Below are 115,343 nucleotides of genomic sequence, written 5' to 3' on the forward strand. Positions count from 1 at the left end.
ATTTATACCGGTCGTTTAATTCTTAATCAAGGGTTAGAATGCACTGATACTGCTAACTATGTGATCAATAGGCTTCCTGAGCTAACAGCTGATTTTGATGCTGATTTCGATCCATGTGAGCGCACAGGAATTCAATTTACAGATAAATCTACAACAGAGACTGGGCTAGATTATACCCATAGTTGGACAAGTAATGGAATGGAGTTTTCAACAAGTTCAAATCCACTACTTAATCAACTTACGGTTGGAGATAAAAAGTTTACCCTGATCGTACAGGATAGTAACAACTGCATAGATAGTGCGACCCACTTCGTGGATTACATTCAATCCCCTGATTATGACCTGGTGTTTGCTCCTTCCTTAACCGGCTGTGCAAATGCATTAATCACTATGAATCATCTGGATCCGCTAGATGCTGAATTGCAAAAAATAGATTGGGATTTTGGCGACGGAGCTAAAGGGGAAGGTCCAGTGCCACAGCATATTTATGCCTCACCGGGTGATTACGATATATCAGTAAAAATCACGCATTCACTTGGCTGTATCTACGAAAAGACATTTAGGAATGTCATCCATATAAAAGAGAGTCCAGTCGCTGCTTTTGATTTCAATCCGAAAGAATTGTCCAATCTCTCCGCTAAGATCAGCATAAATGATCTTAGTAAAGATGCTATAAAATGGTTGTATGATTTTGGGGAAGGTGAGTTTTCAATTTTAACTGAACCCATTTATGAATATAAGGATACAGGAATCTACACCATATATCAAAAAGTAACTAATCAGTTTGGCTGCATAGATACGGCGTTTGCAATAGTAGATGTCAAGCCAATATATACCATTTTCCTTCCGAATGCTTTTATCGCAGGAAGCAATAGCATAAATGGCAGTTATGGGGCAGTAGGTATTCCCTTTGGATTAAGGGAATTTGAGATGAGGATCTATGACAGATGGGGAAATGAGGTTTTTCATTCCAATGATTTCAACCAAAAATGGGATGGCAATAACTCCGATGGTCAACCCGCTGCAAACGGAGTATATGCTGTTTTGGTGCGCCTTACAGGAGCTAGAGGTGCTACAGAGACTATCCGGGGTCAGGCAGTGCTTTTAAAATGATTACTTCAATATTTGACATTAGAAGTTAAAATCAGAAATCAGAAACCAGAAATCAGAAATCAGAAGTCAGAAGTCAGAATGAGACTCCGAAGGTTGAGTCCGGCAAATGAAAACATTTAAGCAGATTGAAACGGCTCTAAAATTCAATTAACTATTGTTATCCAGAAATATGGATGATGATCTTTACAATATATTTAATTTGTATACAATTGATTAAGGATGTTATAAGCAACTCCGAAACGTGTGTATAACAAATTGCACAAAGCCGAATAAAAATCAACTACTATATTCGTATCCATCTTTTTATAAATTGTTTACTAAAATATATAACTTATTGCGGAATTAGTTATATGTACCTCCGAAACTTAAGTAATTACTTTAGATAGAATTGTAGTATTTTGCACCTCAATTAAATGAATTGATTCAAAAATGACTGTAATAGTTAAATTTAGCCCTCAGGACAATTTTTATAATGTCAATTAGTCAACATGCAGCGTTTTTTCCTCTTTATATTTTTGACCTCCTTCCTATTCATTCCAAAAGTTCAAAGTGCACACATTATCGGTGGAATGATGAGTTACGAATTCATTTCAACCAGTAATGGTATCAACAAATACAGAATTACAATCAGGGTGTTCAGAGATTGTCAATCTCAAGGTGCGGACTTCGATCAGCCTGCGGGGATTTCAATAGCCACATCTGAAGGGAGTTACATAAAAACAAATGAAAATTTTAGCAACCCAACCAAATCAAATCTAACTAATCTATTTTCCAATCCTTGTCTGGTACTTCCTCCGAATGTTTGCGTGCAGGAAGGTGTTTATACTAAGATTATTGATCTGCCGGTGATCAACCTAAGCTATTACATCATTTATCAGAGATGTTGCAGAAATAATTCGATCTTCAATATCATGAACCCGGGTGATGTAGGAGCTACTTACTACACGGAGATAACACCATTAGCTCAGCAGCTTCAGAACTCTTCTCCTACTTTCAAAACTATTCCACCGATAGCAGTTTGTGGCAATTTTTCTTTGCAATTTGATCATTCAGGCTTTGATAAAGACGGTGATAGCCTGGCTTACTATTTTGTAGCACCTATCATAGGTGGAGGACCTAATAGTTTCGGTAATAATTGTGATCTTACATCTCCAAGCCCTGATTGTCTGCCACCTTATGATAGTGTTACTTACAGACCACCATTCACGAGCAGATTCCCCATGGGTGGGGCACCAGCGATATCCATAGACAGCAAAACCGGATTGTTAACCGGATTGCCGAATGCCATCGGACAATTCGTGGTAGGTGTCAGAATAGATGAATATCGGAATGGTGTATTACTAAGTTCTTCGATCAGAGATTTTCAATTTAATGTAACTAACTGTGAGAAAGTTATCAAAGCTTCCATAGAGACGGATGATGTTTCGGGTCGTGATATTGAATTCAAGTTTTGTGGTGATGAATATGTTAAGATAGACAATAAAAGCACCTTGGCTTCAAGTATATTCAATTATTCCTGGAATGTTTCTCTGAATGGGAAGGATTCCCTTTATACTACCAAAGATCTTGATCTCAGCAAACTTGAATTTGGGAATTATACCGGAACTATGATTCTAAATAAAGGTCTTCAATGCACTGATACCGCTTTTTTTAAATTTAATAAATTTCCGGGAATAGATCCGGACTTTAGTTTTTTATACGATACATGTAAAGATAATGGTGTGAAATTTGAAAACCTTTCTATGAGTCAGGATGGTTTAGCCTTAATGAGTAATTGGCAGGATAAAGGGGTTTCTTTCAGTACTTCGCAGGATGCAGTTTATGGATTCAAAGGCCCTGGCGACTATGAAATAAAATTAACTCTAAGTGATTCCAATCAATGCATAGATAGCGTGACCAGGATCGTACCGTATTATCCGATACCTGACAAGGTATTGGAAATGGATAACATAAACGGTTGTGTTCCGGCTCTTATTAGTTTTGTCCAGCCTCATCCTGACCTGGATGATTCTTACAAAATTACATGGGACTTTGGTGATGGCAATACAGGCGAAGGATTAAATCCCGAGCATATATATTCGAAGGTCAATGCTTATGATATAAGTATCCATGTGGTTGATGCTGTAGGCTGTGTCTATGATGGTTTTTTTAGCAAGGCCGTTAGAGTTCATGATGTTCCAGAAGCAGGGTTTGGTTATTCTCCAAATGAAGTTTCTAATATCAAACCCGACATTCAAATAGAAGATGAAAGCAACAATGCAGTGCGGTGGCAATATGAATTGAGCAATGGGGATATATTACAAAGCAGAAACCCTGCATATATTTTCTCAGACACGGGTATTATATCGATTAAACAGTTGGTCACAAATCTGAATGGGTGTAAAGATTCTATCTCCTTATTTTTAGATGTGGTGCCTATAAATACTATATTTTTACCAAACGCATTTCTGCCTTCTACTCAGGGTGAGAGCAGTACTTTCCGACCTGCTGGCAACGGCTTTGGAATCAAAGACTATCAGATGTCAGTCTATGATAGATATGGAGAAGAGATTTTTACTACACATGATTGGAATATTGGGTGGAATGGCATGGACAAAAATGGCAAAGCACTTCCAAATGGTAATTATGTAGTGCGAGTTCACATCACCGGACCCCGGGAAGTATCGAAGGTTTTGCAAGGGACTGCAATGCTTTTGCGCTAAAGTTAAATTAAGTTGTATTTTTTTTCAGTGAAAAATAAATATTTCGATAACTATTACTTACCTTTGTGCCTCATTTCAAGAAAGAATAAACATAAGCGTCATGGATGCAATTAAATTTGTCAACGAACAAACATTAAGTTTAAAAAATAAAATGGATTTCGGTCCTGGCGATAACGTTGAGATCAGCTACCAGATCATTGAAGGAGCTAAAGAACGTGTTCAGATATTTAAGGGTGATGTGATCCAGATAAAAGGACACGGACTGACTAAGTCGTTCACTGTTAGAAAAATCTCTAATGGTGTAGGTGTAGAACGTATCTTCCCTTTCGCTTCTCCTAGCATCATTGGTGTTAGAGTTGTAAAAAGAGGTAAGGTTCGTCGTGCGAAATTATTTTACTTAAGAAGCTTAGTAGGTAAGGCTGCACGTATTAAAGAGAAAACTACATACTCAAAAAGCTAGTGTCATAGTTTTGAAATATATAAAGCTGCTTGGTCGTTCTGATTGAGCAGTTTTTTTTTGGGGGGGTCTGTTGGCATATTGGGGTGTTAGCGAGTTAGCGCATTTTGTGTGTTGGGCGTGTTGGGATATTAGCTTATTAGGTTTTAGCTTATAAGTGAAGTTGCGTTACATTGTTAATTCTTTGGTGTTTATTAAATAATTAGCATTAGCAAATAAGCCATCAAATCCTTTGCCGTAAAACTTAAATTAGATATCACTCCTTTATTTGATCTAGTACATAGTAAAAGCAACATTGAATAAATGTGAATGTTTTGTACATAATATTTACAAGAAAACATTAAGAAAACAGTTGAATAATTTTCTTTAAAATGTATTTTAATTTATATTTTAAATTCTTTAAGACATTCAATATTTTAACCTTCAAATTATTTGTAAGAATATAAATTGGGTTTCTCAATTTATATTCTTTTTTTATTGAAAAATCTTCTAAATTTATATTTCTAATCAGCGGTAGATTAAAATTTGCTCGATTAAATTTATTTCTTTTATGGACAATTTCAATCCATAAAGGCAAATTTGAGTTTACAATAACTGAAGTTGCATTTTTCCATTCATGATGCATTCGAGAAAAAACAGTTTGGAAATTAGATGTACTTTCAACTAGACTAATGAATGGATTAAATTTATTGTAATAATTTCTATACTCGTAGATATTACTTGAAATATCAAGTTGATATCCTCTTCTTAAGTCAATGATTGTTTCATGTTTCTTAATTGCTAAATTTTGAATAATATATACAAAATCGTGATGAATTGAATCATCATTATCTAATCTCGATGTAATAATAAAATCATCATCTTCCTCCAAGCTTTCCATGATTATTTGCTTAAAAGAATATTTTAAGGATTTTATTCCATCAATATAGATTGCTTTAAAATTTTGGAAATCATTTGTATATTTCTCAATTCGTTTTTTAAAAATATCTGGAGTGCTAACATCAAAAAAAATTAACCAGTAAAAGTTCTTTATACTTTGATTAGCAACCGATGGAAAACAATATTTTTCAAACAAATTAAATCTTTCCTCTAGCCATTTTTCGGTAAGAACAACAGACCCATCTTTTGCAGTGTTCCATTCTTCAATTTTTAAATTGAATCTTGTAGCAATAAAATGTTTAATAGACATATTCTTAAATTTTGATAGTCATAGTTTCAAAGATACTTGAACAATTGTTAAGTTTGCTTTTGAGTATATAATTTTTTTGCAATTACATAAAGTATAAATCTTTCAACATATTATTTATATTTGTGCGAGACACTTAATAATGTAAGCACATCATTTATAAAGTGTCAATATCTTGATGTCATATATAAATTAATCGCGTATGTACATTATTAATCGTAAACTATATATTAATAAATAATGTAATATGTGTGCTTCGGCATTAAAATTGCAGTCTTTCTAGCAATAGAAAAACATGTGATGTGGGTATGATACAAAAAATAAAAAATATTAACTTTAAGAAATGGCTTTACACGGCCATCTTTTCATTTGTGATCCTAAGCTTTGTCTCAGTGATCGCTTTGAGGTTTGTGCCAGCTATAGCCACCCCACTCATGTTTATCCGCTCTGGTGAGCAGCTAAGCGATAAGTCAAGGGACTTCAGATGGGAGAAGGACTGGGTGTCAATGGACAAGATATCTAAGAATGCAATAATCGCTGTCGTGTCAAGTGAGGACCAAAACTTTTGCGAACATAATGGCTTTGATTTTGACGCTATTGAGAAAGCCATGGCTCATAATAAAGTTAGTAAAAAGAAGATCGGGGCCAGTACAATTTCTCAACAAACAGCTAAGAACGTTTTTCTGTGGCAAAGTAGAACTTGGGTGCGCAAAGGTCTTGAAGCATATTTCACTTTATTAATAGAATTATTTTGGTCTAAAGACCGCATCCTGGAAATGTATCTCAACGTCGTCGAATTTGGTGACGGTATATACGGTATCGAGGCAGCTGCACAACATTATTACGGAAAGAGTGCTGCCGATTTAAATAAAAGTGAAGCAGCCATGCTTGCAGCTATCTTACCAAATCCTTTAAAGTATAACCCTACAAACCCTACAAAGTATCTTAAATCGCGTCAAAAGCGCATCATCAGAGAGATGTATGCGGTGACTTATCCTGCGATTGAAAGTGATGTTTCAGTTAATTAGTATTATAGTTAACCAGTAGAATAGTTCACCAGTATAATAGTAATAGAGTTGACCAGTCAGCATTTCAATATCTGGTAACCCAAAAATTAAATATAGGGACAATGGTTACCGTTGTACAAACAATCAAGGAAATTTAGGGACAATGCTTGCCGTTGTTCGAAATGGTTTGTATGGAATAAGTAGAATAGTAGAATAGCTAACCAGTGTGAAGTGCACCAGGATAGCATTGATAAGGAAAGTACCTAAAATGATAACTTATGTGTATTTTCAAAATGCCACAGTAGCGACAGGTCGCAACCTGTCCCTACTGTGGCATTTTGAAAATGATCTTTTTTATGCAACAAGCTAATCCGCCTAATACTAAAGTTCTAACACCCTAATTTAATTACCATAAAATTTCCTTCTTATCATTGGAAAAAATACCTTTATAGCAGAATTCAAAAAAACATTATCACATGAAGATCCATAACTTTAGTGCCGGCCCATCAATCCTACCGCAAGAAGTATTCGAAGAAGCAGCAAGAGCTGTTCTTGATTTCAATGGCAGCGGCCTTAGCCTACTCGAGATGTCGCACAGGACCAAACCTTTCGAAGACGTTATGGACGAGGCACATGCTCTTGTAAAGGAATTGTTTGGGCTTTCTGATGATTTTAGCATCGCATTTGTCACAGGTGGAGCTAGTACCCAGTTTTTCCAGATCCCTATGAATTTGTTGAATGATGGTGATAAGGCAGTTTACATAGACACTGGTGTCTGGGCGAATAAAGCCATAAAAGAGGCTAAAAACTTTGGACAAACCATCGTTGCAGCTTCTTCTAAAGAATCTAACTATAATTATATACCTAAGGATTACATAGTAGATAAAGACGCGAAATACCTGCACCTAACTAGCAATAATACGATCTACGGCACTCAGCAAAACTGGTGGCCGGATGTGGAAGTTCCAATCGTATGTGATATGTCATCAGATATATTCAGCCGTGAAATTCCGATCGATAAGTTTGGCTTGATATACGCAGGAGCACAGAAAAATATGGGTTCAGCCGGAGTAACTTTAGTAGCTGTCAGAAAGGATATGCTAGGTCACGTTAGCCGCACACTTCCTGCCATGCTTGACTACAGAACCCACATCGATAATGGCAGCATGTACAATACTCCACCGGTATTTCCAATTTATGTCTCTATGCTAGTCATGAGATGGATAAAGAAAATGGGTGGTGTTAAGGCTATGGAAACTATCAATGATGCCAAAGCTAAGATCCTTTACGATGAGATCGATAGAAATCCATTATTCAAAGGAACTACAGCAGTAGAAGATAGATCTAAGATGAATGTTTGTTTTGTGATGGAAGACAATTCTATGGATGATGCATTCATGGCTTTGACCAAACAACACGGTATTTCCGGGATCAAAGGACACCGATCAGTCGGTGGATTTAGAGCATCTATTTACAATGCCATGCCACAGTCGAGTGTGCAGGTGTTGGTAGATCTGATGAGGGAATTTGAAGTGAGTAAGGGATAAGAAACCTAAAAGGTAATTCAAATTTGGGCATTTTTCAATATATTTAAGCGGATGCATTTACTGGACACAACCATCGGAGTTTTATTCAAACTTCTAATTTCTAATTTGTGATTGAGTAATAGAAATACTTTTATGGTCCATTACTAACAAACGAAACTTGAGAAAGATATTTACGGAAGGTCATTTATGTGTAACTTGCATGGATGACCTTTTTTTAATTAAATGAGAACGAATAATTGAAATTCTCCATCATAACTCCGATTTACAATATGGCCTTGTCTCTTGACAAATCCATTCAGTCTGTATTGGCCCAAAGTTTTACTGATTGGGAATTACTGATAGTTGACAATTGCTCCACAGATCATCCGGATGAAATTGTAAAAAGGTATTCCGATGATAAAAGAATCCGTCTGCTATCTATTGATGAAAAGGATAGGAGCAAGGCAAGGAATCATGGAATAGCCAACAGTAACGGAGATTATATTACCTTTCTGGATGCGGATGATACGCTTCATGAAGATTATTTGAAGACTTATGCTGCAATCTTTGAGAATGCTCAAAATGTAATTACCTTTTCTGACCTGATTTTAATTAAAGACGATGAAAAAATAAGCTGGTCAAAATCAAAATATTCGGGATTGCACAAATTGGAATATTGCCTTAACTATGGCAATATGGCATTTGCAGCTCCTACCGAATTGTTCGATAAATTTAAATTCGAAGGGCAAACAGGAGAAGACAGGCATTTATTGGCAAGGGCTTCAGAGTTTTACGAGTTGCACTTCACTAGAAGACCTTATTACAATTACTTCGATCATGTTAAAATTGAAACCAGAGAGCAATTTTTAGAAGGAAAGGATATGAATCTACAATCGCTCAAAGACATTTATAATAATCTTGAAGAAAATTACTCATTTAATTACCCATATCAAAAAGCATTATTTGAAATGTTTATCAAATCTTTTTATGTGGCAATGTCGCTGAAATACAAAAAGGAAGCCGGTGAGATTCTAAAGGAATTGCCGCATCCTTTTTCGGTACGGAGTTTTGTTATGTATATCAAAGCCGGGCTTTATTTTATTTTAAAGTAATGTTTAAGCTTTCATATTGGCAGGGAGGTTAATTCAACCCACGTCGGGGTTGGGAGTTTATGTCTTTCACTCCCCGGTTTATACCCAGGGTTACTATAGTTGAAGCCCATCAGGCTTCTGAGAAACGGAGCACAAATTGAGGAATACCTCCATGCACAATCCCGAATGGGGTTAAACAACAATAACTTCGGGTGCAACCCGGGGAAAGATGAATAATAATCCCAACCCCGGATGGAGTTGACCTAAATTTCTCAACAAATCAAATTTCATCTATTTAAATAAAAATAATTTACCCACCCTGATAATTAAATTCAATGCAAAATCTGGGTATTTCAATAACCCCTTTTTAATTGTATACATAGAGTAAACCTGATGTGCATAAGTGGCTAATATATCTATCGAACTAGGTGAAATCTCATATTTGTTCTTAATAGCTTTTAATCTAGACATGTGAGAATGTCCATACCTGATCACATTGTAACAATAAGACCTGTTTATATTGGAAATAATTTCTTTTTTATAATTGCTGTTTAATTTATTTTTCTGAATTAATACCTCCATTAATTTATTGTAATAGTTAATTCTATTAATCATTATTTCAAGAGATCTGTCTGCATTATTTGTATTCGAAATTGATTCTTCTGATACATAAATCTTCGTTTTAGAAATAGGGTCCAGAAGTATTCCCATATCCATTTTAAAGAATTCAAGCATCATAAAATATTCCTGACTAGAAGTGATCTCTTGATCGAAAAGATTGAGCGATAAAAGCGCCTCTCTTTTCCAAAGATTGGAAGAAGTAATCCCTGCCTCAGAGTTTATTAGCCCTTGGATGATATCTGCATTGATTATTAATTCTTTGTGAATCTGGTCCTTTTGTTCATTTCTAATATATTTTGTTGCAGAGCTGCAAATGAGATCAGCATTATTTTGAATTCCTAAAAGTGCTACCTGGTGACTTAATTTATCGGGTCGCAATTCATCATCCGCATCCAGAAGTTGTATCCAGTCGCCTTTTGCTATTTTAATTCCTGCATTTCTTGCTGCATTGGCACAAGGTTTTGTCTCGTAAATGAATCTTATTAGGCTTGGATGATTTAATATGTATTGATCAATAAGGAGCTGCGAATCATCTGTGGAATTATTATTTACTATTATTATTTCGGATGGAAGATAACTTTGTTTTATACAACTATCAACACATCTTGTGATCGTATTGTCATTATTATAAACTGGAATGATTACTGAAACGGTAATATTATATGAATCCATCACTCATATTTTGAAGTGAGATCATTTCTTTAAATAATTGCGAATTTTGGATTAAATAATCATAATTACCTGATATTAATATTTTGCCAGCATCCATAAGTAATATATTTTCAACACTCTGTATAGTTGACAATCTATGAGCAATAATGATCATAGTTGAATTTCCTGTTAGTAAATTAATGTTCGTTTTGACTAGATGCTCTGTAGTCGAATCCAAAGAGGAAGTTGCCTCATCCATTATTATTATTTCAGTATTCTTGAATAGTTCTCTAGCAATAGAAATACGTTGTTTTTGACCTCCTGATAAAATAATTCCATTATCGCCTAGTATCGTATCTTCTTTTTCAGGATATTGTTCTAATAATTCGTCTAATTCTGATAATCGGATTGTTCTATGAAAATTTCTAATATTTAATTCAGATTTCTCTCCCCATAAAGTAATATTATTATAAATACTATCATTGAAGATTACAGCGTCTTGCGATACATAACCTATTGAATTTCTGTACTCAAGAATATTATAATTTTTAAGTTCATTTCCGTCTATCAACAAACTGCCTTTATTGGGAGGAATTAATCCACATATTAATGATGCTAAAGTAGATTTTCCTGCACCACTTTTACCAATTATGGCTGTTGTGCTGTTCTTGGGTAAAGTTAAATTTATCTGATTTAGGATTATGTTTCCGTTTATTTTTACTTCAACATTTACCAATTTTATATCCTTCTTTAAGCCCTCATAAACATTATTACCTATTGGTTCAGTTGCCTTTTTTAAAAGTGTTTTTGTCCGAGTAATGTTGTGCATACTTCCTGCGAATTGCTGAAAATTCTGCCAATTGGATTGGGCCATTAAGATATAATTAAGCGTTCTATAAAATAGAAAAAGGGAAAAAATTATTATAGTATTTATATCTCCACTTATTTGATAATAAATAACAATTACCAATCCTACTATTAGTATAGTAAGAGGTTCCCTTGCGCTAATAGTAAGGGCTGTTATCTTTGCAAATTTCAAACTTATTCTCTCTTGTGAGTTTATTTCTTCAATAATTTTTCTTTGATATTCTGCAATACCATTGGTAGTTTTTAAATACTTATAATTATTTAATAATTGAAGCATATAGCTATTGTATAAATTTCCTTTTTTTGAAACTTGAGCAGATAGTTTCTTGAAGTAAATAACAATAAAGTTATAGAAATATAATATTATAGCTGCATTTAGTAAAACTATAAAAGAAAAGAATAAATTTGAATAAACAGCTATTATGATATAGCAAAATGACATTATTGAGAATTGAATTGTATTGAGATAATTAGTCATTGCGGTATTAAGCCTACTAATTTCTGTGGTGCTAATATTTTGAATAGTGCCAAGATCAGTAGAAATAAAATTTTCAAATCGCAAATTACTTACATCTTGAACTATTTGTCTTCTAGTTTCGCTAAGAATCGTTGAATTTATACTAGCTTGAAGGTACAGCTGTGCATAGGAAATTAGTCCTTTTATTAGGAACATTAATAAAACAAGAATTAATAAGGTAGAATTATTTAAGTTACTAAAACCAAAATAGAAAAAAAGCATATTAATCTTTTGTAAAATTGAATTTCCAGTTGATTCTGCAGGAATAAAAATATTTTGAAGTAACGCTAATATAAATCCTATGCCTATACTGTCCAAGAATGTCATCAATACTGACGCAGAAAAGGCATAGTAAAGTTTATTCCCGACTACTTCATGAAAATACTTTATGTATCCACTTTTTTTGTAACTGAATATGTTCTTCAAGAAATTATTATATTCTCCTTTCTCAGAGTTTTTCTTCAAAATAATCTGCTATTTTTCTGATCAAATGCACTCTGTCTTTACCTAATACATTGTGTTTATGTCCAGGATAGACAAAATAATCAATTTGCTTTCCCTTACTAACGCAGCTTTGTATATAGTTTAAACTTTGTTGCCAAACTACCACGTCATCCGAAGTACCATGTATCAATAACATTGGGCCGGACAAATTGTCGATATAATTGAAAGTGCTTGCTTTTTTATAGCCTTCGGGATTTTGTTGTGGAGTATCCATGTATCTTTCTGTATACATTATCTCGTACATAGACCAATCAGTGACTGGACCTCCTGCGACTGCTGCCTTGAATTTGCCGGGATATCTGGTCATTAGACTGATGGTCATAAAGCCACCATAGCTCCAGCCGTGGACTCCAATTCTTTTACCATCTACGTATGATTTTGACATTAAAAAATCATATCCTTTCATTTGGTCATCCATCTCGAGGTCTCCAAGGTTCCGATGAGTTACATTTTCAAATTTAATGCCTCTATTAGACGAACCTCTGTTGTCGAGTGTATACACGATAAATCCTTCATTGGCTAAGGTATACATCCACAATTGTGCTTGTGCAAGTCTGGTATTGCGGATCATCTGCGCATGAGGTCCACCATAGACGTAAATAATAGCAGGGTATTTTTTGTTAGGATCAAAATCAACAGGAAAGATGGTCCTGGAAAATAATTTTGTTCCATCATTTGCGTAAAGTGTGTCCAGTTTTGTGGCACCTATATTGTAATTATCTAAAGGTTCTGATGCGGTAAATAATTTCGTAGTTTTTTTAGACTTGGTGTCCATTACGGAATAAGTCTGATTTAGGCCGAAAGAAGAGGTGGATTCAAATATATATTTACCATCGAATGATTGTTTGGTATTATGCAGTCCTGGTCCTTGAGACAGTTGAATTGTTTTTCCTGTTGCAAGCTCGGTTTGAAAGCTTTGTAGATCGATTGAATTTGGCAAAATGCCCTGGAAGTAAACAAACTTGTTCTTAGCATCAAAACCATTTAAATTCATTACTTCTATGTCTTTGGTAAGCTGACGTAAAAGTTCGCCTTCATGTATATACAGGTAAAGACTATTCCAGCCGTCTCTTTTGCTTTGTGCGATCAGTTGAGTGTTGCTCCCCGGGACGAAGGTATATGGAGTAAGTGGTTCAGAATATTGTCTGCTGGTTTCGTCATATAGCGTTCTGATTTTATTGCCTCGTTCAGGATTATAGGCATTGAAAGTTGTGTGGTCCTGATCTCGATTGATTTCAGCGATGTATATTTCTTTTTCATCTGGTGACCAACTAATATTCGTTAAGTAATGTTCCGGGTCTCCACCTGTTTCCAGGTATGTAATTTTAGAAGTGATTAAATCATATATACCAATAGTAACATGATGACTTTTAGTACCTGCCATTGGATAGTAGATGTTATCTATCGTCGCTGGAGTATTGGTCAGATTAAAAATAGGATACTTGGTTACCATAGATTGATCCATGCGATAGAAGGCTATCTTGTTACCTTTAGGACTCCAGAATATACCTTTTTCTATTCCAAATTCTTGACGGTGGACTGATTCTCCGTAGACAATGGAATCATTACCCTGGATGACTTTTGTTTGATTTCCTTCTTTGTTTTGGATCCACAGAGCTTTGTCTTGGGTATAGGCATATTGGCCAGATATTTCGTTTGCTTCGATGTTTTCGCCTTTTGCCGGAGTATTCATACCAATTTTTAATGTCCCAGACTTCATATCCATGAGGATATTTTTACTACCTGAGTTAAAAGATATTTTACCATCAGCCGTAAGATTGAACGCTGTGACAGTCTTTAGTTCTTCTGCTGAAAGTGCTTTCAGCTTAGGATTCACACTAGAGATGAAAGGAATGGAGTCTGTTCTATTCTTAGCTGGGTCATACTTATATATAAATGCCCCTTTCTTACTGTAGTACAAGATGTTTTCATTCTTAGCCCATTGAATATTGGACCAGGAGGATGGAGCTAGATCGCGTCCTCCGAGAATAGCTTTGTCGAGAGTGAGGATCTGCTTTTGAGAAAATAAACTAATTGATACATAGGTGAGAACAAATAAAAATATATATTTACGCATATAGATTCTGTTTCAAGCAAAAATACATTAAATAAGCACAAATTGCATAAAATTGATAGAAAGAAGCATTAAGGTGGCTGATAATAATAAAAAGAATCTTCAAGTAATTTGCATTTATGGACCATTCGACCGATTCAACTATGGCGATCTTTTATTTGTGAAAGCTATAAAGTATTCTTTTGAACAATTTTATCCAAGCAAATACAATTTTGAATTTTATGGCATGATATCCTTTGATTTGAGTCATAGAGGTGGACAGAAGGGGAGTGGATTCAAGGCTATGAGGAAAAATATAAATAATACGAATCAAGGGGTTGTTATCGTAGCAGGTGGAGAGAGTATTGGCGCTAGTTGGCATGGGTTATTTATTTTTTTAAATAAATATTTTGCTCAAATTTGCCGGATTAAATTGGTTAATAGAGTACTATTAAAATTTAAAATTATTAATGTATTATTTAGCAGGAATTCTAAATATGCTTTTTTAATCAATCGAAAAGATTTTAAGACTCCAATTAAAATACTTTATAATTCTGTAGGTGCTATTTCATTCAATTGTTTTGATAAATTTACATTAAATAATATGCCGGATTATTTTGCTGTCAGAGATAATTTATCTTTTAAAAATATATCAAATTTTGATTCAAATGTTAAATTAATTCCTGACAGTGCAATTGTAATATCTCATTTCGAAAATGATGATTATTTTAAACTTTCATCCAATATTGGAAGTGCAGTGTTGAATATAAGCTCAGGTAAATATATTTTATTTCAGATTTCAGATTGGCACTCACAAGGAAATCTTTTGATTATTTATCAGCAATTAATTGAATTGCAAAATAAGTTGGAATGTAAGATTGTTTTGTGTCCGTTCTCAAATTTGCCAATGCATAGCAATAATCGACCTTTAAATGAAATCTATCAATATTCTAAAGGAGATTTCATATATATTGATATTCCTTCTGTAGATGAAATTACCTTATTGATAAAAAACGCTATGTATTTTATCGGTTCTAGTCTGCATGGAGTGATAGTTTCAATGAGTTATAGCACTCCATATATTGGAATCGGAATTAATCATGGCAAATTACAATCATATTTAAATACTTGGTCAATTAGTGAGTTGTCGGGCGTTTGGGAGCCCTCAAGTTTTAAGGAACATGTTAGAAATCTACATCTAGAAAGTATTAAAGCAAAATTGAAACTTAATTTTGCGGAACAATTATCATTATACTTTAAATCAATAAAAACTATGCATGACGTTATTAAAAAATGATCAAACTAGTTATGATAAAACTAAAGTTGTCGTCATAATAGCTACTTATAACGGTAGCAAGTATATAGTGAACTGCATACAAAGTATCCTTGAAGGCTATATAATTCCTCAAATTATTATGATAGACAATAATTCCTCTGATGCAACAATAGAATTAGTTAGAAAAACATTTCAAGAGATAAAAATTATTAAACTTTCACAAAATCAAGGATTTGGATTTGCTAACAATATTGGCATTAAATATGCACTTGAAGAATTAAAAGCTGATTATTTTTTCTTATTAAATCAAGATACTGTTGTTGAAAGAAATACAATTCAAAATTTATTGAAAGTTGCCAAGAAGAATCCTGAATATGGGATTATTTCTCCCATGCATTTTAATAATCAAAATTCCTTAGATGCTAACTTTGAAAATTATATTAAACCTTATTTTAAAAGTGTATCAAATTCCTCGGATGAAAGAGTTCGGAAAATTACTTTGATTAATGCTGCAGCATGGTTGGTGACTCGGAGTTGTATAGAAGAGGTAGGAGGATTCGATACATCAATGTTCTTTCATTATGGTGAGGATACTAATTATTGCCAAAGGGTAAGCTATCATGGATACGGAATTGGATTTGTAACGAACTCAAATATTATTCATTTTCGAAGCAATAAGTTGGAAAATATTGATTCTATAAGAGCGTTAGATATGATTCTGTTGCGGAAGAGAACGGAAATAACAGATATTGCACAACCCGATACGGTTGCTAATAGTCTATTGAAAAAGTACTTAATATCTATTTTTAGTATATTTATTAAAAGTGTTTTTACTTTAGATTTCGGTAAAACAAAATATTTGTTTAATGAATATAAAAAAGGAAATATTTTTATAAAACAAAAGATGATTTATAGCAGAAACGTAAATAAGTGTAAAGGATTAAATTGGTTGAAATAATCTACCTGATAATCACCAATTTTCCCCACTGACCATCAAAGAATTCTTCTATATTTCTGCCGTCTTCTAACTTTTCATAATTTTTCTTTTCTTGATCCTTCATTATCATTCTGTATAAGTAAACACCATTCGCTAGTTTATCACCATATTCATCGGTGCCATTCCACACATAATCTGTCATATGTTTGCCGATCTTAAGCGGACCTAATTCATTCTGACTGATCTCCTTAACGATCTTGCCACTTACAGACATTATTTGCAATTTGTAATAAGTCGGTAGTTCAAATCCTGTCAATGTAAATACAAATCTGGTCGCATTCGAGAAGGGATTAGGATAGTTAAATACATTGGAAACTGATTTTTTATTGATAATTCTGAATCGTTTCTCAAAGTCGTATTTACCCGATTGGTTGCCTGCTACATCTTTCGCAGTGATCCTGATAGAATATTCTCCATCTCCATTGAAGCTTGAAGGATAGACAGCAAAGTCAGGTTTATACTCTATTATTGCTTCATTCTTCTTGCCAATCTTTGCAATATCTGCAGGGAAAAATTTAATTTCAGCACTTGTCAAGGGAATTAATGTATCTTGACCAAATGCATTGACTAAATTTAAATTGAATAATGCAGGATCGTCAAGTGGAAATAATTTGTTTTCATCTCTGATTGTGATTTTAATCAATGGTTTGGAAGAAATGATATCTCCATTGAATATGCGTGCCCCGTCGAAAGTAGCATCTACCAAAGGATTTTGATTATCTCCTTGCACGAATAATTTTCTCGAATAGATATTGTTGCCATGAAAAGCTTCAGGCTGATCTTCCGTTGGATTCATCTCGCAGATAAAATCATAATTTCCTGTTAGTTTTTTAGTTTCAAACTTAAAAGGATATTCCGACGAGCTACCTTTTGGTAGTTTTTCAAATCTGATGAATTCCTCATTAGTACCTTGACTATTTCCTCTAAGTGTAAATTTGACGAGCATACTGTCCATTGGCAGTTTGCCAATATTCTTAGAACGGATCTTGAATATTCCCTGGCTTCCTTGATTTATAGTATCCGTTTGAAAGGAAACTGAATTATTTAAAAGAGTAGCCTCTGGCAATTCTTTGGAAATGAATCTTACGTATTCAAATTGATCCATTTTTCCTCTATAAAGGAAAGGATCTCTTATACTTAGATCCATACTAATAGAAGGGAATCTATTAGCATCTACTTCTTTTAAATCAATTAAAATTGGATCTTGATTTAAAGTAACAATGGAAGATATTACATAGTTGGAATCGGCATTAAACTTATGAATAGCAGTCAATTTAAGGTTGATTGTATCTTTACGTCCAACAGAATCTTTAGGAATCATTTCAAAAGAATCCCACAATCCCGATGTCCCGAAGACTTTAAAAAGTTTACCACCATCAGCATGACATAGCGTGTTTACAATTATATCTATTGGGAGCGTGTCAAGCGCAAGTTCCTCTTGTATTTTCCCTTTTGATTTATCAAAAGCTATAGTATAAGGAGCGGGACCTGTGGTTAATAAATTTCGTATCTTAGTACCTCCATATTTTTCGATAACATTAAATATATTTTTTCCATTATTTGATATGGAATCTGCTGCCCATTTAGACAATGATAGGTCATCGTTTGGCTTATTTAAATAGGTAAAAAATACAATAATATCTTCGGGACCCGCTACGTTTTCAATAAAATTTACTATGGATTTTCTACCTTCCTCTGTTGATGATTCAAAAACTAAATAATTACGATTATTAATATTGCTAGCTGCAGGAAGTGCGCCGTATGGATTAGTATTTATTGGATAAGCTACAAACATAGAATCTTTTTTATACCAAAGTGTCCCCAAGAGTCCCTCTGTAGATTGCCCATATGATAGATATGGCCTTCCTGCACCTATATTTACTCCTTCTCTATTTGTACCTAATAAAAGTGGTTCAACCATTATCTTTGGATATCCATTTTTATAAGTAAAATTCATTGTCCTCTTCCCAAATTGTGGGTTATTTCCCCCACCCACAATGCTCAGATTCTGTGGTGAATCCTCCCTGTACTGCCCATTGTGCGATTGAGAAAAACCAGTTTTGCCCTTTAAATAAGTAAAGCTAGAGGTAGCAATATTGAATGGTTCTGAAGGTGATAATGAGTCTTTTGTTACCTTCCAATAATATACTTTTTCTTCCAGAAGTGTTGAGTTAGGAGACCATTCAAGATGTCCTGCAATAGATGAAATAACCTTAGTTTCTAAAATAGGAGAATTGAAAAGGTCTGTTGTATCAAGATAAAATGTATAATTTTTTGGCAATAAATTCAGCGACTGAGAATAAGCTGAAATAGTAACCTTATTAGTGTCTACTATTGAATATCTATAAGGATATACTGCCTCAATTGCTGACGTTTTGATGAAAAACTTAAATCCCTTTGTCCCTAATGAGTTTTTATATTCATTATTTAATTCTGCCTGAGGAGCCACAGATTCAGCTATTTTATTATCCGGATCTAACGTGATATATATCGTACTTTCTCCTGATGAATTTGTTTTATCTAATTCGAAATCAAATTTATAACGGCCTGTAGATCTTGGATTTAAAATGAATTGTTTTGTTGATTTTATTATTTTTTTTGCTGGGTTTTCATACGTCGCAGTATAAAATAAAGTGTCTGAATAGTTTGTTCCTAAATTTATAATATCGAATGAAACTTCGAATTTGTTTTCTATCGTTGTAATGACTTCAGGATTAGTTTTGACAGAATTAGGAGCTATCGTGAAATCAGGACCAAGGAACGGGGCTATAGATAAAGCAGGATCTCCGACATACAATTGTTGTATGCTTTCACCTGATTGATTTAACCCGGGTGTGTTGAATGTGTTTTGGAATACTTCGCCAAGGGTCTTTCCATATAAAGTACCGCCCAGCAAAGTATAAAATCTTCTAGCTAAAGCACTTAGTGTATTCAAATCGCTATCAGAAATACTACCAATGACTGCTCTGAATCCTGTATTCCGATAGCTGTCCTCATACAGAAATTTTGCAGGGATGGAGCTGCCATCACGCTGACAATTTCCGGTCTTACAGCCTTTAATTATGAGAATAGGCAATCTTGGACTATTGCTATATTTGGAAGGTATATCGATAGGATATTCTAAAGATGCAAGAGCGCCATGTCCAAAGTAATCTACGATGGAGACACCTTGGTTGACCAATTTGAAATAATCTTCGGATGCCTTTCCAATTGTTTCATTAGATCCTTTAACAAAAGTAGTGACAAACCCTGACAACTTACTTGTTTCTATGATATCCTGTGCTTCTTTCTGTCCATCAGCTATCCCTGCCTGATCAGGCCCGCCGACGTTGCCTCCATTCAATTGTACTATCTGCTTTGTCCACTGTTTGGATTCATTATCACCTGGTGCATTATATGCAGCATCACTTATTTTTATTTTATTCAAATATACAATGACTTCATCCTGTGTGACAGCCGGCAGCCTTCCAATCGCTTGGTTAAGGTCCAACTTGTCAAAGGATTTAGATACTAATAAATTATCTGAGCCATAATCACCAAAACTAGGAACTCCATAGCCTTTACTTATAGCTGTTTTTAGGTCTGAATCAGATCTGATGTCCTTATAATCTCGTCCGCGACCGAGGATGAACATAAACTTTGCATCTCCGGAAAGCCCTAAATAATTGGCAAAGTTTTTTACACTCATAGGATTGTAATCCAAGCCGTAACAAAAACTATTATAGACGTCACTTACATTTACTAATGCTACATTGTAACCTCCACCCTCCGGGGATCTGCGATAATTAGCATATTGGTCTGCAGCTGAACTTCCCGCAGGGCCATTCATCAACAATGTGTGTGAAAGAATAACATACTGGGGGTTGAAATTTTTGAAAGACTTTAATACAACTGAAGAGATACTATTGACAGCTTTGTAATTATTATTGGTAAAAAGGATCAATGGCAAGGAAGAATTTGAGGCCGGGAGTTTAAACTTAATTTTACTTCCTTCTACTACTCCGGTCAAATTGAAACTACCTATAGAATCAGTTAAGTAAGGTGCAGTAGGATTTATGCCTGAATACTCAAATTCAAGATATCTATCCTGATCGTTTGCCTCCAAATGAAACTTGAGTGGCTGATCATTTTCTACAATTAAAGCAGCTGGATATTGTATGGATAAATAACCAACTCTGATTTGATCTAAAGGGTGACCATTGGTTAAGGTATATCTGTTATCCAAAGGTTTTATTACACGGAATGTATCCAAGTAAGAAAAATTAACATACAGCACATTTTCGTATTGAGCATATGCATTGTACATTAATTTATCCTGCATATAAAACTTAAGGTCATGGCCTATATTTAAGGTTACATTGCCGGGTGAAGTAACACCGCGAAGGCTGAATACAGGTAATCTTGAAGTATTTATCAATCCCGGGCAGTCTAAACTGTAGGTTTGGTTATAAGCGCCTGCTACCATACCTTTTCCTGATGAAAAAGGAGTATTTACATAAGAATGGGTACCGGCATATTCCGTTTTAGTATTGCAAAGCTCTTTCAGATTTAATTCAGAGATTCGATCTATTGACGTTTCGGCTGCAGGTAAATTATTTAGAATATTTGGGAGATTCTTAGTTCTTGAATTAGAATTTGAATTATTGATCGTCAGAAAATAAACTGCAGTATCTGAATACATACTTGCTTTTGGATTGACTATATCATTTGTTCCATTTGGAAATGAATATTTGTCGATTTCACTTTTATTGTAATAACCATTGAAGATTAAAAAATCTGAAGCAGACCATGTTCCATTGCTACTTACAGTGACTGGAACTTCTGCTCCATTTTTAAATAATTGTAAATCTGATCCTATGATGTCGCCGGTGAAACCTGCATTTTTTAAAGTGGGTTGATCTATTTTATAAGCGCCATCTTCAGTGATTTTGATCTTATAATATAGCTGTCCATCTACGATCCATTCGTTGCCGTATCTGGTCTGACCATTGTCGGTCATTTGTGCAAAAGAAAAATGAACAGTAAAAAGTAAAAATATAACCTGGTATAGCTTTTTGATCATGCCATAGTTTTAATAAAAATGTAATATATTTGAAACTCATTATTACCCGCAAAGGTAATTATTTGCCCTTTAATTTGCGTTGTTAAACAATATTATTAATTGACAAGGACCTTATGATTGAATTCATCTTCTGGGTAACAATCTTAAGCTTTCTGTTTCAAATAATATATTGGATATTTCTGACCTATTATCTCACCTCAAATAAACGATATTCAGACGCCAATATTGCTATTAGTAACAAGGTTTCTATTATCATATGCGCAAGTAATGAGGCAGTCAACCTTACTGATAATCTCCCATTTTTCCTATCTCAAAAAAACATAGTCTTTGAACTGATCGTTGTCAATGATCACAGTGATGATGAAACACTTAATATTTTAAAGAAGTTTAGTGCCGATCATTCAGAATTAATAATTGTTGATCTAGCCAATGAAAAACAACCTGGGAAAAAGAATGCCTTAAGGAAAGGCATTGAGCATGCGCGGTTCGAAAATATTTTGCTAAGTGATGCAGACTGCAGACCATCAAGTCCTTTTTGGGCCGCTAAGATGCTTGCAGGAATAGATCCTGATCATCAACTAGTGGCAGGATATGCACCTTTTACTTCCGGAAAAACATTTGTGGCTCGTTTTTCTACTTTTGAGAATATAATAACAGCGCTGCAATACATTGGCTTTGGAATCGCTGGCATGCCATATATGGGAGTAGGGCGAAATATGGGTTACAGCGCTTCCTTAATTAAAAAACTTAATTATTTTGATGATCATAAGGATTTGATGGCAGGTGATGATGATCTTACTGTGCAGGCTGCATTAGCTGAAACTAAGATCAAATTCATACTCGATAAAGATACTTTTGTCATGTCGCAAAGTGCGAAAACCTGGGCTCAGTATTTCAAACAAAAGGCAAGACATTATAGTGTAAGTAAGCGCTATGCTACTGTATTTATATTTCTCTTAGGTTTATTCGGATTGACATGGGCAATGTTTTATTCGGGCTTGCTTGTAATTGCATTTTGCATGAATATATGGTGGGTAATTATTCTTTTATTTATTAGATACATTCTTATAATTATTTGCTTTAAATACATCCAAAAAGTATTACATCAGCACTTGAGAATCACTGATATTTTGTTATTTGATGCAGCTTTTCCTTTTGTTATGGGAATTCTCTCTATTTTTGGCCTTTTGAAAACAAAACAACATTGGAAATAATATTGAAATATTTTCCTTCCTTGACGGAGGAACAAAAAAAGAAATTTACTGCACTTTTTGAGCTTTATAAAGATTGGAATGAAAAAATTAATCTTGTGTCCCGTAAAGATATTGATGCTCTTTACTTACATCATGTGTTGCACAGCCTGGCAATAGCAAAGTTCTTGCGATTTCAGCCAGGAGCAAAAGTCCTTGATCTTGGCACTGGAGGTGGATTTCCGGGAATTCCATTGGCAATCTTTTTTCCGGAGACCGAGTTTATTCTTGTTGATAGTATCGGAAAAAAAATCAAAGTAGTGGAAGATATTGCCGAACAACTTGGATTGACCAATGTTAAAGCTATCGTGGGAAGGGTGGAATCTCTAAAAATCACGGTAGATTTTGTTGTCACCAGAGCTGTTGCGAGTTTAAGGGATCTCACATTCTGGTCTTTAAAGCATCTTTCTGCTAAGTCCATTCATGCTATTCCAAATGGATTAATAGCTCTTAAAGGACCGGCATTTAAAGAAGAAAGAAAAGAATTGGGCAAGAAAGATTATGTTGAAAGCTATGCTATAAGTAAATGGTTTTCAGATAGTTACTTTGAAGAAAAGTACCTGGTTTATGTTCAGGGTAGGTAAATCAATGAATAATGAGTAATGAATAATGAACAATGAATAATGAACAATGAATAATGAGAGTTGGCAGTTTCTCGGGGAATATTAGTTCATTCTAAATTGAACAATCGGATTCAAAATCAATTTTTCGATTACTGATTACTGATTACTGATTACTGATTACTGATTACTGATTACTGATTACTGATCACTGACCACATCTATCCGATTAATAATTGCATTCATCTAAAATAATAACTAACATGAGAAGGTTATGCCTAAAATCGTGTTATGGTTCAAAATTTACTAAATATGAGATTAATACTTTTTACACTTATTACGTTTTTTAGTTTAAATGTTTTTGGGCAAATGCCCTTCGGAGGGGCTATTAAGGGCAAAGGAAAGATATCCGGAGGTGTTGTTGATAGTATTTCGAAGCAGTCATTAGAATATGTGACTATTGCACTATTCAAAAAAGGTAAGGAAAGCCCTGTAGATGGCAGTCTTACTGACTCCAAAGGGATGTTTTCTCTTATCGAAGTGAAAAATGGAACCTATGATCTCAAGATCAGCTACCTTGGATATACCACCATAACTATTCCTAATATTGTTATTTCTGACTCTCTTCCTGAGAGAATGCTGGGTAAGATCATAGTAAGTCCTGAGCAAAAGATGCTAGATGAGGTAGTCATAGTGGGACAACAAAGCCTTATTGAAAACAAAATAGATAGATTAGTCTATAATGCCACCAAAGATGTTTCGAATAAAGGAGGGACAGCAGCAGACGTTCTTAGAAAGGTTCCAACATTAAGTGTTGATTTAGACGGCAATGTGTCAATGCGTGGTAGTCAGAATATCAAAGTGCTTATCAACGGTAAGCCGTCCGGAGTTATGTCCTCAAGTGTATCCGAAGCAATGAAAATGATACCTTCGGACGAAATAGAGAAAGTAGAAGTACTCACCAGTCCCGGTGCCAAATATGATGCGGAGGGTAGTGCAGGTATCATCAATATTATCACCAAAAGAAAAACAGTCAAAGGCTTTAGTGGTAATATAAATTTATCTGGTGGCACCAGAAGTACTTTTGCAGGCGCCAATGTAAACCTCAAGTACGATAAAGTTGGATTTAATGCAGGTTTTGGTGGATTTGGTTGGAGAGCAAAGGGGACAATGGATGCTACAAGATCTTTTTCTGATTTTGATATACTCAGGCAGACAGGGCCTAATAATACAAATGGTATAGGAGGCAGACTTAATTTTGGAGTAGATTATGACATCACACCTAAAGACAATATCAATGCAGGTGTGGCATTTCGTAAATTCGGTATGTCCTTGAATAATAATATCCGCACAGTCCAAAGTGTTTTGGATACTGTGTTATTTGATTACTCCAGGGATCAGGAAAGTTACAACGATAATAAAAATGTGGATGTAACGCTGGACTATAAACACAAGTTTAAAAAGGAGAATCAGGAATTAACCATCTCTGGTCAATTTAGCAATAATATAAAGCCTACAGATTATGAAATTCAACAGTTTAATACATTTAATATATTGAATTATGCAGAGTTCAGTAATAATGACGGGAAAAACAAAGAAACTACAGCTCAGATAGATTACAGTCATCCATTTACTAAAGATTTTAATCTGGATGTTGGAGCCAAAATAATTTTCAGACAGGTGGAGAGTGTTTATACATTCGATACACTCAATCTTGTATCCAATTTAAAAGAAAGAGATAATGCTCGTTCGAGTCAATTTGGGTATAATCAGAATGTAATGTCCGGATATGCTGAAGGTACGTGGACAATCAGCGATAAGTGGGGCGTAAAGGCGGGTGTACGGTATGAAGGAACGGACATAGAAGGAGATCTTTTCAAGACGGAACGTGATCTGAATCAGAATTATCACAATATTTTGCCGAGTGCTACATTGTCTTATAAAATTGGCTCCAAAGGCTTAAAATTATCTTATAACCAAAGGTTACAAAGACCTAGTTTATTTTATTTGAATCCTTACAGTAACCAGGCAGACCCTAAGAATATTACTCAGGGTAATCCTGCTTTGGAAGCCGAATTATCCCATAATATTGAGGTAGGCTTTAATACATATTTTGGGTTGAGTTCTATCAACGCTTCCATCTATAGAAGATTTACAAACAATGCAATAGAGGCAGTAAGGATCCAGCGTGGTGATACTTTGGTGACAACTTATTTTAACCAGGCAAATAATACCAATACCGGTATTAACCTAAGCGGCAACTTGATGAAAGGCTACAAATTTATGGTCGGAGGTAATATAGATGTCAGTTATGTCGAAGTAGAAAACAATACTTTGGGCATCAATAATAGTGGAATAAATTATGGTCTTAATGGCTTTCTTAACTGGACACTTTATGATGTATGGGGCGTGCAGGGCTATGCAGGTTTTAGAGGTCCGACATTCACAGCACAAGGAAAAAGCACTAGTTTCTATTTCTATGGTATAGGCGTGAAACGTGATCTTTTAAAGAAAAAAGCGACTCTTTCTATCGGTGTAGACAATCCATTCACGCCGTATCAAAAACTCAAAACCGATATTACAAGCAATGGATTCACTTATTCTTCTGTGAATAAATTCTACGCTTTTGGTGGTAGATTGAGTTTTAACTGGATGTTCGGTAAATTGAATTTTAGCAATAAACAATCTAAGAAAGGCATTAATAACTCTGATTTGAAGGCAGGTGACGATGGCTCAGGAGCTGGAGGTGGAATGAGGTGAGGAAGGTGAGGAGGTGAGAAGGTGAAGAGGTGAGAAGGTGAGAAGGTGAAGAGATGATAAGGTGAGAAAGGTATTATTACAATGCAATCTTCGCGTTCAAAAGCCCTTGATTTTAATCAGGGAAAAAAGGTGAATTAAAGATAATGTTTTGAACAATAATAAAATGTGAACTGTAGGGACAGGTCGCGACCTGTCCCTACAGTTCACATTTTATTATTCTAAAGTGATATACAAACGGGAATCTTTTTGTTTTAAAAGCCAAAGCCAAAAACTTAGAATCTAAAAACCTAAAAAGAATCGACCCAACATTACTTTTTCTTGGGATTCACTTTAACGAGCGATCCGGCATCTTCATCCAGGATCCATTCTAGATTGCCTGTGATGGGGCGTATGACTTGCGCAGGTGTGACATCCGGGTCGTATTTACTATATAGAACCTTCTGAACTGTAGCAGCTTTGTTCGCTCCTGTGACCAGAAATAAGACATATTCTGCGTTATTGACAACTTCAGGTAGTAAAGTGAGTCTTTCTCCCAGTGTTGGACTTGCAAGATATCCATAAGCCCATTGGTCCCTAACTTTGAGCGCATATGAATTTGGGAAAAGCGAAAGGGTATGACCGTCTTCTCCCAATCCTAATAAAACCAGATCAATAGAGTTGGTAGATAAAACTTCCAAATGATTTCTTAATTTTTCTTCCATATCTGCAGCGGCATGAGTTACAGAAAGATCAGTTCTAAAAGGAAAGATATTAAAGGAAGGTATAGGAAGATGATCGAGCAGATTTATCTGTGCCATATGGGCGTTATTATTATCACTTTCGGAATCTACCATTCGTTCATCGCCCCAGAAGAAGAAAACACGTCGCCAATTGATATCAAATTCGCTTTGAATAGCGACCATTTCCCTGAATATTCCCATGGGAGTTTTACCTCCGGAAAGCGCTACAGTGCAGAATTTTTTAGTATCAACAGTTTTTTCAATGATGGATAATATCCTGCGCGCTGCAAAAGTATTAAAGGTTTCTTTTGTCTTAATTTCTATTTTCATTAGATATATATTTTTTCAAATTTATTGTTAGCTAATTCTTTGGCAAGAATATTAATATGATAATAAAACGCATAATATCTGAATAAGATTTGAAGGATAGATAAAAATCAATTTGGCTTGCAACATAGCAAGCTATTTATTTTGTTAAGTAGAGAATACTAAAAAAATATTTTTCAAAGGATCATAAACTTACAATTAATCCACCTCCGGATTCATCCAAACATGTCCAAATTGCGCCAGTAACTCATCAGCTTTATTCGGACCATTACTCCCAGGTTTGTAATTAGGGAATTCTCTTGCCTGGTTATTTTGCCATGCCGAAAGAATTGGATTGATGATCTTCCATGCTCCTTCCACCTGATCCGACCTCATAAACAATGTAGCATCATCTTCCAGCACATCATAAATAAGATGCTCATATGCTTCTGGGGTATTGGCCATCAATTCTTTTTCGAAATTGAATTCCATGTTAACTTTGCTTAGCTGCATAAGTTGGCCCGGTACTTTTGCCTGGAAGCTAAGATTTATATCCATATTTGGATTGATGTGGATGATAAGGAAATTTGATTGCCAATTGGTAGTGGCTTCTTTTGGAAAGCTATAATTAGGTGCGGGTTTAAATTTTATAGCAATAGAAGTCGTCTTCTGGGATAAGTTTTTGCCTGTTCTTATATAAAAAGGAACTCCTTCCCATCGCCAGGTGTCCAGATGTAATTTAACAGCGGCAAAGGTTTCTGTATTCGAGTTGGGGTCTACATTGGTTTCATCTCTGTAGGCCGGCACTTTTTTTTCACCATTCATACCTGCATCATATTGCCCTCTTACGGTATTCTGAAACACTTCTTCTTCATTGTATTTTCTAACAGCTGAAAGAACATCTGATTTCTTGTTGCGTATTTCATTTGCATCGAATGAATTTGGTGGTTCCATGGCGATCATACACATGAGTTGAAGCATATGATTTTGAATCATATCTCTGAGTGCGCCTGAAGTATCATAATATCCGCCTCGTCCTTCAAGACCTACTTGTTCAAGCGAAGATATCTGGACCCATTCAATATAGTTCTTATTCCAAAGAGGTTCAAATAGTGAATTCGCAAATCTGAATGCAAGAATATTTTGAACAGTTTCTTTACCCAGATAATGGTCGATCCTATAGATTTGATTTTCACGGAGTACGGACATGATGCTCTTATTGAGCTCGATTGCACTCTCTAAGTCGTGGCCGAAAGGTTTTTCAAATACAAACCTTGTATTGTCTCGTTTCTTGATGAATGGATATCCGGCAAGGTTTTTGGTGATTGGACCAAAGAAATTCGGAGAGACAGCCAAATAACATATCACATTTGATTTTCCAAGGTTGTTTCCTTGAAAATTGATGACTGACCTGTTGATATCTTCGTATAATCCGGATTCAGAAAAATCCCCACTTAAATATTCAAAGTTTTCGCACAGATGATTCCATTTTTCCTCATTTAATTTTCTTCGAGAAAATTTCACTACACCTTTTTTGAGTTTACTGAGCAATTCTTCTTTTTCCATTGGAGATCTTGCTATTCCTATTATAGAGAAGACTTCAGGAAGCATGCCATCGAGCAAAAGGTTGTACAGTGCAGGCATTAGTTTACGGAATGTAAGATCACCTGTTGCTCCAAAAATTATAAAAACAGTCGGAAGCGAAGCACTTTCATTTTTCATTTAGCTCTAGATTTTAAAAATATGGCAGATGATTCTCTATTTCCAAATATGATGAAATGTCCCTTCCTGATCAGTTCGCTCGAATGTATGTGCACCAAAAAGATCTCTTAATCCTTGAATTAAATTCATTGGAGATAGCTTTGTAGACATCATATTAAAATAGGTAGCAGACGAGGCAAATGCGCTTGATCCAAAATCATTTTGAAGTGCAAATAACACTACTTTTTTTAACATAGGCATATGTTTTGCCACTAATTTATAAATTTCTTCATCAGAAAGGATCATTCCGTCAAATCCATCTGTCATATACACCTGTTCAAAATTCTCCAAGAGACCAGATCTGATGATGCATCCTTCGCGCCAATTGTTTACTACATCTTTCATCTCCGTATTATAATTGTATGCTCTAGAAGCAACTCTGATCAAGTGAAGACCTTGGATATATGTTAGCGCAAATGCAGAAAGAAGTGCTGATTCAACATCTTTTATTTCAAGATCGTGATCCTTAATTGATGCTTTTTTATTGTAACTTGAGATCTTATCTCTTGAATTAGAATATGCAGAAAGGTCTCGTGCTATTACAGCCATATCTATAGTTGGGACAGGCACTTGAAGGTCCATAGCATCCTGGCTCGTCCATTTGCCTGTACCTTTTGAGCGGGCGACATCTTTTATAAAGTCGATGAGGTGTCCACCGTTGGTCTGATCCATCTGAAGTAGAACGTATGCTGCGGATTCAATTAGAAAACCGGAAAGTTTTCCTTTGTTCCATTTTGTGAAAATATCAGAAATTTCATCATTGCCAAGGCCTAGGCCATTCTTAAGAAGATCATAGGTTTCAGCGATCAATTGCATCATGCCATACTCTATGCCATTGTGCACCATTTTTACGTAGTGTCCTGCCGAGGCATTGCCCATATATCTGGAGCATGGCAGGTCTTTGTATTTTGCTGCAACGTCATTTAGTATAGTCTTGACCTGATCATAGGCTTCAGGATCGCCAGAAGGCATGATAGATGGACCAGTGCGGGCTCCTTCTTCTCCACCTGATACACCCATACCCATAAAGTGAATTCCTATTTCCTTTAATTCATTGAACCTTCTATCGGTATCTTTATAAAATGAATTTCCTCCATCTATGATGATGTCACCTTTTTGGAGAAATGGTACCAGGTCTTTGATAACAAAATCCACGATTGGTCCTGAGGGCACAAGGAGTATGATCTTTGCAGGCTTTTGAATCTTGGACACAAATTCAGAAATATCAACTGTCGCGTCAATATTGGTATAATTGGGAATAGCCTTAAGTGTTTTAACTTTCAGTGGATCTTTATCATAACCAATTACACTATGGTTATGGTCAGCCATGTTGAGCATAAGGTTACTCCCCATCGTTCCAAGGCCGATCATACCTATTGAAAATTTTTCCATTTATTTGATGTATATTATTTTTCCTATGATTCCTGTTGGGTTGTCTATATTTAATGTAGTTGTTCCAAATACGGTGTAAACACCAGTGCCAACTTTGTTACCATTCAGGTCTCTTCCATACCAGATGGCCTGGCTGCCAAGAGATTGGGTTTCGAAGACTAACTTTCCTGTGACATCAGCTATTTTAACACTGGACTCATGAGCTAATCCCTGAATTACGATCGGGCCTTCATAAGAAGGTTTGACCGGATTTGGGTAAATGACGAGTTTGGCATCATGGAATGCATTTCCAATGGAGGCATCCGTCTTATAAATTTGAACTCCAGCGCTAGTTCCGATATACACATCTCCGGATTTTTTATCTATTTCAATGACATTAACGTTGGCATCAGCCAGAGGTGAATTATTGGGCGTCAAGTTGAGTATGACTTCATCTACTGAGGCATTCGTGACATAAATACCGGTATTTGTGCCAAACCATTTTCTGCCGGCTCCGTCTTCTGTGATCACATTGACTGTCTGCCCATTAAGAAATGCTCCAATCCCACTGCCGTCCTGAATATACGGATACCTTGTCTCGCAAGAATTATTGGATTCAAATATCTCACTTCCACAGTCGATGACGAATACTCCGGATACTGTACCTATCCAGATCCTTCCATCACTGTCACTGTATATACTTCTTGGCAAAATATTCTGATTTTCAAAATCAGACTTAACCGGAACAAGCGCCCATCGATCGTCCGATGCAGAAAGGATGTTTTCTCCTGAATCGTATACTACAATTCCTTTAGCGGGTTCGACAAACCACTTAAACTGATTGATAGGATCGATGGTCATTTGAATGAGTTTTATTTCACCAAAAGAATTAGCAAATCCCTTACTGGAACCATCCGGAGTTCTGACAAAAACTGAAGTAGGAGCCAGCACATTTGCTGCCCAAAGGTTTCCGTCGCGATCAAATTTTACATCACCAACTCTCGTGTTTTGTGGGTCACCCGGGACAGTTTGCAAAGCTGAATTACTTGCATTGTAAACGGATCTATCATTCGGTTTTATTGAGATGATACCATTGGAATAAGATGCTATTGCAAGTTCTTGTGTATTTTCATTGTATGCAAAGTTTGAAAAATCTGCAAGTGGCACTGGAGAAGCAAAAAAGGGGTCTGAGTATAAATTATAAATCTTCCAAAATCCATCTTTATATTCAAATAGCCCCTGCTTGTTGCCAAGCCCATTGTAAATTGTGCTCCTTCCTCCAGGCGCCACGTAGAGCGCATCAGGTGTCTTAATGATAGCCACCACGTCATTGGACCAGGGTGAACGATTACTAATGTCGATAAAAGTTGGGTTGAGATCCGGAAGGCTTATATATCTGTAGCCATGATAGCTATCGGCGAACCAAATTTTGTCATTATCTTGAACAGCATATAAGTTGTCATTCAAATTCTGACGATTAAAAGGAATGTTTTGCAAAGATGCATCATACAAAACTACCTCAGCTATGCAACCACTATTGGGTAGATTCGCCTGATTGCATCGTCCTCCTACTATAATAAAATCGCTTCCTGATGTAAGATATTTAACATTTTTGATAGTCAACAATGTATCAATCTTATCGAAAGTATTGTCGGAATTGAATCGAAAAAGGTTATTTCTGAAAGTTGTAAAAACCTGATTTTTGAAAATTGTAAGGCCTTCATAGGCCATGGTTGTGTCTTTTTCTGCCAATGGGTCAATACGTTTATTCCAATTTCCGATAAATGAAATGTTGGGCTTTACAGTCCTGTCAACATTATAAAAACGACCCTGATTGATAATGTAAAGTTTTGAACCAATGACTCCTACTCCTTTTACACCACCTTCTACAGTTAGCGTATTGGTAAAAACTCTGTCCACTGCATCGAATTCTGCAAGACCAAAAGGAAGACACAAATAGATATACCTGCCATAGCTCGCAATATCATTTAATTCTTTATTTGGGACGAGAACATTATTATTTTTTATATCCTGCAAATTTTGGATATTTCGATCAGAATCCATGAGGTCTATACTGCCATCTGCATAATAGATAAAGAGCATTTTTGCTTCTTCATTATACATTATTCTTTGTATCCTGGATTCACTAAGACCGTCTATAGTAGTGAAATTTTGAATATCTTCATTATTGGACTTATTGATGAAGAGCAGACCAGATATTGTATTATAGACAATGTAATTGGGTGTCTGTGTGACATCGAAGCCGGATCTGTAACATTGAAGTGAATACCAGTCGTATAACTTTAGTTTTTGACCCTCAATAGAATTACTTAGGAAGAAGAAAGAGAAGAAAAGTATCAATAAACGCATATGCAGTAGAATAAATTGAACGATAATAAGTTTAAACGAAATTCTTTTTCTTAAATTTTAGTGAATAAAAAATAATATCTTGTTTTCTCAAAATCAATTTCAAATAAACGAAATTTCATGGATATGTTTGCTGTTTGGGTTTTGAGGTTTGTTGTTTTAGAAATTAAGGAAGGCTAATTTATGAGATCTAGAAGAAAGTTTGTACAAAATGTAGGATTGTTGACCCTTGCAGCGCATCTTGACCCATTTTCACTGCTTGCCGGTACAAGAAGTGATTTTGTCAGTAATCGGCCTGCTTTAAAAGATCGAAAATTTACTAGTACAGCCGTAAATGAAGCCATCGGAGTATTTAAAAAAGGTGTAAGCAATAAAGAAATAGGTTGGCTTTTTGAAAATTGTTTTCCAAATACGCTGGATACTACGGTCGATTTTGAAATGATCGATGGTAAACCTGATACTTACGTCATCACAGGAGACATAGATGCCATGTGGCTCAGAGACAGTTGTGCGCAGGTTTGGCCTTATTTACCCATGATGAGAAATGATCCGCATTTGAAATCACTGATCGAAGGTGTGATCAGGCGACAGACTACATTTATACATCTTGATCCATATGCCAATGCCTTTTACAAAGATCCTTCAAAAGTCAGTGAGTGGAAAGAATCCGATCTGACGGAAATGAAGCCCGGAGTCCATGAAAGGAAATGGGAGATCGATTCTCTTTGTTATCCGATTCGATTAGCCTTCGGATATTGGAAGGAAACTGGCGATATAGGACCGTTTGATAATAAGTGGAAAGAAGGAATTGTCCTCACGCTTAAAACTTTCAAAGAACAACAAAGGAAAACTGATCAAGGGCCCTACAAATTTCAAAGGCGCACCGCGTGGGCGACTGATGGAGTGCCATTGGGGGGATATGGTTATCCAACGAAGCCTGTAGGATTGATCAATTCAATGTTCAGACCAAGTGATGATGCGACAATATTTCCATTTCTGATTCCTTCGAATTATTTTGCTTTAGTCTCATTGGAGCAGGCTGCTGAGATGGTGAGTAAAATATCTGGAGATAATGCGCTCGCCGCCGAGTGTATCGCTTTAAGTAAAGAAATAAAATTTGCCTTGGATCAATTTGCCAGGGTCATGCATCCTCAGATTGGTGAGGTCTTTGCATATGAAGTCAATGGTTTTGGCAGTTTTAATCTGATGGACGATGCCAATGTGCCAAGTTTGTTGTCACTTCCATATTTGGGTGTTCTCAAAAATGATGATGAAACTTATAAAAATACCCGAAAGTTATTGCTTTCTGGTTTCAATCCATTCTATTTCAAAGGTAAGGCAGGCGAAGGTATTGGTGGGCCACATGCAGGTATGGACATGATCTGGCCGCTCAGCATCACCATGCGTGGACTGACTAGTAGAGATGATTTTGAGATAAAAAAATGTATTGAATTGTTGGTAAATTGTCATGCAGGAACAGGATTTATGCATGAGTCGTTTCACAAGGATGATGCATCGAACTTTACAAGAAAGTGGTTTGCTTGGGCGAATACTATTTTTGGGGAATTTTTGTGGAAGGTATATCGGGAGAAGCCGGAGTTGTTTCAGTAGGAAGGGGTATTCAGGATATGATTAAGCTTTAAAATAATGAAAATTAGAAGTTAGAAATCAGAAGTTAGAATGAGGCAAGTGGAAAGATCATCACCCGATCACCCGATCACCCATCATTCAATACCACAGATGTTTCAATGAATTGATTTTTTTGGATTTTTTCCCATGACTAAAGTCAACGGCTATTGAGCGCGAAGTTGTGGGAATATTTCTAGATTTTTAAATTGTCCTTATAAATCAGAAATCAGAAATTAGGAATCAGAAATCAGAATGAGTTTTCTCTGAATTAGAACTATGCTTTTCTTTTACACTACCATTTATTATTCGGCATTTTTATTTCATAATGTCACCGCCTTCGGGGTTTTGTGTTTCACATTACCTTTAATCTCTATAATAATATCAACCCTTCGGGTTTTTAGTTTATCACCTGATCACCTGATCACCTGATCACTCATTTATCTGAACCACTAATTTCAATGATTGTATTGATTTCGCTGATTTTGTATAAAGCTATTTTTTTTGTTAGGAATAATTTGACCTTTTTGCCTTATTACCGATTACAAATTACCGATATTTCATCTCATAGGAAAACTCCCATCTATAGTTCCGTTGCACATCACCGATCACCCATCACCTGATCACACATTCTACCTGATCAGCGTCAGACTCCCCCTTTTCTCCTCTTCAGCACCATTAGAAGACTTTATTTTAACCAGATATGTATAAATGCCGGGCGGCATAGGTTGGCTTCCTTTATTACCATCCCAACCTTTTTCGGTATTTTTAGTGGTAAATATTTTTCCACCATATCTATCGAAAATAGACATTTCATATGATTGAAGGCTTTCTTTGAAGTAAAATACCGGAGCAAATTCAGGTGTATATCCACCAGGGACAAAGCCATTCGCCATAAAAATTCCTGCTTCCTTTTCCACACATGCTACATTAGAAATGCAGGTGGCTTCTAAGATTGTGCCGTTGCAATCCAAATCTAACGAAGCGACGACCCTGTAACAATATTTGGTTTCTGTATCTGTGCCTTCCTTGAGCAGATCTTTATATTTCAAGAGAGATGAATTACCTGAAGTAAGTATTTCCGTGGTTCCATCCGAATTAATTTTTTCTAGAGTATATGATTTAACTATTGCATTCTCCCAATCCAGCATGCTCCATATAAAGTCAACCTCATTATTTGGTTTTAAAATTGCCTTCAACTCTAAATTTGCGATATAATTGGAGTTAACAATGTTTCCGCATGCATCAGTAGAGCTGAAAGTAAAATAAGAGATGCCATTTATGGATTTTTCAAAAACACCAGAATTAGAAGCATTCGTTGGACTAATCTGACTTTTAGCCTGCAGGTTAATGTTGGAAGGATCATCAGCAATTTGAAGAAATAATTCAGGAATCAGAATGTCTTGATTTGTTTTAATACTATAGTAAATGTTATCTGTTGGTACTGGACTTGCTAAATTGGAACCACCTGATTGGTCAAAATTAACTACGCATAGATCTGTAATCGTCTTTGTCTGCTTAGTCTGAAGACACACTTCATTTGAATAACTCAAACCGTTTTGCCCGGGCTCATGAGCAACAATTCGGATGCAAAGGTTTGTCCCATCGGCTACTCCTTTTAAAACAAATGTATTTTGAACTGTTGATCCTGCAATCGTTTCAGCTCCGCCATTTTCAGAAACCATGATATCATAATTGATACCGCCGGGCCAGCCGACGTATGGTGAAAAATCTAATGTGACTTCTTTCGTGCAAGTATCAATAGATGCTTTGAGCAACATTGTCGTATGCGGTTTTGAGAAAACACTTGTTCCACCACACCTATCCAAGGCAGTAATATAATAGGTAAATGTCGAATCATCAGTCGCCTTGCCGACATCCGTATAATTCAAAGAAGTAACAGTATCAATAGCCTGCACTGCTCCTCCGGCTAGTCCTTTATAGATAACATAAGCATGTGTCTCAGGCGATGTTCCTTTAGTCCAATTAATTGTCACCTCATCATTTAATACGGTCACAAGTTGAATGTCCACTGGTAAAGGAGATGCACTGTCCAGCGTGTCAGAAGATATCGAATATTGGCCGCCACAAGCTGCCTGAGTGGTCATATAATAATAAATAACCCCTCCGGGAGAATTGGTGAAAACGAAACTGGTTTGTGACTGATTCGTGATGGAAGATAGTAGCGTATAAGGGCCATTTGCACTTAGCGCATAGTAAAGATCGTAAGACAGGAATGCGCCGCAACTTATAATCGGTAGATCCCATCTGACTGTGTCTCCTTTAATACAATACAGTTCTGGTGCAGGGATCTGAGCAAATGAGTGATTTGCATAAAAACAAAAAAAGCACAGGACTATGGACCTATAAAAAAAACGCATATTGGACTGTTGATTGATCGAACAAAGTTAGAACGAATTTTTGGGACAAACATTATTTAATCTATTAGGGCGTTAGGAAATTCATTAAAGGCAGTTAAGAATATTGATCAAAATGGTGGCTTAAGTCCCACAGATTTCATATATTCTAATCCATCAAAAATCGTATCCAATGTATATACCAGCCTAGTTTTAGCATCCAGATCCTTGACATACTTAACAAGGCCTATATTTTTCGCATAATATTCTTCTCCTCGAAGATCCAGCCCAAGAATACCGTCATTATCGACTTCAACACGCTCTTTAATGCTAAAATGCATAGCATCTTGTTGACGACCCAAGACCATCATACTTGTATCTCCTCTGAATATTCTATTGCGGATTAATTCATACCCGATCTTTTGGTCAGCAGGATCTGTCCACTTCATATCGAATAGAAATACACCACCCTTATCAGCATTAAAAGGAAAAATATCATCGTAAATGATCTTAGTGGAAGTGAGTTTGCTGCCTGCGGCAATTCCATTCATGGCAAGTGCGTATTCAAGCATAACCATACCTGTTTCTGTCTGGCCTTCTTGCCACTGATGCGTGATCTTATCCTGCAGTTGATAAATAGCTCCTTTTAAAATGTAGCTTCCATCTTTTTTGAAACTTTTCAAAATCCATAGTTGCTCCCCTTGGGATGTATCACTATCAGAAGTGTATCGATAAACCTTACCTTCCTCCATTTGTTCCAAAGGAAAGTAATAATTTTTCAAAGGTCCTGCGTCCTTATTGTGATCATTACAGGATGAAAAAAGGAATAAGAAAGCGCCAAAATAACAGCCATCTACAAGTAGTTTAAACAAAAGCGACATTTTGACATTTTTAAATTGTCTTAAACGTGTTTGGTTTGTAATTTGCAAGTAGGATTCTGTGTTAATCATTCTATAAATATGTAGGTGAATAATATGCTGTGTTCTATTAAAACGTACATTTGCACTTTTAATTTTGGAAAAATAAGTTCCTGACATGGCTGAAGCCAAAAGCGAATTTAGCCATATGAATTTAATAAAAATATAAAAATGTTTGATTTTATAAAAAAGATGTTCGGGACTAAGGCCGATAGAGATGTTCAGTCTTATATGCCATTAATCACCGAAATTAATCGAAACTTTGAGTCATATGCCTCTCTTAGTAATGACGAACTAAGGCAAAAGACCAATGAGTTCAGAGGGCGTATTAAGCAGCATCTTGAAGGAATAGACAATGATATTACTTCGCTTGAAAACCAGGCAAAAGCCACAAATAATATCCATGAGAAAGAAGACTTTTTCGATGAGATAGATAAACTAAAAAAGGAAAGAGATAAACATCTTGAGGACATCCTCCAGCAGATCCTGCCTGAAGCATTCGCAGTAGTAAAAGAAACTGCGCGAAGGTTGTCTATCAATGAAGAACTGGAAGTAACTGCTACCGACCACGATTTTGCTCTGGCAGGTAAGGCCGATTATATTAGAATAGAAGATGGTAAAGCATTTTGGAAGAATAGCTGGAAAGCGGGTGGGGTAGACATTAAATGGAATATGCTTCATTATGATGTTCAGTTGATCGGTGGTATGGTCCTTCATAGTGGCAAGATAGCTGAGATGGCAACAGGGGAGGGTAAAACTCTCGTCGCCTCATTACCAGCCTATTTGAATGGTCTATCAGGAGAAGGAGTACACATCGTAACGGTCAATGATTATCTTGCTAAAAGGGATAGCCAATGGAATGGTCCTTTGTTCCAATTCCTATTGCTTACTGTAGACTGTATCGATAACTACCGCTCCAATTCTCAGGAAAGAAGAAGTGCCTATCTGTGCGACATTGTCTATGGTACTAACAATGAATTTGGTTTTGACTACCTTAGAGATAACATGGTAACAAGCCCGGATGAGTTAGTTCAAAGAAAACATCATTATGCGATGGTGGATGAGGTGGATTCAGTATTGATCGATGATGCCAGAACGCCTTTGATCATCTCAGGTCCTATACCGCAAGGTGCTGATGATCAGGAATATAATGAACTGAAGCCAAGGGTAGAAAGGATGGTGGATGCTCAAAGAAAACTTGCTACAAATTATATTATTGAAGCTAAAAAATTAATCGGAGCCGGGAATAGTGGAGTCAATGAAGGAGAAGGTGGAATCGCCTTGTTTCGTTCATACCGAGCACTTCCTAAGAACAGAGCGCTCATTAAATATTTAAGTGAAGAAGGTGTAAAAGTAATTCTCCAAAAGACGGAAAATCATTTTATGCAGGAGCAATCCAAACATATGCACACTGCTGATGAACCTCTTTTATTCACCATTGAAGAGAAAACAAGGAGTGTAGAGCTTACTGAAAAGGGAGCTGAATATATGGCACAGGGTATGGAAGATGGAGATTTCTTCGCTCTACCGGATCTCGCATTAGGACTGCATAACATTGAGCAGGACAATGCCTTGAGTGTAGAGGAAAGAGCTGAAGCAAAAGAAAAACTTATCCAGGAATATACCATCAAATCTACCAGACTTCACTCTATCAACCAATTGCTGAAAGCATACGCATTATTTGAAAAAGACACCGATTACATCCTGGTCAATGGTGAAGTAAAAATCGTTGATGAGCAAACTGGTCGTGTCATGGAAGGTCGTCGATATTCTGATGGGTTGCACCAAGCACTTGAAGCTAAGGAAAATGTAAAAGTTGGCGATCAGACTCAGACTTACGCTACAGTTACACTTCAGAATTACTTCAGAATGTATCATAAACTGGCAGGTATGACCGGTACTGCTGAGACAGAGGCAAGTGAATTATGGCAAATCTATAAGTTGGATGTATCTGTGATACCTACCAATAGGCCGATCACCAGAAAGGATATGGAAGATTTCGTATTCAAGACTGCTCGTGAAAAATATAACGCAGTGATCGAAGAAATCACTAAACTTAGCCAGGAAGGTCGTCCGATTCTGGTCGGTACTACTTCTGTCGATATATCAGAAATGTTGAGCAAAATGTTGAAATTGAGAGGCATTCAACACAATGTATTGAACGCTAAGCAACATGCTAATGAAGCGCATGTAGTTGCAGAAGCAGGGCATCCGGGAAGAGTAACGATCGCTACCAACATGGCTGGTCGTGGAACGGACATCAAGATTAGTGAGGAAGTTAAAGCTGCAGGTGGTCTTGCTATCATCGGTACAGAAAGACATGAATCGAGAAGGGTAGATAGACAGTTGAGAGGTAGAGCCGGAAGACAAGGAGATCCAGGATCTTCACAGTTTTTCGTTTCACTTGAAGATAACCTTATGCGTTTGTTCCAATCTGAGCGTATAGCTAAGGCGATGGATAGAATGGGTCATAAAGATGGTGATGTCATTCAGCACAGTATGATCACGAAGTCTATTGAGAGAGCTCAAAAAAGAGTTGAGGAAAACAACTTTGGTATCAGAAAAAGATTACTTGAGTATGATGATGTCATGAACATCCAAAGGGAAGCTATCTATAAGAAAAGAAATAATGCACTTTTTGGATCGAGATTGTCAGTAGATTTGAGTGGCATGTTTAGTGCCATGACAGAAGACCTGGTTCGTGAAGGTCGTAATTTGAAAACATTTGAAGATTTCCGTGAATTATCGATCCGTGAATTAGGGTTCGATCCGAATATAGATGAGGAAACTTTCTTTTCAGGTCAAGAGCATGAAGTAATTGAAGTATTCCAACAGGCATTCATGCAGTATTACAATGGCAAAAATAATAAGATCGCAGAGGTTTTAATGCCTGTCATAAAGGACGTCCAGGCAAAACAGGGAAACAGATATAAACGTATTTCGCTTCCATTTACCGATGGCAGTGCACATCCGCTGCCAGTGTCTGCTGACATGGAAGAGGCTATAAATAGTGAAGGTAGATCCATAGCCAGAGATATAGAGAAAACCATTACGTTAGCTATTATAGATGACAAGTGGAAGGAACATTTGAGAAGCATGGATGATCTTAAAGACGCGGTTCAAGCTGCTTCATTTGAGCAAAAAGATCCTTTGGTCATCTATAAAATGGAAGCATTTAAATTATTTGAGGATTTGATAGGCAAGATCAATCATGATGTAACTGCTTATCTTTCTAAAGGTAATATGCAGATTGAAGTACAGCCAGAACAGATCCGGGAAGCCAAGGCACCTAAGACAGATTTCTCAAGAGCCAGAATCCATAAGGATGACAGCGATGGATATGATGATGACCGCACCAGAACAGGACCACCGACATCTACCATTGAAAAGCCACAAACTTTCATTCGATCCGAGAAAAAAGTGGGTAGAAATGATTTATGTCCTTGTGGTAGTGGCAAAAAATATAAATCTTGTCACGGTGTTAATCTTTAAGAATCGGATTAACGTTTTATATTAAAATGTTAGATGTTAGAAGGTAGATTTAAGATGGCAATCCATCAATAATATCAGATTTTTGTATTAAAACTATTTTTAAAGATAAATTATGAATCCCGCTGCCGAAACTTGAAGATTTAGAGTAAAAAATATTATACTTGCAACATCTCAGCATTCAACCGCTGGGATGTTTCTTTTTTATAGCGTTTTAATAACATTGTCTTGTTTTTAGTCATTTATCATATTTTTTTCAATATAATAAGAGCCGCACTAACAGCCACTCTTCTTATTATGATATCTGCCAATCTCAATGCTCAAAATGTAACAAGCGATAGACTCTACACTCAGGTAGACCATATGCCACAGATCACAAATTGTTATACAAGCAATGGCAATATGTATAAAATAGACCGATGCACCAGCACCGCATTAAAGTCCTGGTTCCTGTCTCAAATGGAATACCCTCCCGACGCTCTGAAAGCGAAAATCGAGGAAAAGTTTTTATTTCTGGCCATAGTCGATACCTTGGGTATATTAACAGAAATGCGTCCTACAAATGAGATGACTTCTGACTTAGCGATAGAGGCTCACAGACTTGCTCATTTACTTATTGACATCAAAGAACCATGGATGCCCGGAATGCAGGGAAAGAAGAAAGTTAAAGTACAATTCGAGGTGCTTGTAGAATTTAAAATTGCTGACTGGAACAATGAAGTTTTACGGAGAGCAAAAGAAGCAGCTCGTCAAGATTCCATTTTAAAATCAAACCTTAAGTTGGATAGCATTCCTAAGAAAGGAAAGTAGAAGGTCATAATTTAACAAATTAAACATGCCTCATGAGAATAATATCCTTTCTAAAAAACATTGGAATTGGGTTTCTAACTTCAAAACTTGCTGTCAGGATTGTAAGATCTTTTTACACTACATACATTCCATTCTTTGGACTAAAGATCAATATCAATAATCAATTTATTACGGATCGTGAAGTCATTAATTTGTTCTGGGGTATTTATGAAAAAGCCGAAGTCAGGATGTCACGTAAATATTATTCCAAAGGAATGACAGTCGTGGAGTTCGGAAGCAGTATTGGAGTTATTTCTGCACTGTTAGGTAAGATGAAGGGACCGGACGTTCCTCAATATTGCATCGAAGCAAATGAATCATTGATACCAACCTTGAAAGCTAATCTTGAAATTAATGCTATCGAAAATTCTACGATAATTCAAAAAGCTATTGGACCAAAGGGCGTTTCATCCGTGTTTCTTGACCTTTCATCAAGCAATTTAAACAGTAAGATTTCAAATGACTCAACAGGACAAGTTGTTGAAACTTTAGATCTGATCGAATTTATAGCTGAGGAATCTCTAAGAGATTTTTTCCTGATTTGTGATATTGAAGGGGCGGAGATCTTTTTTATTAATGAACAAATTGAGTTTCTGGTCCATTGCAAAACAGCTGTAATTGAATTACATAATATTTCATTTGAAGGCAAATATTATTCCAGAGAATTATTGAACGAATTAATTCAGAGCAGATCAAATCTAAGATTGTTAGAAAAATACAGACATGTATATGTTTATCAAAGAAAATAATTTCTTTATTTTTTTACAAAAGTCGCCTTTACATTCATCCTTATCGTATCCCCGGACCACATCTTCTGAGTTGAGGTCAGGTCATATCCTACTCCGGGATAATAAATAAGTGACTGATCATGATGATTGATGAGACTGGATCGCTGACTATGCACCTTGATGTTTGTGATCCTACCTTGATTTAGATAAACAGAAACTTTTTGGATTGGAAGTTCCTCATCTAAAGCAGTGTAATTCATGACATCGGGATCTCCATACACACCGAAGGAGGTGTCAGCCTTGTATTTGTCAGACCATTTAGCATTGTCCAGATTTAACTTATTGAGCAATACCATTTCTGTGGGACCAACGGTGTCAGCAACCGTAATACTGTCAAGGGTTTGGTTAATATTGATAAGCTTAAATAATTTGTGTGATTTCCTGACTTCCTTATAATCCTTCGTAATATAATCGGAGGCTTGGAAAAATTGAGGATTCTCATTTTTTTTCACATTATCGGCGTCTTGTTTACATGATACATTGAGGCAAATCAGACCAATTAATACAATGATATATTTCATCATATTCTTTAAGTATTCTTTGGTCATTGTTATCAACTTATCAATTTTATTCCGGTCATCGTCAATGGTTGAGCTATCCCCATTGAGTAAAGTATAGTCGGAGCAACGTCTCCAAGTCTTCCACTATGCAAATGTATATTATTGACATCATTACCGACTAAGATACATGGAACCAAGTTCATCGTATGTGCAGTATTCGGACTTCCATCTTCATTGATCATATAATCGCTGTTGCCATGATCCGCTATTATTATCAATCGATAATCCATTGACAACGCTTTTTCGACTATTTCAATCACACAGCCGTCTACCGTCTGCGCTGCGATCATCGCTGCTTTGAAATCCCCTGTATGTCCCACCATATCAGTATTAGCAAAGTTGACACAAATAAAATCAGGTTGATGGTCGTCCATTCCATATATCACCGCATTTTTCACACCCAGAGCACTCATTTCCGGCTGAAGGTCATATGTAGCAACTTTAGGTGACTGGACTAATGATCTTTTTTCTCCTTCAAAAGGCTCTTCTCTTCCACCTGAAAAAAAGAAGGTGACATGTGGATATTTTTCTGTTTCAGCTATTCTAAGTTGAGTCTTGCCGGCATTGGAAATGACTTCCCCCAGTGTATTATTGAGATTGTCTTTATGATATATTACATGAATATTTTTAAAGGTCTCATCATATTGAGACATAGTGGTGTAATAAAGATCCAAAGGTGTCATATTAAATTCAGGAATAGGTCTTTGGGTCAACACCTCGGTTAATTGTCGTGGACGGTCAGTTCTGAAATTGACAAATAATACGGCATCTCCATCCTGGAATGTCGGCATAGCGCCATGTCTGATACCTTCCGCCATCCATGGCTCCAGAAACTCGTCAGTGGTACCCTTGTCATAATTATTTTGGATGAATGCGAGCGGATCGTCCTGTGAACTACCATGTCCATGAACGAGCAGGTCGTATGCTTTTTTTATTCTCTCCCAGCGATGGTCTCTATCCATTGAATAATAGCGACCTATCAGGGATGCGAGTCTGAAGGATGTATCTGACGTAAAGTTGATCACTTCTTCAATAAAATGAATGCCACTGGTTGGACCCGTATCTCTTCCATCCGTGAAAGCATGCACATATCCTTCTTCAATACCAATCTCTGTAAGGACATGCGTGAAAGCGTTCAGATGATCGATGTGCGAATGAACTCCACCATCAGAAGCCAGTACCATGATGTGTAGGGGTTTATGATGCTCTTTGCAATAATTCACCAGGTTAATAACTTCCGGCTGATGGCGCACTTTATCCTCTCTGATTTCCTTATTTATTCTTGCCAGTTCCTGAAAAATAACTCTTCCTGCACCAATATTCATATGTCCGACTTCAGAATTTCCCATTTGACCGACAGGAAGTCCTACGTCCTCGCCAAAAGTAATAAGAGTCGTATGCGGATAATTATTCCAAAGTGCATCCATATTTGGAGTATCAGCCATAGCAATAGCATCGCTGGAATGAACGGTGCCGAGGCCCCAGCCATCCAATATCATCAAGATCGTCTTTTTTGCATCCATAAGGTAAAGGTAAGGAATTATCCAAAGCCCAAACTTTAACATTTAATTTTTACGTTTGGTGCAATATTGGCACACTATTTGTGTTTATGTAGTTAACAACAAAATCGAAACTTATGCTTAGGCTTATCTTAATATCCTTTACTTTATTAATTGCTTCATTCTCATATGGGCAGCAACAGGCAATCAACGCCATTAAAAAGGGAGATGCTAAAGCACTTCAGTTGACCTTTACAGAGGATGTAGATATTACTATCAACGATCAGGGCGATCTGATGTCAAAGGCTGATGCAGCAAAAAAAATGGAATCTTTTTTTGCTTCCAATAAAGTAATTTCTTATTCCGTCTCTCATACAGGTAAATCTCCAGACAACAAGAGCTTCTTTTCCATCGGAAACTTAAAAACTTCAGGAAAATCCATTCGTGCTTATATCAAATACAGTATGGTAAATGGAGTTGAAATGGTGCGGGAATTGAGGTTTAATGAGGAGTAGGTAGGATAGTATTAGACTATGATAGTATAGAGTTAACCAGTTAACCAGTATTAGAGTATTAGAGTATGCTAGTATTATATTTAACCAGTATAGGATTGGTACATTCTGGTATAATAGTGGATCGATATATTCTTTTTAACAAAGCAAGCTAATGCGCTAAAGTGCTAACTCGCTAACACGCTTTCATTCCAATACAAAATCTTCAGTCTTCGGCATAGTTAGAAAGATCTCTGCATATTCAGGAGGAAGGCAGTCTAACTTTCTTAACACTACATTCATCCATGCGCCATCCACATTAATTATAGCAGCAATTTCACCGTTTTCTTTGAAGATTTCATGTTTTATTGACCATCTGCTGCCATCTTTTCTGCACTTTGAAAGAAAGGAACTCACTTCGATATTTTCATTAGGCTGGATCTCTTTGCGATAGATAGTTTCTTCTCTAAATAGAATTGGGCCTAAATGTAGTTGTTTCATCAAACGTGCATTAAAACCCATTGATTCCATAAGAACGAGCCTGGCATGTGCTCCAAAGTCTGCGTAAGCGGAGTGTCTCAGGTGCATATTTGCATCCACCTGTGCCCACATGACTTGTCCTTTGTATCTTAAGTTGTCCATCTTTATTTTTCTTTTGAAATTGATTGTATTGGCAATAAGAAACGTTCTACAACGATTTCAGCTTCTTTAAAAGCTACCTCCAGAGAATCATTCACCAAAACAAAATCAAAAAGAGGCTCAAATTCTAGTTCGTGTGTAGCTTTTTCAATGCGCTTTTTAAGAGCCTCTGGCGATTCTGTCTTTCTATTGGTGAGTCTTTCAAAAAGCAACTCTTTCGAAGGCGGTTTAATGAATATGGTCAGGCATTGATCCTGAAATTTCTTTTTTAAGCTTATCGCTCCCTGGACATCAATGTCGAAAATAATATGCTTTTTCTCTGCCCAGATCCTCTCCATTTCTGACAATAGTGTTCCATAGTATTGGTTTTCATACACCATTTCATATTCTGCAAATGCATCCTCTTTGATCAATTCATTAAATGCAGTAGCATCCATGAAAAAGTAATCTTTACCCTCTATCTCATGCTCTCGTTTAATTCTGGTCGTGGCAGACACTGAAAAATCGAGGTAGTCATATTTGTTCAACAAGTGCCTCACGATTGTTGTCTTCCCGGCCCCGGAAGGCGCTGTGACGACAATTAGTTTGCCTTCAAAATCAATCATTTATACAATATTGGCAGTTTGTTCTTTTATTTTTTCCAGTTCATCTTTCATAATGACGATCAACCTCTGGATGTCGCTATGGTATGCTTTCGCGCCAAGCGTGTTGATCTCGCGTCCCATCTCCTGACTTATAAAGTTTAGAGTTCTGCCTTTGGAAATTTCGTCTACTTCGATAGTTTCAAGAAAGTATTTACAGTGTTGGGATAATCTGCTTTTTTCTTCACTGAAATCGATCTTTTCTATGTAATAAATAAGCTCTTGTTCGAACCTGTTTTTATCTACGCTCTCCACCGGCATAAACTCTTCAAGACCGTTAGAAATACGCTCACGGATCTTATCGATACGCTCGGCTTCAAAGTTGATGATCTTATCGAGACAATCTTCTATGGTTGCTATATTTTTGATAAAATCCTGCTCTATTGCGATTCCTTCATCTTTTTTAAATGCAAGAAATCTGTCAAGAGCTGCATCCAGCGTGCTTTCTATTATGTCCCATTCTTCATCTGTGATTGCTTTGGAACCATTGGAAAGAATTTCCGGTACACGTAGCAAACTAGGAATGATCTGAGATGTATCTAAGCCCAACTCTTCTGCTATAGGTTTTAGTGACATAGCATAGCTGCGCAATAAACTCTCATTGATCAGACCTACAGGAACACTGTTTGATGATGATAGCTCTATGCTGACATCTATCTTACCACGGATGGCAGTTTCCAGCACTTCCTTGCGTAATAAATTTTCTTTTTCCTTTAAGTCAAAAGGAGATCGTACCCTAACGTCTACAATTTTGGAATTGACAGACTTTATCTCGATAGATAAGGTTTTGTCTTGAAATGGTCTTTTAGCTGAACCAAAGCCTGTCATTGAAAATAGCATGTGTCATCATTTGAGGAGTGCAAATGTAATTAAACAAAAATTATTATTGAAAAATAGAATTAACCGTGTATAAAACAAAATGCAATAAAAGCTAAATATTTGAATAGATAATTTATAAAAAGATGGATACCAATAAATTAGTTGATTTTTATTTGACAGATTCCTCCCTTCTGTCGGAATGACAAAACCTTTGGTTAGAGGGGGTATAAAATGGGGCGTCTAGGCCGCCCCATTTTATACCCAAATTCCATCGACTTAGTGTCATTCCGAGCGAAGCGAGGAATCTTTATTCGCTAAGTCTTTTTTTTTGTACAATTTGTTATGCACACAAATGCAAGGTACTTTATAGTAGATTTTTAATTCATCAAAATAATAACATATTATTGATATATCAATAAATATAAATAGCACTGTTACTTATTTCTAACGAATATTTTGACACTTTTAACGATGTGAAGTATCCGTTGGTCTAATCAATTGAAACCTTTGCGGACAGTTGCGTTATAATTGAAATTTTGGGTATAATTTTGATAAAATTTAATTGACATGAAAACAATATTTGTAAAATCAAACTTCATCCTTGCCATCATGTTTTACCTTTCGTCAGCAGCATCTGCTCATACCGTCAGTGGTGTGTTGAAACTTGAAGATGAAAGTCCGGCCACCGGAGCATCAGTATATATTACTTCTGCTATTGATTCTACAATTGTTAAAGCATCGGTAGTGGACGAAAATGGCAAATTTACCCTCGAAGATATTGGTGCAGGCGAATATTTATTGCATGCCGCTTTGATAGGTTATACTCCCTTTGAAAATAAGATTAGCGTAGTCGGTGATATCGAAGTAGAAAAAATTAATCTCGTTCCTTCCGCAAACCAGTTGAATGAGGTAACAATTAAATATAAAAAGCCACTCATCGAAAGAGATCGGGATAAAATCGTCGTAAATGTGGAAAACAGCATCCTCGCAGCAGGCAATTCAGCGTGGGAAGTATTGGGTTCTTCTCCCGGAATTACAGCCACTAACAGCGACCAATTATCTCTGAAGGGACGTCAGGGAGTCAATGTCTGGGTGAATGGAAAGCCATTGCAACTCAGTGGCTCAGATCTCGCTAACTATCTCAAATCTTTGCCTGCTTCTGCACTGTCCAAAGTCGAGATCATCTCCAATCCTGCAGCAAGATATGATGCATCCGGCACCTCAGGCATCATTAATCTCGTTATGATCAAAGATAAAAAAATCGGTACCAATGGCTCTATTAGTCTTTCCTATGGACAGGGCCAGTTACCAAAATCGGTAAATAGCATTTCACTAAACCACCGAAATGCAAAATTCAATATTTATGGCATGTACAACCTTACCTATCGTGCCAATTTCAACAAATTATTACTCTACAGAAAATTTTATGACAAAGGTGTCTTCACCGGAGCATATGATCAGGACAATGATCTCACAATAGCCAGGTTTAATAATATGGCGAGAATCGGTGTGGACTTTACACTATCTGACAAGATGGATCTGGGAATCCTCATTAATGGTAATCTTTCAAAATTCAATCCAAATGGTTTAAACAAGACGACAATTGTCAATGCTGAAGGAATTCCGGCTTCGAAATTCACCACACAAAATGATTCACATGATCTATGGCATGACATGGGTGGCAATATTCACTATGGTTACAGAATCACAAAAGATCAGAATCTGACAGTTGATTTGGATTATGCACCTTTTGGAAATACTACGGAGCAGACATTTACGACACATTCATACGATCTCACAGGAATAGAACTTGGTATTCCATATATTTTATACGGAGATCTTCAGGGAGGTTTGGATATTTATTCAGCTAAAACGGATTATTCGAGTCAATATAAAAATGGGTTGAAGCTGGAATTCGGTGGTAAAACGAGTTACGTCAAAGCAGATAATGACATTAAATTCTTCGATAAGTCGACAGAAACAGCAGTTTTTGATTCCACTAAAAGCAACCATTTTATTTATAAAGAAAATATCAACGCCTTATACGCCAACGCTTCCGGCCAATTTGGGAAATGGGTGATCCAGGCAGGTCTCCGTATGGAAAACACCAATATCGATGGCGAACAGAAGGTAAATAATACCTCCTTTGATAAAAATTACACAAATTTATTTCCAAGTGCACTGGCAGCCTATACATTCAGCGACAGGAATGAATGGAGCTTTTCAGTGAGTCGGAGAATCGACCGACCGTCCTATGGTCAGCTGAATCCATTTAAATTTTTCCTGGATCCCACGACTTACAGAGAAGGCAATCCTTATCTTGATCCTCAGACCAGTTGGAATTATGAATTGACTCATACTTTCCTGCAAAAATTCAGCACCACTTTCGGTTATAGTAAGACGCTGGATAATATTACGCAAGTCATAGGTCCTGTAGAGGGACTTGAAAGAATTACCGTCCAGACTGATAAAAACCTTGCATCATTCGACTATTACGGAATAACGCTTTACATGCCATTTACCTTCTTCAAGATATGGCAAAGCATCAATTCTGTCAACTTGTATTATGGTCATTATAAAGGCAATCTCATTAATACACAGCTGAGTAATGGTAATGTTGCATTCAATTGGAATTCGAAAAATATCTTTCAGCTTAAAAAGGATTACTCGATAGAATTATCAGGCAATTATAGAAGTAGAGAGATCTATGGTTACATGGACGTCCAGCCGATCGCTTCCCTTTCAATTGGCGCTCAAAAACAGATCCTCAATAAAAAAGGCACCTTGAAATTCGCATTTACAGATATCTTTTACTCCGAGCTCACGACAGCCACCACTGAATTCACAGATTACATTGAAAAATTTAAAGTCGGTCGTGATTCCCGTGTCGCTACTTTGAGTTTTACTTACAGATTTGGAAATAATAATGTGGGTCAATTAGGGAGAAGGCAAGGTGGTGCTCAGGACGAGAAACAGCGAGCAGCTGGATAGGAGATGTCGGAGGTTGAATTTTGATTTACAAATGCATGACAATAGACTAAAACATTTATTTCAACTATTCGTTTCTATAACATCATTTGCTTACATTTTGAATAAATAGAGCATTATGATAAAAAATGCAATATTTTCGCAGCATTAAATGATCCTATGAAACGTATTTTATTTATTTTAATTGTTAGTATAATTTCTATTAAGGCTGCCACAGCGCAGAATATGCAGCTGGGTATACAGTATTTCCAAGATGGTGAATATGAAAAGGCTGCCATCATTTACAAAGAGTTGTGGAACAAAAATAAGTCCAACGAGCAATTACTTCATACACTCACTGAATGTTTTATAGCCCTCAAGGATTATGACAAGGCCCTGCAGGTTATGAACGAAGCTATCCAGCAAAATCCAAATCAACTTACATTGAGAATCACGAATGCAGCACTCTTGACTAAGATAAATAAAAATGACGAAGCCGAAAAGCAATATGCCTACGTGCTTGCCAATCTGCCCCAGAACCCAAATATGCTGCTCAACGTTTCAAGGTCATTTGACCGTCTCGGAAAGTCTGATTATGCCATTCAAGTGTTGGAAAAAGGTGAAAAAATATTGAACACTCCCGGCATGTTTGCCACTGATCTAGCAAATCTTTATCTCAAAACAGGCCAGCAAGACAAAATGCTATTGACCTATCTGAGTATGCTGAAGCAGGATCCAAGCATACTAAATTACATTACTACCACGGTACAGCGAACATTCCGCGAGCCAAAGGAATATGATGGTTTATTAAAAGCGGTATTCGAAAAAGTTCAGGAAGACCCTCAGAATCCTCAATTAATAGAATTGCTTTCCTGGATATATATTCAGAAAAAAGACTTTGCCAATGCATTGCGACAGCTTAAGGCATTGGATATACAGACCGGAAATAACATGATCAAGGTATATAATCTGTCTATGACTGCTTATAATGAAGGTCAATTTGAAACTGCCATTCAAGGTTATAATTATATTATGACCAAGGGTTCGGGGAGTCCATATTTCTTTGAGGCGGGAAGGTACAGATTGAAATCAATGGTTGAGAAAAGTATTTTAAATACTGAAATCTCTGAGATTGATCAATTACAAATTGATAAGGAATTTAATGATTATATAAATGCCTACCAAGAAACAGGCATGACCGTTTATGCTACCTACGATTACGCAGAATTCCTTCTTATATACCGAAAAAATCTGGACAAAGCAATTCAGGTATTGCAGGATTTAGTAGATAGGAAATATGCCAATCCACCTGTCCTTGCCGAACTCAAGATTCGCTTGGCAGATTATTTGCTTATCAAAGGTGAACGCTGGGATGCTTCTTTGCTTTATTCTCAGGTAGATAAAGACTTTAAAGAAGGTCCGCTTGGTCAGGAAGCAAGGTATAAAAATGCAAAATTGTCCTACTATGTAGGAGATTTTGGTTGGGCGCAGGCACAGTTTAATGCTCTTAAAACTGCCACATCCAGGTTGATTTCAAATGACGCTATCGATCAAAGTGTATTCATCATGGACAATATGGGACTTGACTCTACCGACGAAGCATTGAAACTTTATGCCGCCACAGAATTGCTAATTTATAGAAACTTGCTTACCGAAGCTACGGTCAAATTGGATTCATTGTTGAAGAAATTTCCAGGACACGCGCTCGATGATGATATTCTGTATGCTCAGGCACATATTTTCGAAAAACAGAAAAATTATCCTAAGGCTGTATCTACTTATGAAAAGATAATTGCTGATTATAAAGAAGAAATACGCGCTGACAATGCCCTTTACGAATTGGCACAACTTTACGACTATCAGCTCAACGATAAGGAAAAGGCCAAAGAACTTTATGAAAAATTATTTAATGATTATAGCGGCAGTGTCTTCTCTGTTGATGCAAGACAAAGGTATCGGGTGCTGAGAGGTGACGAGAATCAATAAAGGTGGATTGTTGAAAATTAAAGGGCAAAAAAATGGCAAATTATAAATTATAAATGATGGGTGATGTTGAAAGCATACCTTACGGAACGCCTTTCTCACCCTATCACCTACTCACCCTCTCACCCTTTCACATTCTCGCAGCCTCACTTTTTGCCCCAATTCCAGATTCGTTTATTCAAATTATCAGCCAAAAGCTTTCGCAATTGGCTGGGAGAAGACGCCCATTCAGGGCTAAAAATATCCTTCTGAGAATTGTATTTACTAACCAATCACCTTCTCTCCTTCTCACTTACTCACTTTCTAACCCTCTCACTTCCTATCCTCCGGATAAATCTCCGCATACGATCTTGAACTATAGCTATTAGTTCTTTGGAAGACAAGCTTGCGACTAAAATGATCTAAGTCACTGATGCCTGCAGCTGCCATGATTTCTAGGAAGGAAGAAATGGTGTTTTTGTGAAAATTGTAGACTTTCCGATATTTGTCTTCGATCACAAGACCGCCCATTAAGGCTTCGTTTTGAGTTGCAACTCCTGTAGGGCAAGTATTTTTATCACATTCAAGTGCCTGTATACAACCTAATGAGATCATCATCCCACGTGCGCTACAACAAAGATCTGCGCCAAGTGAGAGCATTTTATAAATGTCGAATGCTGTGGCAACTTTACCGGTAGCATTGATTTTGATCTTATCTTTTAAACCATATTTTTTCAAAGTATCGACTGCGAAGACCAACCCATCTTCTAAAGGCATGCCCACAGAATTTGTAAACTCTAAAGGAGCAGCTCCTGTGCCACCTTCACCACCATCGATAGAAATAAAATCCGGTAGTTTACCGGTGTCACGCATGACGGTGCACAAATCCTCAAATTCTGATTTTAATCCGACGCAAAGCTTGAATCCTGTTGGTTTACCTCCACTCAGATCTCTGAGTTTTTCTATGAAATTTACCAAACCTATGGCATCGCTGAAAGCTTTGTGATGTGCTGGAGAATGGACAACTGTAAATGGTTTAATTCCCCTGATTTTTGCAATTTCCTCCGTATTCTTTTTAGCAGGTAGAATGCCTCCATGACCTGGTTTAGCACCCTGGGAGAGCTTTAGTTCGATCATTTTAACTGATTCAGAAGCTGCAGTTATTTTAAATTTTTCTGGATCAAAGTTTCCGTCTTCTGCCCGACATCCGAAGTAGCCGGTACCGAGCTGATAAACGAGATCTCCTCCTGATTCCAGATGATAGTGTGACACTCCACCTTCTCCGGTATTATGATAAAATCCACCGAGTTGTGCACCTTTATTTAGTGCTACGATGGCATTTTTACTAAGAGAACCGTAACTCATAGCTGATATATTCAGCAAAGAGGCGGAGTAGGGTTTTGCGCAATTATGTTCACCGATCAACACTCTTGGCGCTTCATTTAGTTTCTCGACCGGATAAATAGAATGGGGCATCCATTCATAGTTTTCTTCATATACATTAAGTTCAGTGCCAAAGGGATGAGTACCGTCCATATTATTAGCCCTGGATTCGATGATTTTCCGTTGCAATCTGTTGAAGGGAGTACCATTGGTATCACTTTCTACGAAATATTGGCGAATTTCCGGACCGAAGCCTGACAGCATGCCGCGCAGGTGACCGACCACAGGAAAGTTTCTGATTATGGCACTTTTCTTCTGTATCATATCGAGAATGCCTATAATAACAAAAATGATCGGCAGCAGCATCCACCATAAGTACACAGGATTGATGGTAAATAAATATATGGATACAAGGATAACCAGGAAGGTGAAAATGAAAAATATCTTACGTACGTGCAGGAACATAACTTTGTGTATTTGAGAATAACAAAATTACTCAATTGGATGGTCTTATTTTTCATGTTTTACAAACGGTTTTGATTCGATAGTTGAAATTAGAAAGTTACTGTAGGGACAGGTCGCGACCTGTCCCTACAGTAACCGTAAAATTCCATTACCTACTTCCTTAATTGGTTTGACACAAGCTTTTAATAAGTGACAAATCGAAGATTCACAGCCTTTGTTTTTAAAATTTTGGCCGGCTTTTAAAGAAGAAAAAGGTAGCGGAATATGTAACTAAGGCATTAGGCCAAAACAAAATCTTAATAGGTGTAATCTCAATTAATATCCAATCAAAATTCCAAACGAATATTTTTATTAACAATTCAATTAATATTGACTATAAATAAGAATATTTTAATATAATTTCCAATGAGTTAAAAACTATAATATCAATATGTTCGTTTTCATGAAATAATATAAATTCTCCAACAAATGAAAATACTACTCTTATTATGCTTCATTTTACCAACTGTAACTTGGTTAACAGATTTTAATAAAGCTAAAATCATTGCTAAAGAGGATAATAAACTCATCCTATTAAACTTTTCAGGATCAGACTGGTGTGGGCCTTGTATTAAATTAAAAAGAGATTACTTTGGAAGCCAAACCTTTATGGATATGGCAAGTGAAAAATTGGTATTAGTCAATGCAGACTTTCCTAGAAAGAAAAAAAACATGGCAGATCCTTCACAAATCAAAGCAAATGAAGCTTTAGCGGAAATATATAATAAAGAAGGCGGCTTCCCATTGACGTTGCTGCTAGATGCTGATGGTAAAGTCCTAAAAAAATGGGATGGCTTACCTTTTGTCACAGTCGACGAATGGACGAAAGAAGTAAGTGCTTATTGCAACTTAAGAAAATAAATCATTTACGATGAATAGTTTTTCAAAGAGCCTCAGATTGATGGGTAATAACTTTACCATCACAGTCGTATCAGAAGACAGAATTACCGCAGATTGTCATATAGATATTGCAATTGCTGAAATTCAAAGAATAGAAAAGCTTTTTACAACCTTCGATCCGAATAGTCAAACTAATCTGATCAATGAGTATGCCGGAATAAAGCCTGTGGTCGTCGATGAGGAGGTTTTCAAACTCATTGAAAGATCAATTACCATTTCAAATTTGACACAGGGCGCTTTCGATATCACATATGGTAGTATTGACAAGGGGCTCTGGAATTTTGACACAAACATGACCGCTCTTCCAAGCCATGAAATTGCAAAAAAGATGGTCTATCTAATCAATTACAGAAACATAATTCTCAATAAAGAACAGCTGTCAGTAATGTTATTAAATAAGGGCATGCGAATAGGTTTTGGAGGTATTGGTAAGGGATATGCTGCCGAGATGGCTAAGAAAAAGCTCGTGGAACGAAATGTATTAAGTGGGATTATAAATGCGAGTGGAGATCTTACTACTTGGGGAACGCAAGCCAGCGGAAAACCTTGGACGATCGGTATAGCGCATCCGGATCATCCTTCATCGGCATTTTCATGTTTAAATATTTCAGGGAAAGCCATTGCTACTTCGGGCAATTACGAAAAATGTATTATCATAAATGGCAAAAAATTCTCGCATACGATTGACCCGAAAACAGGTTTTCCTGTCACCGGTATTAAAAGTGTAACTGTCATTAGTAATAATGCAGAATTGGCAGATGCTATGGCTACACCAATAGCAGTGATGGGTATAAAGCCGGGCCTATTTATGATAGATCAAATTCCGGATCTTCATTGTCTAATAATAGATGACAAAAACCAAATTTACACGTCTCAAAACATTAATTTGAAATGAAAAATATAATATTTAATGTATTCATATTAATCGTATCGTGCCAATTTATTTCATGCACGACGGTCAAAGAGTATCAAAAAGGAAGGTTAAATGATTCCGAAATGATGCTGTCCAACCGAAAAATAGAGAAGACTGAAATGAGTTTTCAAACTTATAGAGAAGGGTCATCCGGGGCAAGCTCGGGTAAAGTGGGTGGTGGCTGTGGCTGCAATTAAATTAATTATAATTAAATAAATAAATGCAGAAATTATTTTTCACTGGGTTGGCACTTTTTGGTCTTTTCCGCGTCATTGCTCAAGGTCCGGATACAACTTCTCCATATAAATTAAAGACAATAAAAATTGAAGAAATTAATCTTGTCTCCAGCCTGTATCATCAGGAAGGAAATAATTCTGCCGTGACCGGAGGTATAGGTACGGAAAAACTAACGGATGTTGCAAATTCACTTGACATAAAATTATTGTTTCAAAAAGATCCTCTTAAAATCCATACCCTTGATCTGGAAGTCGGGCTCGATCATTATTCCTCAGCTTCATCCGACAAAATAGATTTGAATGCAAATTCTTCAGCTTCCTCATCAGACAATCGTTTCTATCCTTCGCTAAATTATACTTTGGAGAACAAAACAAAAAAACAAACTATAGGCGCAGGCTTATCTTCCTCAACAGAATTTGATTATCTTTCATTTGGAGGTAACATCAATTATTCTAAAAAAACGAAAGATAACTCAGGTGAATTTTCAGCAAAAGTTCAGGTATTTGCTGATCAGGTTACCCTCATAAAACCAATTGAATTAAGACCTCAAGGAGAAAATGGATATGGAACTGCTTCGCGTAATACATATGCTGCAACGCTTTCTTACGCTCAGATTATTAATAAAAATTGGCAAATTCTACTCATTGCCGACATTGTTAAACAACAAGGGTATTTAAGTCTTCCTTTTCATAGGGTTTATTTTGACGACCACTCAGTACACCAGGAAAATCTGCCTGATAGCAGATTAAAACTGCCTGTAGCCATCAGATCCAGTTATTTCCTCGGCGATAATATTATCATAAAAGCTTATTACAGATATTACGCTGATAATTGGAAATTAAGTTCACATACTTTCAACATTGAGGTCCCGGTAAAATTATCTCCATTCTTTTCTTTAAGTCCATTCTATCGATTTTATAAGCAGAATGGTGCACAATACTTTAATGGCTTTGAGGAACATACGACAGCAGATATGTTCTATACCAGTAATTATGATTTATCTGATTTTACCAGTTATTTTGCTGGCATTGGTTGCAAGTTCACTCCTTTGAACGGTGGATTTGGAGTGAAGCATTTCAACACATTAGAGATCCGATACGGACACTATGGCAAGTCTACTGGAATGGCTTCGAATATTTTGAGTTTGAATATAAAGTATAAGTGATCGGCGGTCAGTGGTCAGTCCAATAATCTAGGGAGAGTTCCATCTTTGCTAAAATTTTAGTCGAAGACGGAAATACCTTTGTGACCTCTTTTACAATCAAATGAATAATTAGTTTTATGAGTTTATTATGTTGCTGAGCTAAATTAATTTCATTTATCTCAAATCACCATTAGAATCTTTGAACAAAAGATAGTTTTCAATGGACTATTTTTATTGAAATAAATTGCCTTTGCGGTCAAAAGTCAACAATTCATCGCTGTCGCAAGTTTTTAACTTGTGCCTTTACATCTTCACAAACCTTCCCGTATAATTCCTTCTACTGCCACTCAAACTTACCTGGACTATATATGCCCCAGACTCAAAGTTTGCAACCAAGACTTCAAATTTATTGATGCCGGTAACATAAGAGGAAGAATTAACTTTCTGCAATTGACCTTTCATGTCATAGATCTTCAGACTTGCTGTTCCCTGTCCCGACAATTCGATGTCCATAAAGATGGCTTGCGTCGTTGGATTCGGATAACATTTTAATTGACCTGCTCTATTAAAAATAGACGTACTCAAATAAGTATCAATATAACAGTCCGGTGATACGAGATAATTATTCTCAATCACACCTGTTTTGCTGGAGATGTATGGCTCGAAAAGTGTAGATTCGAGTACATTGTCTGAAGCTCCCAGCCAGTCTTGCAGCAATGCTGTAAACACACTCCTATAGTCATGTTGCATTCCTATCAAGTCATTACCGTCACCTACAAGTGATAAGTCAGCATTGGTGCCAAATACTCCTGATTTTATAGGAGTTCCGAATAAAAACATCGGAGCTATAGTGCCATGATCCGTGCCCTTGGATCCATTCTCCTTCGGTCTTCTGCCAAATTCTGAGAAGGTAACACCGGCAACTCTGTTGTCAAGGCCCATGAGTTCAAGATCATTCTGAAATGCTAGAATCGAATTTGAAAGTGATTCGAGCAAGGTGGCATGTGTTCCTTGTTCGGGAGTTGTCCCATCTGCCTGAACATTATGCGTGTCGAAACTGCCTATCGTGACGACATATATTTTTGTCTTGCTGCCTCCACTGATCATTCTGGCCACAGTTTTTAACTGATTGGAAAGATCTACGTCTGCATCATATGAGCCGAGATTTGTTCCTTGATTGAAAACTTGTGAAACTCTATTTGAGTATTTGCTAGTGGATTTTTCCACATCAATGACATAATCCAGGTTGTGTCCGTAGTCTGAAACCGGAATTACGGAAGGTGGGATGCCACCCAATTCAGAGATCAAAGAATAAAACCCACCGGGATCTTGCCCTGAAAGGTTGATTCCTGCTTCATGTTGTTCCTCTGTATGAAAACCTAGAAACTGCTGTTTTGAACCTAATTGTATCCCTAATGGATCAGGAAAATCATCAGTTGGTTCGCCGGGAAGTCCCGGATAAGAAGCTTCAAGATATCTTCCGATCCATCCTGAACCTAGATTGTAGTTTTGCGGTGTACTATCTCCGCCTGACAGCCATAAGTCTGTTCCTTTGAAGTGCGATTTATTTGAATTAGCATAACCAACTGCCTGAACCACTGCGAACGCGTCTTTTTCATACAGCGCTTTGAAAGAAGCCAGATTTGGGTGCAAGCTCACTTGATCCTGATTGGAAAGGCTGCTGTCCAAAGTCAGCAATTTATTGAGGTCAGTTCCGATAGTAGGCCTGAAACTTTTGTACATATCGTACTGATTTGTAGGAACCACGCAGTTCAATCCGTCATTTCCTCCTTTCATTTGCACTACTACGAGCACTCTGTCATTGACATCTTCACAATTAAACATCTTGTTTAAAGAAGCTGACATAAAAGGTTTTAATATATTTCCATCGAGAACAAGTGGACTGAAAGCAACTGGAGCAGTCATTCGTAAAAAATTTCGCCTCTTCATATTTTTTGATTTACTTGAATTAAAGGTTGGTGTTGATATGGATTAAAGCATTTGGAATTCTTCAGAATACATGAGAGCCGTCATCAGGTTCTTAAGTCCGATGTTTACCTCTTCCGAACTTCCTCCCTGAGCATAAGCTTCCCATTCGTATTTCCAGTCTTCTGCAGGCACTCCATCTAAAAGACTTTCTATAAAGTAAGAAATGCGGTCATTATCAGGTTTTTCAGCGAACATATTCTCCGCTAATTCCTCTACAAGTAATGAGACATCTGCCGGGTCTGTAAAATGTCCGGAATTCTTGACAAATTGGGGAAGGTTTATTACCACATTGGTAGCACTTCCTCCAAGGTACGACTTGCCTGTTTGCATCATTTCTGCCAACTTGTATCTTGAGATTATGGTATTGGCGTTAAACCAGGATTTGTCATAAGCCGGTTCTTGATAGTAAGCTGAATAACCCGCCACATCATAAGGAGCAAGGAAGGACATGCCTCCATTATCTAGTATGACACTTATGCCAAGCCTATTAAGGTGAGTATACAATTTAGCCGGTTGAGTAGCCTGGTCAGGCCATGCCATTTCAAAATAGTTAGTGCTTCCAAGGTACAATTCGAGAGGTGATTTAATCAGTGCCCCAAGGATCTCATCTTTGTTGTCAGAATCGTCGGCATCATAGAAATGCTCTGAGGTCAATAGCATTTTGATGGTGTTGTGCACCTCATAATTGTCATTCATCAATTGCGCAGCAAGCGGCGTGACAATATCTGATTCAATCTCTGCAGAAATATTTTGAGACACAAAATATCTGTATAATCGGCGGACATATAATTTTGCTGTTTCTTTTTGGGCGAAGACCATCTCGACAAAATCTGATAATTCTCGAAGCATGTCATCAACTACTTTTGCGCCTTTGATTTTGGTATTCTGAAAAGCAGCGCTGAAAGTTTTGTCTTCTGTATTATGATTGGCCAAAGCCAGTCTACCTGTGGATATGCCTGTATCCGGATCAATGACTGTTAGTCGGGTTGATGATCTAAGTCCTGTCAATAATTTGGCGGCCGTAACTACATCATCTTCTGTATAATTAGTATAATTACCTGGACCTATTTGAGGTCCTTTCCCTATTGTAAATAATTCAAAAAATTCACGTGCATAGTTCTCGTTTGGAGCAGTTTTAGTGTTGGATGTATTATTAAGATACACCAGCATGAGATTGTCCATCGACATTTTCTTCGCAAACGTTTTATAGTTGCCCAACGTGTATTTAGAGATTAAATCTAAATAGTCATAGACTCGCTCAGAGGTTGCCTCATTGGCATTTGTAACCCAACTTTTATGCAAGAAGAAAACCATCTTCATGTTGATTGTTTGGTCGAATTTCATTTCATTGAGCGCCCAGCAACGCAAATAGTTTTTTAGAGCGCCTGCATTTGTTGTTGTAGCGGTGCCATTATTGATCCATGGTTGGCCGGTAGCCGGGTCGATAGGTTGGTCCAATGAATAGGATAGTGGCCCTAACAATTTGTCGACAGCGACATCAGCAGTATAGGCGGCGAATTCATTTATTCTGCCTATGTTATAATTGAATGTGCCTCTTCTCAAAAGGTGTGCTGCAAGCCGATTCCCTAGTTTGCCATTAAAAGTATTTAATGAAGCCATGTCGTGGAGTTATTTTATAAAGTTATTGACCTCTGGAATGTCAAAAGGTTTAATGGCTGTTAAAATAATATTTAAATAAGTAATAAAATAGTTTTTGGGGCAATAAATTTGATAGAATGTAGTTGCCAGAATAATAAGTGTAAAGCAAATGTTTCATGTTCCACATTATTTTGAATTTGGGAGGCAACTTTGAAGAGCTGTTTTTGAAAAAAGAGTTAAAAAGTCGATGATTTTGTAGACGACAGCATTAATAATATCTTGAAATTCAATATGATGTGAGATTAACGGTTGGCAACGGTTGGCAACTGTTGGCAACGGTTGCTCACGGTTCTTTGTAGTTGATATCTTTCTAAATCCTAGAAGCTAGACGTAACAACGGCCGTATTAAAAGTTGCAATAAAAAAAGTATTGTTTTTATAAACGAAGACTGGTGCAACTATTTATTTATCAGGGAATTATTGCGACAACGGTTGCGAACGGTTCCAAACGGTTATTAATTCCGCAGCATCTACATTCTTTACACCATAAAGATTTATAACCATCAGCGTTGATTTCGATCTAATCTCTATTTCCATAATAATCAAATCAATAAAAATCACTTCCATACCCATAAAATCACTTCTTAAAAGTAACTTTGCAACAACCTCAACAATTTAATTCCTAAAACCGTTGAGCTTCGAAAGGAATATATGTTTAAAAATGTAGATATAAAGTTACTGTGGCGCGTAGTTAAACTATCCTTTTCGTTTAAGAAGATATTCTATCTATCTCTCGCATTGGCCTTGTTACTGGCTCCACTAGGCGCCTTAAGACCTTACCTGGTGAACATTGGTGTGGACAAATACGTGATCAGTAACGACCTGTCAGGACTATTCAAAATATGCATCGTCCTCGTAGTACTCGTCATCATTGAGTCATTGTTGCGTTATGTTTTCAGTTATGCTACCGATGCTTTGGGGCAATACGTAACCAAAGATCTCAGAATAGAAATTTTCAACAAAATCGTGGGTTTAAGAGTTCGTCATTTCGATCAAACACCCACAGGCATGTACATCACCAGAGTCATCAATGACATTGAGAACATAAAAACCATCTTTTCGGAAGGTATGTTGACCATTATCGCAGACTTCATCGCCATCATTGTCATCGTAATTGTTATGTTTATGACGAGTTGGCAACTGACTCTGGCATGCCTCGTGACACTGCCGCTCATGGTGGTTGCGACCATTATCTTCAACAAAAAGGTCAAAGTTTCTTACCAACGGGTGCGCACCCAACTGGCCAATATGAATGCTTTTCTCCAAGAGCACATCTCAGGTATGACCATCATTCAAGCTTTTAATGCACAGGATCGGGAGGCGAATAAATTCAAAAAGATCAATAAAGATTATACCAAGGCAAACTTAGATTCTGTCTTTTATTATGCAGTTTTCTTTCCTGTGGTGGATATTATTTCGGCAGCTGCACTTGGTTTGATGGTTTGGTGGGGAGCAAGAGGAATCATGAATGAGACCGTTTCACTGGGTGCCATGGTAGCTTTTCCAATATATCTGAATACCCTTTTTCGACCGATTAGGATGCTGGCCGACAAGTTCAACAGTATGCAGATGGGGCTTGTCGCTGCTGAACGAATCTTTGCACTGACAGATGATGCCGCTGTGACAGAAGATGCCGGCCAGGTTTTTCTGGAAGAGGTCAAAGGAAATATCGTATTCGATCATGTCAACTTTGAATACGTAGAAGGCAGTCCGATTCTTCGGGACGTATCCTTCGAAGTACCTGCAGGAAAAACCATGGCCATCGTCGGCAGCACAGGCAGTGGTAAATCCACCATTATCAACTTACTCACCCGATTCTATGATTATGAAGAAGGCTCGATCACGCTTGATGGAGTAGAATTAAACACGATACAAAAGGTCAATCTTCGCTCCCATATCAGTCTGGTCCTGCAAGATGTTTTCCTTTTTTCAGGTTCTGTGCGGGACAATATCACCCTCAATAATCCTGATATCACAGAAGAGAATATTCAGGAAGCGTCCAAAATGTTGGATGCACATCGCTTCATCATGATGTTGCCGGATGGATATGACTTTGTGGTTTCAGAAAGGGGTCATAATCTTTCCTCGGGCCAGAGGCAATTGATCTCTTTGGTGCGGGCGCTGGTATACAATCCTTCCATACTTATATTGGATGAGGCGACTGCCAGCATAGATTCCGAGACAGAAGAAATCGTACAATACGCTATAGAAAAATTGTTGGAAAACAGATCTGCCATTATCATTGCTCACCGTCTTTCTACGATTCGGAATGCGGACGAGATCCTGGTGCTGGAGCATGGCAGGATTCTGGAAAGAGGCAGTCACAGCCAATTGTTGGAAGATCCGGCAAGCCGCTACTCTGAACTTTATACCATACAGTTTGAAAAAGACCTCTCATGATAATATGGCGCTTTAATAAAATCCCAAATACTTCGTTATTCTCGTATTTGAAACGGTCATTTATGAATTATAAACTCCCTTATTTCAAATACTTCGAATGCCTCGTCTTTGGAATTTTCTTTTCAGCACCTCAAAAAAGCAGCGTTCGGCTTCGGCATCGTCGATATTTTCTTACAGCACTGAAAACAATTGCAGTATTTCTTCTAATTTCCGGAAAGTTGAGCGCCCAGGTTACGCCATTTTTTGACAGATTTCCGGTCATAGATAGTTTGAATGACGGATTTTCTATCCATGGACACAGTCTGGTGTACTTTAAAAACAATGAATATATCAAGGAAGCATATCCTGGATTCTCGGCTTTGGGGGCGAATAATGAACTGTCGGTTAGTTATAAAAAGCAAGGTCATTCTTTTACGGGTGGAATATTTTATCAGTTTGTCTTCGGAAGACCTTTAAGATCTGTCGTGCTGCCCATCTTGTCCTATCAGTATAAACTTACCAAAGATCTAAAAGTGGTCTTGGGGACTTTGGAAGGGCCGGCTGAACATCGACTTTCTCAAGAATTACAGGGCGTCGATGCATACCTTGCGAATCCGATCGAATACGGTGCACAGTTTAAATACACACCAAAATGGGTGGATGCTGATGTCTGGATCAATTGGCGGGAAAATATTGTGACAGGGGATTCTGCACAAGAAAAATTCACACAGGGAAGTAATTTTAATTTCCATTTATTTGATAAAAATGATTGGAAAATAGATGCTAATGCAACTGCTTTATTTTATCATTTTGGTGGGCAAATAGATATTTCAGAAGCACATGTCGTATCATTAATTAATTATGGTTTGGGGATTTCTGTCAGTAAAAAAGCGGGCAAATGGAATAATACAGTTTCGTATAATTATTCCGGTTTCAAGAATGATGAAGACTATACGCTTGTACCATGGGACAAGGGTTTTGGTCATTCACTGACGTTGGATGTGGACAATAATACCTGGTATTTTGGTGTCGGTTACAGAAAATTTGACCGGTACTTTACACTATTTGGTGATCAGGTATTTAGCCTGATCAATCAATTTACAGGAGAGATATTTGGCACAAAAAAGGAATTAATTTCCGGATCTATTTCCTATCAATTATTGGGAGATAAAAACTTCAATATTAATATTGGTTCGGAGCTGTATTATAATCTGCCTACTTCTCAGCTGGATTATAATTATAGTGTGATGGGGCGGGTTAAGTTTTAATTGTTAGTTATTAATTGTTAGTTGTTATTTGGGGCATTACAAGGAGGAATCAGGTGTCCAACACAGAATTGTTCATTATTCATTGTTAATTGTTCATTATTTTAGACCTATCTTTGCCCCTGCAACCAACATAACAGTTAATGCCTCACGACACAAACGACTTAAAAAATTCAGATTTTCAGCCGGAAGGAAGGAAGCAGGATCACATCGAACTTGCATTCGCCTCAGCGACGGAAGCCGCGATGAATGATGATCGATTTTCTTACGAACCAATGTTGTCGGCTCACTTGTCAGCCTTGGAGCCTACTGAATTTCTGGGTAAGACGTTCAATGCACCGTTTTGGGTTTCCAGTATGACAGGTGGCACAGAGAAGGCCAGTAAGATCAATAAAAATCTTGCAACAGTAGCAGGCCGCTTTGGCTTCGGTATGGGCCTCGGTTCCTGTAGAAGCTTGTTGTATAGCAATGAGCACTTAGCAGATTTCGATGTTCGAAAATATCTTGGTGACAAAATGCCTTTGTATGCCAACCTCGGTATCGCTCAAGTGGAACAATTAATCGCAAATGGTAATGTTCAGGTCATCAAAGATCTTGTCAAGAAAGTTTCTGCTGACGGCCTCATAGTCCACGTCAATCCACTTCAGGAGTGGCTGCAGCCTAGTGGAGACAGATTTACCAGAAGTCCAATTGAAACTATTAAGCAATTGCTGGAAAAGCTTGATTTGCCTGTTATAGTCAAAGAAGTTGGCCAGGGAATGGGCATGAAGAGCATGGAAGAATTGCTCAAACTTCCTTTAGAAGCAATCGAATTCGCAGCGTTTGGTGGAACAAATTTTGCCAAATTAGAATTAATGCGCGGCTCAAAAGAAGGTATGGAAGCTTCTATGTCTTTGGCGAGAGTCGGTCACACAGCTCATGAGATGATACAATATATTGACGAACTTGAATGGCGCCTGAAAGAGGACATGTTGTGCAAACAATTCATCATTTCTGGGGGAGTCAGAAACTTCCTCGACGGATACTATTTGATGGAGCAATTACCCTATCCATGTGTCATAGGCCAGGCAAGTACTATGCTAAAATATGCACAAGAAAGTGAAGAAGCTTTGTCTAACTTTGTGCAGCAGCAAATCAATGGATTATTATTTGCCAAAGCATTTTTGAAAATAAAATAGGATACTTCATTGAACCAATTGTTAAAAGTTTTATTCTACATACATCCTGCACCACAGGGTCATCATATATATAGTGAATAAAGAATTGTCAAATAAGTCGGTGGCGGGTTTTTCCAAACTTTCGAAAAGAGGAAAACTAAAGTGGATCGTTAATAATTTCTTCAAGGATCCTGAACATGTCATGAAGGAGCTTTCCAGCTATTGGTTTAAAGATGAAAACGACCAAAAGATCATCGATGGATTAAGTGAAAATACGATTTCCAATTTCGTGCTGCCTTACAGTGTCGCGCCTAATTTTGTGATCAATGACATAGAATATGCCATTCCGATGGTCATAGAAGAAAGCAGTGTAGTTGCTGCGGCTTCCAATGCAGCTAAATATTGGTCGACCAGAGGCGGATTCAAAGCAAGGGTGATTTCTACGATTAAGGAAGGTTGCATCTACTTTATGTGGCCCGGAGATTTTAAACAATTGACACTTCATTTGTCCGATTTGGACGCCAAAATAAGGTTAGCTTCAGCGGACATCACCGCCAATATGGAGACCAGAGGTGGAGGTATTCTCAAGATCGAATTTATCGACATGAACGATGAAGAACCCGGTTTTAAGAAGTTGAATATCCAATTCGATACCTGCAATTCGATGGGTGCCAATTTCATCAATTCAGTCCTTGAAAACGCAGCAATTGTGCTAAAACAATGGTTTGAGTTTCATAAATTACAGGCAGAAGGGCAAGATAATTTTGAGATCATCATGTCCATTTTGACCAATTATACACCACAATGTCTGGTGGAGGCTTATGTAGAGTGTCCGATAGATCAACTTACCGATATCAGCGGATTGGATCCCGTTTCATTTGCAGACCGTTTTTACAAGGCTGTCCGCATAGCAAATGTAGATGTGAGCAGGGCAACTACCCACAACAAAGGGATTTTTAACGGAATAGATGCAGTTGTTATCGCCACTGGCAATGACTATAGAGCTATTGAAGCTTGTGGACATGCTTATGCTGCAAAATCAGGGCAATACAGAAGTCTTAGTAACTGTACATTAGATAATGGAATATTTAAATTTTCAATAACTGTGCCACTAGCTCTGGGAACTGTGGGAGGACTTACAACCTTACATCCGATGGCAAAAAGATCGCTCGAACTATTGGGAAATCCTTCCGCCAAAGAATTGATGATGATCGTAGCAGCGACCGGACTGGCACAGAATTTTGGTGCTGTGCGGTCCCTTGTCACTACCGGTATACAGAAGGGCCATATGCGCATGCACCTGCAGAACATGTTGTGGCAGATGAAAGTTACTCCTGAAGAAAACCTTGCAGTCAACGATCATTTTGCAGACAAGACCATTTCATATGCCGGAGTGCGTGACTATTTGGAAGAGATGCGCAACCGACCTACACTAATAAAAGATTAGACTGTAAAGTAATGTTTGCGTGATTTCCCCCTCTTGAGGGGGCTAGGGGGAGTCTTTAAAATAACAATTAATAATTAACAACTAACAATTACAAATGACCGTTACTTACACCGCACACGGAAAGTTAATGATCACCGGTGAATACCTCGCCCTCCTAGGTGCACGCTGCCTTGCCTGGCCGACGAAAGCGACTCAGACGATGGATGTAACCACTATGGCGAGCGCCCCTGGGACCCTCATTTGGAATGCCATTGACCATGAAGGCAATCCATGGTTCGATGCTTTGATTGCTACAGATGGCCCATACGAGGTCATTTCTGCTTCCGATCCGATTGTTGCTGATAAATTGATCCATATGTTGGAACAAGCAAGAAAAATGGGTGGCCGTGAACTGGGTAATCAGGCATATTCCGTGGAGACGAATACACACTGGCCGATGGAATGGGGTCTTGGAAGCAGTTCCAGTCTCATCGTCAATCTAGCTGCATGGCTTGAAGTTAATCCATTTGAACTTCAGAAAAATACAATTGGTGGTTCAGGTTATGATATTGCATGCGGAATGTCGGATTCTCCCATTGTTTTTCAAATGGCAGATAAACTATTGGTTGGAAAAGTCAGTCGACCACCCGTATTGTTGGAATATGCAGGTTTTGCGTATTTAGGACAAAAAGCAAGTACATCCGATGCCATCAAAAACTTTCATGATAAAGTGGCTAATGTAGATGTTTCTAAAAAGATAGATCTTGTAAATCGACTCGCTTATCACATTCTGGATGGCGAAAAAGTTGGCAATATTATCAAAGCCATTGAAATACACGAAGAAACAATAGGTTACTTACTGGACATAGAACCCATCAAAAGACGTATGTTTCCTGATTTCAATGGAATGGTCAAGTCATTAGGCGCATGGGGTGGCGACTTCGTGATGTTTGTCGGAAGAGAACCATTGAAGGATTATAAAGAAGCAACTGAAAAGGAGTATGGTCTTAAGTTATATTCTGCGGAAGAGCTGCTGGTCTAAAATTGTAAGTTATTTTATTAAAGAAACAATGGTTGGTTAGAAATACCAGTCTTTCTATTATTAAACACAACTATTTTCAAGTAAGATATTTATATATAATTAGAGCGACTGATCTGCGCTTCCCCTCTTGAGGGGTGCCGACAGGCGGGGTGTTTCAAAACCCCGATAAGGGTTGAACAAAATTAGCCACGGGTGAAACCCGTGGAAAGAAAGACTGGTCAAAAAAACCCGGAGTGGGTTGAATAATTATTAAAAAACATAACATCATGCCAAAATGGATCGAAGCAGAAGTAATTAAAACTATTTCTGAAACCGACAGAGTCAAACGTATCTGGATCAATCCGGAAACAGATGAAATGATCACTGCTATTCCCGGGCAATTCATCACATTTGATTTGCCTGTAGGAGAGAAGCGTCTTCAGCGATGGAAAAGTTATTCTATCGCCAACTATGTCCAAGAAGGCATCATCGAACTATGCGTGGCAAAGATGGAAGGTGGACTAGGTTCGGCATACCTGTGTGATGAAATCAAAGTGGGTGATAAACTGAAATTCAAAGGGCCGGAGGGCGTTTTTGTACTTCCTGATACATTACCTTATAAAGTCGTCATGGTATGCACCGGCACAGGTCTGGCGCCATTCCTTGCTATGCTTCAGATGGCATTGGGAAATGCTGAATACGACCACATTGATTTTCACTTGATCTTTGGGACTAGATACGAAAAGGATTTGCTTTATTATCCTAATTTACTTGACTTCAGAAAGTATAAAAATTTCAAGTTGGATGTTGCCCTTTCAAGATATGAGGGTGACGGTCCATTTCACAAGGGTTATGTGCATTCCATTTACCAAAATACTTATAATAATAATGGCCCTCAACCATTATTTATGCTGTGCGGTTGGCAGGCGATGATCGATGAGGCGGTGGGGATTCTGGAGAGTCAGATGCAGATAGATAAAAAGAATGTGATGGTGGAGTTGTATGGATAGGGTTCACGCAAAGAGTCCGCAAAGATAGGACGCGCAAAGTGCACCAAGAGAAACTGCCCTATATTAAGTATTAAAAATAAACCAATTTCTTCCTGTCCTTTGCGCTTCTTTGCCTCATTGCGTGAACTCTTTTTTTTATTGTGTTAACGAAAAGGATGTAAAATTCGTGTTAGATGCGAAGCATCATTCGTGCAATTCGCGGCAAAATTAATCTTTATAATTCGACTGTATTCACCGGGAAATAATAAGGATTTGTCTCACAATTACAGAAATATACAGTCTTTTAACCCGGGATCTCGAATGCATCTTCGCAGATAATTGCACGAATTTGCACGTATGTTTCTACTCCTGCTTAATGATTTCTTAGTGTCTTTGTGATACAGCTTAGGAAGTAGCTACTGCGTGGGCAGGAGGAAGATATCACAGAGTTGCACAAAGTTTTTTTAAATTGAATAAATAATTAGAAGTTGAGCTTAATTTTGAAACTAGATACTGATTGTAGATTTTTTGAGTAACACAGAGAGATTTGACTGTCGTCAAATTTAGATCTGATTGGTCTGTATCTATTATTATATCAGTCAACCTCTGTGCCACTCCACGTCTGCTCTGTGAATCTCAGTGATAATTAATCCCTCAATCTTTGTGAATCTTTGTGATACAGCTTAGGGAGTAGCTACTGCGTGGGCAGGAGGAAGATATCACAGAGTTGCACAAAGTTTTTTTAAAATGAATAAATAATTAGAAGTTGAACTTAATTTTGAAACTAGACACTGATTGTAGATTTTTTGAGTAACACAGAGAGATTTGACTGTCGTCAAATTTAGATCTGATTGGTCTGTATCTATTATTATATCAGTCAACCTCTGTGCCACTCCACGTCTGCTCTGTGAATCTCAGTGATACTTAATTCCTCAATCTTTGTGAATCTTTGTGATACACCTTAGGAAGTAGCCACTGCGTGGGCAGGAGGAAGATATCACAGAGTTGCACAAAGTTTTTTTAAAATGAATAAATAATTAGAAGTTGAGCTTAATTTTGAAACTAGATACTGATTGTAGATTTTTTGAGTAACACAGAGAGATTTGACTGTCGTCAAATTTCGCACAGATCTTTCTGTATCTATTATTACATTGGTGTATCTATGTGCCACTCCGTGTCTGCTCTGTGAATCTCAGTGATAATTAATCCCTCAATCTTTGTGAATCTTTGTGATACAGCTTAGGGAGTAGCTACTGCGTGGGCAGGAGGAAGATATCACAGAGTTGCACAAAGTTTTTTTAAAATGAATAAATAATTAGAAGTTGAGCTTAATTTTGAAACTAGACACTGATTGTAGATTTTTGAGTAACACAGAGAGATTTGACTGTCGTCAAATTTAGATCTGATTGGTCTGTATCTATTATTATATCAGTCAACCTCTGTGCCACTCCACGTCTGCTCTGTGAATCTCAGTGATAATTAATCCCTCAATCTTTGTGAATCTTTGTGATACAGCTTAGGAAGTAGCCACTGCGTGGGCAGGAGGAAGATATCACAGAGTTGCACAAAGTTTTTTTAAAATGAATAAATAATTAGAAGTTGAGCTTAATTTTGAAACTAGACACTGATTGTAGATTTTTTGAGTAACACAGAGAGATTTGACTGTCGTCAAATTTAGATCTGATTGGTCTGTATCTATTATTATATCAGTCAACCTCTGTGCCACTCCACGTCTGCTCTGTGAATCTCAGTGATACTTAATTCCTCAATCTTTGTGATACAGCTTAGGAAGTAGCCACTGCGTGGGCAGGAGGAAGATATCACAGAGTTGCACAAAGTTTTTTTAAAATGAATAAATAATTAGAAGTTGAGCTTAATTTTGAAACTAGACACTGATTGTAGATTTTTTGAGTAACACAGAGAGATTTGACTGTCGTCAAATTTCGCACAGATCTTTCTGTATCTATTATTACATTGGTGTATCTCTGTGCCACTCCATGTCTGCTCTGTGAATCTCAGTGATACTTAACCCCACATTCTTTGCTCTTCTTTGCCTCTTTGCGTGAACCAATCAACTAATACCTATTTGGAATTAACTTTTTTTCCCTTTCTTTGTTCTGAATCTTAATAACAAAAACAACGTAATGGAAGATCAAGCAGTAAAATCACCAATACTTATATATACTGAGGAAACACCCAATCCGGAATCCTTAAAATTTGTTGTCAATAAGATGTTGTTCCAGGGCGGCACAGCTGACTTTCGGGAAGCCGAAAGCGCAAAAGAATGGTCACCTTTGGCTACATCTCTTTTTGAATTCCCATATGTGAAAGGTGTTTATATATGTAACAACTTTGTTTCTATCACCAAAGAAATGAACTATGGCTGGGAAGAAGTTCAGTTAAGACTGAAAGAATTCATCAAAACTTATGTTTCTGACGGCAAAGTTATCATGAATGATGGCTACATGGAAGAGCAATCCAAACTCGAAACTGAAAAACACGAGAAAGAATACACCGGCGATGATCTTGCTATCGTTCAAAAGATTAAAGATCTCATCGTTAATGTCGTCAAACCAGCCGTTGAAGGTGATGGTGGTAATATCGAATTCAAATCATATGATAAAGGTGTCGTTACTGTGGTCCTCCAAGGTTCATGTAGTGGTTGCCCTTCATCTACTATCACACTTAAATCCGGTATCGAAGGCATGCTTCAGAGAATGGTTCCTGAGGTTACTGAGGTGGTGAGTGAAATGGGTTAGGAATTATTAATGATAAATTATAAATGGGCCAAGATTGAGCGGATTAGCTTGATTTGTGTCTGTTGAGTCTTTCTAATTACGACAAACGTTACTTCTGTAACTCATTCTAACTTCTAATTTCTAATTTAAAGATTGGGCACTAGGAAATGGGTAATAATTGTGGAAGAATGATAAGAATTGTGGAAGAATGATAAGAATTGTTCAAGATGTAGAGGCAGGATGGTCACACCAACTTCACTTACGGACACTCATTCTAACTTCAAAAATAGGTAATGGGTAATGGGTAATAATTGTGGAAGAATGATAACTATTGTTCAAGATCTAAATGCATGATAGTAACACCAACATCACTAACGGAGCCTCTTTCTAACTTCTAACTTCAAATTTCTAACTTCAAATTTCTAACTTTATAAATGAAGTGTTAGGGATATGGTAGCCTGTTCTCACCTTCTCACCTTCTCACTTCCTCACCTTCTCACCTCCTTTATATTCATAATTTTAATTATATATCAATAAATAATAATATTTTTACGAGAATCCCATCTAGCATTTTGTGTCAGATTACGAATACTGAATTTATTCTCAATGAAAAATTATTTAATTCTTTTATCAATGCTTTTACCTTTCCTCCTAATAGGACAAGAGGATGCCGAATCGCTACTTAAACAAGGCGTCAAATTTCATGATGATGGTGAATTTGCTAAAGCGATTGAATATTATGAAAAAGCTGCGCTATTAGAACCGAACAATTCCACCATAGATTATGAGATGGCCCTATCATACGCTGGATTGAAGGACTATGTTAAAGCAATAATTTTATCTGATAAAGTCATTGCAAAAAAAGACAAAAACCTAAGTCAAGCTTATTTGGTCAAAGCATCTGCATTTGATATGCTTGGTAGAGCAGTAGAATCCACAGCTATATTGGAAGAGGCAATAGCAGTAACAAAAGGGAGCCCAACTTTATATTACAATCTTGGTGTTAATTACTGGAAGGCTAAGCAAATAAATCTGGCGGAGGAGAATTTTATCAAAGCTATTGATCTGAGTGCCAATCATACTGCCAGTCATTATATGTTGGCGGTGTTGAATGATTTCAAAAAGAATCGAGTTCAAGCTATTTTGTCTGGAGCTTACTTTTTACTGCTTGAACCCAATACCAAAATGTCGCTGGATGCATTTAATATTATTAAGAAAAATTTAAATAGTAATAATACCATAGATGTGGTTGATACGGATATTACTAACATAGTATTTGATAATGATAGAGATACCACATTTGCATCAGCCGAACTTCTTTTAGATAGGTTGGAAGCTACAATTGCTAATGATACATTATCAGAATTAGAGCATATTTCTTTTCAACTGAAATCTTTATTTACGCTTATGGGTGAGCAAAATATAGAACGGAAAGATATTTGGACAGCTTTTTATATTCCATTTTATTTTGAAATTTCTAAAACTAAACATTTTGAAACCTTTGTAAGATACATTACGCAAAAACCTCTTAAAGAATCACATGATTGGTTCAAAAGACATGAACAAGAATTGATTGGTTTCGGTGATTGGCTGAGTAAGAATTAGATTCAGTGTTCAGTAATTAGTAATCAGTGGTCAGTAATTAGTAATCAAAAATCAGTGGTCAGTTATCAGTGGTCAGTAATTAGTAATTATTGACATATTTAATATGGAGAAATTATAGTTAATTCGCATTTAATCTGTGTTCGCTATAAATTCCTATTTTAGTGGATAATTTTCCTTTTTGCAAATAGGAATAACAATTAACAACTAATAAATACAAAATATGATTAGTCGTCGCAACGTCATACAAAAATTAGCTCTTGGTCTCGGACTCGTAGGTACGGGAATTCCATCATTCGCAAAGAGTTTTAGCACAGAAGAAGATGATTTACTTAAAGACTTAGGTAAACAAAGCCATAATATGTGTGGTTTTGCGGCTCCAAAGATAGACAAGGTCAGAATCGGAATAATCGGTTTGGGCAATCGGGGTAATGAAGCAGTAAGACGGTTATCATACCTAGGTGGAGTAGAGATAGTGGCCATTTGCGATAAATACAAGGACAAAGTAGACGAAGCTCAGAAGGTTGTTTTAGCTATGCAATTGCCAAAAGTTAAAGAGTTTTTTGGATCCGAAGATGGATGGAAAGGATTGTGCGACCTTGATATCGACCTGGTATATATTTGTACTCCCTGGCATCTGCATACACCGATGTCCGTATATGCGATGAAAGCTGGTAAACATGCAGCTACTGAAGTACCTGCAGCAGCTAATCTGGAAGAATGTTGGCAACTTGTAGAAACGTCAGAAAAGACAAAAAAGCATTGTATGATGCTCGAAAATTGTTGTTATGACGACTTTGAAATGCTCACACTCAACATGACAAGAAACGGTTTGTTTGGAGAATTGATACATGCTGAAGGCGCCTACATACACGATCTGATGGACTTAAATTTTTCCAAAACGTATTATGCTGATTACTGGAGGTTGAAGGAAAATGCAAATCACAATGGGTCATTATATCCAACACATGGCTTGGGGCCAATTGCACAATGTTTGGATATCAATCGTGGCGATAAAATGGATTATTTGGTATCAGTTAGCACAGCTGACTTCATGATGCACCAACGTGCGGAAGAAGAATCATTGAAGAATCCTGATATTCAAAAATTCACTAAAAGTAATTTCCGTGGAAATATGAATACGACCACCATCAAAACTGCTAAAGGTAAGTCCATCATGATACAACACGATGTCACCTCACCCCGCCCTTACTCGAGGATCCATCTTCTCAGCGGAACGAAAGGCATGGCGCAGAAGTATCCTTCTCCAGAGAGAATAGCTTTTGGACATAAATGGATTGACAAAACTGAAATGGATAATTTGTATAAAAAATATACACCACCAGTCATTGAACACATCGGTAAGATCGCCAAAGAAGTTGGTGGACATGGTGGCATGGATTTCGTGATGGATTGGAGACTTATTGATTGTCTACGCAATGGTCTCGCATTGGATCAGGACGTTTACGATGCAGCGGCGTGGAGTTCTATCTCTATTTTAAGCCAAAATTCTGTGGCAAAAAGATCTAAGACTATGGATATTCCAGATTTTACAAGAGGTAGCTGGAAAAACAATAAACCGGTTGATCTTACCTTATCTCAGGGTGCAACGACTCAAGTACGCGATGTGAAAATCCAGGAATCAAAAATGTAATAAATTCCTTTACAGTAATAATTATAAAAAATTGGACCCCCCCCTAATACTTTCTAACTAAGAACTTTTACATATGAATAATTTAAAATATTTGTTGTTTTCTTGTACATTTCTTGTCTACTTCTTAGCGAGCTGCCAATCCAATAATAAGCAGATCAAACAAGATCAAACGAATAATAATTCAAAATCTGTTGAAACGCAGGAGGCCAACACCAAATACCCACCAGCTTTTCCAGGCCAAACCAGAATAAATAAAGTTGCAACTAAAACACCTTATGAAGTAAAAATTTTATCCAAAGATTTAAAACGACCATGGGCAATCATTCAAATGCCAGACGACCGCTTTTTGATTACAGAAAAGTCCGGTAAAATGAAAATTTTGGGATTGGATGGATCCCAACAAAAGGAAATAAAGGGTTTGCCTAAAGTAGATGACGATGGTCAAGGAGGATTATTGGATGTTGCTTTAGATCCTGATTTTATTAGTAATCGAATGATATATTGGTCATTTTCAGAACCACATGATGAGGGCAATTTGACTGCCGTTGGAAAGGGAAGACTGTCAGCCGATGAAACTAAATTAGAAGATATTAAGGTTATCTTTCGTGCTTTTCCTGTCTTTGATAGTGATCTGCACTTTGGTTCAAGATTAGCTTTTGACAAAGATCAAAATCTATTCGTAAGTACTGGTGAACGTTCACATATGGAAGGGCGGATGCAAGCACAGAACTTGAAGTCAGGTTTGGGAAAAATATTTAAAATTACCAAAGAAGGAAAACCGGCACCGGGCAATCCATTTATCAACACTAAAGATGCTATGCCTGAGATCTATTCATATGGAAATAGAAATGCACAGGGGATTGATATTCATCCCGTCACAGGAGAATTATGGGAAGCGGAATTTGGCCCTAGAGGTGGTGACGAGATCAATATCATCAGATCAGGCAAAGATTATGGATGGCCGACCATTACTTATGGGATTGAATATAGCGGCGAAATTGTTGGTCAAGCCATTACTCAGAAAGAAGGTATGGAACAACCTGTCTACTATTGGGATCCGGTTGTTTCTCCGAGCGGTATTTCATTTTATGCCTCATCAGTAATTCCTGAATGGCAGAATAACTTGTTTGTAGCTTGCCTAAGCGGAACACACATCTGTCGTCTTGTCATTGAAAATAATAAAGTTGTTGGTGAAGAAAGGTTATTAGCTGACCAAGGAGAGCGATTCCGAGACATCGTCGATGGCAGAGATGGTGCGCTTTATGCTGTGACGGACTCGGGAAAGCTTTATAAGGTGGGGAAGAAGTAGTTGTTATTTGTTAATTATTATTTGTTATTTATTACTTTAATATATTGAGATTGCACCAATTAACCAGGTATTAGTGTCCACCGAAGAATCTTTTTTACGTAACAAGCTAAAGTGCTAATACGCAAAAGTGCTAATGGGCGACCTAAAGCCTAAAGCGCAGCGAACCAACATGCGAACCAAGCTAAAGCGCTAAATGCTAATGAGCTAAAGCGCTGCCTCAATCCACAATCATCTCCAACTTATTCAGCTCTTGTTGCTTCATATTTGCCGGAAGATCTCGGAAGCCATATTGCTGATTTCGTAGTTGAGGGGTGTAACCTGCATCGCGGATTGCCTCCTGGATACCATTGGCAGTAAATCGGAATGCTGCACCTGCTGCTGAAACTACATTTTCTTCGATCATGATACTGCCAAAGTCATTCGCACCTGCATGGAGACTTAATTGCCCAACTTTTTTTCCAACAGTCAGCCAGCTCGCCTGAATGTTTTTGACATTTGGAAGCATGATGCGGCTCATGGCGATCATGCGGATATATTCATCACCCGTACAGGTATTTCTGGCACGTTTTAATTTTTTAAGCATTGTTGCTTCATCCTGGAAAGGCCATGGAATGAAAGCTAGGAAACCATTGGCATCAGCTGGTTTTTCAGATTGCACTTGACGTAATTCTGCGTAATGCTCCATCCTTTCAAGATTGGTTTCCACATGGCCAAACATCATAGTTGCACTTGTAGTAAGATGCAATTGGTGTGCAGCTCTCATGACATCAAGCCATTCTTTTCCACCACATTTTCCTTTGCTAATAAGTCGACGTACTCTGTCAGAAAGTATTTCAGCTCCAGCGCCCGGCAGTGAATCAAGGCCTGCTTCTTTTAATGCAGCAAGCACTTCAATGTGCGTTGATTTTTCAAGTTTAGTGATATGTGCTATCTCAGGTGGCCCCAGTGCATGTAGCTTCAGAGTAGGGTAGAGGGACTTTAATTCTTTAAAGAGATTCACATAGAATGAAAGCCCGAGATCAGGATGATGCCCTCCTTGGAGCAACAACTGTTCACCACCATATTCAAAAAGCTCATCTATTTTGACTTTATATTCCTCTATCGTTGTGGTATAAGCTTCTCCATGTCCCGGTATTCGATAGAAATTGCAAAATTTACAATTTGCTAAGCAAACATTGGTTGTATTGCTGTTTCGGTCTATAATCCAGGTCACAATATTGCCGGGAACATGATGTTGTCGCAACGCATTGCCGGTATATATAAGGTCTGCGGTAGAAGCATTTTCAAAAAGGAAAACACCTTCTTCCGGTGTTAGCCATTCTAAACGTAAAGCTCTGTCTAATAAATTTTGAATATCCATGTTGATTCTATAGAATTACAAAAGGTAAACACAAATTTAATGATTTGGTTATAAATTAGTTGTCAGTTGTCAGTTGTCAGTTGTCAGTTGTCAGTTGTCAGTTGTCAGTTGTCAGATGTCAGATGTCAGTGGTCAATAATGGGTAATGGATAATCGGAACCAAAAAGGGGGGTTCAACCGGGGCGGGGGTTTTGGGGGGGGGAAAAAATTCCCCCCCCCCCCCCGTTAAAAAAAAAAAGGGGGGAAAAGGTTAGGCACAACCCCAAAAAACCCCCCTCGGGGGGGGTGGGGTGGGGCTAAATGTAGGGTGGGGGGGAAGGGAAGAACAGAGGGGGGCAGGGAGCGGCCGGCCCGCAAACCCCCCGGTGCCCCGGCCCGGGTGTGTGGTGTGGGGGGGGGGTTTTTAGTTCGGGATTCGACCCGCCCTTGACCCACTCGTGTTCGGCCCCCCCCCCCCGCCGCCCCGTTCCCTGACCGGGGGGGGTGACGCCCCTTTTTTATGCCCGCCTCCACACCAACCCCCCCCGGGCGGCGGGCGGGGGGGGGGATGTTTGCCCGGCCGCCGCCGTCCGCCGCCGAAACAACGTGTCTTGATTCCTGTCATTTGCCTGGCGGGGTTCTTGTTGGTGCGCATGCTCCCAAACATCTGTTTTTCAAAACATCAACAATGGAACAAAAAGTCGGTTTTGTGTCTGATTAAATCGCTCATATGACCAGAAACAGATCTCCAATGAACTAAAACCAATTCATTATAGTATCTTTTAAAATTGGTATAAGAACTCAAATGAAAGCAAATGTAAATCGTCATCTTTTCTGATAGACACATGATTTTCGATTTCTAAATTCTTATTTGTTGAAATAGCCCTTTTGCTCATTTTTTCTTTGGCTTTCCAGGGAATTTGATTTCGGTTTGTCAGACACTATATTAAATATTCTCCTATTTTTATAATATTTAGCCTTTTTTCTTATCCATTATTCACGTTAATATAGTATAAATCAACACCTTGTCTTAGTTCTATTAAGAACGAAAAATAAAATCCTGCTTCTCAAATCAGTTTGAAATCTTCTCAGTGCAAATCAATTTAAAGGTGCCTTTTATTTTGAAGTAAATATCCTCTGTGATAAAAAAGTGTGGTCAGTGGTCAGCGGTCATTGTTCAGTTTCCAGATATTTGAATGCTAAGGAAAGAAGAAAGGTGAAATTTTGTAAATATGGGTCGATTGTTTTGTAGGTGAAAAGGGGTTGGGCCTTTCTTACGCTTGATACCTGGACACTCTTTTAAGGCGGATGAAAACAATATTTTTTCTAATTTTTTTTTAGTTATACAAACAATTTTATTTCACATTGAATTTCCTTCAACGGTTAATTTGAGCCTTATAAAACCTCCTCCTGAGTATAACAGCTTTTTTTCTTAAATTTTTGTAAAACTATTGGTGTTCGCCATAACTTAAAATACCAGTAGGAAATTTAACTTCAAACATCAAACATCAAACATCTAACATTTCTTTCATTACACTCCACTTAGACTCATCTTCACCTTCTTTTCCAATTCCGCCACTGTACCCTTGAAAGAGATATCGGTATCCATCATGTCCTGAACAGCTTTACAAGAATAAATCACCGTGCTGTGATCTTTACCGCCGAAACTGTCGCCAATACTTTTGAGCGAATTATTAGTAAAATTTTTAGCAAGATACATTGAAAGTTGACGTGCAATGACGATCGAACGTTTGCGACTTGTCCCATTTAATTTATCAATAGGAACATGAAAATGATTTGCGACGAGTGCCTGAATATTTTCTACAGTAATTTCTTTGTTCAGCTGATTGACAAATTTCTGAATGACTTCTTTGGCAAGAGCCATATCAATATCTCGTTTGTCCAAAGAGGATTCAAAAATCAATGAGATAAGCATTCCTTCCAGTTCACGGATGTTGCTTTGAAGATTGTAACAGATGAATTCCAGCACATTTTCAGGTACCGTATATCCTTCAGCTTCAAGTTTGGATTCAGCGATCGCAACTCTGGTTTCGAAATCTGGAGCTTCCATCTCTGCTGTCAATCCCCATTTAAATCGGGAGATCAATCTGTCTTCCATTCCTCCCAAGTCTTTTGGAGCTCGATCGGAAGTAATAATAACCTGTTTTTGTGATTGATGAAGTTCGTTGAAGATAAAGAAGAATACTTCTTGTGTCTTTTCTTTTTCGCTGAGGAACTGAATATCATCAAGGATCAATACGTCCAAAGATTGATACATTAGAGAAAGATCTCCAATGTTTCTGTTCTTGATAGCATATACTACCTGATTGGTGAATTTCTCACAAGAGATATATTTAACCCTTTTTTTAGGATATTTTTCTACGACAGCGTTACCAATTGCTTGAGCTAAGTGGGTCTTTCCAAGTCCTGAACCACCATATATAAATAATGGGTTAAATGAAGTGGTGCCCGGACGCTCGGCTATCGCTAAACCTGCAGAACGGCCTAATTTATTGCATTTGCCTTCAATTAGATTGTCAAAACGGAACTTTGAATTAAGTTCTGTTTCAAAGGCTACTTTTTTAATGCCTGGAATGACGAATGGATTCTTGATTTTTTCTAGATCGAATGGCTCTTTACCAATGCTGCTTTCTTCACTTTCTTTATTATAATGATTGCTCGCATGGGGGCTTTCCTTCTCCATCGGAATCTCATATTCAAGTTTGGCCTGATTGCCTATTGTACTTCGGATTGCTTTCTTTAAGATACTTAGATACTGCTCCTCCAGCATCTCATAAATATATTGATTGGGTACCTGTATGGTCAATACATCATTCTCGAACCGGATGGGCACGATAGGCTGGAACCAAGTCTTAAACCCTTGCTCAGTAATATTCTCACTTATCAGGGCAAGACAATCATTCCAAATAGATGTATGATTTCTAGGCATTAATTCAATCACAAATTATAATCGTTTAAAAGTCAATCTTCCCTTTATATTCAAGATATCAGGGAAAAATAGTAGTTTTAACAATAAAATAAAAACAGGTTTTGAGTTGGGACGGGCGACAAATATCCATAAAGTTTAGCGGTTAACAAACTAAATTCTAAATATTTATGCGTAAAAACTTATATTCTATTTTATCAAATATATATAAGTTTTAGTATTCAGAACTTAACGTTGAATTATTATCAATATTAGTTTCTTACCCACATATTATCACAAGATACACATGAATTTTTACCACCTTTTTCGAATGTGATATCGAGTCGGCCTAGTCGAATTCCGGCCCAACCAACTTGATTGACCATAACTAATTCACCTTCTTTATTTTTGATAAGGTCGGGTTTGTCAAGAAAAGTATGTGTGTGACCACCTAAAATAATGTCCACATCTTTGGAATTCTGAGCCATAATGACATCGCTGACCTTATTCTCTTTGTATTTGTAACCCAAGTGTGAAATACAGATGACAAGATCGCACTTCATTTCATGCTTTAAGATAGCTGCTGCCGCATTGCCCATTTCTATTGGATCGTGATAAACAAGCTCTCCGGTTTGTTTGCTTGTCACCAATCCTTTCAAATCAATACCAACGCCATAAACTCCAATCTTAAGACCATCCTTCACAAAGACTCTGTGAGGAACTGTCAAGCCATTCATAGGAGTATTTTTGAGGTCATAGTTGCAATTGATCATTGGAAAAGTCGCAAGACTTTGAAGATCTGCAAGTTTCTGTATTCCAGTATCGAAATCATGGTTTCCCAAAGTGGAAGCATCATACTTCATGGCATTCATCATTTCATACTCCGGAGTTCCACCAAACATGTTGAAATAAGGAGTTCCTTGTACAATATCACCACAATCAAATAACAAGACATTTTTCTCTTCAGTGCGTATTTTTTTGATCAAGGCAGCCCTTTTGGTTACCCCTCCAAGTCCCTGGTATTTCGTACCATCGATTGGAAATGGGTCCAAACGGCTGTGTACATCGTTGGTATGCAGAATAGTAAGTTTGGTTATCTGGCCTTTGTCCATTCCGAATAGACTGTTAGAAAAACCGGAAACATACACTGCCGCTCCTGTGAGTGACATATTATATAGGAATTTTCTTCTGTTCATTGTTTTTAGATTTATTTAATCAACAATTCTTTTTTCAATACGAGCGGTGATGGATTGCCCTTTAGCTTGCATCATTAAAAAGTGATTCGTGAGGGCATCTCGTACCAATATGCCTGTTAAAATATGATCACCTGCAGTTAATTCCTCAAATCCATCTCCTCCAGTCGCCATAAAGTCGTTAACAGCAATCAGGTAGTCTTTATTAGGATCGACGGCCTCGCCATTAACCAACAAACTGGCCATCTTCTGTTTCTCGATTACCATTTGTATACCTCGACTGACCGGCACCCCGCCTTGTTCAGCTATTCTTTTCATCAACGAAAGGACTTTGTCTCCTTTAACTCTAACGATTACGATTTCATTATCGAAAGGCATGATCTCGTACATGAGTCCTTTTCTTATATCGCCTGCACCAAGCGTAGGTATTCTGATCCCACCCAGATTTTGTATTGCAAAATTAACATCCAGCTTACTTTGTTCAATGGCAGCATCCAGCATGACATCGCTTATAAGATTACCTAGTTTGCTTTCCGGACGTCCTTTTGACATTGGTTCATCAGTATGGCCGACGATAATGTCCATTTTAGCACTGAGTTGCTCCCGATATTTGACTAATACGGCCTCTACTGCAGGGTCTGTTTCAGCGGCATCAGCATTTACTACTGTATATGTAGGTTCGATCTTGGCAAGACGCTGCGTGGAGCAAGCACCCAGCATTAACATAAGAGCGATGACCAGCCCCAAAAAATTTAATTTATTTTTCACCATCATATTTGCTTAATGGCTGCAAATTACGAAAAAAGTATGTTGGATTTTAAATTTGATAATTAATTGAGTGTTAATGGGTGATGTGAGAGTGTGAGGAGGTGAGAAGGTGAGGAAGCGAACAGCGAGTAGCGAATGGCGAGCAGAAAGCTGGCGGTATCGCAAGATCGGAAGGGCGGGCTATTTTTGAGAGAATGATAAATGCTGGATGTTGAACAATAGAGTGTTTTGAATTTCCACTGGTTTATTTGATAATGATCAATAATTTAAGGAATCTAACATCTTCGCGTTCAATATCCCTTGATTTTAATATAGGGGAACAGTGTACAAGGAACAGTAAAAGTGAGTAGAATCTCAAAGAATGTTTTAAAGGCGATTATTGGTGATGGGACAGATGAGGAGGTGAATCGACAATTGCTTTATAAAAAGTCTGATTCTTGTAAATGGGGGTGATTGTAATATATTGTTATCAGAACAATATGAACGCAACGGTTGGCAACGGTTGCGAACGGTTCTTCAATGTTATGGTCTATATATATTCTAAGAACGATTACTGGTAAGGTTCTTAATAATAATTGCTTTATAAATGTCTGTTTTTGGTAAACGGGGGTGGTTGTAATATATTGTTAATCAGAACAATATGAACGCAACGGTTGGCAACGGTTGCGAACGGTTCTTGAATGTTATTGTCTTTCAGTATTATCAAAGCAAGTGCATATATAAGGATATTTAATCATATATTGTAAATGGCACTACATTCCCTTTTTTTCCTACATTTGTAAATGATCGACAAATTGAGCAAATACGGGCCTTCCATCTTTAGCACTATGACTGGACTAGCATTGCAACATGGCGCTTTAAACCTGGCTCAGGGTTTTCCGGATTTCCCGACAGACCCAAAGCTGATAACTTGTGTGGATCTGGCTATGAAGGATGGATATAATCAATATTCCCGGCCAATGGGTGCCGTAAATTTGCACAAACAAATAGAAACTCTTGTATTCAATAATTATGGTAGAGAAGTCAATGGAGATGAAGAATTAACTGTTTATCCAGGTGCCTCCTTTGCTATATACCTCGCAATGCAGGCATTGATAAGCGCTGGCGATGAGGTTATAATATTTGAACCTGCATATGAGTGTTATGCTCCCGCCATTGAAATTGTGGGTGGAAAAGTCATCCCGCTCCAATTAGAATCTCCTAATTTCGATATCGACTGGCACGAAGTCAGAAAGGCATTTTCATCAAAAACAAAGATGATCGTCATCAACAATCCCCACAATCCAACAGCAAAAGTTTGGAGTAAGGAAGATCTGGATGCACTAGAAGAGTTGGTATCGGGAACAAATTGCTTTATCCTTTCAGATGAAGTGTATGAATTTATAAACTATACTCCGACCGGTCATATTTCAATACATTCCAGACCTGAAATGATTGAAAGAAGCATTGTTGTATCTAGTTTTGGAAAGTCCTTGCATGTTACCGGATGGAGAATTGGATATTGTATTGCACCTCAAAACGTGACAGATCTTATGCGTAAAGTCAATCAATTCTCTGTCTTTTGCACCAATCATTCCATACAAATGGGTGTTGCATCTTATCTTGAAAATCATTTTGACCCACAAATTTTGAATTCCGATTATAAGGCAAAAAGAGACTTCGTAAAAGCTGGCTTGAAAGACAGTAATTGGGAAGTATTGGACTGTGAAGGCACCTATTTTATGATGTTAGACTATAGTAGTATTTCAGATTTACCTTCTATTGAATTCACCAGAAAATTAGTTTTTGAAAAAGGTATTGCCACTATCCCTTGTTCTCCATTCTACTCGAATGGTTATGATCCAAAAATCGCAAGGATCTGTTTTGCCAAAAAAGAAGAGACTTTACAAAAAGCAATAGATATCTTATGCAAAATTTAAAGTTGGGACTGGTTCAGATGGACATCGTCTGGGAAAATACCCCAGCGAATATTGAAAAAATAGATGGCTTATTAAATGGCATGACTGATTTGGATCTCATCATACTTCCAGAGATGTTCAACACAGGATTCAGCATGGATCCTGCGTGCATCGCTGAAGGTGAAGATGGGAATGCGGTCAGCTGGATGTGCAAAGCTTCGGCAGAATTGCAAACTACTATAATAGGTTCTGTTGCAATTGTAGAGAATGGCAAATATTACAACCGCTGTTTTGTAGCAAGCCAAGGCGACATCATTGCTCGCTACGACAAACATAATTTATTCACCATGGCTGGTGAAGAAAAGGTATACACTCGTGGTACTAAAAATATCAGTTTCGAATTAAAAGGATGGAAGATCAAGCCACTTGTTTGTTATGATTTGCGCTTTCCGACCTGGTGTTATAATAAGGAGGAAGCTGATTTATTAATTTTTCCTGCCAATTGGCCTGCAAAAAGGATCTCACATTGGTCAGCTTTGCTCAAAGCTCGAGCAATAGAAAATCAGGCTTTTGTAATTGGAGTAAACAGAGTAGGTGTAGATGGAACCGGGAAAGACCACAATGGTTACTCCACGGTCGTGAATCCGATGGGAGAATTAATTGCTGAACATATCAACGAATCCGGCCTCTTCATTTACGAAATAAACAGAGAAGAAGTAGATAATTTCAAGGCACTTTTTAATGTACTACACGATCAAAGAGTGATAGAATAGCTACGAAGAAGAAGTCAGAAGTCAGAAATCAGAAGGTAGAAATTAGAAGTCAGAAATTAGAATGAAGGCTCCGGAAGATTACTAAGATACTTTTCTGAATCATGCTTGCCTTCCAACAAAGTTATGGATTTAAAGGAGTATGCAGATTTTACTAAATTTTTTACAAACGTTTCAAAATTTGAGATATAGATAATCTTCGACGGAAGAATTGCCGATTACCGATTACTGATTACTGATAATCAATTAATAAAGTTAGAAGTCAGAAATTATATAAGATGAACACTGATTACAGATTTTTTTAAACACAAAGGTTATTTATTTCAAAACAAACATCCTAGTAAAAGAACCATTAATTCAAAGATATTAATGCTGAATTGAGATATATTAATTCACATTTTCTTTAATAGGTAATTTACACAGAGATATAGCTCATAAACAATTGCTAAGGAAAGTTCTCAAAGAGAATTTAATCTTCGACTAAATTTTGCGCACAGATTGTGCTTTTCCTTTTAATTGTAGATAATCTTCGACGGAGGAATTGCCGATTACCGATTACCGATTACTGATAATCAATTAATAAAGTTAGAAGTCAGAAATTATATAAGATGAACACTGATTACAGATTTTTTTAAACACAAAGGTTATTTATTTCAAAACAAACACCCTAGTAAAAGAACCATTAATTCAAAGATATTAATGCTGAATTGAGATATATTAATTCACATTTTCTTTAATAGGTAATTTACACAGAGATATAGCTCATGAACAATTGCTAAGGAAATTTCTCAAAGAGAATTTAATCTTCGACTAAATTTTGTGCACAGATTGTGCTTTTCCTTTTAATTGTAGATAATCTTCGACGGAGGAATTGCCGATTACTGATTACCGATTACTGATTTATAAAGTCAGAAATCAGAAATTAGAGTGGAGGCCCAGGAATATTACCCATTACCCATTACCCATCACCATATCACCTCATCACCCGATCACCCGATCACCCGACCACCCATTGCTTAACCAATCGTCTTATTTTCCACATCGATCACTGCTTCGTCCAACGGTTCCCCATCTTCAAGCGGCATGATGGTATCTTCATACTCACTGATGGCTAGAAATAATTCCTCTGATTCCTGAGCATTTTCAGAAGATTTGAAAATAGAGAGCAATTTTGCAACTGCTTCTTCGTATTCTGTTTCGTTATTAATTTTCATGATATTTTAATTTTAGGTTATAGACTTTTTAAATATCCCCCATCTACAGGAAGATTGATGCCATTGATGTATCCTGCAGCAGGAGTAGCGATGAAGGCCACTACATTGCCGATTTCATCAGGTGTGGCAAGGCGTTTGGCAGGAATTTGTTCTACATAAGTTTCGATAAGTGCATCGACATCCATATTTCTGTCTTGAGCCCGCGAATCCATTAACTTAGAGAGGCGATCAGTCATAGTATATCCCGGCAGAATGTTGTTGACAGTAATGCCGTGTGGTCCTAACTCATAAGCGAGTGACTTGGACCAATTTCCCACGGCACCACGTATGGTATTGGATACACCGAGACCAACAATCGGCTCTTTTAGACCTATCGAAATAATATTTATGATTCGACCAAAGTCAGCCTTCTTCATATATTCAAAGCTATGCTTCACAATGACCTGATTGGAAAGTAATAAACTATCGAAACCTATCTGCAAGTCTTCCAAACTCGCATCTATCATCCTACCTCCTTTCGGTCCTCCACTATTCAACACTAATATATGAAAGCCTTGACCAATGGTCGAAAGCCTTTTACTAACTTCTGTTGGGTTGGATTGGTCAACAGAGATAAAGCGATGTATTTGCCCTTGTGACTTATCTAATTGTTTAATTGCTTCTCCTAGACTATCCGGATTTCGCGCCAACAAAGTGACGTTGCACCCAAGTTTTGAAAGTTCAATGGCACTCGCTAGTCCAATACCTTTGCTTCCGCCGCAGACGAGGGCATATTTATTTTTAAGAGAAATATTCATTTTTAAAATTTGATCAGAACCTTTTCAAATGTTGATTCCAAAACTTTATTATAAATTTATGCCAAATGTCTCTAAATTTATTGATAAAAACAACTTAACATGATCGCAAGACCATTTAATCTGCACAAGTGGATTGACGAAAATAAAGCCCTGCTTCAGCCTCCTGTCGGCAACAAACAAATATATGTGGATAACGAAGATTTTATCGTCATGGTCGTCGGTGGACCAAATGGGCGGAAAGACTATCACTATGAGGAAGGTGAAGAATTATTCTATCAGATCAAAGGTGATATCGAAGTAAAGATAATAAATGAAGAAGGTAATATGGAACGCATTCCGATCAGAGAGGGGGAAATGTTTCTGCTTCCTCCGCGCATTCCACATTCTCCGCAACGTCCCGCTGATACAGTTGGCCTTGTCATCGAACGTCATCGCAATCAAGGAGAAGTGGATAAACTATTATGGTTTTGCGATAATTGCAGCGCACCAATTTTTCAATCCGGCTTCGAACTTAAAGACATTGGTACCCAGATCAAATCTGCCATCCAGGATTACAATGCGAATGAAGAGGCGCATGTGTGTGGTAAATGTGGCCATGTGAACTAGAGTATTAAAGTTAACCAGTATTTCGGTAAGTAGGTATTGTAGGGGAAATGCTTGCTGTTTCCCGTGACACATCAACACCCTTATAAATATACTAATGCATTATACCAGCATGCGAGTATTTCAGAATTTCATTATGATAAAATAAGAAGGTGTTAAGCCAAAACGTATATCGTATAAAATTATTAAATTTGGTTTTATTTAAATACAAACAACAAAATCATGAACGCCAATAAATTCTTATTCTCAACGATTATATTATTATTTATATCTAATGGATTATTTGCTCAGACAATTAATTCTGTTCTAAAACCTTCTGACAAAGTTGTTTATTATGGAATTGACATGTCGGCATCTAAACTGATAGGAGACAGATCTTCACCTGAGGCCGTATTTGTATCTACAGTCATGCCAGGAATGAATTATACCGTTATTTCACAACCGGAGAAATTTGATTTCCAAAAATATTTCAATATTTCATCCCTGACAGAAGCTATTGCTTCAACTGACAAGGTGAATTCAACTGTTGATATTGACAATTTCTATAGCAATGAAGCAAGTTATAATCCCCAATGGGATGAAAAGCAACTTGCAAAACACATTACGAAGCTTTCCAAGGTTGATAAGGGAAACAAAGGTTTTGTGTTCATAGTAGAAAGCATGAATAAAATAGCTGAAAAAAGTGCAGTTTGGATTGTTGTATTCGACAATAAAACTTCAGAAATCCTGTACTCAAAAAGATATCTAAATGATGTCGGAGGATTTGGTCAAAAGAACTACTATCTTAAGCCAATAACGCTATTGTTTAAAAAGCATTGATTTAAATAGTAGGATAGTATTATAGTAAATAGTATTATAATTAACCAGAAAGAGTGCACCAGTGATAATTTCCAGCGGGCCAGTTTGCGGAGACTTATTTGCTCCATATAACTATCTATTATGTTAAACGCAAAAACATGTATTAACGAACGAAATATTAAAAATTGAATTTGACATCAGAAACCAGTAGTCAGAAAAATTATGGTAGACATAATTCCAGAGTTAATTTAATTAATAATCTAAGCATTCAATCAAAGAACAGAATAAACTCTTTCCACAACAAGCTAATACGCCAAAGCGCTAACAACCCAATGCGCCCCTCCTAATTCCTTAATATCTTCTCCATCGCTTTCCCCTTAGCAACTTCATCCACCAACTTATCCAGATACCTTATTTTCTGAACAATTTCATCTTCAATTTCTTCCACTCTGATGCCACAAATAACTCCGGTAATCTTAGAGGCATTAGGATGAATAGCAGGTGCTTGCTGAAAAAATTCCAGAAAACTAGTCCTATTATCAATCCTATGTTGAATTGCTTTTTGGTCATATCCTGTAAGCCATGAAATAACCACATCAAGCTCTTCCTTAGTCTTACCTTTTCTTTCCACCTTTGCCACATAAAGTGGATAGATTGAGCCGAAAATTAATTTGTAATGTTTTTCAATGTCTATTTTCATTGGATAATTATTTTATCAGTTTGTTGTTTGATGTTTGTTGTTTTCGAAACTTTACTATAATTTTGATTTAAAATAAAATTATAAATGGAGATTAAATGAACTCAACGTACTCAAATAAACTTTTGATTACTGATTACTGATTACTGATTACTGATTACTGATTACTGATTACTGATTACTGATTACTGATTACTGATTACTGATTACTGATTACTGATTACTGATTACTGATTACTGATGTCCCAACATCTTCCTAATTATCACCACTTGTCCCAAATGATAATAGCAATGCTCCACAACGCCGTTTATATTTTTTTCATAAGTTCCGTATCTTTCATCAATAAATGGTGCATCCGTCATGCTTTCATCCATGTCCTTGACCTTATTAACAAACAACTCGGCATTCTTAATAAATTCATTTCTTAATTTTAGCCAATCATCTTCAGAATTAATTGGAGGCATATCAAAACTAAATTTATCGTGAATGTCTAATACCCCGCTTTCCAAAGCTCTCAACAGCCCATCCAGGTAATAATTAATGTGAAAGGTCAAAGCAGCGATGCTATTCAGATCACCAACTTTCTGTATAGCTTGTTGCCACGAAATTGTCGTGATTTGTGACTTATAATTAGTGTTTGCGATCCAGAGCCCGTCTAGTAAAACCTCCCGGAGTCTTGCGGCAAGGATTGAATTTCTTTGCATATTAATCAATATGGTTTTCAATTACGAAAATACAACGTTGTATTTATTGGCCAAATGCAATTCTTATTAATTTTTCATCCGATCTACTGTGATTACTCTATTTGTATTCGAATTAATTGTGATGCTAATTTTATTGTAAAAGTTTAGCACATATATATTCTTACCTATTCTTTTAAAATTCCGATCATCTGTTTCAATTATTAAATCAATAATTAATGCTTCGATTTCCGAATTTGAAAGGCATAGATTTAGTTTTTTATTTATTCTTCCGTACACCAATTCAGTGTAACAAATTGAACTAATCAAATCTTCTTTATTTATTTTCATCAACATAATTCAATTTAAAACCCCTTTCCCATTGTTTTTGTCTAGAATCTGTTCCAAATTCATAATTAGTACTCCTCCCTCCTTCACTTGTTTGCCTCAAAATACCTTCTATTTGGACTGCAATAAAACGTATTCACCGCATATTTGCGGTGAATAAGTCAATTATTTACCGCAATTTCTAAAAATCTTCTGACCTCTGACCTCTGACCTCTGACCTCTAGTGTCTAGCATCTAGTGTCTAGCATCTATTCCATATTCCACCTTCCCCTCCTTCTCTTCCCCCCTCACAAACTCCAACTTCTCCAACAACTTCAGCGCCGGTTTATTTTCTAATGAAGTAGTAGCTGAAATTTTATTCAAACCCATGATATCCAATCCAAATCCTACAATAAGTTGTATCGACAAATTCATAATGCCTTGACCACGATATTTCGGCCGCAACACACAGCCAATCTCCCCAACACCATTTTCAAAACCTCTGTAATAACCAAGGCTGCCCATGATCTCGTCAGTCACAGGATGTGCAATACCCCAATGAATAGATATACCGTTTTGATAGTCCAGATCTATTTTTTGTTGCATATCCCACGCGCCAGCTATTGTAGATGCAGGTTTACTATCGTAAAATGAGATCTCCAATACATCCGCCATGTCTGCTTCTTTGATCTGACGCAAAGTCATGCATGGACCTTGAAGGATGGGAAATGTGGGGTACGGAGGAATGTTCATTTTTTATACCTTATAAATATATTTAATTGTTAAAATTAAGAAACTTTTTCTAACCTGATATCTCTGCAAAGTTTCATTGATCCAGATTTTTGAATTCGTTTTCAATTTCTTCAATAGTTGGTAAACTACTTTTAAGATTTTCCGGTAAGTGAGCTGTGAATTGAAATTCACTTACGCCCATTGGTTTGTTAATGTCTCTCAGTGCAAATTCAGCTTCAATATTATTTTTATCTCTGCATAATAGAATTCCAATCGTTGGTTTGTCATCTTCTTGTTTTATCAACGTATCAATTGCTGATAAATAAAAGTTAAGTTTACCTGCGTATTCCGGTATGAATCTTGTATTCTTCAACTCAATTACTACATAACATTTGAGTTTGATGTGGTAAAAAAGTAAGTCTATATAATAATCGTTATCGGCAATCTCTAAGTGATATTGTTTTCCCACGAAAGCAAAACCCTTACCAAGCTCCATCAAAAATTTTGTAATGTGACTCACTAATTGGTTTTCTATATCTTTTTCTTTGTATCCTTCGCTCAATTGCAAGAAATCAAATATGTAAGGATCTTTTAATGTTTGTTGAGCAAGGTCTGAAAGGGCTTCAGGCAGCGTCTTGTTGAAATTGGTGATGGATGCGCCTCTTCTATTGTGAAGGTTAGATTTTATTTGTAATGTCAATACATCCCTGCTCCAGTTATTTTCCTTTATTTTTTGAATATAAAAGATAGCATCTTGAAATTTTTTTATTTTCGTAATAATTACTTTAATGTGCCCCCATGGTATTTTTGCAACTATATCTTTTATAAAGGTTTCCTGTAATCGGTCAGTAAACTGATAATTAAATTCATTATATTGATTATCAGCTATTTGCAATTGGTTCACAAGCTGTGAACTAATTAATGATTTTAGGTCTTCATTTTCGTTCACAAGCAGTGAACTAAAATATTCAAAAAATAATTTGCAAGTTTTTAGATTGGAAACCGAAAACCCTTTCATTTCCGGAAACTCATCACGTAAATCTTTAGAAAGAGTTTCTAAAACTTTATCACCCCAGCTACTTTGAGACAGTTTCTCCGAAAGCATCCTTCCCAGTTCCCAATAAAATAGAATCAGTTCAGTATTTACAGCAATGGCGGCCTTTATCTGTGTAGAACGGATTTTAGTTTTTAGTTCGGTAAGCCATTGTTTATATGCTGTGTCTTTTAGGTTCATTTTGTTTTATTATTAAATCTGAAGGCAATCCGTTACATCCAGGTAAATAGATTCCTGCAATTTACTTTGAATTATGTGTAAATGGATATAAAATCGTGATTATCTTTAAAATTATATGCTTTTCAACATAGTTTCCACAACGGACATTTACGAAGAAATGAGGATAAATAATGGAGTATGATTAGCAAAGAAGCAAAGTGCACCATTAGGAGAAAGTACACCAGTTAACCAGCCGTCAGTGCACCAGATCCCAAGAATAAACTTTTTTACGTAACAAGCAAAAACGCCAACGCGCTAAAGCGCAAAAGCGCCATTCAGCTCCATTTTCGACAGCCAAACCCCAACCATCAAACATCAAACATCAAACATCAAAGTTTCACACCAATCTTAATCCCACCCCACCGATGCATCTTTTCACCTCTAAATTCCGGCGTTAGCAATGATTGAAAATACTCCAAATATATTTTTCTGAAATTCAGCACAACACCAAAATTTTGCTGAAAGGTGAGTCTTTTGATGTCCTTGGCGGCAATGGTATATGGGCTGGATCGATTGAATACTCCTCCCTGCATCGTCGCATCATAACCGATCGCATTGACCAGACTTTCACAGAAAATATAGAATTGCAAACCTTTAGTTTTTTCATTAATAATTTCCGGTTTTAACTTTCCCAATCTAAAATTAAAACCACCATGTACCTTATCACTCAGTGTTCCTGCATTGGCCCCGGCAGATACATTGAATAGGAAACTGTCGTAATAAGTGTATAATCGTTTTTCCACTGCCACTTCATAGTTGATGATAACATCATTAGCGATCTGGAATTGCCAGCCGATGGGTAATTGATCGCCAATAGCTTCGTGAATAGTGGTTTGCATCCATTCTCCGCCTGCCCGACTGCCGATAACTCCCAATGTAATTGAGGAAGTATAAATATTGTTTCGTTCGGCATCATACACTACATTAAAGCTTTTTAGACTCAGATTACCGGCAAAAGGTCTGTCTCCCTGCAGAATCTCACTGCTCCTTATACTCGTCGGCGTAAAACCAAAATGATCAACTGCGATGCCGTATTTTGTATATTTATCATCCCTTCTAAGCAACAAGAAATTCAATGGATTCTTTCTCAAACTGTTACTTACCACTTCCAGATTTATTCCTTGTGTATAATATTTGTCGGTTCCGGTAAAATAATCATTGTCGTAACTCAGCCTCATATAAGCATCTGAGTTCATGTCTCTGTAGGAGATCTGATTGTTGATCCTCTGGGAAAATGATATTAGAGGAAGTAGGAGGAGGAAAAAGAAAATTGTTTTGTACATATTTTAAATACGTACTTGAAAAGAATATAGATTTTTTAATGCACCTTAAGGGAATAATGTTGTTTTTCAATAATATTATTAGAAGCTCAAATAAAGTCTAGAACTTCAGCTCTGATAGAGTTGTGGCGATAGCCGGGGTGTCAATTAGCTTAATAAAACGATGTTTTTTAAAATTTATAAAAACTAAATTTAATATTTGTTATTTGTCAGAACGACTCACCACATTATATAACATCGAGAAATTAATTATTGCCAACAAAAACATTGGAATTCTTCTCCATATCATATCAGTTGAAATAAGTTTATCTATTAATTCAAGAGAAAATGCCTGATCTAATTTTGTTTGAATAGGTATTTGAACAGTTATAGTTGATACTAAAACTATCAAATTAAATGTCAATGCCAATAATACCATCCACCTTGGAATAGCTCTAGGCCTAAACCAAAATAATAGTACTTGAGGGATAAAAGATAAAAAGAAAAATATTACAAATAGTGGAATAATAAGTTGACTGTCAACATGATGAAATTTGGGAAATTCTTCTGCACCTACATGACGCCATGTTCTGTAAGCGACTAGTGAGTTTACAATCCCTCCTCCAAATACATAAAAAGATATAAGGATATAAATTGAAAATGTGATACTTGAGATTTTGTGGTGGTTGTTCATTAGCATTGATTTTATTATACTAAATGGTCTGGGAGGTTTGGCATATTGTACTTCAATTTTCTTTAAAGTTGTCGAAAGTGAAAGTAAGTACATGAAATAATTGGTTTTCACAAATCCTTAATAGCCTCTTTCCTTATTGTTTCACCATTGATTTTATCAAAGTATCTTAATATTACGCATCCATCCGATCCTGTTTTGGTTATTGAAAGTTCAATATCTCCCTTTTCAGTTTCAAAAAAAGTATAATATTTACATTGATCAGTATTAACATAAAGCATTTTCATTTGATCGTCATTCGGTTGCATACGAGTTTGAAACTCTTCTACGACTGCAGATGGCTCTCCGTATTTTTCAATCAATAATTCTTTTAAGGAGAAATAATTATTTGAGAGTGAAGCCCAGTTTTTTTTCTCTTGAAAAATAACTGAAATTTTACTTACAAGATCTTTTTGCTTTAAAGTTGATACTGCAACAAGACAGTTTTTGTAAGAGGCAAAATCTCCTTGAAGCATTGTTATACCTTCTTCTGTTCCTAAGAACGTAAATCCATTCGTTTTTAATTTCGCTACAAAGTCATTAAGTCTCCCATCAATGGCAATACCCTTAAATGTCAGATGCTGTTGATTGGCTTTGTTTTCTTGGGCGAATGAAATCAAAGAAATTAATGTAAGAAAAAGTGTAATCGATAGGGTCTTCATTTATCATTAAGTTTTTGTGAATATTATTTTTATTTGATTCAAAATATGAATTGATATTGATTTTGAACCACTTAAGACAAAAATAACAAAGATTTGAATTCTTTTGCAGGATAGGAGGATTTTTAACGAACAACGAATTCCAAAAACCACCTTTTTTTCTACTTTTTTTATCATATATCTTGTGATTATTCAACTCCAATAAGTATTCAGCAACTTCCAAAGTTTCATCACTCGATAGAACGGGTTTGAAATAGTTGATATATCCTAAAAGATCTTTGAAGGTTACAATTTTTACAAATTGAAATTTTTCTTTCGGTTTAGAATTTATAAAAACTATAAGGTTTCCTACCCCTCCCCATTCATCTTCCTCCACAATCCCCAATAATAACCGTTCGCCGCCATTAGTTCTTCATGACTTCCGTGCTCAATGACGCGACCTTCCGACATGGTGATGATCTGGTCGTATTGGAAGATGTTGTTGATGCGCTGGGTGATGATGACCATGGTCTTGTCTTCGTCGAAACTGTTCAGATAAGATGCGATTTTGAGTTCAGTGTCGGTATCTACTGCAGACAAACTGTTGTCGAGGATGAGGAGATCAGGTTCACCAATGAGTGAACGGGCGATGGAGATGCGTTGTTTTTGTCCGCCGGAGAGGGTAACACCACGCTCGCCGACGACGGTTTCGTAAGTTTTTGGGAGACTTAGGATGTCTTCATGCACGGAAGCATAAGCGGCATAACGTTCGACCTCGTCCTGTACATAATCTTCTTTTAACCCAAAACCAATATTATTGCTCACACTATCCGAAAATAAAAATGAATCCTGTGGCACATAACCAATGTGATCGCGCCAGTTTTTGATGGTGTATTCTGAGATATTTTTGTCACCTACCAGGATCTCGCCGGCAGTTGGACGGTACATCTGCATCAATAAATAAGCTATCGTGCTTTTGCCGGAAGCCGTCTCTCCAATGATAGCCGTCTTGCTGCCCTTCGGAATGGTGAAAGATACATCTTTGACGGCGACGATGCCCGTATCAGGATAAGTCAGCGTTACATTTTTGAATTCGATGTCATCGCTGATACGATTCATAGAGTGTGCACCATTCTCAAAACTGATCTTCGAATCCATAAATTCATTGATCCTGGTCTGTGATGCTGCAGCCTGCTGGACTAAGGATGCCGTCCAACCCAAGGCTGTTATTGGCCAGGTTAATAAAGTGATGTAAATGAAAAATTCAGCGATATTGCCAGGCGTCACTTCGCCCGCCATTACTTGCTGTCCGCCTACCCATAATGTCAATACAGAGGAAATACCGATGACGAAGAGGATGATGGGGAAGAATAGGGAGTCGACTTTAATACGTTTTATATTTTTCTGTAAATAGTCCTCACTTTCTTTGGCAAAGAATTCTCCCATTCGTTGCTCCTGCGCATAACTCTTCACATCTCGAATGCCACTGAATATCTCTAAAGCAATAGAACTCAATCTCGACAATTGTGCCTGAATAACAGTACTTCTTACATTTATTTGTTCGCTCACCTTGAAGATGCTCCAAGATAAGAAGGGTAGGGGTATCAGGGTATAAATGGCTAGTTTGGGATTTACGTCAAACATGGCATAGATCACAAATACGAAGAGCGATATGAGGTTAATGCCATACAACAATGCCGGACCCAGGTATTGTCGCACCCGGGATACATCTTCCGTCATGCGCGCCATAAGGTCGCCCGTCGAATGTTTCTTATAATAAGTCGTGTCCAAATATTGGGCGTGGGCGTATAATTCCTTGCGCATGTCGTATTCCACGAGGCGTGACATGACGATGATGGTTTGCCGCATGAAGTACATAAATATACCCATTACGAATGCCTGTGCGATCACAAATAACCCGAACCAGATGAGATTGAGCACGATGTATTCCTGCATGATGTGCGCATTGGAAGCACCTTTCACCAAACTGTACATCGGCACTGTCTCGATGATCATGTCCATGGCCTCCCTAAAATATTGCGGCTGCAATACCCTGAAATAATTAGAAATCGCAATAAACAAAATACCGCCCAGGATGTGATATTTGTATTTGGTAAAATACTTGTTAAGTGCGCCGAGACTTTTTAAGGAAGAGGACATGTTGCGAAGATAGAGCTTTTGGGAATGAATGATGTATAATGAATAATGAATAATTTGTGAATAGAAAGAAGCGAACTGCGAACAGCGAACAGAGAGCCCTCAGTAGGCTTCGAATATTTATTGTATCGATTTTGAAGATTCAATGCTTTTTAAAGGTTTTTTTAAAAGGTTTTGTTTAACTCCAAAATTTTAACTTCAATCTTCGCGTTCAATAGCCCTTGATTTTAATCACGGGAAAATATGGAGCAGTGAATTCAAGCCCTGAATGGGCGACATACTAAAGCGAGGTGCATAGCGCCTCGCTTCATAAATACCGTAATTTTATCTCCAACTCCAAAATTATTATTTAAAAAACTATACCCATCCGGCCTCCACAGCATGGCCAAAAGCCAAAAGCCAAAAGCCAACACCTATTTTCACTTTTCCTCCCTTTTTCTTAAAAATTATTATAGTTTTGCCTTATATCTCTATAAATTAAGTGTATTATTTACACTAAGTATAAAAATAACTATGGACAAGATCATTACATTAGACGAATTTATAATCCATCACCAACAGGAATTTGACCAGTCTTCAGGCGCACTGACAGGACTTTTGAGAGATATTGGTGTGGCAGCCAAAATAATTAACCGTGAAGTCAATAAAGCAGGATTAGTAAATATCCTGGGAGTGGAAGGTTCTGAAAATGAATCCGGCGATCTTGTACAGAAATTAGATATATACTCCAATGAAAAGCTCATTGATGGTCTAAAAAATAGTGGTGACGTGTGTGGTATTGGCTCAGAAGAATTGGATGACATCATGCCTTTCAAATCTTTGGCAAACAAAGCTGCAAAATATGTGGTGCTCTTCGACCCTTTGGATGGTTCGTCAAATATCGATGTAAACGTATCTGTAGGTACGATTTTCAGTATTTATAAAAGACTTAGTCCTGAAGACCAGGATTGTAATCTACAGGACTTCCTTCAAAAAGGAACGGAGCAAGTAGCAGCGGGCTATGTACTTTATGGCACCTCGACTATCTTAGTTTATACGACAGGAAAAGGCGTGAACGGCTTTACACTCGATCCTTCCATAGGTGAGTTCTGTCTCTCTCACCGAGACATCAAAATACCTAAAAATGGTGCATTCTATTCTGTCAATCAAGGTTACTACTTAAAGTTTGACCTTGAGATGAGACGTTACATTGACCATTGTTCTGACAACAACCTTGGCTTAAGATATATTGGTTCTATGGTTTCTGATGTGCATCGTATCTTATTCCAGGGCGGTATTTTCCTTTATCCAAACACCCGCAAATACCCACTTGGCAAACTACGCATGCAATACGAATGCAACCCGATGGCTTTCATCGTAGAACAATGCGGCGGAAAAGCAATCACTACCTCCCTCAAACGAATCCTAGACTTAGAACCATCTGAACTACACCAGAGATCTACGATAGTACTTGGTTCACCGATGATGGTAGATGAGATGAAGCAATTTGTGGAGAAATATAGTCCCATGATTTAATTTAATGAATAATGAATGATGAAAAATGAATAATCAGAGCATGCATTTTAGCTTGATCTGAGGATCAGACAATCATTGAAATTAACAACATAGAATGATCAGTGAATAATTATAGCAATATTAGCACGAAGTAATTTTTCCTCAGAGAATTTTCACTAGAAATACTAAAAGATTTAATTTCTTCCATTCTAATCCAAAAATTACCGGGAAAACTTCCCCTCTTGAGGGGTACGCAAAGCGGGGGGTGGCCTTATCATCGACCAACTTCTCTTTTCGGAATCACGCTTGCCTGCCAACAAAGGTGGGGATTAAATGGATTGCTCAGATTACACGGATTCTTAAAAAGCGAATGTTGGAGTTACAGATAATCTTCAATCTTCGCGCCATTACATTACCCATTACCCATTACTCATTTTTCGTCTGAATCACGCTTGCCTGCCAACAAAGGCAATGATTTAAAGGGATTTCTCGGATTGCACGGATTTCATACAAAGGGAATTTTAGAGTTATAAATAACCTTCCATCTTCGTAATATTACCGATTACTGATTGCCGATTACCCATTACTAATCTGTCTGAATCACGGATTACACGGATTAAAGGATTACACGGATTTTATAAGTAGCAAAGTTGAAGTTAGAAGAAAATTGAAATCTTCGCGCCATTACCCATTGCCCATTACTCATTAATCATCCTCACATCTCCGCCAAAATCTCCCAGCTGCTACTCCGCCATCACCCGATCACCCGATCACCCGATCACCCGATCATTCTATCCAAGTGAGATCCGCTCCGATATAAATTGCCACCTGTCCAAAGGCAGTAACTTCATTAATGATCTCAATCAAGTGTAAATAATCCCTTTTGAATTCCAGGTAGTAATCTTCGTGCTGTGCGGCAATAAGTTTTTTGAGTTTTTCGGCACGCTTGACGACATAGGTACCGAGGGTTACGAGGTCGTAGTAACTTTTACGTATTAATTTTCCTTGAGCTCTATCCAGGTAGGAGTTGAAAAGTTGGAGCGTGAGTTCTATTTCCCCGATCTTGTCTTTGGTGACTTTTAAGTGTCGGGTGATCTGACCGCTATAGTCACGGAGCCGCATCAGTACAATGCCTTGATTGAGATAACTGCCTTCGACACCGTTTACTTCATCCTCGATTTTATTGGAAATCATATTCCTGCGCTCTTCTGTCGTTTCGCCAAATTCAATCAATTGAAACTCCAGTTGCTCTGCCAGCAGCCCATCCTTACGGATCAGTCGCATCAGCAACTTGTCCTTTTCCTTGACCGGCATTTTAGTGATCTCCTTCACAAGCTCCTTTGACAATATTACTCTCGGCATGAATTGTATATTTTATTCCTTAAACAAAAAATGCCGTCAAAGTTCTCCACTCCGACGGCATATTTATTAATGTTGTCAGAATTTAAAATCTTCGCCATTTCTGACTTCTGATTTCTGATTTCTGACTTCTGTTTAGTATCTGTAATACTCTGGTTTAAACGGTCCTTCAACCGTTACACCGATATAATCTGCCTGATCCTTTGAAAGTACTTCCAATTCAACACCGATTTTTTCAAGGTGCAATTTGGCAACCATTTCGTCCAAATGCTTAGGCAACATGTATACTTTATTCTCGTATTTTTCTGAATTTTCCCAAAGTTCCATTTGAGCAAGAACCTGATTGGTAAATGAGTTAGACATTACGAAAGATGGGTGGCCTGTAGCGCAACCTAGGTTGACTAGGCGGCCTTCAGCAAGGATGATCACATCTTTGCCGTCGATCGTGTATTTATCTACCTGAGGTTTGATCTCTATTTTAGAGGCTCCGTGAGTTGCATTCAACCAAGCCATGTCGATCTCATTGTCGAAGTGTCCGATGTTACAAACTACCGCTTTGTCCTTCATAGCTTTGAAATGCTCGGCAGTTAGGATGTTTTTGTTACCGGTAGCAGTCACGATGATGTTCGCTTCAGAAACAGCATTCGCCATTTTCTTAACTGCAAATCCGTCCATAGCAGCTTGAAGCGCACATATTGGATCTATCTCCGTAACAATTACTCTGCAACCTGCACCCTTAAGTGAAGCAGCAGAACCTTTTCCAACGTCACCGTAACCGGCTACTACAGCTACTTTGCCGGCCATCATAAGGTCGGTAGCTCTTCTGATCGCATCTACTAAAGATTCTTTACATCCGTATTTGTTGTCAAATTTCGACTTGGTAACTGAATCATTGATGTTAATAGCAGGAAGCGGCAAAGTACCGTTCTCTACTCTTTCATATAATCTATGAACACCGGTAGTCGTCTCTTCAGAGATACCACGGATGTTAGCAGCCAGTTCAGGATATCTGTCCAAAACCATATTGGTAAGGTCACCACCATCATCCAGGATCATATTCAATGGCTGGCCATCTGAAAATGCAAACAATGTCTGCTCGATGCACCAGTCAAATTCTTCCTCATTCATACCTTTCCATGCAAATACGGGGATACCAGCCTCGGCGATTGCCGCAGCAGCATGGTCCTGTGTTGAGAAGATATTGCAAGAACTCCAGCTAACTTCTGCTCCTAGAGCAGTTAGCGTTTCGATTAATACAGCAGTTTGGATCGTCATGTGAAGACAACCGGCTACGCGTGCACCTTTAAGTGGCTTGCTGTTTCCGTATTGTTCTCTTAAGGACATAAGACCCGGCATTTCTGCTTCAGCCAGTTCCATTTCTTTTCTACCCCAAGAGGCTAATGAAATGTCTTTTACTTTGTAAGTCAATTGCTTATCTGTAACTTCCATGTATAAATTTTGATTTTTAATATTTTCGCGCAAAGGTACTAAGTAAATTACAAATCGAGAAAAAAGTTCAAATGTTTTGAAAGTTATTGGTTTTAAATGTGAAAAAGTGGGGAGGTGAGGAGGTGAGGAGGTGAGAAGGTGAGAAGGTGAGAAGGTGAGAAGGTGAGATAGCAAGAGGTAAACGGTGTTTAAAGAGCCGGGAGTATTTTTAAGATTTAATATTTCTCAAATATTTGGCCTATTGGTCAACAATTACCAACACCGAAACTTCAGTTAATTATTGTTTCTCGATTTCCGTATTTGTACGTAAATTACCTACGATTAATAATCCGGCTGTAATGAAATTACACTTTATAAAGTATCTTCCTGTTTTTGTGGTTCCACTTGTAGTTTTTTGCTCTTTGTCAGCAAACAATATTTTTTCTTTCTTTGCGCTGTTTTTTATCTTCTTTTTGGTGCCAGCCATCGAACTTTTTACTGATGGCTCTGCACGAAATTTGGATCAAATCGAGGAGATGGCGGTGAAAGAAGACAAAGTGTATGACTATCTATTATACATCATGGTGCCTCTTCAGTTCTTGTTGCTTTGGTATTTTTTAAATCAAATTGGTAACATCTATACGCCATTTTATGTGAAATTGGGAATGACGACCGCTATGGGTATTTCATGTGGAGTATTAGGTATAAATGTAGCCCATGAATTAGGCCATAGAAGTAATAGGTTTGAACAATTACTTGCCAAAACTCTATTATTAAGTTCTTTATATATGCATTTTTTTATTGAGCACAATAGAGGTCATCATAAAAATGTTGCAACAGAATTAGATCCTGCCTCCAGCAGATATGGGGAGAATGTCTATTCATTTTATTTTAGATCAATTACTGATGGCTTCCTATCAGCATGGAGATTGGAAGCAAAACGACTAAAGAAATTAAATAAAAAAGTACTGACATTTGAAAATGAAATGATACGCTTTCAAATCATACAGTTATCTCTTTGTTTTTGTGTTTTCTGGTTTTTTGGATGGGCGGTTTTATTATATTTCATTTCAGCAGCATTATTTGGGATATTAATGCTTGAGACTGTCAATTATATAGAGCATTATGGATTGACCAGACAGAAAAATGGTGATTATTTTGAAAGAACAAGACCGATGCATTCCTGGAATTCTAACCATCCGTTAGGTAGATTGCTATTGTTCGAATTGTCCAGACACTCGGATCATCATTTTCTAGCCAGTCGAAAGTATCAGATTCTTAGGCATCACGATGACAGCCCTCAAATGCCGACAGGCTATGCAGGAATGATGATGCTAGCCTTGCTTCCGCCCATGTGGTTCAGCGTTATGAATAGAAGAATCAAGCGTCACAGGATAGAGGGTCATGGCTCATAGAAGGCAACTTACATTATTCGTAGAGCCTCCGGAAAATTTAATTATTGAAGAGATAAGGAGGCGCTATAATCCAATTCAGTTTGAATTGATCAACTGCCATGTGACACTATGCCGGGAAGATGAAATAGGTGAAATTGATAGAATTATTGAAAATTTAGATTGTTTAATCAAGAATAAGTTCATTATTACCTTTGGAAATGTAATCAAATTCTCAGATGGAAGGGGTATAATGTTGGAAGGGTATGTTGATAATTTTAGCTTTCATGAATTGAGAAATAAAGTGCTGAAAGGTGTGGTTAATAATCCGCAAAGAAAAATGCCCCACGTAACATTGATGCATCCACGCAATTCAACCTGTAATGACGAAATATTCAACGAAATTTTAAAATACAAACTTCCAAAAGAAATGTACTTTAATTCAATTAGCTTAATTGAGCAGCTGGATGGTGGTGTTTGGAAGGTCATCAAAGATTACAAATAGATTGTTAGAAATTTCCTTGGATGAACCTTTTCAGCCATTTTATATTTAGTATCGTATATTACATTGGTCTTATAAACGTCCTTCAAGTACATATTTAATTTAATTTTAATGCCATTTATTAATTTACCACGGTTTTCCTTTGTCCTTTTCTTTTTAATAAGCTGGGTTGGAGTTTCAATTGCTCAGGATTGTGATTCTTTAAAGATTTCATCTATTAGCAATCCTGGACCATATAAGGTCAAAAAGATTCTTGAAAAAGATGGGTTACGTGATGGTCCTGATTATTATGGCGCTACACTTTATTATCCTGAGGATGCGACGCCTCCATTTGCATCTATAGTAATAGTCCCCGGTTTCTGGTCATATGAACCTTCTATTCAGGCATGGGGTCCATTTCTTGCCTCGCACGGTATTGTTACTATGACTATTGGTACGAATATACTTTCAGATTTTCCGGAGCAACGCGCCTTGGCATTGCTGGATGCAGCTGAGACAATCAAGCAAGAAAATATTCGGGAATCTTCTCCTTTATATGGAAGTTTAGATCCAACCAAAATAGCCGTCAGTGGCTGGTCGATGGGTGGCGGTGGAGCTCAAATGGCTGCTGTACTAGATACCACACTTAAAGCGGTGATGGCGTTGGCGCCTTGGCAAAATACACAATTGACAGAAACTGCCTTTAATCATCCTGTTCCGACATTAATCTTTAGCGGAGAAAAGGATCCAACAGCACCAGCATCTATGCATGCCACAGCCCATTATAATTTTACACCTCAGACAACTTCAAAGTTATTATTTGAAATAAAAAACGGCAACCATTCTGTGGCCAACACACCCGAAGGTGGCAATGGCGATGTCGGTAGAATTGCAATAGCTTGGTTAAAGAATTTCCTAGTAGGTCAACCATGCTACTGTCCACTGCTGCTAGATCCGCCAGTTTCAGCATCAAAATATGTGACGAATTTACATTGTTCATCAATTGCGAGCGTATCTCGACCAGATGGAAAGGATGATTTTAGTCCACAAATATTCCCAAACCCTGTAAATAGTTCCTTGACGATAGGTGGTAAGTTTTCGGGAGATGTTCAGTATGAAATCATTTCTTTATATGGTCAGATTCTACGTCGCGGGATAATTAATGCTGAAGGGAGAACAATCAATGTATTAGATTTAACCTCAAATATTTACATCCTCAGACTTGGAAACAAGAGTTTTAAGTTTGTAAAGATCTAATTTCATTTTTAATTTCTTTTAGCTAGTGGGTATTCCTCTTAAGTGTTATTGAAGCTTATCTTTAGCGTTTATTGTGTTTGACTTATGATTTCAAATCAGAGTCTATTCGATTTAATTTATTCTGTCGAATTTAAATGGTTCTTTTCAAAGCATTTAATGCTGATTAGATACATCAAGAGAGATCAAATAGGGACTTTAATCTTTGATTAAACTTTGTGTATGGATGTAAATATAAGTTTTAATTAAATTTTAAGATTGTAACTGTAAGGACAAGTCGCGACCTGTTCCTACAGTTACAATCTTAAAATTTGTGCACAGATGGAACTCATCCTATGATATTGCACTTTTTGATTACTGATTACTGATTACTGATTACTGATTACTGATTACTGATTACTGATTACTGATTACTGATTACTGATTACTGATTACTGATTACTGATTACTGATTACTGATTACTGATTATCCATTACCCATAATAATCGTAAGTTTATGGAGATTTTGACTTTCCATTAAATCAATCAATTAAACATGAATACATTTTTATCCAAACTAACAATTGTTCTTTTCCTGATTTCTTTTTTGAATTTACCTGCTCAGGTGAAAACGAAGGAGCTCAAAGCAAAAGATATTCCAACAGATATCAAATATGAAGGAACGCTAAAAAAGGCAATTCAATGGGAAGATAAAGCAGGTTATCACATTGTAATTCTTGCTGAAACAGGAATATATATCAACAAGGATCTTCCACACGAATCTGAAGGACGAGATGCGGAATTATATGCATATCACTTCCTGGATGCCGAGGATCTGATCGTTCAAGTGTGGAAAGTATTTGATTATATTCATGATTGTGAACTGGATATCGAGGCTTCTTTTATTGAAAATACTTTAGGAGTTACAGATCTTAATAAAGACGAGTCTCCCGAGATATGGATCATGTACAAAAAAGTATGTCACGGTGATGTCAGTCCAAGCGAGATGAAAATTATCATGTATGAAAATGCTAAGAAATATGCGATGCGAGGCGAAAATAAAATACAATATGGCGATGATGATGCTATTGGTGGCGAATATATCCTGGATAAATCATTTGAAAAGGGACCTTCTGTTTTTAGAGCATTCGCAATTGAACTTTGGAATAAAAATATTCTTCAGAAATGGGACTGAAACAGAATATAAGAAAATTGAAAGATTAAAATTTAAACATGGAGTTTATAATTAAAAACGAATTGATTTTGCGACGACTACTATACTCTGATGCATTCATAGGGAGTTTTACAGGCATATTCGGAGTAGTATTCGCAACATTTCTAAGTAAATTGGTAGGAATAAATCACACAGTAATAGTTTTAATTTCTATAATTACTTTTTGTTATTCTATTTTAGCTTCATTACTTGCCTTTAGCAAAAAAATAGACATTAGATATACGCGTATCCTAATCCTAGCCAATTGGATTTGGTCTGTAATTAGCATCTTCTTACTTTATTTGCATTATGATAATGCAACTCTAGTAGGAAAGAGTTATTTAATTCTTCAGGTCATTGCTGTTGCAGGACTTGCATATTTGGAAGGCTCCCAAATAATCAAACAGTCTAATACACATGAAGTATAATATTGAACAATTAATAACTAAAGGAGGAACTGACAAGAGAAAAAAATTTATTTTTTTCTGGGGAAATCAGCCTGATAAATCAGGGCAAATTAGTGCTTCCTGTTTTAGTCAGTGGTGGTTATCTCGGTTCGAGGAGGAAGGTTTGTTTTATTCTTCTTCAGAACAATATATGATGGCTAAAAAAGCATTATTATTTGAAGATGTGGAAATATTTCATAGAATAATGGAAGCAAATTCACCCGCAGAGGCAAAAGACCTTGGGAGAAAAATTAGGAATTTTGATGAAAATGTGTGGAATGAACATAGGTACGATATTGTAGTTAAAGGCAATCTATTAAAGTTTTCTCAAAACGAAGCAATTGGTAGATTTTTGAAAAACACAAATGAAAGGATATTGGTTGAAGCAAGCCCTGTGGACCGGATTTGGGGCATAGGCCTCGCGGCAAATGATGAAAGAGTGAATGATCCAGAACAGTGGCAAGGATTAAATCTACTGGGCTTCGCACTTATGGAAGTAAGAGATATGTTATTTAATCAAATCAAATAGCATGGAAATTAGAATTCATGAATTAGAGCCCTTTCAATATTATGCTTTAATAGTCAATAACTTTAATTTAGAAATGTTGGAGGTTGTATTTTCAATTGTTGCGCATCATGAATTTTTCAAATAATCTGGAATTAAAATAAATTCAAAATATCGAAACCCTTCTCATGATATATGTCGTTTTTTTTGATTACTGATTACTGATTACTGATTACTGATTACTGATTACTGATTACTGATTACTGATTACTGATTACTGATTACTGATTACTGATCTAATTTACGCTAAAAGAACTATCCACCCGTTTACAACCTTTATATTGAAACGCAGAAAACATGAAAAAATACAAAATAGGCATCATCGGCTACGGAGGATTTGGTAAATTTCTTCATTACTGGTGGGACAAACTGGAGAATGTAGAAATAATTGCAATTTCGGATTCCAGATATAGAGGAATTAATACAGAGAAATACAGAATTTATACTGATTGGAGATCTCTTATTATGGCGGATGACATTGATATTGTCAGCATTGTGACGCCACCTTCATTTCATGCGGAAATGGCTATGGAAGCGATGAAGGCAGGTAAATATGTCTTGTTGGAAAAACCTGTAGCTATCACAGATGAAGATGCTCTCCTCATCTCTAAAATACAAGAAGAAACGGGCATGGTCATCGCTGTCGATCATATGTTGCGCTATGATCCCATCATCCGGGTATTATCTGATTTGAGTCAAAGAGAAATATTTGGTCCACTGAGACATGCTGAGGTCAGTAATTATGCCCAGGATAATTCTTTGTCTCCTGAACATTGGTTCTGGGATGAAGCGATGTCCGGAGGCATCATGATAGAACATGGTGTTCATTTTTTTGATCTGATCAACGCAATGACTACCCAGAAAGTAGTGGAAGTACAAGGCATTTCTCATCACAGAAATAAGCACCAAAAGGATCAGGTTTCATCCCTGGTTAAATATGATGGTGGCTTGATCGCCAGTCATTATCATGCGTTTTCAGGACCGGGATTTTTTGAAAAAACTACCATAAGATTAATTTATGACCTTGCTAGAATAGAGATAGATGGTTGGGTTCCGATGGCAGGCAGGGTCAATGCCCTTGTGAATAATGCGATCAGGGAAGAATTAAAGGTACTTCCTGGTTGGAAAATTGATAGTTTGCATCATGTAGATCATCTTGAAGATGTGTCAAGGCCCGAAGGGTGGGGTGGAGAAGAGGAAGCAATTAAAAAGCAGATTAGCGTATACGGCATTAATTATGATGTAAATGAAGTCTTAACCGGAAGTTTTGAGATCGAACAAACTAAGTCAGAAGTTTATGGAAAATGTCTTCAGGATATGTTGAGTGACCTTATAGCCAAAATAGAAAATCCGGATCATGAGATAACTGCAAATTTGGAAAATGCCATCGAAAGTCTCCGCATTGCGACACTTGCTTCGAAATAAATTTTATAAAAAAGGAAGTCTGAAATAAATTTACTTAACTATTAATGTAATAAATTAACTTTACTCTCCTTGCTTTCATTGACGTAATTAATCATTATACATAATGAGAATAGTAATCCTTCTCGTTGCTTTGCTTTGCACTTTCAATGGATATTCCCAGTTTTCTCCTGAAGAAATATATAAAAGATATGAGGCTGCTAAGTCCCCAAATGAACAAACTGAGGTGCTAAACAAAGCTTTCGATGAGATGGCAGTAGGTGCCGGATCCAAAAGAATATGGAAGGCTAATCAGCTGAGAGATTACTTCAATAGAAAAGGAGATCTGTGGGGAACAGGTTATATAGAGTTGGCCATAGCACTTAGTTACAGGGTAACAGGACAGTATAGTGAAGCCTTAAAACATTCCCTGCCTGCTTTGAAAAAATTCGAAACGCTGAATGATACTTTTGCTATTATTAGTGCGCTCATACAAACGGGCTCTTCCTTTACGGAATCGCAAAATATGCAGCAAGGATTAAATTATTACAAAAAATGTAAAACAATTACGGAAGCTTTCAGGGATAAAGAATCTTACATAAATGTCCTGAATAAGGTTGCTGATTGTTACAATAAGCTAAATAAACCTGACTCCGCAATGGCAACTATTCGCCATGCAATGCATGTGGCTGAAGGCCAAAAGGACACAATTAATCTGGTGGATTATTACGCACACTTTGGAGAATCCTGGCTTTTTAAGAAGGAGCCTGATTCTGCTAAAATATATCTTTTGAATAGTTTTCAATTTGCAAACAATAGAAAAGTAAGTAATAAGGATTCTCACACTACTAATGAATATTATGCAAATATCTACAATGACCTAGCAGAAAATAACTTTCAATATCTTAATTATAATGAAGCTATAAATCAAGCCCGCAACGCAATTTCTTATGCTGATCCCGAGTATAAATCCCACCTGATGATCGCATATAAGTGGATATATCGCTCTTTTGAAAAGTTAAGTGAACTAGACAGCGTCAATAAATATTACAGAAAAAGTATGGATATTAAAGACCTATTATTCACCAGTGAGAAAAACAGTACGATCGTTTTGATGGATTTTCAAGAACAATCCAGACAGCAAGAAATTGCAGATTTAAAGATAAAGGAAGCGAAAGAAAGAAGACAAAATCTTGAGTATGCCTTAATCGCTCTTGCCATTACACTGAGTATTAGTTTCTTTTTGTTACTCACTAATCGGTTTATCATTCATGTCATGATCATTCAGGCATTTGGTGTAATGACACTATTAATAGTATTTGAATTTATAAATTTATTACTTGATCCGTTTATTGCTAGGATGACAGATGAATCTCCCGCATATATGTTGTTAGTTCTGGTGATAATTGCTGGATGCTTAGCTCCTATTCACCATCATATTGAGAAATGGGCAACTGGATATTTGATTAGAAAGAATAAAAAAATTGTGAATAAATAATTAACTCAAGTTTCGCTAGCCAAATTCTTCTTTTTTATGGATTCTAGTTTCGGCAGTTGATAAACAATGGTAGATGGCTGATGTTAGAAGGTAGACGGTATTTAGTTAATTGATTAATATTTTTCCTCTTATTTGATTTATAAGATAAAAATTACCATTAATTGATGAAAAGCCATCTAAAATCTACCTTCTACCATCTAACATTTTATTAAGAAATTAATTTTCCTTAAATTTAGGCTAATTTGATTACCGAAACTTGAGTTATGGATAAACTTGGATTCTACTATAACCTTGTGCCACATTTCCATCCTTTTATTAACCTTAACTTGAACTGCTCTTAATATTGACTTAACACTGGCAAACTAATTTTGCCATCAAATTAATAAATATTAAGTCATGAAAAAAAATGTACATTTTATATTGCTTTTGATCATCGTATCATTAAGTTTAAATGCTCAACCAAACAGTAAATTTTACGAAACAGAATTTGTCGGTGCACTTAGTGGACTTCCTGCCGAAGACTGGACACAAGGTTGGACGAATTGGGATCCTAAAAACACTGCTTATCCTGCAGTTACTGATGCAAATACCTTAGATGGTATGGCAGCTGGTCTTCCTGTAGTCGGAGAAAAAAGAATTACAAATACATTGACGTTGGACGCAAATCAAGTCTATCTTTTAAAAGGTATTATTGTCGTAGATAATGGTGGAAAGCTAGTTATTCCTGCCGGTACTATCATCAGAGCGCAAGCAGACCTCTCTACAAACCCAAAGAACTATGCTTGTATAGTGGTTGAAAGAGGCGGAAAAATCGAAGTTGATGGCAGCCTAAACAAACCTGTTGTTATTACTTCTAACAAAGAGACTGGTTCAAGAGAAAGAGGAGACTGGGGAGGCTTATTGATCGCAGGAAGAGGTACACACAACCTTGCTAATCCAAGCTATGATAATGTTCAGATGGAAGGTTTTAACAATGTTTCTTTCAGTCCAAGCCTAGCGAAATTCGGTGGAAATGATCCGAATGATAATTCGGGTTTCCTGAAATATCTTCGTATCGAGTTTCCGGGACTTGCTTTTGAAACTAATAAGGAATTAAATGGTCTCACTTTTGGAGCTGTAGGTTCAGCGACAGAAGTTGATAACGTCCAGGTTTCATTCAGTAACGATGATTCATTCGAATGGTTTGGAGGTTCTGTAAATTCAAGGCACATCATAGCATTCAAAGGTACTGATGATGATTTTGATACGGACAACGGTTATAGCGGGTTAAATCAATATGGTATCGCGCTGAGAGATAGCGATTATTATGACCTTACATATAGTTTATCGTCTGGTTCTTCTACCTCAGAAGCTTTCGAATCTGATAACGAAGCGACTGGAACTGCCGCAGTTTCTCCTTACACAAATGCTGTATTTTCAAATTTTACATTAGTAGGTCCTGTTCCTGTTGGAACGAAATATTCAGAATTGAATTCTACTGCTAAATCTGCATTTAGACGAGGTGCAAGGATCAGAAGAAATTCAAGTCTTAGAGTCGTAAATAGCATCTTCATGGGTTATAGAAACTTCGTAATGGTAGATGGTGATAGCAGTTTAAGAAATACCAATTATGATGGCATCTTACCTTTCGTCACACCAAATACTGCAGTAGACCAAAAAACAAAACAACTGTTTTTTACAAATAACTTAATTGTTAATACCAACGCTGCCTTTACAAGTGCTACAGATACGACTGCAAATGGTCTTGTAGAAGTTGCAAGAGGATCGAAATCAGGTGATAAATTAAATGCCCTTGATTCATGGATCAGACAATCTGGTCCATTAGCTAATAACATAAATCCTGTAGAGTTTACAACAGGAACTGTATTGGTTAATCCACTTGCAGCTACGACGACACCAAACTTTAATCCAGTCAATAATTCTCCCGCTTTATCAGGTGCCAACTTTGTAGATAATCCAATTCTTTCCAGCTTTATTTCAGCAACTGAAGAGATTGAAAAAGCGATAAAAGCGACAACAATCTTCCCGAATCCAATTAGACAAGGCGAGTTAAATTTTGGTCAAAATGTAGCTTCATTTGGCTTATTTGATTCAAATGCTAATCTGATACTTTCTGGTTTCAATGCAAGTTCAGTAAATATAGACAGATTGAATAATGGAATGTATTTTGTTAAATTCAACGGACAGGTTCAGAAGTTTATCGTAATAAAATAATTATCTCAAGTTTCTGGAGAAGGAAATACGTTCTGAAAGTATTGCTAATAATTGAAAAGAAATTAGAAATTAAAAGTTAGAAATTAGAATAAAACTCCGATTATAATATACATTATATGCAAGCAGTTAAAGAAATTAATAATCAAATTCAAAACTCGAGTAATTATTAATTTTTAAGATTTTCATTTTTTTTAACAGGTAAAAGTACCCGGTTAGCTAAACGAATAATTAACTAATAGGATTGGCGGCCTTCGGATTTCGAGGGCCGCTTTTTTATTGTGGCTGTCGGAGTTGAATAGAAATATTGATTTGAAAACTTCTAAATATGGTATCGAAGATACAAACTTCGACCAGCTCGAATCATTCTGCCAAATTATACGAAAACGTCAGATGTCTTGAAGCCATCAGACGGCGTTCCTTAGTTCATTCAGGTTTACTATATTAACCTATCAGTAACTTATACCGATACTTTGCATAATTTAGATTCACAGAAATTATTAATTAAGCTTCCTTGTACCATTTTCCTTTCAACCAGAACGCAACTCTCACCAATAATATCAGAGCCGGAACTTCAACCAAAGGCCCGATCACTCCGGCGAAAGCTTGACCACTATTAATACCAAATACACCGATAGCTACAGCGATGGCAAGTTCAAAATTATTACCGGTTGCTGTAAAAGAAATTGCAGTGTTTTTAGAATAATCAGCTCCCATTTTTTTGCCAATTACAAAACTGACTAAAAACATAATTACGAAGTAAATCACTAGCGGAATTGCAATTCGGATGACATCCATAGGTATCTGAACAATAAGCTCACCTTTTAAACTGAACATCAATACAATGGTAAATAACAATGCAATTAGGGTGATAGGGGAAATAATCGGTACATATTTTGTATTAAACCATTCTATGCCTTTCCATCGGATCAATGCATATCTACTTACAATTCCTGCGATAAAAGGAATACCGAGATAGATCATTACGCTTTCAGCAATCTGGCCAATTGTTATATTTATTTCCATACCTTTTATTCCAAAATACGGGGGTAAAACTGTGATAAATAGCCAGGCATAAACACTATAAAAAAGAATTTGGAAGATACTGTTTAGTGCAATTAATCCTGCGGCATATTCTCTATTTCCTTCGGCTAGCTCATTCCAAACAACAACCATGGCAATGCATCTGGCTATTCCAATTAGAATCAGCCCGGTCATGTATTCCGGTTGATCTCTGAAAAAAATAACTGCTAACAAAAACATCAATATTGGGCCAATTACCCAGTTGAGCAACAAAGAAATGCTTAATATTCTGGTATTTTTAAATACCTCACCCATATTTTCATACCGCACCTTTGCCAAAGGGGGATACATCATTAGGATCAAACCAATAGCAAGTGGAATATTAGTCGTTCCGCTAGAAAAAGAATTAATAAAGCCCGAGGAATCAGGTAAAAAATACCCTATTCCAACTCCAATAAACATAGCGAGAAATATCCAAAGGGTAAGATATCTGTCTAAGAAACTGAGTTTTTTCCTTTCTTGGGCAGGTGCACAATTATTGGCAAGCATACTTATTTTTGTTTTACGCAATCAGGTGTAGAAGTGCTGCAACATGGTTTTTCTGTAGTTGTTACTTCAGCTGCTTCATCGACGGGCATAATAATTTTATTATTAACTCCGGCTACTTTTACTTCTTTGACAGGTACCGATTTTTCTTCACTGCAACATGGGACTTTTTCATTAGAACCAAAAGATGCAAATGCAGTTGCTGTCTCAGTTGTACACTTACCTGACGCAGAAGTACTACAAGAAGATGCTGCCAAAGATGAATGATTTGCCTGAAATTTTTGATATTCAAAAAAGCTAAAAAACCCGATACTTGCCACAAGTCCTGTCCAAAAAATAGCTTTCGATACTTTAGTATTCATACTAGGTTTGGCAGTATCACATCCACAATCTGTGTCACATGCAGGAGCAAACTTTGGCAATACATAGATTTTATAATAAGATGCAGTAAATGATACGGCACTCAAGGCTATAAGCAACGGCACTGCAGCATCCATCCATGGAGACGAAGCAAAACCTGCCGCAGATACACCAAATAAGGATGCTACAGGACTGGCACAAACACCAACGCAAGCACCACTTTTACAACAAGCGAATAAAAGCGGAGCACCTGAACTGACACTCCCGGTTATAGAGGTCCAAATAGATTTAATTTTACTCATAAACTTGACTTTTTATTTTTGAAAAAACATATAAACATTCCATAGCGATTTGATTACTTCTTTCCAGATACTTCTCCTTCTGAAGACATGTATCGTCATAAGATTTAGGGTCATTGTAGGTGGTACTTATGCGAAGATCACATCCCGGTATAAAGGGACAGTTTTCATCCGCATCAGAACAGGTCATTACAGCAATAAAATTAGTCGTGGGATTTTCAATATTGTCAAATGTTTTTGAAAAACAATTGATGAAATTCTCATTATCAAAATGAACAGCATATACTGGATTTGACTTAAAGTCTTCCATCTTTTGTACATTGAATCCTGAATCTTCTAATGCTGCAATTGCATTAGGATGGAAGGCTGTTGATTCAGTTCCTCCAGAGAAAGTAGTTACGTTTTCTATATTATAGTAATGTGCTGCCACTGCTGCCCACACTTGCCCAAAGTGACTTCTTCTAGAATTATGGGTGCAAATATAAACTAGTTGTACTTGAATTTTTTTGAGATATTTATCCCTAATGTGTAAGGACAACTTATCTAAAAGCATTTTACGTTGCTCCGAAATTTCTGAAAAATTTGCAGCCAATGCATTACAGCGGTCAACAATATCTGTATACATTTAATTAATATTCATTTATGCAATATTATTTAAGATAATTTCAATTTCTGTTATTTAATTTCATCTTTTTACTTCAATTCTATCTGAATAAGACTAGCAACAACCGCCTCCCGGAGTGCAGCTGCTTGCTGAATCTACACTTAATTGCAACAATTGCTCTTTTGCAGGAATTCCACAAGCATCCATTGCAAGACAATCCGTATTTTTAGATACCAGCATAAAGTTTTCGCCATTAAAATCTAAATCATATTTTCCTATTGTTTGCCCCTGATATTCAACTTCAATTTCATGATCACCGATGCCAAGTTTTTCCTCGGATAATTGAATGATCTTTAATAATTTACCGGGCTTTAATCTGTGTTCGAAATCATTTG

Annotated in this window: 86 protein-coding genes (2 of these 86 cut by a window edge); 46 read left to right on the forward strand and 40 right to left on the reverse strand. The window is 37.0% G+C overall.

The window, feature by feature from the left end; genetic code table 11:
• The 3 genes from IPI15_RS15475 to rplS all read left to right on the forward strand — a co-directional run.
• Positions 1–1,113, forward strand: partial view of a PKD domain-containing protein gene (locus tag IPI15_RS15475; protein WP_287421142.1) — the 3' portion only. The gene continues 1,056 nt to the left of window position 1, outside the view; only the last 1,113 of its 2,169 coding nucleotides appear in the window; its start codon lies off the left edge, out of view; the stop codon is at positions 1,111–1,113.
• Positions 1,114–1,601: 488 nt separating this feature from the next.
• Positions 1,602–3,815 (forward strand): PKD domain-containing protein, encoded by a 2,214-nt coding sequence (locus IPI15_RS15480; RefSeq protein WP_287421143.1) that lies wholly within the window; start codon positions 1,602–1,604, stop codon positions 3,813–3,815.
• 100 nt (positions 3,816–3,915) lie between these two features.
• Entirely contained in the window at positions 3,916–4,275 is a 360-nt protein-coding gene (gene rplS, locus IPI15_RS15485) for a 50S ribosomal protein L19 (RefSeq protein ID WP_287421145.1), read from the forward strand.
• A gap of 337 nt (positions 4,276–4,612) precedes the next feature.
• Here rplS and IPI15_RS15490 read toward each other — a convergent pair whose 3' ends face one another.
• A complete protein-coding gene (locus IPI15_RS15490) occupies positions 4,613–5,461 on the reverse strand; it encodes a glycosyltransferase (RefSeq protein WP_287405433.1) in 849 nt (282 codons plus the stop codon).
• Positions 5,462–5,766: 305 nt separating this feature from the next.
• Here IPI15_RS15490 and mtgA point away from each other — a divergent pair, with 305 nt between their 5' ends.
• The 3 genes from mtgA (at position 5,767) to IPI15_RS15505 (ending at position 9,103) form a co-directional block, all read left to right on the forward strand.
• Positions 5,767–6,486 (forward strand): monofunctional biosynthetic peptidoglycan transglycosylase, encoded by a 720-nt coding sequence (mtgA, locus tag IPI15_RS15495; protein ID WP_287405434.1) that lies wholly within the window; start codon positions 5,767–5,769, stop codon positions 6,484–6,486.
• A gap of 455 nt (positions 6,487–6,941) precedes the next feature.
• Positions 6,942–8,012: a 3-phosphoserine/phosphohydroxythreonine transaminase gene (serC, locus tag IPI15_RS15500; RefSeq protein ID WP_287405435.1), complete on the forward strand. Its 1,071-nt coding sequence runs from the start codon at positions 6,942–6,944 to the stop codon at positions 8,010–8,012.
• A 236-nt stretch (positions 8,013–8,248) separates the two neighbouring features.
• Complete coding sequence (locus IPI15_RS15505; RefSeq protein ID WP_287405436.1) at positions 8,249–9,103, forward strand: glycosyltransferase family 2 protein; 855 nt, start codon at positions 8,249–8,251, stop codon at positions 9,101–9,103.
• Between the two features lie 270 nt (positions 9,104–9,373).
• Here the strand turns inward: IPI15_RS15505 and IPI15_RS15510 are convergent, their stop codons facing one another.
• Genes IPI15_RS15510 through IPI15_RS15520 form a run of 3 tightly spaced genes read right to left on the reverse strand, consistent with a single transcriptional unit; the run spans position 9,374 to position 14,319 of the window.
• On the reverse strand, positions 9,374–10,375 hold the full coding sequence (locus IPI15_RS15510; protein ID WP_287405437.1) for a glycosyltransferase family A protein: 1,002 nt from the start codon (positions 10,373–10,375) through the stop codon (positions 9,374–9,376).
• Entirely contained in the window at positions 10,362–12,203 is a 1,842-nt protein-coding gene (locus IPI15_RS15515) for an ABC transporter ATP-binding protein (RefSeq protein WP_287405438.1), read from the reverse strand. The genes IPI15_RS15510 and IPI15_RS15515 overlap by 14 nt, the downstream gene beginning before the upstream one ends.
• Positions 12,187–14,319: a S9 family peptidase gene (locus tag IPI15_RS15520; protein ID WP_287405439.1), complete on the reverse strand. Its 2,133-nt coding sequence runs from the start codon at positions 14,317–14,319 to the stop codon at positions 12,187–12,189. The genes IPI15_RS15515 and IPI15_RS15520 overlap by 17 nt, the downstream gene beginning before the upstream one ends.
• A 73-nt stretch (positions 14,320–14,392) precedes the next feature.
• Between IPI15_RS15520 and IPI15_RS15525 the strand changes: the two genes are divergently transcribed.
• The gene (locus IPI15_RS15525) at positions 14,393–15,592 is read left to right on the forward strand and encodes a polysaccharide pyruvyl transferase family protein (protein ID WP_287405667.1); all 1,200 of its coding nucleotides are present in this window, start codon (positions 14,393–14,395) and stop codon (positions 15,590–15,592) included.
• On the forward strand, positions 15,573–16,529 hold the full coding sequence (locus tag IPI15_RS15530; protein ID WP_287405440.1) for a glycosyltransferase family 2 protein: 957 nt from the start codon (positions 15,573–15,575) through the stop codon (positions 16,527–16,529). Before IPI15_RS15525 ends, IPI15_RS15530 begins: the two co-directional genes overlap by 20 nt.
• 1 nt (position 16,530) lies before the next feature.
• Here the strand turns inward: IPI15_RS15530 and porU2 are convergent, their stop codons facing one another.
• Positions 16,531–21,630 (reverse strand): putative type IX secretion system sortase PorU2, encoded by a 5,100-nt coding sequence (gene porU2, locus IPI15_RS15535; RefSeq protein ID WP_287421147.1) that lies wholly within the window; start codon positions 21,628–21,630, stop codon positions 16,531–16,533.
• Positions 21,631–21,743: 113 nt separating this feature from the next.
• Here porU2 and IPI15_RS15540 point away from each other — a divergent pair, with 113 nt between their 5' ends.
• The 3 genes from IPI15_RS15540 (at position 21,744) to IPI15_RS15550 (ending at position 26,200) form a co-directional block, all read left to right on the forward strand.
• Entirely contained in the window at positions 21,744–22,844 is a 1,101-nt protein-coding gene (locus IPI15_RS15540) for a glycosyltransferase (protein ID WP_287405442.1), read from the forward strand.
• Complete coding sequence (gene rsmG, locus IPI15_RS15545; RefSeq protein ID WP_287405443.1) at positions 22,835–23,464, forward strand: 16S rRNA (guanine(527)-N(7))-methyltransferase RsmG; 630 nt, start codon at positions 22,835–22,837, stop codon at positions 23,462–23,464. The genes IPI15_RS15540 and rsmG overlap by 10 nt, the downstream gene beginning before the upstream one ends.
• A gap of 288 nt (positions 23,465–23,752) precedes the next feature.
• Positions 23,753–26,200 (forward strand): TonB-dependent receptor, encoded by a 2,448-nt coding sequence (locus tag IPI15_RS15550; protein WP_287405444.1) that lies wholly within the window; start codon positions 23,753–23,755, stop codon positions 26,198–26,200.
• 308 nt (positions 26,201–26,508) lie between these two features.
• On the opposite strand, the gene pgl is transcribed toward IPI15_RS15550, so the two are convergent.
• From pgl to porZ, 4 genes are all read right to left on the reverse strand, one after another.
• On the reverse strand, positions 26,509–27,249 hold the full coding sequence (gene pgl, locus IPI15_RS15555; protein ID WP_287405445.1) for a 6-phosphogluconolactonase: 741 nt from the start codon (positions 27,247–27,249) through the stop codon (positions 26,509–26,511).
• Positions 27,250–27,444: 195 nt separating this feature from the next.
• A complete protein-coding gene (gene zwf / locus IPI15_RS15560; protein ID WP_287405446.1) occupies positions 27,445–28,947 on the reverse strand; it encodes a glucose-6-phosphate dehydrogenase in 1,503 nt (500 codons plus the stop codon).
• Between the two features lie 36 nt (positions 28,948–28,983).
• Positions 28,984–30,378 (reverse strand): NADP-dependent phosphogluconate dehydrogenase, encoded by a 1,395-nt coding sequence (gnd, locus tag IPI15_RS15565; RefSeq protein WP_287421149.1) that lies wholly within the window; start codon positions 30,376–30,378, stop codon positions 28,984–28,986.
• Positions 30,379–32,727, reverse strand: coding sequence for a type IX secretion system anionic LPS delivery protein PorZ (gene porZ / locus IPI15_RS15570; protein ID WP_287405448.1), 2,349 nt, complete (start codon positions 32,725–32,727; stop codon positions 30,379–30,381). It lies immediately after the preceding gene.
• Positions 32,728–32,907: 180 nt separating this feature from the next.
• On the opposite strand from porZ, the gene IPI15_RS15575 reads away from it, so the two are divergent.
• A complete protein-coding gene (locus tag IPI15_RS15575; protein ID WP_287421151.1) occupies positions 32,908–34,335 on the forward strand; it encodes a glycoside hydrolase family 125 protein in 1,428 nt (475 codons plus the stop codon).
• Between the two features lie 647 nt (positions 34,336–34,982).
• Here IPI15_RS15575 and IPI15_RS15580 read toward each other — a convergent pair.
• Together IPI15_RS15580 and IPI15_RS15585 are read right to left on the reverse strand one after the other, a co-directional pair.
• Positions 34,983–36,731 (reverse strand): T9SS type B sorting domain-containing protein, encoded by a 1,749-nt coding sequence (locus tag IPI15_RS15580; protein ID WP_287405450.1) that lies wholly within the window; start codon positions 36,729–36,731, stop codon positions 34,983–34,985.
• Between the two features lie 107 nt (positions 36,732–36,838).
• Positions 36,839–37,588, reverse strand: coding sequence for a hypothetical protein (locus tag IPI15_RS15585; RefSeq protein WP_287405451.1), 750 nt, complete (start codon positions 37,586–37,588; stop codon positions 36,839–36,841).
• Between the two features lie 207 nt (positions 37,589–37,795).
• Here IPI15_RS15585 and secA point away from each other — a divergent pair, with 207 nt between their 5' ends.
• The 3 genes from secA to IPI15_RS15600 all read left to right on the forward strand — a co-directional run bounded on the left by secA (position 37,796) and on the right by IPI15_RS15600 (position 42,711).
• Positions 37,796–41,116: a preprotein translocase subunit SecA gene (gene secA, locus IPI15_RS15590; protein ID WP_287405452.1), complete on the forward strand. Its 3,321-nt coding sequence runs from the start codon at positions 37,796–37,798 to the stop codon at positions 41,114–41,116.
• 225 nt (positions 41,117–41,341) lie between these two features.
• Positions 41,342–41,923, forward strand: coding sequence for a hypothetical protein (locus IPI15_RS15595; RefSeq protein WP_287421153.1), 582 nt, complete (start codon positions 41,342–41,344; stop codon positions 41,921–41,923).
• 32 nt (positions 41,924–41,955) lie between these two features.
• Positions 41,956–42,711: an FkbM family methyltransferase gene (locus IPI15_RS15600; RefSeq protein ID WP_287405454.1), complete on the forward strand. Its 756-nt coding sequence runs from the start codon at positions 41,956–41,958 to the stop codon at positions 42,709–42,711.
• Between the two features lie 5 nt (positions 42,712–42,716).
• Here the strand turns inward: IPI15_RS15600 and IPI15_RS15605 are convergent, their stop codons facing one another.
• The gene (locus tag IPI15_RS15605) at positions 42,717–43,298 is read right to left on the reverse strand and encodes a hypothetical protein (protein WP_287405455.1); all 582 of its coding nucleotides are present in this window, start codon (positions 43,296–43,298) and stop codon (positions 42,717–42,719) included.
• A gap of 5 nt (positions 43,299–43,303) precedes the next feature.
• Positions 43,304–44,875, reverse strand: coding sequence for a 2,3-bisphosphoglycerate-independent phosphoglycerate mutase (gene gpmI, locus IPI15_RS15610; protein ID WP_287421155.1), 1,572 nt, complete (start codon positions 44,873–44,875; stop codon positions 43,304–43,306).
• A gap of 71 nt (positions 44,876–44,946) precedes the next feature.
• Between gpmI and IPI15_RS15615 the strand changes: the two genes are divergently transcribed.
• Positions 44,947–45,324: a DUF4783 domain-containing protein gene (locus IPI15_RS15615; RefSeq protein ID WP_287405457.1), complete on the forward strand. Its 378-nt coding sequence runs from the start codon at positions 44,947–44,949 to the stop codon at positions 45,322–45,324.
• A gap of 183 nt (positions 45,325–45,507) precedes the next feature.
• Here the strand turns inward: IPI15_RS15615 and IPI15_RS15620 are convergent, their stop codons facing one another.
• Genes IPI15_RS15620 through IPI15_RS15630 form a run of 3 tightly spaced genes read right to left on the reverse strand, consistent with a single transcriptional unit; the run spans position 45,508 to position 47,420 of the window.
• A complete protein-coding gene (locus IPI15_RS15620; protein WP_287405458.1) occupies positions 45,508–45,942 on the reverse strand; it encodes an acyl-CoA thioesterase in 435 nt (144 codons plus the stop codon).
• 2 nt (positions 45,943–45,944) lie between these two features.
• Positions 45,945–46,544 carry a guanylate kinase gene (gene gmk / locus IPI15_RS15625; protein WP_287405459.1) on the reverse strand — a complete coding sequence of 200 codons (600 nt, stop codon included), beginning with the start codon at positions 46,542–46,544 and terminating at the stop codon, positions 45,945–45,947.
• The gene (locus tag IPI15_RS15630; RefSeq protein ID WP_287405460.1) at positions 46,545–47,420 is read right to left on the reverse strand and encodes a YicC family protein; all 876 of its coding nucleotides are present in this window, start codon (positions 47,418–47,420) and stop codon (positions 46,545–46,547) included. It lies immediately after the preceding gene.
• 546 nt (positions 47,421–47,966) lie between these two features.
• On the opposite strand from IPI15_RS15630, the gene IPI15_RS15635 reads away from it, so the two are divergent.
• Positions 47,967–50,390, forward strand: coding sequence for a TonB-dependent receptor domain-containing protein (locus IPI15_RS15635; protein WP_287405461.1), 2,424 nt, complete (start codon positions 47,967–47,969; stop codon positions 50,388–50,390).
• Positions 50,391–50,546: 156 nt separating this feature from the next.
• On the forward strand, positions 50,547–52,352 hold the full coding sequence (locus tag IPI15_RS15640; protein ID WP_287421157.1) for a tetratricopeptide repeat protein: 1,806 nt from the start codon (positions 50,547–50,549) through the stop codon (positions 52,350–52,352).
• Positions 52,353–52,661: 309 nt separating this feature from the next.
• Here IPI15_RS15640 and IPI15_RS15645 read toward each other — a convergent pair whose 3' ends face one another.
• Positions 52,662–54,176 carry an FMN-binding glutamate synthase family protein gene (locus IPI15_RS15645; protein ID WP_287405463.1) on the reverse strand — a complete coding sequence of 505 codons (1,515 nt, stop codon included), beginning with the start codon at positions 54,174–54,176 and terminating at the stop codon, positions 52,662–52,664.
• A 468-nt stretch (positions 54,177–54,644) separates the two neighbouring features.
• On the opposite strand from IPI15_RS15645, the gene IPI15_RS15650 reads away from it, so the two are divergent.
• The 4 genes from IPI15_RS15650 to IPI15_RS15665 are packed head-to-tail and all read left to right on the forward strand — an operon-like array spanning position 54,645 to position 57,430.
• The gene (locus IPI15_RS15650; RefSeq protein WP_287421160.1) at positions 54,645–55,076 is read left to right on the forward strand and encodes a thioredoxin family protein; all 432 of its coding nucleotides are present in this window, start codon (positions 54,645–54,647) and stop codon (positions 55,074–55,076) included.
• 10 nt (positions 55,077–55,086) lie between these two features.
• Positions 55,087–56,010 carry an FAD:protein FMN transferase gene (locus IPI15_RS15655; RefSeq protein WP_287421162.1) on the forward strand — a complete coding sequence of 308 codons (924 nt, stop codon included), beginning with the start codon at positions 55,087–55,089 and terminating at the stop codon, positions 56,008–56,010.
• The gene (locus IPI15_RS15660) at positions 56,007–56,225 is read left to right on the forward strand and encodes a DUF4266 domain-containing protein (RefSeq protein WP_287405466.1); all 219 of its coding nucleotides are present in this window, start codon (positions 56,007–56,009) and stop codon (positions 56,223–56,225) included. Before IPI15_RS15655 ends, IPI15_RS15660 begins: the two co-directional genes overlap by 4 nt.
• A gap of 23 nt (positions 56,226–56,248) precedes the next feature.
• Complete coding sequence (locus IPI15_RS15665; protein WP_287405467.1) at positions 56,249–57,430, forward strand: DUF3570 domain-containing protein; 1,182 nt, start codon at positions 56,249–56,251, stop codon at positions 57,428–57,430.
• A gap of 282 nt (positions 57,431–57,712) precedes the next feature.
• Here the strand turns inward: IPI15_RS15665 and IPI15_RS15670 are convergent, their stop codons facing one another.
• Both IPI15_RS15670 and IPI15_RS15675 read right to left on the reverse strand, forming a co-directional pair.
• Positions 57,713–59,335 carry a DUF1501 domain-containing protein gene (locus tag IPI15_RS15670; protein ID WP_287421164.1) on the reverse strand — a complete coding sequence of 541 codons (1,623 nt, stop codon included), beginning with the start codon at positions 59,333–59,335 and terminating at the stop codon, positions 57,713–57,715.
• Positions 59,336–59,401: 66 nt separating this feature from the next.
• Positions 59,402–61,018, reverse strand: a complete 1,617-nt coding sequence (locus IPI15_RS15675; protein ID WP_287405469.1) for a DUF1800 family protein — start codon at positions 61,016–61,018, stop codon at positions 59,402–59,404.
• Between the two features lie 689 nt (positions 61,019–61,707).
• Here IPI15_RS15675 and IPI15_RS15680 point away from each other — a divergent pair.
• From IPI15_RS15680 to IPI15_RS15725, 10 genes are all read left to right on the forward strand, one after another.
• Entirely contained in the window at positions 61,708–63,456 is a 1,749-nt protein-coding gene (locus tag IPI15_RS15680) for an ABC transporter ATP-binding protein (RefSeq protein WP_287405470.1), read from the forward strand.
• Positions 63,457–63,518: 62 nt separating this feature from the next.
• On the forward strand, positions 63,519–64,703 hold the full coding sequence (locus IPI15_RS15685; RefSeq protein WP_287421166.1) for a lipid A deacylase: 1,185 nt from the start codon (positions 63,519–63,521) through the stop codon (positions 64,701–64,703).
• Positions 64,704–64,843: 140 nt separating this feature from the next.
• A complete protein-coding gene (locus IPI15_RS15690) occupies positions 64,844–65,878 on the forward strand; it encodes a beta/alpha barrel domain-containing protein (protein ID WP_287405472.1) in 1,035 nt (344 codons plus the stop codon).
• Positions 65,879–65,951: 73 nt separating this feature from the next.
• Positions 65,952–67,304, forward strand: a complete 1,353-nt coding sequence (locus IPI15_RS15695; protein WP_287405473.1) for a hydroxymethylglutaryl-coenzyme A reductase family protein — start codon at positions 65,952–65,954, stop codon at positions 67,302–67,304.
• 94 nt (positions 67,305–67,398) lie between these two features.
• Entirely contained in the window at positions 67,399–68,325 is a 927-nt protein-coding gene (locus IPI15_RS15700; RefSeq protein WP_287405474.1) for a GYDIA family GHMP kinase, read from the forward strand.
• A 266-nt stretch (positions 68,326–68,591) separates the two neighbouring features.
• The gene (locus tag IPI15_RS15705; RefSeq protein WP_287405475.1) at positions 68,592–69,314 is read left to right on the forward strand and encodes a ferredoxin--NADP reductase; all 723 of its coding nucleotides are present in this window, start codon (positions 68,592–68,594) and stop codon (positions 69,312–69,314) included.
• Positions 69,315–71,437: 2,123 nt separating this feature from the next.
• Positions 71,438–72,052 carry a NifU family protein gene (locus tag IPI15_RS15710; RefSeq protein WP_287421168.1) on the forward strand — a complete coding sequence of 205 codons (615 nt, stop codon included), beginning with the start codon at positions 71,438–71,440 and terminating at the stop codon, positions 72,050–72,052.
• Between the two features lie 585 nt (positions 72,053–72,637).
• Positions 72,638–73,636: a tetratricopeptide repeat protein gene (locus IPI15_RS15715; protein WP_287405477.1), complete on the forward strand. Its 999-nt coding sequence runs from the start codon at positions 72,638–72,640 to the stop codon at positions 73,634–73,636.
• Between the two features lie 220 nt (positions 73,637–73,856).
• On the forward strand, positions 73,857–75,287 hold the full coding sequence (locus IPI15_RS15720; protein ID WP_287405478.1) for a Gfo/Idh/MocA family protein: 1,431 nt from the start codon (positions 73,857–73,859) through the stop codon (positions 75,285–75,287).
• A gap of 73 nt (positions 75,288–75,360) precedes the next feature.
• Positions 75,361–76,596, forward strand: a complete 1,236-nt coding sequence (locus tag IPI15_RS15725; RefSeq protein WP_287405479.1) for a PQQ-dependent sugar dehydrogenase — start codon at positions 75,361–75,363, stop codon at positions 76,594–76,596.
• 217 nt (positions 76,597–76,813) lie between these two features.
• Here the strand turns inward: IPI15_RS15725 and IPI15_RS15730 are convergent, their stop codons facing one another.
• From IPI15_RS15730 to IPI15_RS15745, 4 genes are all read right to left on the reverse strand, one after another.
• On the reverse strand, positions 76,814–77,956 hold the full coding sequence (locus IPI15_RS15730; protein WP_287405480.1) for a CofH family radical SAM protein: 1,143 nt from the start codon (positions 77,954–77,956) through the stop codon (positions 76,814–76,816).
• A gap of 1,510 nt (positions 77,957–79,466) precedes the next feature.
• Positions 79,467–80,885: a chromosomal replication initiator protein DnaA gene (gene dnaA / locus IPI15_RS15735; RefSeq protein ID WP_287405484.1), complete on the reverse strand. Its 1,419-nt coding sequence runs from the start codon at positions 80,883–80,885 to the stop codon at positions 79,467–79,469.
• 248 nt (positions 80,886–81,133) lie between these two features.
• Complete coding sequence (locus IPI15_RS15740) at positions 81,134–82,057, reverse strand: bifunctional metallophosphatase/5'-nucleotidase (RefSeq protein WP_287405485.1); 924 nt, start codon at positions 82,055–82,057, stop codon at positions 81,134–81,136.
• A gap of 15 nt (positions 82,058–82,072) precedes the next feature.
• Positions 82,073–82,801, reverse strand: a complete 729-nt coding sequence (locus tag IPI15_RS15745; protein ID WP_287421170.1) for a 5'-nucleotidase C-terminal domain-containing protein — start codon at positions 82,799–82,801, stop codon at positions 82,073–82,075.
• A gap of 815 nt (positions 82,802–83,616) precedes the next feature.
• Here IPI15_RS15745 and IPI15_RS15750 point away from each other — a divergent pair.
• Both IPI15_RS15750 and IPI15_RS15755 read left to right on the forward strand, forming a co-directional pair.
• Complete coding sequence (locus tag IPI15_RS15750; RefSeq protein WP_287421172.1) at positions 83,617–84,741, forward strand: methionine aminotransferase; 1,125 nt, start codon at positions 83,617–83,619, stop codon at positions 84,739–84,741.
• Positions 84,729–85,493 carry a nitrilase-related carbon-nitrogen hydrolase gene (locus IPI15_RS15755; RefSeq protein WP_287421174.1) on the forward strand — a complete coding sequence of 255 codons (765 nt, stop codon included), beginning with the start codon at positions 84,729–84,731 and terminating at the stop codon, positions 85,491–85,493. Before IPI15_RS15750 ends, IPI15_RS15755 begins: the two co-directional genes overlap by 13 nt.
• A 1,013-nt stretch (positions 85,494–86,506) precedes the next feature.
• Here the strand turns inward: IPI15_RS15755 and IPI15_RS15760 are convergent.
• Together IPI15_RS15760 and IPI15_RS15765 are read right to left on the reverse strand one after the other, a co-directional pair.
• On the reverse strand, positions 86,507–86,704 hold the full coding sequence (locus tag IPI15_RS15760) for a hypothetical protein (RefSeq protein WP_287405489.1): 198 nt from the start codon (positions 86,702–86,704) through the stop codon (positions 86,507–86,509).
• Positions 86,705–86,721: 17 nt separating this feature from the next.
• Positions 86,722–87,501 carry an SDR family oxidoreductase gene (locus IPI15_RS15765; protein WP_287405490.1) on the reverse strand — a complete coding sequence of 260 codons (780 nt, stop codon included), beginning with the start codon at positions 87,499–87,501 and terminating at the stop codon, positions 86,722–86,724.
• Positions 87,502–87,600: 99 nt separating this feature from the next.
• Between IPI15_RS15765 and IPI15_RS15770 the strand changes: the two genes are divergently transcribed.
• The gene (locus IPI15_RS15770) at positions 87,601–88,107 is read left to right on the forward strand and encodes a 3-hydroxyanthranilate 3,4-dioxygenase (protein WP_287405491.1); all 507 of its coding nucleotides are present in this window, start codon (positions 87,601–87,603) and stop codon (positions 88,105–88,107) included.
• A 219-nt stretch (positions 88,108–88,326) separates the two neighbouring features.
• On the forward strand, positions 88,327–88,923 hold the full coding sequence (locus IPI15_RS15775) for a hypothetical protein (RefSeq protein WP_287405492.1): 597 nt from the start codon (positions 88,327–88,329) through the stop codon (positions 88,921–88,923).
• Positions 88,924–89,245: 322 nt separating this feature from the next.
• Here IPI15_RS15775 and IPI15_RS15780 read toward each other — a convergent pair whose 3' ends face one another.
• The 9 genes from IPI15_RS15780 to IPI15_RS15815 all read right to left on the reverse strand — a co-directional run bounded on the left by IPI15_RS15780 (position 89,246) and on the right by IPI15_RS15815 (position 97,399).
• Positions 89,246–89,602: a DUF2200 domain-containing protein gene (locus IPI15_RS15780; RefSeq protein WP_287405493.1), complete on the reverse strand. Its 357-nt coding sequence runs from the start codon at positions 89,600–89,602 to the stop codon at positions 89,246–89,248.
• 231 nt (positions 89,603–89,833) lie between these two features.
• Positions 89,834–90,304 carry a DUF1572 domain-containing protein gene (locus tag IPI15_RS15785; RefSeq protein ID WP_287405494.1) on the reverse strand — a complete coding sequence of 157 codons (471 nt, stop codon included), beginning with the start codon at positions 90,302–90,304 and terminating at the stop codon, positions 89,834–89,836.
• A gap of 66 nt (positions 90,305–90,370) precedes the next feature.
• Complete coding sequence (locus IPI15_RS19945) at positions 90,371–90,637, reverse strand: DUF3781 domain-containing protein (RefSeq protein WP_353738780.1); 267 nt, start codon at positions 90,635–90,637, stop codon at positions 90,371–90,373.
• 225 nt (positions 90,638–90,862) lie between these two features.
• The gene (locus IPI15_RS15790; protein WP_287405495.1) at positions 90,863–91,360 is read right to left on the reverse strand and encodes a GNAT family N-acetyltransferase; all 498 of its coding nucleotides are present in this window, start codon (positions 91,358–91,360) and stop codon (positions 90,863–90,865) included.
• A 73-nt stretch (positions 91,361–91,433) separates the two neighbouring features.
• Complete coding sequence (locus IPI15_RS15795; RefSeq protein ID WP_287405496.1) at positions 91,434–92,573, reverse strand: PDDEXK nuclease domain-containing protein; 1,140 nt, start codon at positions 92,571–92,573, stop codon at positions 91,434–91,436.
• 368 nt (positions 92,574–92,941) lie between these two features.
• Complete coding sequence (locus IPI15_RS15800) at positions 92,942–93,895, reverse strand: lipid A deacylase LpxR family protein (RefSeq protein WP_287421175.1); 954 nt, start codon at positions 93,893–93,895, stop codon at positions 92,942–92,944.
• Between the two features lie 199 nt (positions 93,896–94,094).
• Positions 94,095–94,565, reverse strand: a complete 471-nt coding sequence (locus IPI15_RS15805; RefSeq protein ID WP_287405498.1) for a hypothetical protein — start codon at positions 94,563–94,565, stop codon at positions 94,095–94,097.
• A 107-nt stretch (positions 94,566–94,672) separates the two neighbouring features.
• Positions 94,673–95,263 (reverse strand): hypothetical protein, encoded by a 591-nt coding sequence (locus IPI15_RS15810; RefSeq protein ID WP_287405499.1) that lies wholly within the window; start codon positions 95,261–95,263, stop codon positions 94,673–94,675.
• Positions 95,264–95,608: 345 nt separating this feature from the next.
• A complete protein-coding gene (locus IPI15_RS15815) occupies positions 95,609–97,399 on the reverse strand; it encodes an ABC transporter ATP-binding protein (RefSeq protein ID WP_287405500.1) in 1,791 nt (596 codons plus the stop codon).
• 510 nt (positions 97,400–97,909) lie between these two features.
• On the opposite strand from IPI15_RS15815, the gene fbp reads away from it, so the two are divergent.
• Positions 97,910–98,911 carry a class 1 fructose-bisphosphatase gene (gene fbp, locus IPI15_RS15820; protein ID WP_287405501.1) on the forward strand — a complete coding sequence of 334 codons (1,002 nt, stop codon included), beginning with the start codon at positions 97,910–97,912 and terminating at the stop codon, positions 98,909–98,911.
• Between the two features lie 765 nt (positions 98,912–99,676).
• On the opposite strand, the gene IPI15_RS15825 is transcribed toward fbp, so the two are convergent.
• Together IPI15_RS15825 and ahcY are read right to left on the reverse strand one after the other, a co-directional pair.
• The gene (locus tag IPI15_RS15825; protein ID WP_287405502.1) at positions 99,677–100,252 is read right to left on the reverse strand and encodes a hypothetical protein; all 576 of its coding nucleotides are present in this window, start codon (positions 100,250–100,252) and stop codon (positions 99,677–99,679) included.
• Between the two features lie 132 nt (positions 100,253–100,384).
• Entirely contained in the window at positions 100,385–101,698 is a 1,314-nt protein-coding gene (gene ahcY, locus IPI15_RS15830) for an adenosylhomocysteinase (protein WP_287405503.1), read from the reverse strand.
• 338 nt (positions 101,699–102,036) lie between these two features.
• On the opposite strand from ahcY, the gene IPI15_RS15835 reads away from it, so the two are divergent.
• The 9 genes from IPI15_RS15835 to IPI15_RS15875 all read left to right on the forward strand — a co-directional run bounded on the left by IPI15_RS15835 (position 102,037) and on the right by IPI15_RS15875 (position 112,119).
• A complete protein-coding gene (locus IPI15_RS15835) occupies positions 102,037–103,092 on the forward strand; it encodes an alkane 1-monooxygenase (RefSeq protein ID WP_287405504.1) in 1,056 nt (351 codons plus the stop codon).
• On the forward strand, positions 103,082–103,573 hold the full coding sequence (locus IPI15_RS15840) for a 2'-5' RNA ligase family protein (RefSeq protein ID WP_287405505.1): 492 nt from the start codon (positions 103,082–103,084) through the stop codon (positions 103,571–103,573). The genes IPI15_RS15835 and IPI15_RS15840 overlap by 11 nt, the downstream gene beginning before the upstream one ends.
• Positions 103,574–103,681: 108 nt before the next feature.
• Positions 103,682–104,806, forward strand: a complete 1,125-nt coding sequence (locus IPI15_RS15845; protein ID WP_287405506.1) for a poly(ethylene terephthalate) hydrolase family protein — start codon at positions 103,682–103,684, stop codon at positions 104,804–104,806.
• 532 nt (positions 104,807–105,338) lie between these two features.
• Positions 105,339–105,977 carry a M949_RS01915 family surface polysaccharide biosynthesis protein gene (locus IPI15_RS15850; protein ID WP_287405507.1) on the forward strand — a complete coding sequence of 213 codons (639 nt, stop codon included), beginning with the start codon at positions 105,339–105,341 and terminating at the stop codon, positions 105,975–105,977.
• A gap of 38 nt (positions 105,978–106,015) precedes the next feature.
• Positions 106,016–106,423 carry a hypothetical protein gene (locus tag IPI15_RS15855; protein WP_287405508.1) on the forward strand — a complete coding sequence of 136 codons (408 nt, stop codon included), beginning with the start codon at positions 106,016–106,018 and terminating at the stop codon, positions 106,421–106,423.
• Complete coding sequence (ybiA, locus tag IPI15_RS15860; RefSeq protein WP_287421177.1) at positions 106,413–106,970, forward strand: riboflavin biosynthesis intermediates N-glycosidase; 558 nt, start codon at positions 106,413–106,415, stop codon at positions 106,968–106,970. The genes IPI15_RS15855 and ybiA overlap by 11 nt, the downstream gene beginning before the upstream one ends.
• Positions 106,971–107,303: 333 nt before the next feature.
• Positions 107,304–108,431: a Gfo/Idh/MocA family protein gene (locus IPI15_RS15865; protein ID WP_287421179.1), complete on the forward strand. Its 1,128-nt coding sequence runs from the start codon at positions 107,304–107,306 to the stop codon at positions 108,429–108,431.
• Between the two features lie 103 nt (positions 108,432–108,534).
• Positions 108,535–109,905 carry a hypothetical protein gene (locus IPI15_RS15870; RefSeq protein ID WP_287421181.1) on the forward strand — a complete coding sequence of 457 codons (1,371 nt, stop codon included), beginning with the start codon at positions 108,535–108,537 and terminating at the stop codon, positions 109,903–109,905.
• A gap of 396 nt (positions 109,906–110,301) precedes the next feature.
• On the forward strand, positions 110,302–112,119 hold the full coding sequence (locus IPI15_RS15875; RefSeq protein ID WP_287421183.1) for a T9SS type A sorting domain-containing protein: 1,818 nt from the start codon (positions 110,302–110,304) through the stop codon (positions 112,117–112,119).
• A gap of 501 nt (positions 112,120–112,620) precedes the next feature.
• On the opposite strand, the gene arsB is transcribed toward IPI15_RS15875, so the two are convergent.
• The 4 genes from arsB to IPI15_RS15895 all read right to left on the reverse strand — a co-directional run.
• Positions 112,621–113,688: an ACR3 family arsenite efflux transporter gene (arsB, locus tag IPI15_RS15880; RefSeq protein WP_287405513.1), complete on the reverse strand. Its 1,068-nt coding sequence runs from the start codon at positions 113,686–113,688 to the stop codon at positions 112,621–112,623.
• A gap of 2 nt (positions 113,689–113,690) precedes the next feature.
• Positions 113,691–114,347 carry a hypothetical protein gene (locus IPI15_RS15885; RefSeq protein WP_287421185.1) on the reverse strand — a complete coding sequence of 219 codons (657 nt, stop codon included), beginning with the start codon at positions 114,345–114,347 and terminating at the stop codon, positions 113,691–113,693.
• Complete coding sequence (locus IPI15_RS15890; RefSeq protein WP_287405515.1) at positions 114,340–114,969, reverse strand: arsenate-mycothiol transferase ArsC; 630 nt, start codon at positions 114,967–114,969, stop codon at positions 114,340–114,342. The genes IPI15_RS15885 and IPI15_RS15890 overlap by 8 nt, the downstream gene beginning before the upstream one ends.
• 93 nt (positions 114,970–115,062) lie before the next feature.
• Positions 115,063–115,343: the 3' portion of a DUF6428 family protein gene (locus IPI15_RS15895; RefSeq protein WP_287405516.1), read on the reverse strand. Its footprint extends 184 nt past the window's final position; 281 of the gene's 465 nt are visible here — the last part of the coding sequence; the start codon falls outside the window, past its right edge; its stop codon occupies positions 115,063–115,065.

Source organism: Candidatus Brachybacter algidus (assembly GCF_016707225.1).
GTDB lineage: Bacteria > Bacteroidota > Bacteroidia > Chitinophagales > Saprospiraceae > Parvibacillus > Parvibacillus algidus.

What these genes read in the sequence shown, in the direction of transcription:
- rplS (WP_287421145.1), top strand. Translation starts at nt 3,916, where the DNA reads ATGGATGCAATTAAATTTGTCAACGAACAAACATTAAGTTTAAAAAAT.
- IPI15_RS15840 (WP_287405505.1), top strand. Translation starts at nt 103,082, where the DNA reads ATGGCTCATAGAAGGCAACTTACATTATTCGTAGAGCCTCCGGAAAAT.
- IPI15_RS15670 (WP_287421164.1), bottom strand. Translation starts at nt 59,335, where the DNA reads ATGACTGCTCCAGTTGCTTTCAGTCCACTTGTTCTCGATGGAAATATA.
- IPI15_RS15650 (WP_287421160.1), top strand. Translation starts at nt 54,645, where the DNA reads ATGAAAATACTACTCTTATTATGCTTCATTTTACCAACTGTAACTTGG.
- zwf (WP_287405446.1), bottom strand. Translation starts at nt 28,947, where the DNA reads ATGAAAAATGAAAGTGCTTCGCTTCCGACTGTTTTTATAATTTTTGGA.
- IPI15_RS19945 (WP_353738780.1), bottom strand. Translation starts at nt 90,637, where the DNA reads ATGTTGATGAAAATAAATAAAGAAGATTTGATTAGTTCAATTTGTTAC.
- dnaA (WP_287405484.1), bottom strand. Translation starts at nt 80,885, where the DNA reads ATGCCTAGAAATCATACATCTATTTGGAATGATTGTCTTGCCCTGATA.
- IPI15_RS15635 (WP_287405461.1), top strand. Translation starts at nt 47,967, where the DNA reads ATGAAAACAATATTTGTAAAATCAAACTTCATCCTTGCCATCATGTTT.
- IPI15_RS15800 (WP_287421175.1), bottom strand. Translation starts at nt 93,895, where the DNA reads ATGTACAAAACAATTTTCTTTTTCCTCCTCCTACTTCCTCTAATATCA.
- porZ (WP_287405448.1), bottom strand. Translation starts at nt 32,727, where the DNA reads ATGCGTTTATTGATACTTTTCTTCTCTTTCTTCTTCCTAAGTAATTCT.
- IPI15_RS15760 (WP_287405489.1), bottom strand. Translation starts at nt 86,704, where the DNA reads ATGAAAATTAATAACGAAACAGAATACGAAGAAGCAGTTGCAAAATTG.
- IPI15_RS15660 (WP_287405466.1), top strand. Translation starts at nt 56,007, where the DNA reads ATGAAAAATATAATATTTAATGTATTCATATTAATCGTATCGTGCCAA.
- IPI15_RS15865 (WP_287421179.1), top strand. Translation starts at nt 107,304, where the DNA reads ATGAAAAAATACAAAATAGGCATCATCGGCTACGGAGGATTTGGTAAA.
- ahcY (WP_287405503.1), bottom strand. Translation starts at nt 101,698, where the DNA reads ATGGAAGTTACAGATAAGCAATTGACTTACAAAGTAAAAGACATTTCA.
- IPI15_RS15890 (WP_287405515.1), bottom strand. Translation starts at nt 114,969, where the DNA reads ATGTATACAGATATTGTTGACCGCTGTAATGCATTGGCTGCAAATTTT.
- IPI15_RS15550 (WP_287405444.1), top strand. Translation starts at nt 23,753, where the DNA reads ATGAGATTAATACTTTTTACACTTATTACGTTTTTTAGTTTAAATGTT.
- IPI15_RS15725 (WP_287405479.1), top strand. Translation starts at nt 75,361, where the DNA reads ATGAATAATTTAAAATATTTGTTGTTTTCTTGTACATTTCTTGTCTAC.
- secA (WP_287405452.1), top strand. Translation starts at nt 37,796, where the DNA reads ATGTTTGATTTTATAAAAAAGATGTTCGGGACTAAGGCCGATAGAGAT.
- IPI15_RS15790 (WP_287405495.1), bottom strand. Translation starts at nt 91,360, where the DNA reads ATGAACATTCCTCCGTACCCCACATTTCCCATCCTTCAAGGTCCATGC.
- IPI15_RS15705 (WP_287405475.1), top strand. Translation starts at nt 68,592, where the DNA reads ATGCCAAAATGGATCGAAGCAGAAGTAATTAAAACTATTTCTGAAACC.
- IPI15_RS15510 (WP_287405437.1), bottom strand. Translation starts at nt 10,375, where the DNA reads ATGGATTCATATAATATTACCGTTTCAGTAATCATTCCAGTTTATAAT.
- IPI15_RS15655 (WP_287421162.1), top strand. Translation starts at nt 55,087, where the DNA reads ATGAATAGTTTTTCAAAGAGCCTCAGATTGATGGGTAATAACTTTACC.
- IPI15_RS15680 (WP_287405470.1), top strand. Translation starts at nt 61,708, where the DNA reads ATGTTTAAAAATGTAGATATAAAGTTACTGTGGCGCGTAGTTAAACTA.
- arsB (WP_287405513.1), bottom strand. Translation starts at nt 113,688, where the DNA reads ATGCTTGCCAATAATTGTGCACCTGCCCAAGAAAGGAAAAAACTCAGT.
- IPI15_RS15885 (WP_287421185.1), bottom strand. Translation starts at nt 114,347, where the DNA reads ATGAGTAAAATTAAATCTATTTGGACCTCTATAACCGGGAGTGTCAGT.
- IPI15_RS15785 (WP_287405494.1), bottom strand. Translation starts at nt 90,304, where the DNA reads ATGCAAAGAAATTCAATCCTTGCCGCAAGACTCCGGGAGGTTTTACTA.
- IPI15_RS15855 (WP_287405508.1), top strand. Translation starts at nt 106,016, where the DNA reads ATGGAGTTTATAATTAAAAACGAATTGATTTTGCGACGACTACTATAC.
- IPI15_RS15490 (WP_287405433.1), bottom strand. Translation starts at nt 5,461, where the DNA reads ATGTCTATTAAACATTTTATTGCTACAAGATTCAATTTAAAAATTGAA.
- IPI15_RS15875 (WP_287421183.1), top strand. Translation starts at nt 110,302, where the DNA reads ATGAAAAAAAATGTACATTTTATATTGCTTTTGATCATCGTATCATTA.
- porU2 (WP_287421147.1), bottom strand. Translation starts at nt 21,630, where the DNA reads ATGATCAAAAAGCTATACCAGGTTATATTTTTACTTTTTACTGTTCAT.
- IPI15_RS15810 (WP_287405499.1), bottom strand. Translation starts at nt 95,263, where the DNA reads ATGAAGACCCTATCGATTACACTTTTTCTTACATTAATTTCTTTGATT.
- IPI15_RS15530 (WP_287405440.1), top strand. Translation starts at nt 15,573, where the DNA reads ATGACGTTATTAAAAAATGATCAAACTAGTTATGATAAAACTAAAGTT.
- gmk (WP_287405459.1), bottom strand. Translation starts at nt 46,544, where the DNA reads ATGATTGATTTTGAAGGCAAACTAATTGTCGTCACAGCGCCTTCCGGG.
- IPI15_RS15845 (WP_287405506.1), top strand. Translation starts at nt 103,682, where the DNA reads ATGCCATTTATTAATTTACCACGGTTTTCCTTTGTCCTTTTCTTTTTA.
- IPI15_RS15690 (WP_287405472.1), top strand. Translation starts at nt 64,844, where the DNA reads ATGCCTCACGACACAAACGACTTAAAAAATTCAGATTTTCAGCCGGAA.
- ybiA (WP_287421177.1), top strand. Translation starts at nt 106,413, where the DNA reads ATGAAGTATAATATTGAACAATTAATAACTAAAGGAGGAACTGACAAG.
- IPI15_RS15710 (WP_287421168.1), top strand. Translation starts at nt 71,438, where the DNA reads ATGGAAGATCAAGCAGTAAAATCACCAATACTTATATATACTGAGGAA.
- IPI15_RS15835 (WP_287405504.1), top strand. Translation starts at nt 102,037, where the DNA reads ATGAAATTACACTTTATAAAGTATCTTCCTGTTTTTGTGGTTCCACTT.
- IPI15_RS15630 (WP_287405460.1), bottom strand. Translation starts at nt 47,420, where the DNA reads ATGCTATTTTCAATGACAGGCTTTGGTTCAGCTAAAAGACCATTTCAA.
- IPI15_RS15775 (WP_287405492.1), top strand. Translation starts at nt 88,327, where the DNA reads ATGAACGCCAATAAATTCTTATTCTCAACGATTATATTATTATTTATA.
- IPI15_RS15870 (WP_287421181.1), top strand. Translation starts at nt 108,535, where the DNA reads ATGAGAATAGTAATCCTTCTCGTTGCTTTGCTTTGCACTTTCAATGGA.
- IPI15_RS15795 (WP_287405496.1), bottom strand. Translation starts at nt 92,573, where the DNA reads ATGAACCTAAAAGACACAGCATATAAACAATGGCTTACCGAACTAAAA.
- IPI15_RS15575 (WP_287421151.1), top strand. Translation starts at nt 32,908, where the DNA reads ATGAGATCTAGAAGAAAGTTTGTACAAAATGTAGGATTGTTGACCCTT.
- IPI15_RS15825 (WP_287405502.1), bottom strand. Translation starts at nt 100,252, where the DNA reads ATGCCGAGAGTAATATTGTCAAAGGAGCTTGTGAAGGAGATCACTAAA.
- IPI15_RS15480 (WP_287421143.1), top strand. Translation starts at nt 1,602, where the DNA reads ATGCAGCGTTTTTTCCTCTTTATATTTTTGACCTCCTTCCTATTCATT.
- IPI15_RS15755 (WP_287421174.1), top strand. Translation starts at nt 84,729, where the DNA reads ATGCAAAATTTAAAGTTGGGACTGGTTCAGATGGACATCGTCTGGGAA.
- IPI15_RS15740 (WP_287405485.1), bottom strand. Translation starts at nt 82,057, where the DNA reads ATGAACAGAAGAAAATTCCTATATAATATGTCACTCACAGGAGCGGCA.
- IPI15_RS15770 (WP_287405491.1), top strand. Translation starts at nt 87,601, where the DNA reads ATGATCGCAAGACCATTTAATCTGCACAAGTGGATTGACGAAAATAAA.
- IPI15_RS15620 (WP_287405458.1), bottom strand. Translation starts at nt 45,942, where the DNA reads ATGGACAACTTAAGATACAAAGGACAAGTCATGTGGGCACAGGTGGAT.
- IPI15_RS15720 (WP_287405478.1), top strand. Translation starts at nt 73,857, where the DNA reads ATGATTAGTCGTCGCAACGTCATACAAAAATTAGCTCTTGGTCTCGGA.
- IPI15_RS15675 (WP_287405469.1), bottom strand. Translation starts at nt 61,018, where the DNA reads ATGGCTTCATTAAATACTTTTAATGGCAAACTAGGGAATCGGCTTGCA.
- IPI15_RS15600 (WP_287405454.1), top strand. Translation starts at nt 41,956, where the DNA reads ATGAGAATAATATCCTTTCTAAAAAACATTGGAATTGGGTTTCTAACT.
- IPI15_RS15700 (WP_287405474.1), top strand. Translation starts at nt 67,399, where the DNA reads ATGACCGTTACTTACACCGCACACGGAAAGTTAATGATCACCGGTGAA.
- IPI15_RS15540 (WP_287405442.1), top strand. Translation starts at nt 21,744, where the DNA reads ATGATTGAATTCATCTTCTGGGTAACAATCTTAAGCTTTCTGTTTCAA.
- IPI15_RS15685 (WP_287421166.1), top strand. Translation starts at nt 63,519, where the DNA reads ATGAATTATAAACTCCCTTATTTCAAATACTTCGAATGCCTCGTCTTT.
- IPI15_RS15585 (WP_287405451.1), bottom strand. Translation starts at nt 37,588, where the DNA reads ATGTCGCTTTTGTTTAAACTACTTGTAGATGGCTGTTATTTTGGCGCT.
- mtgA (WP_287405434.1), top strand. Translation starts at nt 5,767, where the DNA reads ATGATACAAAAAATAAAAAATATTAACTTTAAGAAATGGCTTTACACG.
- serC (WP_287405435.1), top strand. Translation starts at nt 6,942, where the DNA reads ATGAAGATCCATAACTTTAGTGCCGGCCCATCAATCCTACCGCAAGAA.
- IPI15_RS15765 (WP_287405490.1), bottom strand. Translation starts at nt 87,501, where the DNA reads ATGAATATTTCTCTTAAAAATAAATATGCCCTCGTCTGCGGCGGAAGC.
- IPI15_RS15730 (WP_287405480.1), bottom strand. Translation starts at nt 77,956, where the DNA reads ATGGATATTCAAAATTTATTAGACAGAGCTTTACGTTTAGAATGGCTA.
- pgl (WP_287405445.1), bottom strand. Translation starts at nt 27,249, where the DNA reads ATGAAAATAGAAATTAAGACAAAAGAAACCTTTAATACTTTTGCAGCG.
- IPI15_RS15665 (WP_287405467.1), top strand. Translation starts at nt 56,249, where the DNA reads ATGCAGAAATTATTTTTCACTGGGTTGGCACTTTTTGGTCTTTTCCGC.
- IPI15_RS15645 (WP_287405463.1), bottom strand. Translation starts at nt 54,176, where the DNA reads ATGTTCCTGCACGTACGTAAGATATTTTTCATTTTCACCTTCCTGGTT.
- gpmI (WP_287421155.1), bottom strand. Translation starts at nt 44,875, where the DNA reads ATGTTAAAGTTTGGGCTTTGGATAATTCCTTACCTTTACCTTATGGAT.
- IPI15_RS15580 (WP_287405450.1), bottom strand. Translation starts at nt 36,731, where the DNA reads ATGCGTTTTTTTTATAGGTCCATAGTCCTGTGCTTTTTTTGTTTTTAT.
- IPI15_RS15520 (WP_287405439.1), bottom strand. Translation starts at nt 14,319, where the DNA reads ATGCGTAAATATATATTTTTATTTGTTCTCACCTATGTATCAATTAGT.
- IPI15_RS15640 (WP_287421157.1), top strand. Translation starts at nt 50,547, where the DNA reads ATGAAACGTATTTTATTTATTTTAATTGTTAGTATAATTTCTATTAAG.
- fbp (WP_287405501.1), top strand. Translation starts at nt 97,910, where the DNA reads ATGGACAAGATCATTACATTAGACGAATTTATAATCCATCACCAACAG.
- IPI15_RS15850 (WP_287405507.1), top strand. Translation starts at nt 105,339, where the DNA reads ATGAATACATTTTTATCCAAACTAACAATTGTTCTTTTCCTGATTTCT.
- IPI15_RS15805 (WP_287405498.1), bottom strand. Translation starts at nt 94,565, where the DNA reads ATGAACAACCACCACAAAATCTCAAGTATCACATTTTCAATTTATATC.
- IPI15_RS15780 (WP_287405493.1), bottom strand. Translation starts at nt 89,602, where the DNA reads ATGAAAATAGACATTGAAAAACATTACAAATTAATTTTCGGCTCAATC.
- IPI15_RS15605 (WP_287405455.1), bottom strand. Translation starts at nt 43,298, where the DNA reads ATGACCAAAGAATACTTAAAGAATATGATGAAATATATCATTGTATTA.
- gnd (WP_287421149.1), bottom strand. Translation starts at nt 30,378, where the DNA reads ATGGAAAAATTTTCAATAGGTATGATCGGCCTTGGAACGATGGGGAGT.
- IPI15_RS15815 (WP_287405500.1), bottom strand. Translation starts at nt 97,399, where the DNA reads ATGTCCTCTTCCTTAAAAAGTCTCGGCGCACTTAACAAGTATTTTACC.
- IPI15_RS15715 (WP_287405477.1), top strand. Translation starts at nt 72,638, where the DNA reads ATGAAAAATTATTTAATTCTTTTATCAATGCTTTTACCTTTCCTCCTA.
- IPI15_RS15615 (WP_287405457.1), top strand. Translation starts at nt 44,947, where the DNA reads ATGCTTAGGCTTATCTTAATATCCTTTACTTTATTAATTGCTTCATTC.